Annotated in this window: 85 protein-coding genes, 1 pseudogene and 1 CRISPR repeat array; of the genes and pseudogenes, 41 read left to right on the top strand and 45 right to left on the bottom strand. The window is 29.8% G+C overall.

What is annotated here, in order from left to right; translation table 11 throughout:
* Positions 1-8: 8 nt before the first annotated feature.
* Complete coding sequence (locus BM335_RS14875) at positions 9-890, bottom strand: MerR family transcriptional regulator (protein WP_090230353.1); 882 nt, start codon at positions 888-890, stop codon at positions 9-11.
* Positions 891-1,058: 168 nt separating this feature from the next.
* Here BM335_RS14875 and BM335_RS15980 point away from each other — a divergent pair, with 168 nt between their 5' ends.
* From BM335_RS15980 to BM335_RS14855, 4 genes are all read left to right on the top strand, one after another.
* Positions 1,059-2,423 (top strand): fasciclin domain-containing protein, encoded by a 1,365-nt coding sequence (locus tag BM335_RS15980; RefSeq protein WP_090230349.1) that lies wholly within the window; start codon positions 1,059-1,061, stop codon positions 2,421-2,423.
* Between the two features lie 101 nt (positions 2,424-2,524).
* Entirely contained in the window at positions 2,525-3,943 is a 1,419-nt protein-coding gene (locus tag BM335_RS14865; protein ID WP_090230344.1) for an SDR family oxidoreductase, read from the top strand.
* A complete protein-coding gene (locus BM335_RS14860) occupies positions 3,943-4,404 on the top strand; it encodes an SRPBCC family protein (protein ID WP_090230337.1) in 462 nt (153 codons plus the stop codon). Before BM335_RS14865 ends, BM335_RS14860 begins: the two co-directional genes overlap by 1 nt.
* Before the next feature lie 280 nt (positions 4,405-4,684).
* Positions 4,685-6,892 carry a transglycosylase domain-containing protein gene (locus BM335_RS14855; RefSeq protein WP_090230334.1) on the top strand — a complete coding sequence of 736 codons (2,208 nt, stop codon included), beginning with the start codon at positions 4,685-4,687 and terminating at the stop codon, positions 6,890-6,892.
* Positions 6,893-7,170: 278 nt separating this feature from the next.
* Here BM335_RS14855 and BM335_RS14850 read toward each other — a convergent pair whose 3' ends face one another.
* The 5 genes from BM335_RS14850 to BM335_RS14830 all read right to left on the bottom strand — a co-directional run bounded on the left by BM335_RS14850 (position 7,171) and on the right by BM335_RS14830 (position 16,474).
* Positions 7,171-8,139 carry a tRNA dihydrouridine synthase gene (locus BM335_RS14850; protein WP_090230331.1) on the bottom strand — a complete coding sequence of 323 codons (969 nt, stop codon included), beginning with the start codon at positions 8,137-8,139 and terminating at the stop codon, positions 7,171-7,173.
* Positions 8,140-8,325: 186 nt separating this feature from the next.
* Positions 8,326-10,299 carry an ATP-binding response regulator gene (locus BM335_RS14845; RefSeq protein WP_090230327.1) on the bottom strand — a complete coding sequence of 658 codons (1,974 nt, stop codon included), beginning with the start codon at positions 10,297-10,299 and terminating at the stop codon, positions 8,326-8,328.
* Positions 10,293-11,396: an FIST signal transduction protein gene (locus tag BM335_RS14840; RefSeq protein WP_090230322.1), complete on the bottom strand. Its 1,104-nt coding sequence runs from the start codon at positions 11,394-11,396 to the stop codon at positions 10,293-10,295. The genes BM335_RS14845 and BM335_RS14840 overlap by 7 nt, the downstream gene beginning before the upstream one ends.
* A 256-nt stretch (positions 11,397-11,652) precedes the next feature.
* A complete protein-coding gene (locus tag BM335_RS14835; RefSeq protein ID WP_090230319.1) occupies positions 11,653-15,897 on the bottom strand; it encodes a PAS domain S-box protein in 4,245 nt (1,414 codons plus the stop codon).
* Positions 15,898-15,997: 100 nt separating this feature from the next.
* Entirely contained in the window at positions 15,998-16,474 is a 477-nt protein-coding gene (locus BM335_RS14830) for a hypothetical protein (protein ID WP_090230315.1), read from the bottom strand.
* 131 nt (positions 16,475-16,605) lie between these two features.
* Here BM335_RS14830 and BM335_RS14825 point away from each other — a divergent pair, with 131 nt between their 5' ends.
* Both BM335_RS14825 and BM335_RS14820 read left to right on the top strand, forming a co-directional pair.
* Positions 16,606-18,342: an ABC transporter ATP-binding protein gene (locus tag BM335_RS14825; protein ID WP_090230311.1), complete on the top strand. Its 1,737-nt coding sequence runs from the start codon at positions 16,606-16,608 to the stop codon at positions 18,340-18,342.
* 262 nt (positions 18,343-18,604) lie between these two features.
* Positions 18,605-19,753, top strand: a complete 1,149-nt coding sequence (locus BM335_RS14820) for a thrombospondin type 3 repeat-containing protein (RefSeq protein WP_090230307.1) — start codon at positions 18,605-18,607, stop codon at positions 19,751-19,753.
* Positions 19,754-19,821: 68 nt separating this feature from the next.
* Here the strand turns inward: BM335_RS14820 and BM335_RS14815 are convergent, their stop codons facing one another.
* The 27 genes and pseudogenes from BM335_RS14815 to mnmE all read right to left on the bottom strand — a co-directional run bounded on the left by BM335_RS14815 (position 19,822) and on the right by mnmE (position 52,875).
* Entirely contained in the window at positions 19,822-20,565 is a 744-nt protein-coding gene (locus BM335_RS14815) for a hypothetical protein (protein WP_143102435.1), read from the bottom strand.
* A gap of 293 nt (positions 20,566-20,858) precedes the next feature.
* Positions 20,859-22,007 carry an AGE family epimerase/isomerase gene (locus tag BM335_RS14810; RefSeq protein ID WP_090230300.1) on the bottom strand — a complete coding sequence of 383 codons (1,149 nt, stop codon included), beginning with the start codon at positions 22,005-22,007 and terminating at the stop codon, positions 20,859-20,861.
* Positions 22,008-22,764: 757 nt separating this feature from the next.
* A CRISPR array of direct repeats spans positions 22,765-23,555; the repeat unit is 36 nt; unit sequence GTTTTTGACGTTTCAAATTTGTCGTATAAGGCTAGC.
* A 90-nt stretch (positions 23,556-23,645) separates the two neighbouring features.
* The gene (gene cas2, locus BM335_RS14805; RefSeq protein ID WP_090230295.1) at positions 23,646-23,936 is read right to left on the bottom strand and encodes a CRISPR-associated endonuclease Cas2; all 291 of its coding nucleotides are present in this window, start codon (positions 23,934-23,936) and stop codon (positions 23,646-23,648) included.
* Positions 23,917-24,909 (bottom strand): annotated as a pseudogene (cas1, locus tag BM335_RS15930) (CRISPR-associated endonuclease Cas1). The gene cas2 and the pseudogene cas1 overlap by 20 nt, the downstream one beginning before the upstream one ends.
* 1 nt (position 24,910) lies before the next feature.
* Complete coding sequence (locus BM335_RS14790; RefSeq protein ID WP_177219224.1) at positions 24,911-25,960, bottom strand: reverse transcriptase family protein; 1,050 nt, start codon at positions 25,958-25,960, stop codon at positions 24,911-24,913.
* Positions 25,917-26,732, bottom strand: a complete 816-nt coding sequence (locus BM335_RS14785) for a hypothetical protein (RefSeq protein WP_090230277.1) — start codon at positions 26,730-26,732, stop codon at positions 25,917-25,919. Before BM335_RS14785 ends, BM335_RS14790 begins: the two co-directional genes overlap by 44 nt.
* On the bottom strand, positions 26,729-28,066 hold the full coding sequence (locus tag BM335_RS14780) for a hypothetical protein (RefSeq protein ID WP_090230273.1): 1,338 nt from the start codon (positions 28,064-28,066) through the stop codon (positions 26,729-26,731). The genes BM335_RS14785 and BM335_RS14780 overlap by 4 nt, the downstream gene beginning before the upstream one ends.
* A 4-nt stretch (positions 28,067-28,070) precedes the next feature.
* Positions 28,071-29,006, bottom strand: coding sequence for a type III-B CRISPR module RAMP protein Cmr6 (cmr6, locus tag BM335_RS14775; protein WP_090230268.1), 936 nt, complete (start codon positions 29,004-29,006; stop codon positions 28,071-28,073).
* A 34-nt stretch (positions 29,007-29,040) separates the two neighbouring features.
* On the bottom strand, positions 29,041-29,406 hold the full coding sequence (gene cmr5 / locus BM335_RS14770) for a type III-B CRISPR module-associated protein Cmr5 (RefSeq protein ID WP_090230263.1): 366 nt from the start codon (positions 29,404-29,406) through the stop codon (positions 29,041-29,043).
* A 3-nt stretch (positions 29,407-29,409) separates the two neighbouring features.
* The gene (cmr4, locus tag BM335_RS14765; RefSeq protein ID WP_090230258.1) at positions 29,410-30,330 is read right to left on the bottom strand and encodes a type III-B CRISPR module RAMP protein Cmr4; all 921 of its coding nucleotides are present in this window, start codon (positions 30,328-30,330) and stop codon (positions 29,410-29,412) included.
* Between the two features lie 11 nt (positions 30,331-30,341).
* The gene (cmr3, locus tag BM335_RS14760; RefSeq protein WP_090230254.1) at positions 30,342-31,454 is read right to left on the bottom strand and encodes a type III-B CRISPR module-associated protein Cmr3; all 1,113 of its coding nucleotides are present in this window, start codon (positions 31,452-31,454) and stop codon (positions 30,342-30,344) included.
* Positions 31,438-33,222 carry a type III-B CRISPR-associated protein Cas10/Cmr2 gene (gene cas10 / locus BM335_RS15600; protein WP_143102434.1) on the bottom strand — a complete coding sequence of 595 codons (1,785 nt, stop codon included), beginning with the start codon at positions 33,220-33,222 and terminating at the stop codon, positions 31,438-31,440. The genes cmr3 and cas10 overlap by 17 nt, the downstream gene beginning before the upstream one ends.
* On the bottom strand, positions 33,222-34,199 hold the full coding sequence (gene cmr1 / locus BM335_RS14750) for a type III-B CRISPR module RAMP protein Cmr1 (RefSeq protein WP_090230249.1): 978 nt from the start codon (positions 34,197-34,199) through the stop codon (positions 33,222-33,224). Before cmr1 ends, cas10 begins: the two co-directional genes overlap by 1 nt.
* 96 nt (positions 34,200-34,295) lie before the next feature.
* A complete protein-coding gene (locus BM335_RS14745) occupies positions 34,296-36,971 on the bottom strand; it encodes a DUF2075 domain-containing protein (protein ID WP_090230245.1) in 2,676 nt (891 codons plus the stop codon).
* A 1-nt stretch (position 36,972) separates the two neighbouring features.
* Positions 36,973-39,939, bottom strand: a complete 2,967-nt coding sequence (locus BM335_RS14740) for a type I restriction endonuclease subunit R (RefSeq protein ID WP_090230241.1) — start codon at positions 39,937-39,939, stop codon at positions 36,973-36,975.
* Between the two features lie 139 nt (positions 39,940-40,078).
* Positions 40,079-40,888, bottom strand: a complete 810-nt coding sequence (locus BM335_RS14735; protein WP_090230235.1) for a GIY-YIG nuclease family protein — start codon at positions 40,886-40,888, stop codon at positions 40,079-40,081.
* Between the two features lie 18 nt (positions 40,889-40,906).
* A complete protein-coding gene (locus tag BM335_RS14730) occupies positions 40,907-41,860 on the bottom strand; it encodes a hypothetical protein (protein WP_090230232.1) in 954 nt (317 codons plus the stop codon).
* Between the two features lie 2 nt (positions 41,861-41,862).
* A complete protein-coding gene (locus BM335_RS14725; RefSeq protein ID WP_090230227.1) occupies positions 41,863-43,026 on the bottom strand; it encodes a restriction endonuclease subunit S in 1,164 nt (387 codons plus the stop codon).
* A gap of 2 nt (positions 43,027-43,028) precedes the next feature.
* Positions 43,029-44,489, bottom strand: a complete 1,461-nt coding sequence (locus tag BM335_RS14720; protein ID WP_090230218.1) for a type I restriction-modification system subunit M — start codon at positions 44,487-44,489, stop codon at positions 43,029-43,031.
* A gap of 3 nt (positions 44,490-44,492) precedes the next feature.
* Positions 44,493-46,172 carry an AlbA family DNA-binding domain-containing protein gene (locus BM335_RS14715; RefSeq protein ID WP_090230214.1) on the bottom strand — a complete coding sequence of 560 codons (1,680 nt, stop codon included), beginning with the start codon at positions 46,170-46,172 and terminating at the stop codon, positions 44,493-44,495.
* A gap of 3 nt (positions 46,173-46,175) precedes the next feature.
* Positions 46,176-47,654, bottom strand: a complete 1,479-nt coding sequence (locus BM335_RS14710; protein ID WP_090230209.1) for a type I restriction-modification system subunit M — start codon at positions 47,652-47,654, stop codon at positions 46,176-46,178.
* 56 nt (positions 47,655-47,710) lie between these two features.
* Positions 47,711-48,079 carry a DUF6979 family protein gene (locus tag BM335_RS14705; protein WP_090230205.1) on the bottom strand — a complete coding sequence of 123 codons (369 nt, stop codon included), beginning with the start codon at positions 48,077-48,079 and terminating at the stop codon, positions 47,711-47,713.
* 112 nt (positions 48,080-48,191) lie between these two features.
* Positions 48,192-48,650 (bottom strand): FCS-Like zinc finger protein, encoded by a 459-nt coding sequence (locus BM335_RS14700; RefSeq protein WP_090230202.1) that lies wholly within the window; start codon positions 48,648-48,650, stop codon positions 48,192-48,194.
* A gap of 58 nt (positions 48,651-48,708) precedes the next feature.
* Entirely contained in the window at positions 48,709-49,479 is a 771-nt protein-coding gene (locus tag BM335_RS14695; RefSeq protein ID WP_090230198.1) for a helix-turn-helix domain-containing protein, read from the bottom strand.
* Positions 49,469-50,605: a site-specific integrase gene (locus BM335_RS14690; RefSeq protein ID WP_090230195.1), complete on the bottom strand. Its 1,137-nt coding sequence runs from the start codon at positions 50,603-50,605 to the stop codon at positions 49,469-49,471. The genes BM335_RS14695 and BM335_RS14690 overlap by 11 nt, the downstream gene beginning before the upstream one ends.
* Positions 50,598-51,182 (bottom strand): helix-turn-helix domain-containing protein, encoded by a 585-nt coding sequence (locus BM335_RS14685; protein ID WP_090230190.1) that lies wholly within the window; start codon positions 51,180-51,182, stop codon positions 50,598-50,600. The genes BM335_RS14690 and BM335_RS14685 overlap by 8 nt, the downstream gene beginning before the upstream one ends.
* Before the next feature lie 304 nt (positions 51,183-51,486).
* The gene (gene mnmE, locus BM335_RS14680) at positions 51,487-52,875 is read right to left on the bottom strand and encodes a tRNA uridine-5-carboxymethylaminomethyl(34) synthesis GTPase MnmE (protein ID WP_090230187.1); all 1,389 of its coding nucleotides are present in this window, start codon (positions 52,873-52,875) and stop codon (positions 51,487-51,489) included.
* Positions 52,876-53,144: 269 nt separating this feature from the next.
* Between mnmE and BM335_RS14675 the strand changes: the two genes are divergently transcribed.
* On the top strand, positions 53,145-53,660 hold the full coding sequence (locus BM335_RS14675) for a Dps family protein (RefSeq protein WP_090230184.1): 516 nt from the start codon (positions 53,145-53,147) through the stop codon (positions 53,658-53,660).
* A gap of 59 nt (positions 53,661-53,719) precedes the next feature.
* Here BM335_RS14675 and BM335_RS14670 read toward each other — a convergent pair whose 3' ends face one another.
* The 5 genes from BM335_RS14670 to BM335_RS14650 form a co-directional block, all read right to left on the bottom strand.
* Positions 53,720-54,163 (bottom strand): DUF4268 domain-containing protein, encoded by a 444-nt coding sequence (locus BM335_RS14670; RefSeq protein WP_090230181.1) that lies wholly within the window; start codon positions 54,161-54,163, stop codon positions 53,720-53,722.
* Positions 54,164-54,745: a MiaE family protein gene (gene miaE, locus BM335_RS14665; protein WP_090230178.1), complete on the bottom strand. Its 582-nt coding sequence runs from the start codon at positions 54,743-54,745 to the stop codon at positions 54,164-54,166.
* A 15-nt stretch (positions 54,746-54,760) separates the two neighbouring features.
* Entirely contained in the window at positions 54,761-56,458 is a 1,698-nt protein-coding gene (dnaX, locus tag BM335_RS14660; RefSeq protein WP_090230173.1) for a DNA polymerase III subunit gamma/tau, read from the bottom strand.
* A 61-nt stretch (positions 56,459-56,519) separates the two neighbouring features.
* Complete coding sequence (locus BM335_RS14655; RefSeq protein ID WP_090230169.1) at positions 56,520-58,301, bottom strand: AMP-dependent synthetase/ligase; 1,782 nt, start codon at positions 58,299-58,301, stop codon at positions 56,520-56,522.
* An 80-nt stretch (positions 58,302-58,381) separates the two neighbouring features.
* Positions 58,382-60,160, bottom strand: coding sequence for an AMP-dependent synthetase/ligase (locus BM335_RS14650; protein ID WP_090230165.1), 1,779 nt, complete (start codon positions 60,158-60,160; stop codon positions 58,382-58,384).
* Between the two features lie 169 nt (positions 60,161-60,329).
* On the opposite strand from BM335_RS14650, the gene BM335_RS14645 reads away from it, so the two are divergent.
* From BM335_RS14645 to BM335_RS14630, 4 genes are all read left to right on the top strand, one after another.
* Entirely contained in the window at positions 60,330-63,197 is a 2,868-nt protein-coding gene (locus BM335_RS14645; protein ID WP_090230161.1) for a M16 family metallopeptidase, read from the top strand.
* Between the two features lie 321 nt (positions 63,198-63,518).
* Positions 63,519-65,744 (top strand): formate C-acetyltransferase, encoded by a 2,226-nt coding sequence (pflB, locus tag BM335_RS14640; protein ID WP_090230157.1) that lies wholly within the window; start codon positions 63,519-63,521, stop codon positions 65,742-65,744.
* A 74-nt stretch (positions 65,745-65,818) separates the two neighbouring features.
* Positions 65,819-66,577: a pyruvate formate-lyase-activating protein gene (gene pflA, locus BM335_RS14635; protein ID WP_317041046.1), complete on the top strand. Its 759-nt coding sequence runs from the start codon at positions 65,819-65,821 to the stop codon at positions 66,575-66,577.
* 32 nt (positions 66,578-66,609) lie between these two features.
* Entirely contained in the window at positions 66,610-67,389 is a 780-nt protein-coding gene (locus tag BM335_RS14630; protein WP_090230151.1) for a formate/nitrite transporter family protein, read from the top strand.
* 129 nt (positions 67,390-67,518) lie between these two features.
* On the opposite strand, the gene BM335_RS14625 is transcribed toward BM335_RS14630, so the two are convergent.
* Positions 67,519-68,841 carry a sensor histidine kinase gene (locus BM335_RS14625; protein ID WP_090230147.1) on the bottom strand — a complete coding sequence of 441 codons (1,323 nt, stop codon included), beginning with the start codon at positions 68,839-68,841 and terminating at the stop codon, positions 67,519-67,521.
* The gene (locus BM335_RS14620; RefSeq protein ID WP_090230144.1) at positions 68,842-70,212 is read right to left on the bottom strand and encodes a sigma-54-dependent transcriptional regulator; all 1,371 of its coding nucleotides are present in this window, start codon (positions 70,210-70,212) and stop codon (positions 68,842-68,844) included.
* A 162-nt stretch (positions 70,213-70,374) separates the two neighbouring features.
* On the opposite strand from BM335_RS14620, the gene BM335_RS14615 reads away from it, so the two are divergent.
* The 3 genes from BM335_RS14615 to BM335_RS14605 all read left to right on the top strand — a co-directional run bounded on the left by BM335_RS14615 (position 70,375) and on the right by BM335_RS14605 (position 74,859).
* A complete protein-coding gene (locus tag BM335_RS14615; protein ID WP_177219223.1) occupies positions 70,375-71,622 on the top strand; it encodes an efflux RND transporter periplasmic adaptor subunit in 1,248 nt (415 codons plus the stop codon).
* Between the two features lie 104 nt (positions 71,623-71,726).
* Positions 71,727-72,428 (top strand): ABC transporter ATP-binding protein, encoded by a 702-nt coding sequence (locus BM335_RS14610; RefSeq protein ID WP_090230134.1) that lies wholly within the window; start codon positions 71,727-71,729, stop codon positions 72,426-72,428.
* Between the two features lie 16 nt (positions 72,429-72,444).
* Positions 72,445-74,859: an ABC transporter permease gene (locus BM335_RS14605; protein ID WP_090230130.1), complete on the top strand. Its 2,415-nt coding sequence runs from the start codon at positions 72,445-72,447 to the stop codon at positions 74,857-74,859.
* A gap of 185 nt (positions 74,860-75,044) precedes the next feature.
* Here BM335_RS14605 and purL read toward each other — a convergent pair whose 3' ends face one another.
* Both purL and BM335_RS14595 read right to left on the bottom strand, forming a co-directional pair.
* Positions 75,045-78,707 carry a phosphoribosylformylglycinamidine synthase gene (gene purL / locus BM335_RS14600; protein WP_090230127.1) on the bottom strand — a complete coding sequence of 1,221 codons (3,663 nt, stop codon included), beginning with the start codon at positions 78,705-78,707 and terminating at the stop codon, positions 75,045-75,047.
* Positions 78,708-78,819: 112 nt separating this feature from the next.
* Complete coding sequence (locus tag BM335_RS14595) at positions 78,820-79,338, bottom strand: GNAT family N-acetyltransferase (RefSeq protein ID WP_090230122.1); 519 nt, start codon at positions 79,336-79,338, stop codon at positions 78,820-78,822.
* Positions 79,339-79,640: 302 nt separating this feature from the next.
* On the opposite strand from BM335_RS14595, the gene hisG reads away from it, so the two are divergent.
* The 10 genes from hisG to BM335_RS14545 all read left to right on the top strand — a co-directional run bounded on the left by hisG (position 79,641) and on the right by BM335_RS14545 (position 88,146).
* Positions 79,641-80,498, top strand: coding sequence for an ATP phosphoribosyltransferase (gene hisG, locus BM335_RS14590; protein ID WP_090230118.1), 858 nt, complete (start codon positions 79,641-79,643; stop codon positions 80,496-80,498).
* Positions 80,499-80,515: 17 nt separating this feature from the next.
* Complete coding sequence (hisD, locus tag BM335_RS14585; RefSeq protein ID WP_090230112.1) at positions 80,516-81,799, top strand: histidinol dehydrogenase; 1,284 nt, start codon at positions 80,516-80,518, stop codon at positions 81,797-81,799.
* A 47-nt stretch (positions 81,800-81,846) separates the two neighbouring features.
* Positions 81,847-82,881 carry a histidinol-phosphate transaminase gene (hisC, locus tag BM335_RS14580; protein WP_090230109.1) on the top strand — a complete coding sequence of 345 codons (1,035 nt, stop codon included), beginning with the start codon at positions 81,847-81,849 and terminating at the stop codon, positions 82,879-82,881.
* Position 82,882: 1 nt separating this feature from the next.
* Positions 82,883-84,022 carry a bifunctional histidinol-phosphatase/imidazoleglycerol-phosphate dehydratase HisB gene (gene hisB / locus BM335_RS14575; RefSeq protein WP_090230395.1) on the top strand — a complete coding sequence of 380 codons (1,140 nt, stop codon included), beginning with the start codon at positions 82,883-82,885 and terminating at the stop codon, positions 84,020-84,022.
* Positions 84,023-84,100: 78 nt separating this feature from the next.
* Positions 84,101-84,682, top strand: a complete 582-nt coding sequence (gene hisH, locus BM335_RS14570; RefSeq protein ID WP_090230105.1) for an imidazole glycerol phosphate synthase subunit HisH — start codon at positions 84,101-84,103, stop codon at positions 84,680-84,682.
* A 53-nt stretch (positions 84,683-84,735) separates the two neighbouring features.
* Positions 84,736-85,050: a GIY-YIG nuclease family protein gene (locus BM335_RS14565; protein WP_090230102.1), complete on the top strand. Its 315-nt coding sequence runs from the start codon at positions 84,736-84,738 to the stop codon at positions 85,048-85,050.
* Positions 85,051-85,117: 67 nt separating this feature from the next.
* Positions 85,118-85,867, top strand: a complete 750-nt coding sequence (gene hisA / locus BM335_RS14560; RefSeq protein ID WP_090230097.1) for a 1-(5-phosphoribosyl)-5-[(5-phosphoribosylamino)methylideneamino]imidazole-4-carboxamide isomerase — start codon at positions 85,118-85,120, stop codon at positions 85,865-85,867.
* Between the two features lie 65 nt (positions 85,868-85,932).
* On the top strand, positions 85,933-86,688 hold the full coding sequence (gene hisF / locus BM335_RS14555; protein ID WP_090230092.1) for an imidazole glycerol phosphate synthase subunit HisF: 756 nt from the start codon (positions 85,933-85,935) through the stop codon (positions 86,686-86,688).
* A 61-nt stretch (positions 86,689-86,749) separates the two neighbouring features.
* Positions 86,750-87,349 carry a bifunctional phosphoribosyl-AMP cyclohydrolase/phosphoribosyl-ATP diphosphatase HisIE gene (gene hisIE / locus BM335_RS14550; RefSeq protein ID WP_090230079.1) on the top strand — a complete coding sequence of 200 codons (600 nt, stop codon included), beginning with the start codon at positions 86,750-86,752 and terminating at the stop codon, positions 87,347-87,349.
* 125 nt (positions 87,350-87,474) lie between these two features.
* Complete coding sequence (locus tag BM335_RS14545) at positions 87,475-88,146, top strand: DUF2461 domain-containing protein (protein WP_090230075.1); 672 nt, start codon at positions 87,475-87,477, stop codon at positions 88,144-88,146.
* A gap of 56 nt (positions 88,147-88,202) precedes the next feature.
* Here the strand turns inward: BM335_RS14545 and BM335_RS14540 are convergent, their stop codons facing one another.
* Together BM335_RS14540 and BM335_RS14535 are read right to left on the bottom strand one after the other, a co-directional pair.
* Positions 88,203-90,944 (bottom strand): endonuclease, encoded by a 2,742-nt coding sequence (locus BM335_RS14540; RefSeq protein ID WP_090230069.1) that lies wholly within the window; start codon positions 90,942-90,944, stop codon positions 88,203-88,205.
* Positions 90,945-91,096: 152 nt separating this feature from the next.
* Positions 91,097-92,305: an RsmB/NOP family class I SAM-dependent RNA methyltransferase gene (locus BM335_RS14535; protein WP_090230065.1), complete on the bottom strand. Its 1,209-nt coding sequence runs from the start codon at positions 92,303-92,305 to the stop codon at positions 91,097-91,099.
* 95 nt (positions 92,306-92,400) lie between these two features.
* Between BM335_RS14535 and recG the strand changes: the two genes are divergently transcribed.
* The 8 genes from recG to BM335_RS14495 all read left to right on the top strand — a co-directional run bounded on the left by recG (position 92,401) and on the right by BM335_RS14495 (position 105,319).
* A complete protein-coding gene (gene recG / locus BM335_RS14530; protein WP_090230060.1) occupies positions 92,401-94,506 on the top strand; it encodes an ATP-dependent DNA helicase RecG in 2,106 nt (701 codons plus the stop codon).
* Positions 94,507-94,910: 404 nt separating this feature from the next.
* Positions 94,911-97,337: a phenylalanine--tRNA ligase subunit beta gene (pheT, locus tag BM335_RS14525; protein WP_090230056.1), complete on the top strand. Its 2,427-nt coding sequence runs from the start codon at positions 94,911-94,913 to the stop codon at positions 97,335-97,337.
* Between the two features lie 904 nt (positions 97,338-98,241).
* Complete coding sequence (locus tag BM335_RS14520) at positions 98,242-99,276, top strand: quinone-dependent dihydroorotate dehydrogenase (protein WP_090230053.1); 1,035 nt, start codon at positions 98,242-98,244, stop codon at positions 99,274-99,276.
* Positions 99,277-100,218: 942 nt separating this feature from the next.
* Positions 100,219-101,088 carry an ABC transporter permease gene (locus tag BM335_RS14515; protein WP_090230047.1) on the top strand — a complete coding sequence of 290 codons (870 nt, stop codon included), beginning with the start codon at positions 100,219-100,221 and terminating at the stop codon, positions 101,086-101,088.
* Between the two features lie 251 nt (positions 101,089-101,339).
* On the top strand, positions 101,340-101,684 hold the full coding sequence (locus BM335_RS14510; RefSeq protein WP_090230044.1) for a four helix bundle protein: 345 nt from the start codon (positions 101,340-101,342) through the stop codon (positions 101,682-101,684).
* A gap of 187 nt (positions 101,685-101,871) precedes the next feature.
* Complete coding sequence (locus BM335_RS14505; protein WP_090230035.1) at positions 101,872-103,137, top strand: ABC transporter ATP-binding protein; 1,266 nt, start codon at positions 101,872-101,874, stop codon at positions 103,135-103,137.
* 42 nt (positions 103,138-103,179) lie between these two features.
* Entirely contained in the window at positions 103,180-104,388 is a 1,209-nt protein-coding gene (locus BM335_RS14500; RefSeq protein WP_177219222.1) for a TDP-N-acetylfucosamine:lipid II N-acetylfucosaminyltransferase family protein, read from the top strand.
* Positions 104,389-104,449: 61 nt separating this feature from the next.
* Positions 104,450-105,319 (top strand): cation diffusion facilitator family transporter, encoded by an 870-nt coding sequence (locus BM335_RS14495; protein WP_090230028.1) that lies wholly within the window; start codon positions 104,450-104,452, stop codon positions 105,317-105,319.
* A gap of 794 nt (positions 105,320-106,113) precedes the next feature.
* On the opposite strand, the gene BM335_RS14490 is transcribed toward BM335_RS14495, so the two are convergent.
* Positions 106,114-106,497, bottom strand: a complete 384-nt coding sequence (locus tag BM335_RS14490; RefSeq protein WP_090230025.1) for an HU family DNA-binding protein — start codon at positions 106,495-106,497, stop codon at positions 106,114-106,116.
* 640 nt (positions 106,498-107,137) lie between these two features.
* Between BM335_RS14490 and BM335_RS14485 the strand changes: the two genes are divergently transcribed.
* Genes BM335_RS14485 through BM335_RS14445 form a run of 9 tightly spaced genes read left to right on the top strand, consistent with a single transcriptional unit; the run spans position 107,138 to position 115,224 of the window.
* Complete coding sequence (locus tag BM335_RS14485; protein WP_090230392.1) at positions 107,138-108,100, top strand: glycosyltransferase family 2 protein; 963 nt, start codon at positions 107,138-107,140, stop codon at positions 108,098-108,100.
* 3 nt (positions 108,101-108,103) lie between these two features.
* Positions 108,104-108,937: a glycosyltransferase family 2 protein gene (locus BM335_RS14480; protein ID WP_090230021.1), complete on the top strand. Its 834-nt coding sequence runs from the start codon at positions 108,104-108,106 to the stop codon at positions 108,935-108,937.
* 33 nt (positions 108,938-108,970) lie between these two features.
* Complete coding sequence (locus BM335_RS14475; RefSeq protein WP_090230018.1) at positions 108,971-109,822, top strand: glycosyltransferase; 852 nt, start codon at positions 108,971-108,973, stop codon at positions 109,820-109,822.
* On the top strand, positions 109,822-110,724 hold the full coding sequence (locus BM335_RS14470; protein ID WP_090230013.1) for a glycosyltransferase family A protein: 903 nt from the start codon (positions 109,822-109,824) through the stop codon (positions 110,722-110,724). Before BM335_RS14475 ends, BM335_RS14470 begins: the two co-directional genes overlap by 1 nt.
* Positions 110,721-111,635: a glycosyltransferase gene (locus BM335_RS14465; RefSeq protein WP_090230009.1), complete on the top strand. Its 915-nt coding sequence runs from the start codon at positions 110,721-110,723 to the stop codon at positions 111,633-111,635. The genes BM335_RS14470 and BM335_RS14465 overlap by 4 nt, the downstream gene beginning before the upstream one ends.
* 12 nt (positions 111,636-111,647) lie before the next feature.
* A complete protein-coding gene (locus BM335_RS14460) occupies positions 111,648-112,592 on the top strand; it encodes a glycosyltransferase family 2 protein (protein ID WP_090230006.1) in 945 nt (314 codons plus the stop codon).
* Between the two features lie 2 nt (positions 112,593-112,594).
* The gene (locus tag BM335_RS14455; RefSeq protein ID WP_090230002.1) at positions 112,595-113,611 is read left to right on the top strand and encodes a glycosyltransferase family A protein; all 1,017 of its coding nucleotides are present in this window, start codon (positions 112,595-112,597) and stop codon (positions 113,609-113,611) included.
* 12 nt (positions 113,612-113,623) lie between these two features.
* Positions 113,624-114,535, top strand: a complete 912-nt coding sequence (locus tag BM335_RS14450; RefSeq protein WP_090229999.1) for a glycosyltransferase family 2 protein — start codon at positions 113,624-113,626, stop codon at positions 114,533-114,535.
* 17 nt (positions 114,536-114,552) lie between these two features.
* Positions 114,553-115,224, top strand: coding sequence for an acylneuraminate cytidylyltransferase family protein (locus BM335_RS14445; protein WP_317041045.1), 672 nt, complete (start codon positions 114,553-114,555; stop codon positions 115,222-115,224).
* The last annotated feature ends 119 nt before the right edge of the window (positions 115,225-115,343 follow it).

The following is a 115,343-nucleotide window of genomic DNA, read 5'->3' as shown; positions in this document are numbered from 1 at the left end:
ACGGCTATTTAAGAAGGAAAATTCTTTAAAAAATTGATGAAGGCTTCTGGTGAAGGTAGATACTGAAAGTTTGTTTTATCTTTAATTATATCAGTAAAGTTTGGGTTGCCAGAATACAAAATTGTGGTATTTGTTTTTGTTGAAATAAAGTCTAATTTTTCAATAAAATTGTCAGATCTAGGCGTGGTAAGCATTGTTAATAAAACAGAAGCTTTTGTTTGTAATACAACATCGTTCATATTTTCTGAAGGCATTCGTTGTCCTAAATAAACAACACTCCAACCTAAATCTTTTGCTATATAACTAGAGAGTAGTAGGCCTAACTCGTGATCTTCTCCTTCTAATAAAAACAATACTATTGTAGGAGAGTTTTGTAGTGGAAGCGGAAGTGAATCAATAGCTGCAATAATTTTTTGTCGAATTAAATTCGAGATAAAATGTTCTTGTGGAGGTGATACTTTGTTGGTGCCCCACAATACGCCCACCTGATTTAAAAATGGATAAATAAGTTCGCTTATAGTATTTAAAATACCTTTTCTTAATACGTTTTTATGAAATATTTTTTCAAATGCTTCTTCATTATATTCCAACATACTAGCTGTTAATAAATGAATATCATCATTGTTGTTTCCAGGGTTATTTAATTGTATATCAGCAACAAGTTTGTGAATTTCATCAAAACTCATGTTGTTAATTTTAGAAATCCGATAGCCGTTTCTTGTTAATATGGCAACATTTAATAATGTTTTTAGTTGCTCACCAGAGTAATATCTAATATTTGTATCGGTTCTGTGTGCTTTCATAAAATCATAGCGTCGTTCCCAAATACGTAAGGTGTGTGCGTTTATACCCGTAAGAGTTTCAACTTGTGTCATTGAATAGGTTTCCATGTATAAGTTTTAGCGTGTAATTTGTTAAACAAATGTGATTTATTTTCTGCAAATATCCTAAAATATTCTTAAAATTCAACAAATGTCTAACAAAAAAATAAAAAAACTTGCACAAAATAAAAAATAAATTATATATTTGTCCAACTATTAACTAAAAAATATTAGACAATGAAAAAATTTAAGTACATTTCAGTTTTACTGCTAGCGGTTACATTCGTATTTACATCATGTAATGATGATAATGATAATGAGCCTATTGGCGTAATCACACAAACAAAAAATATTGTAGAAATTGCACAAGCAAACGGATTTACTTCGTTAGCAGCAGCATTAACCAAAGCCAACTTAGTAGATGCTTTGCAAGCTTCGGGAAATTTTACAGTATTTGCTCCAACCAACGCAGCTTTTGATAATTTATTAGCAGCTATCGGTCAAACAAGTATAGATGATGTTCCAGCATCGGTATTAGAAAAAATACTATTGTACCATGTAGTACAAGGCGAAGTAATGTCTGGTGATGTTACCGCAGGAAATGTTTCAACTTTAGCGGGTGAAGATATTATGCTAACTACAGATGGTGGTATAAAAGTAAACTCAGCAACGGTTATAACACCTTTTGATGTGGTAGCAACTAACGGAGTAATACATACTATTAACGAAGTTTTAGTGCCGCCAACAATTGCACCTTTTGTAAATTCTGTATTAGAACCAGCTTATTTTAGCGAAAGTTTTACCACTTTAATTGCAGCAGCAGCAAAAGCTAATGTGGTGGATGCATTATTAACCACACCAAATTTAACCATTTTTGCGCCAACAAATGCTGCTTTTGAAGCATCAGGGTTAGATTTAAATGCGTTAAGTGCTGAAACTATTGCCAGTGTTTTAACATACCACGTTGTTGGTGCTAAAGTATTAAGCAGTGGAATTCCAAGAGATGCAGCTACTTTAAATGGTGCAAAGTTATGGTTTTCATTAGTAGATTCTGGAAACTTTATAAATGGTGATACAGAAATTGTAGCGGTTGATATAGAATCTGGATCAGGAGTTGTGCATGTAATAGATAAAGTTTTATTACCTCCAACAGGTAATTTAGTTGAAACAGCAGTTGCATTAACAGCTTCAGGTGAATTTACCTCGTTAGTTGCAGCCTTAACACGTACTGCTAATGAAGGTACTGCAGCACAAAATTTAATTAATGTATTAAGTGGTGATGGCTCATTTACAGTTTTTGCACCAACAAATGCTGCTTTTCAAGCATTATTAGATAGCAATCCAGCTTGGAATAGTTTAAGTGATATTCCATTAGACACGTTAATTGCAGTGTTAACATATCATGTAGTTCCGGCAAAAGCTTTTGATAAAGATGTGGCTGGTGCTGTAGATGCTAACAATATGTTACCAACAGCCAATGGTGCAAAATTAACCTTCGATTTAACAAATTTTAAAATTAATACAAATACATCAATCATCGGTGTAAATACAAATGCTTCAAATGGCGTAATTCACGTAATTGATAAAGTTCTTTTACCTTAATTTAATAAATGAAGTTTTGTAGTTAATTGTGGAACAGGGAAAAGCACTAGTTGTTTTTCCTTGTTTTTATTAAAATGCGTATCTTACCAATAAAAATAAATATGAAAATTCTATTAACAGGCGCAACTGGCTATATTGGCAAAAGATTAATTCCTTTATTGTTAAATAAAGGACATCATGTGGTGTGCTGTGTACGTGATAAAAATAGATTTTCAACCACTCAATTTAATTCAGAAAATATATCAGTTGTTGAAGTAGATTTTTTAAATGCAAAAACTTTAAAAAATATTCCTGAAGATATCAATGCTGCTTATTATTTAATTCATTCAATGGCAGCTTCAGAAGATGATTTCGAAAAATTAGAAACCATTTCAGCTACTAATTTTAAAAACTATATGCCTTTAACTTCGGTAAAACAAGTAATTTACTTAAGTGGTATTGTAAATGAAGAAGAATTATCTAAACATTTAAGTTCACGTAAAAATGTTGAAACTATTTTAGCTACAGGTAAGTTTCAATTAACAACATTAAAAGCAGGAATTATAGTGGGTTCTGGTAGTGGCTCTTTTGAAATTATTAGAGATTTGGTAGAAAAATTACCATTTATGATTACTCCTAAATGGTTACATACCAAATCACAACCCATAGCAATACGGAATGTGCTCGATTTTTTAATAGGTGTTTTAGGATACGAATATGCATATTCTAAAAGTTTTGATATAGGAAGTGAAGAAATTTTAACCTACAAGCAAATGCTTCTGCAGTTTGCTGAAGTTAGAAAACTAAAAAGAACCATTATTTGTTTACCAATTATGACACCTAAACTCTCGTCGTATTGGTTATATTTTGTAACATCAACCAGTTATAAACTGGCTAGTCATTTGGTAGACAGTATGAAAGTTGAAGTCATTTGTAGTAAAAATGATTTGGCGAAACGTTTAGGAATTAAATTATTAACCTATAAAGAAGCGGTAGAATTAGCTTTTGAAAAAATTGATGAACAAAGTGTGGCATCCAGTTGGACAGATGCACAATCAAGTAAAAAATTATTAAAGGGTGTTTCAAAATTAATAGAAGTGCCGGTTTATGGCTGTTTTAAAGATAGTAGAATAGCAAAAGTGAAAGATGAAGAAAAAACACTTTTTAGAATTTGGTCTATTGGTGGTGAAACAGGTTGGTATTATGGTAATGTATTGTGGGGAATAAGAGGTTTTATTGATAAACTTTTTGGTGGAGCAGGTTTAAAACGTGGCAGAAAAAATGCAACAGATATACATGTAGGTGATTCGTTAGATTTTTGGCGCGTATTAGATGCAAACAAAAAAACAAAACGATTGTTGTTATATGCAGAAATGAAATTGCCAGGTGAAGCTTGGCTAGAATTTAAAATTATAAATAATCAGTTACATCAAACAGCAACTTTTAGACCTTTAGGTGTTTTAGGTAGGCTGTATTGGTATAGCGTGTTGCCATTTCACGCATTTATATTTAATGGTATGATTAAAAGATTAACAAATTAATGAGCTATTTTCAGTTTAAAAGTCAGCAAAAAATAAACGCAACAATGCAAGAAGTTTGGCAGTTTATTTCATCTCCAAATAATTTAAAAGTAATTACTCCGCCATATATGGGTTTTCAAGTGGTAACCAAAGGATTGACTGAAACAATGTATCCAGGAATGATTATTGGCTATAAAGTTAGTCCGTTAGCAGGAATAAAATTAAACTGGCTTACAGAAATTACACATGTGCAAGAAGGTGTTTATTTTGTAGACGAACAACGTGTTGGACCTTATGCAATATGGCATCATCAACATAAAATTGAACCTTTTGAAAACGGCGTATTAATGACAGATATTGTTACCTATAAACCGCCATTTGGTTGGTTTGGGAACTTGTTAAATACATGGGTGATTAAAAATAAATTAGCTGAAATTTTTGCTTTCAGAACAAAAAAGATAAACGAACTATTTAATAGTTAAATTCTTAAGTATAAAAATCATTATTACTAGTATTTTTTAAATACTAGTATTGCCACTTCAAGCACAATCGAGTATTTTCAGGGCAAATGCAGTCGAATATTGTCACTTCTAGCGCAGTTGAGAAGTCAATTTAAGATATAAAAGCAAGGTCTCGAATGCACTTGCCCTAACAATACGCTTGAACTTGCGTTATAAAAACTACACCCAAAAGGTTATTTTATTCTTTTTCCATAGAATTTTAAATAATATATTGCGTTACTGTAATTAGAAAATCTAATTTATGATTGAAAAAGAGGACGTAAAACGTTTTATTGAAAAGGGCGTTAAATATATTGCAATAGCACTTGTTACTGTTTCTTGTTTTATAGCGCTTTTTTTTATATTAGTATATACAGGTGTTTTTGGTAAACTACCAAATAAGCAACAATTACAATCTATAAGTACCAATCAGGCTTCCTTAGTTTTTTCTTCAGATAAGATTTTGATAGGTAAATTTTTTGAAAAGAACCGTACCAATATTTCTTGGCAAGAATTGCCAGAGCACGTTAAAAATGCTTTAATTGCTACAGAAGATAAACGCTTTTTTCAGCATAATGGCGTAGATACACAAAGTTATTTACGCGTTTTTATCAAAAGTATTTTATTGCAAAAATCGAGTGGTGGAGGCAGTACTATAACACAGCAATTGGTTAAAAATTTATATGGACGTGATGCGTACGGAATATTAAGTATGCCAGTAAATAAAACAAAAGAAATTATTATTGCTTCACGTTTAGAAACCATTTATAGTAAAGAAGAATTGCTGTTGCTATATTTAAATTCAGTGCCATTTGGTGAAAATGTTTTTGGAATTGAAGCGGCAGCAAATAGATATTTTAATACAACAACTAATAAATTAACAATTCAGGAGGCTGCGGTTTTAATAGGTTTATTAAAAGCTACAACCAATTTTAGTCCTCGATTGTATCCTGAAAAATCTATAAAAAGAAGAAATTTAGTATTACATTTAATGGGTAATGAAGGCTATTTATCTAAAAAACAAGTTGATAGTATTGTAAAGTTGCCTTTAAAATTAAAATATGAAAATTTTGAAGTCTTTGCACCGGCAGGATATTTTGTATATCAGGTAGAAAAGCAAAGTGCTGAAATTTTAAAGAAAGTTGAAGCTAGTACTGGCAAAACCTATCATTTAGAACAAGACGGACTTAAAATTTACACCACCTTAAATATGGAAATTCAAAAATATGCTTTGGCTGCTGTAAAAAATCATTTAAAAAAAATGCAGCCAAAGTTAGATGATGAATTATCTAGCACTAATTTTAGAAAAAAATGGTATCAAAATCAAGAGAAAAGAGAAAATTTTAACGAAAACGATCTAACAAAACGAAATGTAGAAATTTATGATATTGAAGGTGTTAACATAAAAAATATAAGCAAATTAGATAGTTTGTGGCATTATTATAAAATGTTACACGCAGCGGTTTTAATTACCAATCCTAAAAATGGTGCGGTTTTGGGTTATGTAGGTGGAAATAATTATAGCGTTTTACCCTTTAATTTGGTACAATCGCATCGACAAATAGCATCTACTTTTAAACCCATTTTATATGCAACTGCTTTAGAAAATGGATTTGAACCAACCTTGTATTTAGAAAACGAAGAAAAAGAATACCCGGAATATGAAAACTGGAAACCGCAAAACTTTGATCATCAATCTACACCTGATCAGAAAGTTGCTTTTTGGTATGCATTGGCAAATTCTATGAATATACCTACTGTTGATTTGTATTTTAATTTAGGTGGTGAAAAGTTATTAAACACTACAAAAAAATTAGGATTTACAACTTTCCCTACTAATCAACCATCAGTAGCTTTAGGAACATTAGATGTTTCATTAGAAGAAATTGTAAAAGCATACGGTACGTTTGCTAATAAAGGCGATTTAAATGAGTTGCTACTAATTGAAAAAATAACCGATAAAAATGGGGTTGTTTTATATGAAAATGAAGCCGTAAAACCACAACCTGTTTTTAGTGAAAATACTTCAGCAACAATTACTGCAATTTTACAAAAAGCCATTAATGAAGGAACAGGAACTAAAATTAGAAATCAATTTAAATTAAAAGCGGCTTTAGCTGGTAAAACAGGAACTGCCCAAAATTATTCCAATGCTTGGTTTGTAGCGTATACACCTAATTTAGTGGTAGGAACTTGGGTTGGAGCATCAACTCCAAATGTGCATTTTTATAGCGGAAATGGGGCAGGAGCTTCTTTAGCGTTGCCAATTGCTGGTGAAATTCTTAAAAAAATTGAAGGAAATACTACTTTAAATACATCGTATTTTGTGCCATTTCAAATTTCTGATGATGTTTATAACGCTATTACAACAGAGTCTTATCAGGAAAAAGGAATTGATGGATTTTTTAAACGATTGTTTAATTTTAAAAGAAATAAAGATAAAGCTGAGAGGAGAACTAGAAGAAATTAGTTTGCTTTTTATGAATTGTTATTCTGAATTTATTTAGCTGCGCTGAATCTTCAATTTTCAACATCTCATCAAATCAAGAATCAACTACTGTGCAAACCTGAAACAGGTTTAGGTTGACGTAATTTTTTGTCAGTTCGAGTGATTTTCAATAGGAAATCGTATCGAGAATAGAAAAATTATTGAATTTGGTTTTCAAAACATTTATTATTTCTTTTTACTTCATAAAAAATACTCGAACAGGCGTTCTGAATACCTGAAACACAGTTGTTATTTTAACCCTAACTTTTTCTAAAAATCAAATCTTTTTCAGTAGTAAAAATTTCGTTTACAGCAAGTTGATAGTTTTTAAAACTTTTTGCTTTCTTAATTTTTTTAAAAGTTTTTTGTGGATTGTTAAATAAGCCTGCAAAATATTCCCAAATACTCGACATTTTTAGTAATAAATGTTGATCACCAGATAACGACTCGCGGTATTGATCCAGTAATATTTGATGAAATTCTTGAAGTAACTCCAATTTATTTTCAGGATATGCAGTTGTATTATTTTTAATCATACTTGGTAAAAAAGGATCTGCAATTAAACCTCTACCAATCATCCAATGATCTACGCTCGGAAAACGTTGTTGCATTTTTTTAAAACTAGCAACCGATGTAATATCACCATTATAATAAATAGGATGTTTGGTGTTTTTTAAACACGTTTCAAAAGCATCTAAATTTACACCTCCTTTATACAGTTGTTTTCCAATGCGTGCGTGAATGGCTATATTTTTTAATGGAAACGTATCTAAAATAGGAAAAACCTCTAAAATTTCTTCAGGATGTTCATAACCCATTCGCATTTTCATAGATACCAATATATCTGATTCATTGTGAACTTTGGTTAAAATATCCTTTATTTTAGGAGCATCACAAATTAACCCAGCACCTAAACCTCGTTTGGTTACCATTGGATACGGACAACCTAAATTCCAATTTAATTCTTTATAACCCAATTGCTGAACAAAGTTGGCAACAAATAAAAATTCGTTGGCATCATTGGTCATAATTTGTGGAATCAATGCTATAGCCGTATTATTTTCAGGTAATAAATCGAGCTGGTATGATTTTTTAATAGCTAAAGTGCCATTTAATTTTATGTATGGTGCATAAAATGTATCAATACCACCAAACAATTTATGAAAGGCATTTCTAAACTTATAATCTGTAAATCCTTGTAAAGGAGATGATAACAGTGTGTAACTCATATTTTTATTAAATGTGCAAATATACTATCTTAAAGTTAAGATGGCGTTAAATTTCATGTGCTTTTATTGGAGTGTTTTTTTTGATACAACAATTCATTGTCAATTTGAGCGAAGTTGAGAATCTGCGTAGTTTTTCTTTATTGAGTAATAATATCACAATGGCATAATGTATCACTTGCCGTAGTTTTAACTAAAATAATTGTCAATTAACTCAAACAATTCTTCTTTGTTTATAGGTTTAGAAATATAATTATTACAACCAGCTTTTAAAGCTTTTTCTCTGTCGCCTTCTAAACTATAAGCTGTTTGCGCAATAATAATCACATTTTTATTAAACTTTCTTATGTGTTTAGTGGCGCTAAAACCATTTAAAAATGGCATTTTAATATCCATTAAAATTAAATCAATATCTGTATTTTTTTTGCAAATTTCAACAGCTTCCAGCCCGTTACTGGCGGTTAAAATATTTTTTGTAACTGGGTTTAAAATAGTGGTAACTAAAAGTTTTGACGTTTCGTCATCTTCAACAATTAAAGTTTTTATATGTAGCTTTTTACTGTGGATTTTATTTTTTGTATCAACAATTAAATTTGTGTTATTAGTATTTGAAATATAAGGAAGTGTAACATAAAATGTTGAACCAGTTTTGGTAGAACTTTCTATCCAAATTTTTCCTTTTAACATTGATACATATGCTTTGCAAATTGACAATCCTAAACCTGCGCCTTGTAAAGCATTTGTGTCATCAATATCGGCTTGTATAAAACGTTCAAAAATTGCTTTTTGTCTGTTTTTTGGAACACCAATTCCAGTATCTTTTACATAAAATTCGATGCTTTGTGTGGGTGAATCTTGTATTAACTGATACCCAAATTCAATAGTACCAGAATTTGTGTATTTAATGGCGTTTTTAATAAGGTTTAATAAAATTGCATATAATTTTTCGCGATCAGTTTTTAGAATTGCTAGATTATTATTCAGTCCTTTTTTATAATTTAATTCAATTCCTTTGGCAGTAGCTTCAGGTTTAAAAAAAGTGTACAAATAATCTAACTGCTCATTAATATTTACATCAACCAATAAGGTTTTCATGAGGTTTGCTTCAATTTTTGAAATATCAACAATATTGTTGATTAAATTTAAAAGACGTTCGCCGCTTTTTTCAATAATTTCAACAAACTTTTGTTGTTTTTCAATAGGTAAGTTCGGTGCTTTTAAAAGCTCTGTAAATCCTAAAATACCATTCATTGGAGTTCTAATTTCGTGACTCATGTTTGCTAAAAATGCCGATTTTAAGCGTTCGCTATTTTCCGCATTTTCTTTTGCTTTTATCAATTGTTTTTCAACTTTTTTTCTTTGGGTAATATCAAAAGCCGAAATAATTCCACATTCTAAACCATCCCATTCAATTATACCAGTTTTTACATCTATCCATTTTTCTTTCTTATTTTTTTTAAGAATAGAAATTTCGTAATCAAATTTTTTGTTGTTTTTATGTGGGTTATTAGGATTGTTTTCAATAATAAAATCTACAAATTTTGGCTGGACCAAATCGCGAACTTGCATTTCAAGTAATTCATTATTTGAGTAACCTGTTAATTTTGATGCAGCAGGATTTGCATAGATTATATTTTTTTTATGATATATTAGAATACTTGCTGCAGTTGATTTTGAAAGGGTTTGTAAGTTTTTTTCACTAATGCGTAATGAATTTTCTGCTTTTTTACGTTGTGATATTTCATGCGTTATGTTTAAATTTTTACCTAAATGGTTAATTATGGGTTTTAGTTCATGTAATAAAGTAATATCAAAAGGTTTTTTCCTACCTAAAATAAGATAGCCAAAATTGCTTAATTGATAGCTATAATAATTATTAGCGTTTATTTTTAAAAGTTCACAAGGCGAATCATTCTCTTGAAATTTTTTTATTAATGAACTTTTAAGGTGTTGCCATTCTTCTGATTTTTTTGCAACAAAAGGAATTAAAATAGATTCCTCTAATTCATTTTCGTTAAATTTAAGTACAGCAGCCAAAAAACAATTTAATTTTCTTAGATATAGTGGAATGATTTTTTTTAGCAACGCAGCTTCATTCATTTCTCCTGTTGAATTAATTGCCAATTCAAACAATATTTCTGTTTGTATATTTCTAGCTACCATATAGCAGTTACTATTGTTTTATTATATATTTCTAAAATTGAATCGGAATTGGCAATTTCGCCAATAGAAAATATTCCTGAAGCTTTGGTGTGTTGGCTCACAATATTTAGTTCATCTTGTAAATGATTGTTTAAATACAATACTCTTGAAATACAATCTATACAAAAAACCGTTTCATGATTTTTGTGAGTATGGTTTTTTATGGATTTATTTATAGCGCTTTTAGCTCCGTTAAGTAATGATTTGATGTTGCCATTCAGTATTTCAACATAGGAACCTTCTTCAATTTGGTCAATAAAATGAATATTGTTATCAGTAGTTTTAAAAGGATCGCGAACTACTTTTTCTCCATCTATTTTTGAAATACCAAAAGGGTATGATTTTGCGATTTCAAAAAAGTTATTGTTGGTAAATTGCATTCCAGAATGTGGTTCTACAATTTCTTTATACACTTCAAAAGCAGGTTTCCAATTAATGCTTTTTATTTCATTTTTTGTGCATTCGGTAACCTTTAAAGGTGCTGAAATTGAATTCCATCCGTGTGCTGCGCCTAAATTAATATGTTTTTTTGCCCAACCAATTACAGCAGCATTTTTATGCACTCCATTATTATTTATAATACAAGGAAATTGGTTGAATTTTAATGAACCTGCGCCACCTCCAATATATGTTGGGTTTATGCCAAAAAAATTAAACAACGTTTCTGTTAAAATTTCTTTACCGCTACTAAAAGCATCCATAAATACAAACAAGCAACTATCTGGGTCCGTAGATTGTTGTTGCACGGTTTCTAGTTGTGAAAATAACGCTTCGGAAGTGAAAGATAAATCTATTAATTGTGTTGTTAGCTTAAAGTTTAAAGGCATAAGTAAAACACCTTTGTTTTTTCGTTCTCCATTAAAAATAAGTTCAGGAAAAATACCACCAATAATTGGTTTCGAACTATTTTTTAATAGTGCAGAAATTAGAGTGCTTTCATAAGCATCTTTTTCGGCCATGAAAAATAATAAGGACTGTATTGATGTGTCATTTTCAATAGTTGATAACTCGGCAGCTAATGAAGTACTATTATTAGGGGTTACATATTTTTCGTTCATGATTAAGGAAAGGAAAGCAATTTTATAAAACAAGTTATAAAGTTAAAAAAAATATAGGTATAAATTATTGCAAAACGTGCTATTTTTAAATTGTATTTGTTTTTATATTGCTTCTTTTTAGTTTGTTTAAAAAGACTATTATTTTTTTACGTGAAGGCAACTATGCAATAGTTGTGCAACTTTTAAAAATAGTTGTGCAACTATTGCGTTAAAAGTGCCCAACTTTTTTAAGTGAATGTTTTAGAAATTTCAGAAGCTATAATTGTATGTTTTTTTTAGAGAAGTATTTTTCAATTTTTTCAAGTAATTCAATTTGATTAATTGGTTTTGAAATATAATCGTTACAACCAGCCGCTAAACTTTTTTCTCTATCGCCTGTTTGAACAAATGCAGTTTGCGCAATGATAATCACATCTTTATTAAATGCACGTATTTGACGTGCAACTTCATACCCGTTCATAATTGGCATTTGAATATCTAATAAAATAAGGTTAATTTCAGGATCGGCTTTAAAAATTTCTAATGCCTCAACACCGTTTGAAGCTATTAATAAATTTGCTGCTTTTTTAAATAGTATTTCTTGTAAATATAACTGTACTAAACTTTCATCATCAACAATTAAAATATTTAAATTAATAGGTTTAGTGTTATTTTTAGAGGTTGCTAAACTTTTAGTATTGTTGGCATCACTATCAATATTTTCATTTGTTTTTTTTATAGGAATAATAAAAGTAAATGTAGAGCCTTGACCTAAAATTGATTTTAAATGAATAGTTCCGTCAAGCATTTCTGCATACGATTTTGAAATGGTAAGTCCTAAACCAGAGCCTTCATATACTTCTTTATCTTCAATATCAGCTTGTATAAATCGATCAAAAATATGGGGTTGACGGTCGGTTGGAATGCCAATGCCCGTATCTGAAACAAAAATTTGCAAGTTGTTATTGCTTAAAAAGCAGCCAATTTCAATACTACCTTGTTTGGTGAATTTTATGGCATTTTTTACTAAGTTTTGAATAATGGCATATATTTTATCCGGATCAGATTGTATGGTTAAATCACTTAATTTAGGGTCGATTGAAACAACCAGTTCTAGTCCCTTTTTAGTAGCTTCGGGTTTAAAAAAGGTATAAATTTCTTGTATTTGTTTACTAATATTTACTTCTTTACTGTAAATAGTTACTAATTTTGATTCAATTTTTGAAATATCAATAATATCATTAATAGTGGTTAACATTCTGCTACCGCTTTTTTCAATAATTTCAATATATTTTTTTTGTTTTTCTAAAGAAAGGTTTGGCGTTTTTAACAATTCTGAAAAGCCTAAAATACCATTCATGGGTGTTCTAATTTCGTGACTCATATTGGCTAAAAAAGCTGATTTTAGGCGATCGCTTTCTTCCGCTTTTTCTTTAGCAATAGTAAGTTCACCTAACATTTCTTTTTGTTTGGTAATATCTTCTTTAATGGCAATAAAATGCGTAATGTTACTATGTGCATCTAATACTGGTGAAATGGATGCTTTTTCCCAAAATAATTCGCCATTTTTCTTTTTATTATGAAATTCACCAAACCATTCATTTCCAGAAAGTAATGTGTTCCATAATTCTTTGTATTCTTCGGGAGATTTTTCGCCAGATTTTAAAACGCGAGGGTTGTTACCAACTAGTTCATTAAAACTGTACCCCGTGGTTTCTGATGTTTTTGGATTGGCATATTCAATTTCACCTTTTAAATTGGTAATTACCACAGAAACCGGACTTTGATGGATGGCTTTTGAAAGTTTAGAAAGTTCTAGTTCATGATGTTTAATTTGTGTAATGTCTAATAACATGCCTACTATTTTATTTTCAAATAATTTGGCATTCATTAAACAATATTTAATTTCTTTGTTTTTGGTATAAAACTCAACTTCATAATTATTTACAAAACCATTTTTTTGCAGGGTAGCTAACATTTCATCTCGTTTGTTAGGCTGTACGTATAAATCTAAAATATTGATAGTTTCAATTTCACCATTTAAAACATACCCACTTTGGTCTTTAATGTATTGGTTGGTAAATAAAATGTTTCCTTTTAAATCGGTTTGATACACCCCAATTAAAGCGTTTTCTACAATGTTCTTGTAGTTTTCTTCAGATTCTTTTAATTGTTGTTTTTGTAAAATTTCTTCTGTTTTATTGGTCATAGAGCCAATAAATTTAATAGGGACATTATTTTTATCTTTCAATTTAAATGCGCGGTCATGTACACAGGCATAGGTGCCGTTTTTGGTTAGCATTCTGTAATTGTCTTCCCAGTATTCGTCTTCATTATTTAAAAAGGCATTTAGTTTGTCAGATACTCTTTTTAAATCGTCTGGATGCACAATATCTTTTATGTCGTTTTTAGTAAATTTAAAATCATCTTGATTCCAACCAAAAACCGTTTCAAAGTTTTCACTACGCCAAAAAGTTTCATGTATTAAATCGCGTTCCCAAATAACTTCATTGGTTGCTTTGGATGCTAACCTAAAGCGTTCTTCACTTTGTTTTAGTTGTAACTCAGCATTTTTAAGTTTGGTAATATTTACCAAATATCCTCTAGTTTTAATTAGTTTGTTGTTGGAGTCAAAAACGCCTATTAAATTGATTAAACAGTTTATTTTAGTGCCGTTTTTAGTAATAAAAACTATTTCTTCATTTAATACTTTTTTATTGAGTAGTATAGTTCTTAATAAAGTAGTTCTTTTTTTAGAATCATTAAATAAATCTGTAATAGCTATATTTTTTAGTTCTTCTAAACTTGAAAATCCAAAAAGTTTAAGAAATGTTCTGTTACAATCTATAATTTCACCTTTCACTGATGTTGTAAAATTTGCCGAAATATCGTTTTTAAAAACATCTTCTAATTCATTTTTAGCTTCTGTAATTTCTAATTCTTTTAGTTTATTTTCTGTAATATCTTGTATTAAACCCGATATAGAAATTGATTTGCCTTGTTCGTTGAATAAATGATTTCCAAAAGCTCTAATCCACCTCACGTCACCATTTACTTTAACTATTCTGCATTCAAAATCCCACGATTTACCTTCAGTAATTGCTTTATTAAAAGTGTTTGTTACAAATTCTTTATCTGATATAAATACATGGTTTAAAAATGTTTGAAAGGTCCATTCATCAAGCACTTCAGTATAACCAAAAATTTTATCATGTTGTGGCGACCTGGATGCATAATTGGTAATTAAATCTAAACTCCAAATCCCAATATCATTAATATCTAATACCGAGTTTAATTGCTCTTCACTAATTTTTAATTTAGTTAATGCTATTTTAAAATCTGAGATATTTTCAACTACGCCATCGTATCTAATAATTTCTCCTTCACTATTTTTAATAGCTTTGGCGCTCTCTTCAACGGTTATAATAGTACCATTTTTAGTATACCATTGTACTTCAAAGTTTTTAATTTCACCAAGTTTTTCCATGAATGATATAAACTCATCTCTTTTTTTTTGATTAACGTAGCTTCCTTTTGATAAATCTATTTTCATTAAATCCTCTAAAGAATCAAACTCCAGCATTTTTATTAATGCAGGGTTTGCTGAAATTATTTTTCCTTGAGGGGTGGTTTGGTACAAACCTACAGTGCTATTATCAAACAAACTTTGGTATAATGATTTGGAGTCATTCAATTCTTTTTCTACATTTTTAGAAATTATTTGATAACTAATTATTATGAGTGTTATTGAAATAAATAATAAAATGGAGTTGGTGAAGTTTTCGTTATGTTCAGTAACCAAATGAGATTCAATACCATTGCTTATAAGTATAAAAAAAAGCAATATTGGTAAAAATGCACGAATTAATTTACTTTGTAAAGAATTGCCTTTTAAGTTATAAAAAGGCCAAACATCAAACTTTAATAAATATAATTGTAAAATGCTTAAAACAAATAGCGCAATTGCTGTTGGAAAAGCTAATGAATACACATTGTTTAAATAAAATGTTGAAATATTCTCAATATATACCAATATAAATAAGCTACTTACTATAAATTGTATGTAAAAACATCCTTTTAAAAAAAGAAGTGTTATTTTTTTTAGGGGTTTTATTTGATACAGTAAAAATGACGCACTTGAACACAAAAAAAGTAGTGTAGCAATGGGTGAAATTTGCACACTATTTTCAACATTTTTAAGAGTGCTAACCCAATTAAAAAAGGCGTTTTCAAAATTCCATTGCGGTATGAATAAAAAATCAATTGCATTCAGTAAAGTAATTATAAAAGTTAAACCAGCTAAGCTGTTTGCTATTGTATTTAAAAATTTACTTTTTTTGGTAGAAAAATAAATACCATAAAAACTACCAGATATAATTAATAATACACTAGCTAAAACCGCAATAGGTAAATATTTTGATGAAATATGTGTTAAAAAGGGTATGTTGTAAAACCAGCCAATGAAACTTAAAAATCCGATACCTATAATTAATAAAGCTAGTTTTAAAGATAAGTGCTTCATAAGCAGGTGTTTGTTGTAAATACGGGGCTTGTAATTATACAATGGCTAAAGTATGTTTTTTATAGAAAAGTAATTATGATAAATGTCAATACAGTTTTTTTTACAATGAGAGTATAGATAATTGTTGGGTATAATCATATTGCAAATCTTCATGAACGCTAGTTAGCTTCTTTTTTATAGCTAATTTTTCTCTTAAATATATGTTTTTTAAGGTTACATTATTTTTGATTGAAGGTTTAATTTCCAACATTTTTTTACAAAAATAGAGGAGTAGTTCAATTTCTGTCTCTTTCTTTTTAGAATAGCGGATATTTGTTTTAAGTATTCTTACTATTTTTCGAACACTTTTTTTAATATAAAAATAAGAATTGGTATTGATGCTGTCAAACAATATATCAGCTTCACTTTTAACAGTTTCAATAAAGCCTTCTTCATTGGCAGCTTCAAATAATGTATAAGTTAAAAGCTCTTTATTTTCTTTTTTAAATTTTGCTAATTGTAAGCATACATTTACTAATTCTTCATTAGAAAGGTGTTGCAATTCTGTTTTAATTTCTTTAATGGTTACTGCTTTCATAGTTCTAATTTAATTAAAACATGTTGGCAACCCTAAAAAATGAAAATACTTTTTTTTAATTTAATTGTTTATATATGCTGTCTATTTGTCAAATGTATATATTTGGCTTAATTTTAGACTACTAACTAATTATGAAAAAAAATAACGTATCATTATCGTGGGCTATAAAAGAATTTATTTGGCCAAGACGCATTATAGTTTTAATAGGAATTGTTTTAATAATAATAAAAAGTTTATCAGGTTTAGTTTTACCATACGCTAGTAAAAGTTTAATTGATGACGTAATTCCATCTAAAGATACAAGTACATTAACTACCTTACTGCTATTTGTATGTGGTGCAATATTATTGCAAGCCGTTACCTCATTTTTGCTAACACGATTATTAAGTGTGGAGGCGCAACATTTAATTTCTGTATTACGAGCCAATGTTCAAAAAAAGCTATTAACATTACCAATTAGTTATTTTGATAATACAAAATCTGGCGCATTAGTGTCAAGAGTTATGACAGATGTTGAAGGTGTTCGTAACATTGTTGGAACTGGTTTGGTACAATTAATAGGCGGTTCTTTAACAGCAATTATATCATTAGTCATCTTAATTAAAATTAATGCGACTATGACCTTTTTTGTATTGGTTCCTGTAGGTATTTTTGCTTTTGTAGCCTTAAAAGCTTTCGGATATATTCGGCCAATTTTTAGAGAACGTGGTAAAATAAACGCCGAAGTTACCGGCAGATTAACAGAAACTTTAAATGGTGTGCGTGTAATTAAAGGTTTTAATGCCGAAGCTCAGGAAAATAAAACATTTGAAGAAGGCGTAGAGCGTTTGTTTTTAAATGTTAAAAAGAGTTTAACCGCAACAGCTTTAATTACAAGTTCATCTACCTTTTTATTAGGATTAGCGTCGGCAGGAATTATGGGAATTGGTGGTTATTTTATTATGAAAAACACTATGACTTATGGTGAATTTGTATCTTTTACCTTGTTTTTAGGGTTTATGATTGCACCCATTGTACAAATGAGTAATATTGGCAGTCAGCTTACCGAGGCAATGGCAGGATTAGATAGAACGCAGGAAATTATGAATATGGCTGAAGAGGATAATCCAGAAGAGCGAACTGTAGTGTTAAATGAAATTAAAGGAACTATTGTTTTTAACAATGTTTCTTTTAGCTATCAGGAAAACAAAGAAGTATTGCATAACATTTCTTTTGAAGCACCAGCAGGTAGTGTTACAGCGTTGGTGGGTTCTTCAGGTTCGGGTAAATCTACCATAGCAAGTTTAGCAGCTACTTTTTTAAATCCAATTTCAGGTTCGGTTATGTTAGATGGTATTGATTTAGCAACGGTAAATTTAAGCAGTTTTAGAAGTAGGCTAGGCGTAGTGTTGCAGGACGACTTTTTATACGAAGGAACTATTCGTGAGAATATTTTATTTCCAAGACCAAATGCTACTGAAGAACAGTTACAACAAGCGGTTAAAGGTGCGTATGTAAATGAATTTACCGATCGGTTTGAAGAAGGTTTAGATACGGTAATTGGTGAGCGCGGTGTAAAATTATCGGGCGGACAGCGTCAACGAATTTCTATTGCACGTGCATTATTGGCAGATCCAAAAATTATTATTTTAGATGAAGCCACTTCCAATTTAGATACTGAAAGTGAATCATATATTCAAAAAAGTTTAGGCTTGTTAATGAAAGACAGAACTACCTTTGTAATTGCACACAGGTTAAGTACTATACAACAAGCCGATAGAATTTTAGTTATTGAAGATGGAACTATTGTAGAACGCGGAAAACACGAAGAATTGATTGCTAAAAAAGGAAGATATTTTGATTTATATACCTATCAAAGTAGGATTTAGTAAAAAAATCTATTTTAGAATAAAAGCCCTATTTATTAATTAGCAAGGCTTTTATTGTTAAAAATTGTAAACATTATTTGATTGACTTAAAATATAGTGCTAATTATTGTTAAAAATTAGGGTTTTATACAAAAAACAAGCCAATTTGTTTTTTTTAATTCAATTTTATAAGATTTAAAGTTAAAAAACAATAAATTTGTTTTAATTAATTAGAAAAACACTATAAAATTATTTATAGCTCTAACCAAAAAAATATTTAAACATGAAACATTTAAGAATTATTACATTAGCATTGTTATGTGGTGCTTTTTTTACGAGTTGCGAAAAGGAGACGGTTATTTTACCTGAAAATGCAACTAATTTTAATAAAGAGTTACTTTTAATTTCACCTTCATTGAATAATAAAATTATAGGTTTTAAGGATGATAATAATAAAATTATAGGCTACTATTATGAAAATAATAGCAAAGAAATTTTTACAATTAATAAAGCAGAAATAATTTCTAATAGATCTGTTGATGTAAATGAAATTATAAGTTTGGCAGGTGATGAGGATAATTTTGGATATGGAGGTAGTAATAATCCGCCGTGTGCGTATTTTAATTTGAGTGATCCAATTTTAGATCTTGGAATTTTTGATAGAGAAATGACTGACTCTAGCGATCATACTGAGTCTTGGACTCATAATTTTACCAGTAGTATTTCAGAGGGCTTTACAGCTGATGAGGTTACTATTGAAATAAGAGAAACTTTTTCAGATAATAATGCTTCAGTGATTACCATTGATGGTAATGATTATAATTTCACAATTAATGGTGCAAGTGGATGTGATGTAATTTTGCAAACTTTTACGTTTACAGGAGAAGCAGCAAGTTTTGCAAATGACGGAATTATAAATATTACATTTAATGAAAATGGCGATGATATTGCGTTAGATTATTGTAAAGTTACTATTAGATCTAATCCAGATGCCGATAATGATGGAGTATCTGATGAGTACGATAATTGCCCGTTTACAGCCAATGAAAACCAAGCAGATTTTGATGAAGATGGAATGGGAGATGCTTGTGATGACGATGATGATAATGATGGAGTAGTAGATGCGAAAGATGCACATCCATACTCAAACTTTACACCAGATTTTCATATTTATGATAATTATTTTGGAATTGATAATCAACAAGCGCGTAATGGTTCTACCATGATGGATCAATTAAATAGCTTATTAGATGCAATAAATGCCGAGTACAATGGAGAAAACTACAGTGCATTGCATAGAAAGTTTACTTCAGAATTAGCAAAACTTAGTTATTACTGGTACAAAGATCGTTTAATAACATCAAGAGAACGTTCAGCAATTTCAGCCGCTGCTTATAGAGCAGATGTTCCTATGACGTATGGAAATTATTAATTATTTAAAATAATTTTTAAAAAGCCTGTTTAAATTTAAACAGGCTTTTTTTATAATGGTATTAAAGATTAAAGACCAATTCTCCATACTTGAGAATTGATACTTTCTGTAAATTCTGACCATTCATCCATAGCATCTTGCCAACTTCCCTCTCCATTAATTTCTTCATAGGTTTTTTTAATTCCTCCATTATCAATATCTAACTCCGCCCAACTGTTAAAAGGCCACACAATGGCTATCTCTCTGCCATCATTTCCATTAAATTGATTTTCGTAGATTAAAATACTATCATCTGCTTTTTTCTCATGAGCTTCTTTAATTTTAAGCATCATTGCTTTAAATCTATAATAATCGCCACGTTTTAAATCTAAAATCCAGATATTTTCATATTTAGTACTAGCTTTTAGATTGTTATATGATAGTTTTTCATTGTATTTCCAAAATTCACTTCTTCCGTATTCATCAATTGTTGGTGCAACAAATTTATTCCAATGGTCTGCATGCGCACCCTCTCCAGGGCTTCCATCTAAATCAGAAAATGTATTAGGGCCCATTAGCCAAACATACCATCCAGTTTCAGAACCCGTCAAAATATAGTCAATGCTCGCTTTGTAAGGTCCTTCTTTATGATATAAATTATTGTGTTCCTTTGCGGACTTTTCAAAAGCTTTTTCCATACCAATTTTTGGCATAATGTACTGTAAATTAACCATTTCATAGGATTCCTTTTCCTTTTCTTGTGCGTAGCCAATAAAACTTGCTATAAAAACACCAGCAAGCAATGTATTCAATAAAAATTTGTTGATTTTCATAATTATAAAATTTAAGTTAGTAAATAATGATTCATTTGAATTCATACCAAAAGTGTTGATATCAATCAATTTAAAATGAGGTTTACAAAAGTGCTTAAATGTTAAAATATAAAAACGCTTGATAGAAGAGGTAAGTCAAGGTTTTACAATATGATATTTATCATATTGAATGCAATATACTAAAAATAAGGAGATTATAGTTAAAAATTTTAATTATTTTAAAAAGGGTGTTTTAAAATTAGTTTTAATGTAAATTATTTTGCTAATTTTTCTTTCACTAAATACCAGTAAAATTAAATAGAAAACTTTTCAATCATAAAATAATACCGAACGGTGTGGTACATAGATTTCCAAAAATGCACTAAAGGTATTTTGGTATTTGGTTGCTTAGAGTTATAAATTTCTGTATACCATTCTCCACTTTTATCAATAAAATTATCACTAATAAATTTCATGAAATCAATTGCTAAATTTTTATAAAAAATATCATTTGTAATTTTATAACCGTTTAACAATGCAAGAACCATTTCAGCTTGAGGCCACCAAATTTTTACTGTTTCAATTGGCTTACCATTTTCTAAAACATTAAACATACCACCATTTTTAGTGTCAATAGCTTTATTAATTATTTGCGACATTATTTTTATGGCTGTTATATTGCACTGTAAAATCAATTCTTCATTTTTTGTGGTGTTGGCTGCATAGCATAAAATCCAACTACATTCTGCATTATGACCTGCCCACACTTCATTTTTTAAAGGTTTCCAAAGCGTAGTATGTCTATGGATACAATCGTACGTGTCTTTTGTAATAAAATGAGTTAAAATAAGGGTAATAAGTTCTTCAATAAATGGAAGTATACTTTTGTCATTATTGTATTCATACAAGGCTAAAAAAGCTTCTAAAGTATGTAAATGCGTACCAAGAGATTTAGTAGGGGAGCTTCCTAAATTCCAATTTTGATCAAAACCATCAATAAAACCACTATGTTTTGTGTCCCACAGCGTATTTCTTATAAAATTACTTTGATTTTCAATCAATTCATTTAATTCTGTTGATGGATTTATTTTTGCATAAGCAACCAAGCCATATAAAGTAAAAGCTTGTGCCATATTTACATCATCAGGAGCATTGGTAAACTTATTAGATCTATTTTTTGACCAATAATATCCACCTTTCGGGTTTTTAAAAGATTTTAACTGTTGAAAACTAATTGTTGCCAAATTAAGGTATTCTTTCTTTTTTAAAAGCAGATAACCTGTACTTGCACCGTATAATGCTCTGCTAAGATACATAGAACCTAAAGGTTCATCGCTTATAACATTACAAGTAGTTGAAATGCCTGAATACAGTGTGTTATTAGTGTGATTTATACAGTTTTGTAACCAAAATTGAAGATTATTTGTTAGCTCTTGATCTAATAATTTTTTTGAAGGCATCATAAAAAAATGAAAAAATTATTTAATGAGTGGTATTTTATAAAAATTTAGTAATTATTTCCCGATACAACAATTAGGTTTCCTTTATTTATAGTAGCTAGAAAGATTTGAAGTACAAAAAGGCTCGGAAATTAGCACGGAAATTAGCATTTGTTAATAAATTTTATCTATTGGAGTTATTTCTCCCTTAATTTCACCCAATAAAGATAGCTTTTTAGGGCCAATAAACAAAGGATTTTTGATGAAGAACGTCAGATTTTACATTTTTATAGGTGAAACCTTGTCTAATATTTTTACACTTTCAATACACTAAAAAACGAGGTACAGTGGTTTTTACAAAAATTAGCTTTTGAGTATTTACAAGGGCTCCGGTGATTTTGGCTTTTTTTGACGAGGTACAATTTGGCTAATTTCCAAGGTATTTATATGAAAATTGCTGATTATTTTATATTGTAAACAAATGTTAATCAGTAAATTATGAAATTTGTATAAGTATTGTCTATTTAAATTTAGTGAAATTTGAATGAAAAAGGTTTTTATCATTTTTTAAGAATTATATTCAATTTTAATTTTTCTCAAAAAATTGATCAGTTTTAGATACTTATTTATAATAAACCACCCCCGACTTGCGAGGGTGGAAATTGCTATGAAAAAGATGTAGGAAAAATAACCTACAACTCAAATATAAGTTTTTATTTTTTAATCTATTTATTTAAAATTGAGTTTTAAATATTTATTATTCCTAAATTCATTAATATCTTTTTTTGACGTTTCAAATTTGTCGTATAAGGCTAGCATACAAGGAAAAAAGCAGAAATTTATTTTTCTGTTTTTGACGTTTCAAATTTGTCGTATAAGGCTAGCGTATAAAAAATATCTTAGTAAAAGAGAACGATTGTTTTTGACGTTTCAAATTTGTCGTATAAGGCTAGCTTATAAAACTTATGGTACTTGCAGGATTACTGGGGTTTTTGACGTTTCAAATTTGTCGTATAAGGCTAGCAATGACGCAACAAGATAGAGATGAGTTTATGTTTTTGACGTTTCAAATTTGTCGTATAAGGCTAGCTTAAAAAAAACTTAATACCAATGAAAAAACTATTGTTTTTGACGTTTCAAATTTGTCGTATAAGGCTAGCAAAAACAAATGATTTAAAGGATAAGGGCTTTTGTTTTTGACGTTTCAAATTTGTCGTATAAGGCTAGCTAAATATAGGGGATAGACTAGAGTCTTATTTGTTGTTTTTGACGTTTCAAATTTGTCGTATAAGGCTAGCTTTAACCCTTTTCCCTCAGTATACAATTTTTTGTTTTTGACGTTTCAAATTTGTCGTATAAGGCTAGCAACTTGAAAACAAAACTTTCAAAAGAAAATGAAGTTTTTGACGTTTCAAATTTGTCGTATAAGGCTAGCAGATATTAATTTAATAAAAATAAAAATTATGTTTTTGACGTTTCAAATTTGTCGTATAAGGCTAGCTAAATGTCTAACAATTAAATACAAATATTATGAAAGTTTTTGACGTTTCAAATTTGTCGTATAAGGCTAGCCCCATTTTTTTATTTCCTCAATAATAACTGGTTCTTCATTGTTTAAAATAATATGCAATAAAGTAAAATTATGCATTCACTATTTTAAATTCAAACTATCAAAGAACTTAAATCACCTGCTAAATATTTTAAATCAATTTCTAAATTACCAATTATTTTAATATTATAAAAACTTTCGTTTGTTAATTTAATACAATAAACTTTATTAGTTGGCGTATTAATTAATAGCATTTTAATTTTTTGCCATACTTTATTATTAAGCGGATTGTATGGGGCAACAAAAACTGAAAGTTGCAGACGTTCATAACCTGTTTCAATTAATAATTTAGAGATTTTTGTTCTTAAATTATTTTCTGTAATATCATAAAATAGTAGGTACATTGCGCGGAGTATTTAAAATGGATAATTTTAATTTTTTTGCTTGTAAATACATATGGTTTTGTATACTGGATATTGTATTTTCAATTTTAATTCTTGATTGTAAGTATTCCGCAAATGCTGGTAATACTATTTTTTTACCATTTTTACTTAACCAATACCCATTTGTTACTTCATTAAAATGTAAAGGTTTTAGTTCATTATTTAAGCAAAGTTGTAATAATAATCGGTCAATAATTGGTCTAAAAGGTTCAATGGCATCATAAACCAATGTTTCTTTAAAAGTAGTTTTGTGTAAAGCTCCTACAAAGGTATCTAATCCAGCAGCTTGTAATGCTTTGGTTATATAGCTATAAGTAATGCCATATAAATAGTTTAAAGTGGCATTAAAATAATCTTCTCAAGGTTGTCTGGTTCTTTTATTAAACTTATACAAATCAGGTATTACTATATTTATTCCTTTAAAATAATACCGAGCAATTACACCCTCAATTCCCATAAGTGAATTAGAAAAACCATTTGTATTTAAATCTACTATATCAATACTGATTTTATGGATAGTAATTGATGCTACAATATGCTGGAGTTCTGTTTTAAATTTAGGAAATTCAATAATTAACCTGTTTAAAGTTTGTAATTGAAGATTTGTTTTTAATAACAATTGATCTTTAGCCCAAGTTCTACCTTCAATAGAAGTCATAAATTGAATTTGTTTAATACGTAATTCGCTATGTTTTAGATATGTTGGACCTTGAAGTATTGCAATTAAACCACCTGTATAATTATAATAATAAATTGGAATTTCATTAATTGCAGCAAGTTTAATTGCAGAAGCGTTAAATGTTGCATTAGAAGTTACTCCAATACTTTCAATACGTTTTGGGCTTATTATTTTATTCAGCTTTTTGTTGCTTATATTAAAAGAATTGTTTCTAACTGTAATTGCCGTATTGGGAGTATCTATATATAGTTGCATATTATACGTAATTTGAAAATTTTGTCCAACGTTGTACTAAATCAGTATCAGGTTCTAAAGCATTGTAAAACAGATTTAAATAGTTTAGAAATTGCTTACTATTTCTACCTTCAATAGTGCCAATAAAATTTATTTTTCCAAATAACTCTTGTTTAAAAGTTTTTAAAAAGGTGATGATATGTGTTTTACCAGTTATATAATAAACTTCCATTACATTTTTTAATCTAATTAGATCTTTGCCCAACTCTAAATAATAAGCATTATCAATATCAACAGTAGTGTTTAATACCAGACCAGTCACAGTTTTAATGTCATCAGAATTTAAATATCTAGTTTTTTCTTCATTAAAATTAAGTTTATGCCTTAATGCTATTTCATTTATTTGTTTAAAATGAAGTGGAGAAAATGAGGTAGTAACTGAAGAGAAAGTTAAATCATCAACAAAACGAGTATAGGATGTATTATGCTTTTTAGCCCATTGTAGCAGTTCATTATCTAATTTTAAAGTATATAAATTTGAAAGTACAGGTGATGTGGGAGTACCCATTGGTAACCGGTCTTTGTAACAGCATAACTTTGCCAAAGTAGTAGCTGTATAAATATCAAAATTAAAAAATTCACTTTTAAAAATTTGTGTTACATCATCTATTTTAATTTGATGAAAGAAATCTTTAAAATCTGTATTTAGCATAAAAGGTTTTGCTAAATGTTGAGTTGCATTTGTGTAAATATTTTTTGTTTGTTTTTCACCAAGTATACTAATAACATAACCATAGGAACAAACACTTTGATTTAAATAATAAACAGCTTGAAGATACTGATTTAAATTTCGTTGAAGTCTTTTTAAACTTTCATTTGGAGCCTCAATTATTCTAAAAGTGCCGCTCTTTTTTGGTATAGAAAATTGATAGTATTCAGGATTATAACTATGTAAAAGCAATTCATTTTTACTACAGTTTAATAATACTGAAATTTCTTCCAGTGTTTTACAATTAAAAATTTGATTTTCATACCATTTTAATTGGTTTAATGTTGGCTTTTGTTGTTTCATTATGTTTGGTTTTAGTATTATTTCTAATAAAAACACCATTGCCATAACTTACATTTTGTCCTATTGAAAAATAGGATGGAAGTTCATAATTTGTTAAAATATTAATTTTAAAACTAATTTTGTCCTTAGCTATAATTTTACCATTTTCATTTCTTGTTAAAGCAATTGTTGTGTTATGCTTTGTAGGATATTTTTCAATTTTAAACAATTTATATTTATCTTCTTCTAACTGTATAGCCTCTTTAACGTTTATACTTAAACTTTCTAAAAATTGTGACAGATTACCTAATAATCTCGATTTTAATTGATCTTTAGGCACAACACTAACACCTTTTTTATTTTTATCAATATAAAAATTGTTTTCTGTTTTTACACAAGCATTAAAAGGTATCCAATTATCAGAAGTATATACAAATGTTTTTGTTGGGTGTAATTTAAATTGAAATTTTTCGGTGCTTTCTATACAATTTTCGCATAATTCAGGATGTTTTTCTTTAAATAACACAAACCAATATTTTAAAGCATCAATTCTTGTTTGTGAATAGGCTCTTATGGTAAAAATAGTATTTATAGTTAAACAATGTATTAATGATGGAACAGGTTTTTTGGAAGTATTATGAAAATATTGTACGTTAATACCATTATTTCCAAACTCAGTTTTATGCTTGTTAACAAACTCTATAACGCTATCGTGCATAAATTTTAAAAAAGTTTCTCTGTTTGTAAATGAAATATCTAAAAACTGTATGGTATATATGGGTATATTTGTCATTTATTTTTTTCTTTATTTTTTTTAGCTTCTTCCACTTGTCTTTCCATTTCGTTATCAAATTGCATTTGATTGTTTAAATTGCCATATAACTGTGCTGGCGCATTAGCAAAGTTTATTCTTGTTTGTAATTCTGGCTTTACAAATTGAGTTGGAAATTGACCCTTGCCACTTTGTCCATAATAGATAATTGCAGTGGTATCACAAATTGAGTTGGCTAATTTTACGAGGTTGTAAATGTTTGAAGTTTTTAAAACTTTCATATACGATTCAATAGTTTTAATCAAATCTTTCAGAAATTCAATTTCCGTTTCTAAAGATTTGATTTTAACTTCACTTTCACTTGAACTATCTAAGTTATGTATAAAACCTTCTAATTCCCTTATATATTTTTTCGTCTCACACTTCTCCTTTTCTAACCTGAATTGATTTTTATTTCCTAAAAATAGATAGTCTTCGTATTTGATTTTAGGTATTATTTCAGATTTTTTTATTTTGATTAATAATTTTTGATAAGCGCTATTATGAGTTTCAATTTCTGAATTTAAATTTTCTTTTAATAATTCTTCAGATGTTTTTTCTGTTTCATCGTTCTTAAAATATTTGTTACATTCATTAAGAAGTGGCATACTAATGTTTAAATCCCAAATATGTTCATCCTTTATAGCCTGATTTTCAATTACCAGATAATCGTGCTTTCTTATTTGTTCAATTATATTTTTATCTATAGCATTTAAGCCATTTATATTGGCTAAATACTTGTTGTTATTAGTATCTACGTGAAAAAGTTGCATTACATTTTTAAATTCATCTGTAAATTCACTTCCTTCTTGGTTTAGAATAAAAACGTTTTTATCTTTTCTTAATTTAATGTGATTTATTTTGCTTTTTATTATGTTTTTAACGTCTGATACATCTACACCTATTAGTTTTGCAACTTGCTCAGCTACAAGGTTATTTATTGAAGTTCTTACTCCAAAAAAAGTAATAACTCCAATAAGAGCTGCTATTACAAACACCCAATTTCTAATAAGTTCCATTATCCAACTTTTATGGCTTTTTTCAACCTTTTCTGAAAGTGTTATTAGTTTTGTTTGATGTTCTAAAATCTCTTTTCTTAAATTTAAATACTGATCCGTAGCATTATTAATAGTATCTATCTTTATTTTGTTGTTTAAATCTTTTACAACTACAGAAATAGAGTCCATTTTTTTTGTTTGGTTCATAATACTATCTCTATAAAAAGCATCATTAATTAAAACTGATGTAATAATTGCAAATGATAATACCAACCAGGTAATTATTGCATTTTTTTTACTGAATATGTTATTAATCATTTGTTTATTTTTTTAAAGTTAATCTACCGTAACCTACATTTGTTTTTGCGCCTACACCGTTAATTTCTAGTGCTTCTTTTAAAAAGTATTCAATTAATTCAACTATTGAGAAAGTATTTTTTTTCTCAAAATGAGAATTGTGTATAATTTTACTACTTCTATAATTATTGCATTTGCTTTCGTTTTTAGCATTAAAATAGAAGTTAAATTTAAAAGCGGTGTCTTTTACTGTTAGAAAAATTATTGGCGATGGGTTTAAATCATCTGTAGGTAAAATATTGTTGTTTTTATCAGAATAATAATCTCCATAATGTGGGTTCATAATATCTGGTACCATTGTAAAACTATCAACAGGAAAAACATCCATAAAATCTATAATACTTTTATGTGCTTTTTTATTGTAAGACTTCTCTGTACTTCCAAACAACAAGCAAAAGAGTTGATCTTGCATTGCTTCTTCTTCCATTTTTTTACCAACTTTATCTAACTCTTTACTTTCAATAGATTCTATTGAAAAGAATTTTTGAATTATATAATTTCTTAAAATCCCTTTAACGGCTTGTGCAGGTATATAAGGTATGCCATAAATAGGGTGCAAGGTAAAACCATTGTTATACACGCTGACATTCCCCATACCAACAGCCATTCGCCAGTTTTGTTGTAGTTCTAAAGAGCCTGTTGTTTTATGTTGTTGTTTTAATTGCTCAATTATTCCTGTTTGTTTCTTTTGAATTTTTCCACATAAATTTTGAGCTTCAGAATTTGGAGTATGAAATAAATTTTTCCCACTTCTACCCCTGTTGTCATCACTTTCAAGATACTCTAGTTTGGCATCATTGTTACGACCATATTTTTCTACTGCCAAACCGTAATTATCAAAACTGCTGTTATTTCTTTTAAAAAACTCTGTGAGATGATATTTAGGTAATAGTACTTCCATTTTATTAAATGTATTATTGAAATTCAAAACAATTCTAATTAATTTCCGTTTTTGCCATTTCTTTATAGGTATCAGTTAATGCTAAAACCTCTTTGGTTATTTGAATGTGAAGCCTAACATTATAATCTCTTTCAAGTAAATACTGTAGTAAATCTCTAGTGCCAAATGGAATATAATTTTTCTTTAACCATAATGTTATATTCTTGTATAGTTCATTTTTTGTGTTACTTTTTGTATTATTTAAATATGCTATAGTGCTTATTAACCCATTGGCATAAATCATCATTCCCAATTGCTCAATAATAGATTTTAATTCACTATTACCATTGTTTTTAGAAACAAAATCATATGCAAATTGTTGACGTTCTTGTTTTAGATTTTTTAAGTAAGATGTTTTCATAGCTTATTCAGTTTTAGCAGTATTTATAGGATAAAGAGACCTTCTCAATAAACCTTTACCTATACCTTTATCTCCACCAGCTTTAAATAGGGTTGGTAGATCGTCATCGATAAATTTAATGTTATTTTTTGCTGTTAAACGTTCATCTTCTTTTTCTTTAAACTCATCATCAGCAGTAGCAAAAGCGTATAGTATAGTTTCAGGAGGTAAAAACTCTTCGTTAAATAAACCTGTTTCGTTTGCAATTCCTGTATTTGGATCTATGCTGTTTCTCGTAATTTTAGGAGTAAATAATTCTGTAAAATCTCTAAAAACTTCATCTTCAACAATACCAATATTTGTTTTTAGCATATTTGTAATTTCATTGTCAGTAATGTTTCCTAACATTTCAAGTATCCAAGTTCCTATGCCTTTTCCATCTATCTGAACATCCTTTTCAATTGCAGTAAATAAAAATTCTTCTAACACAACTTTTTTATCAAGTTCAATATTAGAGCATTTTTGAGTTATTATTATACCACCATCTATAGAAGATAAATTTTTGATTTCTAATGTTTGTCCAAACATTTTATTTACATCTCTAGCAAATCTATTTAGCACAAACGGACAAGTAAGCCAAGCTATAATTCCTTTTGCAGAGCGTACCGGAAAAAATAAAATACTCGCATCGGTAAAATCTACAGCTGAATGTTTCTCTCCATTATGTCTATTACCAAATATTCTATTAAAGTCATTATCATCATGACCTATATTATCACCAATCGCTTCCCTAATCGCTCCCCTTAAACCAGAACCTTCAAATTTGGGTAAATTGGTATGGCTTTCTCTTTGAATTGGTAAATCTATAGTACCTGTGCTTGTTCCTTTACCTGCGTGTACAGGTTCTTCGCAATACAAAAACAGTATTCTTTTTTCTTGTGACATATTTAATTTTTTTAAAGTTTTGCAAAAAACACCAAGCCAAAGCCTTGCTTTGCATAGGTATCTATTTGAGTTAATTTTTTTCCGTGATAAGCATTGATAAATTCTTGTAATTTTTTGGCTTCACCTTCAAGGTAATAAACAGAGCCAGCAGGTGTTACATTTACATAAGGTTTCGGTTTGTTGAACGCTAAATCCCAGCCACTTATGGTTTGTTTTTTACCAATAACTGCAGCTGTAATAGTTATTTCTTCAGGTAAACAAGGCATAGAACCATTTTCAAAAACCGCAGGTGTTGCCAAATACATTTTTATGGTTGCTTTGTCTTTTTCTAGAACTACTGGCAGCGTAAATTTAAATTTTGTTTCGGTATTTTTTACTTGCACTAGTTTACCTTCTCCACCTAATCGGTTTATATAATTATTATCAGGTAAATCAAGATTGCTAATACTCAATCTGAAATTGATACTATTGAAGTTTGTGTTTTCTAATCGTTTTTGATTAATTCTATACAAATGTTTATTTTCAAAATTAAAACGATCTCTTAAAATACCAATTTTGGGTTCGTCTAATAAAAAATGAGATAATTTAAAGGTGTTAAACTCTTTCTCTTGCTCTTCATTTTCTTCAACCCGTAATTTTAATTCATCTATTTTTCCATTTAAATAATTGTTAAATTCTTTAAATGTTATATAATATTCACCATTGGTACTTCTTACTTTTTCAGTACCTGAATATATTAATTTATGTGTAAATGTATTTTCTGAAATAGTTTCATCTTCTACAGGTTTATAATCTAATTTTATAAAATTTGTAGCATTGCAAAGCACTAAATCTAGTGGTAATGGGAAAATAAGAGTTTGCGTTTTTTTTTGATTTAACTCTAATCCTAAAAAATCTATTTCAAGATTTACTGTAGGGTCATTTTTAGTATTTAAATCTTTTCTAATAAAATCATTTAAATTATTTTTAAAATACAAGTTTCGCAACATTCCATACAAGGTAGAAGGAAACGGCGGAAATATTTCTGGCGCATAACTTTCTTCACCCATTGAAAATGGTCTTCCAGCACCAAAGTAAATTGTATTAAATGGTGTTATTCGGATGTTCTTAATTGTCTTTTCCATCAGTTTTTCTTGTTAAAAAGTCAAGGATTAATAAAAAATCACCAAAAATTTGATTGTTCTTACTTGCTTTAAGGAGCTTTTTTAAGTTTTTAATCATATGCTTAATATAATTTGCTTTAAGCTCTTTATCTTTTACATTACAAGCCCCTGGTACGTATAACTTAATTTTACTTAATGTTAATTCTTCACTTAAATTAAAACCGTATTCTTCAAAAGCGTGATATATTTTTCTTATAAATGCGGTGCTAAATTTTTTTGTTGTTACGTGTTTATGTATTTCAATAAGTATTGGTAAAACTTCCTCTTTATTATATTGCCAATTAAACGTACAATCTATTACATTACCACTATGTTTTAATACACCAATAGCAAAACTATTTCGGTTATTATCTTTTGCCTTTTTCTCCATTTCACTTGCCTTGTCTAACACCATTGCAAGTGGTTGTTTATAGTGTGCAATGGCAACACCTAAAGAAATGGTAATTAACTTCGCTTCTTCCTTTTTAAAGCGGTTTAGTGTTTCGTTATTTATGGTTTCTAAAAAAGTTGTATTTATAATTTTAAGTGCTTCAAATAAGTGGTGAATATTTATAAATGCCATAAAATCTTCTCCACCAGCGTACACAATTTTCCCAATAGGTTCTTTTATTTTATCTTTTATTTCTTGGGCAAAAACACCTAATTGTTTAGATAATGCTATTTGAGCATCTTTAAAATCAATATCAACTTTAAAATGAACTCCCGAAAACCAATCGCCTAAATTATCACCATCAAACCGCACTAAAGCATAATACTTTGTTAGCGGTAATTCTAAATCTTCAGACCAAGCCTTATGTTTATCTATTAATTCCTTTTCCTTACTACTTAATCTTAGTTTTTTTAATATGGAATGAATATTTTCTTTATAAAATAATTGGTCATCTGAATGTTCTAAAAAAATTTCTTTTGTTCTTTTTTGAACAATGTTTTTATATATATTAAACACACCATTTTCCTTTAATTTCTCAAATAAATCCATTAAACAAACTGCAACAGTACTTGGAAATAAATGAGGTTCGTTTTGGTATAAACGTTTTGCTAATGAAACAGCACTTAATCCTTCGCCTTCTTGTAACTGCCAAATGGGAATGTCAGTTTCATTTTCAAGGATTAAAACATCTCCTTCTTCTTGATACAATTTCTTATTTAATAATTCTTTATCAGTTATTTTTTGTTCATCTTTTGATCTTCTATAAAATTTTACATTTCTAGAGCCATCTACTATACATTTTCTTCCTATTTCCGTAGAAATACCAAAGGCATTGTAATTTTTTAAAGACGCTAATTCTTGATTAATTTTTATAAAATCATTTTTAAAGTTGTCTGTTTCTTTGATAATTACCCATTTTATATCAAGGGCATCTTGGAGTTGTTTTAAAGCCCCCTTCGGAAGCTCTTTTTCTTTCGGTAATTTGGTTTTATTTAAAATAGAAATAAAGTAATCGGAAACTTCCTTTTTTATGAGATCAATTTTTGATTTTAAGACACTTTTTTCATCACAGGTAAAAGATGCTAAAAATCGATTGGGTATTGATGTATTTCCTTTAATTAATACAGGTGTAATTAATATAAAGGAATCTTTTTCAAATTCTTTTTTAGCTTGATCAATAGCAATATAAGTGAGTTTACTCAATAATGCACTTCCTGCAAATAAATCGTGTGTTTTACGTGCATCATTTATAAAACTTTTAACAGGACCAATAGTAAATAATAGTAGGTATTTTTTCATTATCGAGGGTCTATATTATTTAATATTGCGGTTTTAAATTTGTTTTGGAGGTTAATACCTTCTAGGGGAGTTTCTTTGCACCATAAAGTTGAAATAATTGGTCTCAACATTTCATCTTCTTTAATTATGGAAACATAGATTGGGGAAGCTAGTCTATTATCTCTATTTGCAAATCCTAAATATTGACCATTATTTCTATTGTTTAGTAAATGAGCTGTATGCATTATTCTGCGTCTTAATTCTTCAAGTGAATCATATCCTTCACCTAATTCAACTGTTTTTAAGAAAGGAATCTGATTATAGATTTTTTCGGAATTTGTAATTGTAATTTTATTATTATTTTCTTTAGAAATAATACTATCATTTAAAATTTTAATAGGAGTAAAAAGACAATTTTTATTATAATTAAGTATTATTTCTTGATGTCCATTTATAATTTTTTCAATTTTCCAAGCTCCATTTCCTCTTCTTGCTCTAAGTCCTAGCCCCCCTAATATACTGGCTAATTGAAAAATAGCAATTACCCATTCTTTATTTTTAAGAATTTGAATTTGAATTGGAAATTCATTTTTACCAATAATTGAATTTGACATTCTTAAGTATTTTCCAAAAGGTTTGTCATTATTTTCGGGATTGGTTAAATAATTATATTCGTTTTTATAAATAAGTTTTCCATTAACGGTTCTTCCGCGTTCATCAACATATTCTGCTTTTATTCTTGAAGAGTCGTATTTTATAGATAAAAATTTAAACGATGGAGGATAATTTATTTGTTTATTCCCTTTATAAAAAGTTCCTCCAAAAAATTCACATTCTTTTTTTTTAAGCTCTTCAATTGTTAAATTAGGGTGTATTGCCCGCCACCAAAAACGCAAAGATGCTTTTATAGCTGGGGCTCTTAATTCAGCCTCATTTTTTATGGCATTTCCAATAAATAATGGCGAAATTGATGTACAATGAAATGTAATTATACTCATAGTCAATTTTTTTCTTTAAAATTAAGAAAAAAACTAAAAACAAAATGAGTAAATATAAAATTATGGTTTATTTAGAATGGTATTAAATAATTTAAGCTAAGCTTTTAAACTCCTTATAAATTGGTGAATACATTCTAAAATTGAATTGTAGGTTTCTTGATTTGTAGTAAACCCTTTGTTATAGTCGTTAATAAAATCATCAATTTGGTCGTTAACTTCTTTGGGTAAATCTATGCTGTCTTTATACATAGCATAATTTCTAGCAAATTCTATTTGATTTTCCGCAATGGTCAAATCTAAAGGATTTTTTTTATTAACATGTTTAATAATAATTTTATTTAGCCACTTTTCAAAATAAGGTCTATCGTTATTATCAGGTTGTTCATACCATTCAGAACAAATGAAATAACGGTTTCCTCTAATATTTAAGGAACCTTTCCAATATCTTAAAATATTTTCTGGATCGGTAGATAATTTCTTTTTAAGTAGGGGATACCTTAAGTGAAAAGTGTTTATGCAATAATCTAAATTTTGCAATTTGATCAATTCGTTGTTATCAATTAAATCATTTTCAATTAGTTCGTGCATTTTACGTTTTACAAATTTTCCAATTTTTTCTGTGCTTAAATTTTTTGAACTTGGAGTATTGTGAACTTTAGTTGAAAACAAATTAGGTTTTGGCTCCTGAATAGAATAGTGTAATTCTTTATCCAAAGAATTTATATTTTTTTGTTTTGTCGATGTTTTAGTTTTAGTCTTTACAACGTACTTTTCTTTTTTTATTTCTATAAAATTCTCTTTGGTTAATTCTTGAATTCCAATTTCTTTTAAATACTCATAAGTGCCATTATAAAACTCATTTAAACGGGTATGGTCGAGTTCTGATCCTTCAGGAATAAATAAGACCATTCCTTGTCGCGCTCTTGTTAAAAGTACTCTGTAGGTGTTTATTAAATACTGTTTTGTGACTTCCTGATTGATACTTTGCCATTTTGTGCCACTAAATTTTTGATAATTCCATTCATTATAGGAGTTAATGTGAAAATTAGCACCCCAGGCTAAACAAACCCAATCTATTTCTAACCCTTGTATATCAAATTCTGTTGCAACAACTTCCAAAAAGTATGAAGACCTAATATCATTTTCATCATTTAAAAACCAATCAGATGGTGATATTTCATTTTTCACATCAATACTATGTGGCCTTAATCTTCTAGCGCCTGAAGAACCGACAAGCCCAATTCTTTCTGAACCTTTTGCTTGATTTCGTAACCAACCTTTTGCAATATCTAAATCCCTTGTGACAACAATTGGGTACTCATTTTTAATTTTCTCAAATAGACTTTTTGTTGCTACCGTGTCTAATTCTAGTAATTTATGTACAAAATTTGATAATTGTTCAGACCGAAATGAACGAACAGATACTGCCAAATGTAAATCCTTTTCACTTTCACCATTATCATTGAGCCATTTTATTAAAGATTGATCTCTTAAGTAATTTTTATCTTCAATTATAAGATTTGAATAATGAATATCCCATTCTGAATAATGCTCTTTTAAAGCTAAAACCCATTCTTCCAGTCCAGCTTCACCAGTATTTATTTCTTGACCTCCACCAATTAAGCAGATAATAACACACCAATCTTTATGTCGGTTCATTACGTCAATCAAAAATTCAGGTTCAGACATATTAAAATCAGCTTTCCCTTTTTTTATTTTCATAAAAGAAGAAGCTTTTTCTTTTGTCCAAGCTCTTTGTGCTTCATCAAAAACTACCACTTTTTCAACTGGAGCTTTTTCAGAAATTAAATTGTCATCTCTAAAATGATGAATATTTTGAATAAATGAATTCGCTTTAATAGCTGCTTGTTTTTTTGTTAAAGGTTTTCCATTTAATTTAGAAGTAGCTACTTCATCTCTTGTTAATGCTTCTCTCAAAACCTCAACTAGTGGACCATTACCAGATAAGAAAACAGCATGTTCATCTTCATCAGATTTCATGCGCTCATTGGCAATGTTTAATCCTGCTAGCGTTTTTCCAGCACCAGGGACACCAGTAACAAAGCAAATAGCTATTTTATTATTTGTTTTTGAAAATTCAACAACGTTATTTAAACAATCAGCAGTCTTTGTTAAGTTAATAGCTCCAGCATCGGATCTTGATATTTCTTGTACATTATGACCTTTGTACAAGGCTTGTGCAGCTTCAATAATGGTTGGTGTTGGTTTATAAATTGAGGTTTCCCATTCTAACCAATTTATATTCTCACCATTTGACTGTTCTGCAACATGCTTGAGATATTCACCTAAATTTTCTTTGTTTATTCTTGCAGCAGTGAGTAAATCATCAATATATGTTTGTTCATTTTCAAATTTTGATGCATTTGTAGAAATTAAAACAGGAATTAATTTAGAATGATGACTTCCTTCATGGAAATTCTTTAAATCTAAGGTATAATCAATTACTTGTTCAATTGCGTGATTTCCATATTCATTATCACCAACCTTAAATTCTAAAATAAAAATAACATCATTAACAATTACAATGTTATCAACACGTTTTCCCATTCTGGGTATAGCAAATTCAAAATAAACCTGGCCATTTGGAAATTCTTTTAATTGATCCTTTAATATTTCAATTTGTGCTATCCAGGCATTACGTTGCAACTCTTCTAAAGCATGGGTGTGATGTAAACTTAATTCACCTAAAATTTTAGAATTATCATCTTTTATAAAATTTTTAATGGAGTTGGAGTAGTAGGCTCTTTTCATTTTAATAATACTCTTTTATATAAGCATAAGCTCTATCAAACAATACTTGGTCCTTATGTAATTTATATTTTAATAATGCTTTTCTGAGAGATTTTTGAACTTCTCTTTCTCCTGTACTTGTATTTTGCCAACCAGGAAAGCTTACTATTCTTACTATGGCATCTATATCTGCTACAATTCGTTCAACAACAGCTGGAGTTTCATCTGTTCTTAGTTCTAGAAATAAATCCGTTAATGCAGCAATTGGTGTTTTTTCTTGAATTGTAAATTCTAATTCTTTTTCAGCTTTTACAGTTTCACGTGCAATTTCACATAACCTTTTTACAAATTCAATGGAAGTAATTAATCCTTGTTCAGCTTTATCTCTTAAATCTTGTAGTCGCTCACTTAAAGATTTAAATTTAGGAAGGTCTCCATATTTTTTAAATCTTTTTATAAGAATTTTCTCTAACTTTTTAATGTTTTTTGGGTCTGGATTGTTAAATAAATCTTCAATTACATCTGCATCTAAAACAAATTCCTCTAAATGGTGAATTTGACCAACATGCGTATTTTCGTGCATTAATTTAATAGTTTGAGTTCCCAAAGAAAACCAAAGTAGTTTTCCAATGTTATCAGAAGCTGGCCTTACCGATTCAAATACCTGTGATAGCCATTTATAATCTTCATTGTAAATATCTAATATTTTATCTGGAGATAATGACTCCCATAATTTTGAAAGATATTTGTAATCTTGCGCAAATGCATCCTTTTTTTCATTGGTTTTAATAGCGTTTTGAGCAGCCTCCAATCCTTCAAAACCATCAATAGTTTTATCTACACCTTCAAAATGTTGCAATGCATCTTTCATTGCTTTTGGTAATTTTGATCGTAATTCTGAAAAATTAGAAATAACAGTTTTAATACTTTCTTCATCAAATTGCAATGCTTTAGCGGCATCATCAAAAACTCCAAAATAATCTACTATTCTACCAAATGATTTTCCAGGAAATAAACGATTTGTTCTACAAATTGCTTGTAAAAGTGTATGGTCCTTTAAAGATTTATCCAAATACATAGTTTGCAGAATAGGAGCATCAAAACCGGTTAGTAATTTGGCAGTAACAATAATAAATTTTAGGTCGGAATTACCATCATTAAAACTGTCAATAATTTTTTCTTGGGTACTTTTATCAATTCCCCATTTTTGTTTAAACTCAAATTCATCATTGGCAGAAGTTGAAATAACTACTTTACTTGCTTCTTCCGGAAAATAGTTGTCCAGTTCTTCTTTATACTGAATACAAGCATAACGATCTGGTGTTACAATCATCCCTTTAAAACCATGTGGTTCCACTTTTTCTCTAAAGTGTGTTGCAATGTCTTCAACTATTTTGGCAACACGTTCAGGTGATTTTAGGAAAGCAGCCATTTTAGCGGATTTTTTATTTAAAGCATCAGCTTCTTCATCTGTTAAAGCTGTATTTTCTTTAAATTCAGCAAAAGCTTTATCAATACTTTCTTTATCTACGTGAACATCTACCAAACGTGGTTCAAAATGCAAGGGTTTTGTGGCATCATCTCTTAAGGAGTCTTGAAAAGTATAACGGGACATATATCCTCCTTTATCTTCTTCGGCTCCAAAAGCCCAAAAGGTGTTTTTATCGGCTTTATTAACAGGAGTTCCAGTTAACCCAAATAAAAATGCATTTGGTAAAGCAGCTCTCATTTGGCGACCTAAATCACCTTCTTGCGTTCTATGAGCTTCATCCACCAAAACAATAATGTTTTCGCGGGTATTCATATTTGGTTTTGCATCCCGAAATTTAAAAATCATAGAAATAATGATTTTTCGCGTATCTCTTTCTAATAAGGTTTGCAATTCCGTAATGCTATCAGTAGTTTCTACATTGGGAATATCAGCGCCATTAAAAGTTCCTGTAATTTGTGTATCTAAGTCGGTTCTATCAACCAATACAATAACTGTTGGACTTTTTAATTCCGCAGTTTTACGTAATTTTTGTGCTGCAAAAACCATTAATAGTGATTTTCCGGAACCTTGAAAATGCCAAATCAATCCTTTTTTAATAATGCCTTCTATTACACGTGCTACAATTTTGTTAGCACCTTCATATTGTTGATAGCGGCATATAATTTTAGTACGTTGTTTCTTTTTGTTGGTAGCAAACAAAGAGAAGTTTTGCATAATGTCTAATAATCTTTTCGGGCTTAATAAATCGGATAGTTCTTTTCCTATTTCTGATAAGCCTAATTGTTTTGCTAATTTATCTTCATCATTTTCTAAACGCCAAGGTGCCCAAAATTCTAATGGACAACGTATAGCTCCATAAAACAATTCTTTTCCTTCTGTGGCAAACGATAAAATATTAGGAACAAAAAGTTGAGGAACTGCATTTTCATAAATATCATGAATTTCATGCGCACCATCTAACCAGCTAATAGATGGACGAATAGGTGTTTTTGCTTCTCCTACAACTACAGGTATTCCATTGATGAATAATACAATATCTGGGATTTTAGTTTCTCGGTGATGAATACGAAATTGATTAGTTGCAACATAAGAATTATTTGTTTCATCTTCAAAATCAATTAGTTTTACAGGAACATGACGATTGTTTTCGCCAAATGGCATTGTTTTTTCACCAGTAAGCCATTTGAAAAATTCTTCATTGGCGCGCACTAAACCCACTTGATTTACTGAAATTAAAATAGCTCTTAATTTATAAATAACTTCATCAGCTAAATCATTATTTGCTGCAATTTCAGGATTTAATTTTATTAAAGCATTTTTAAGTTCAACCTCATCCAACACTTCATTTACATTGCGTTGCAACGCATTGGCAGTTTTATATATCCATTGAGCACCATAGCCAATATTTGGTTCTGAAACTGTTGTGTTGTTTAAGTTAATACCACTTAATTGATGTAATATATAGTGTTCAACACTATTAAGTTCGTTAAAAGACATAATTTATATAGCAATTATTTGTTCAATTTTTTTTGTTTTTAGAATGACTAAATATACTAAATATACAAATTCGCGATTCGCGAATTGCGAATTACTTTAAAAACACACAGTAAAATAGTCTTTTAACACGACCGTTTTATTAACCTCTAGCAATCCTTTTACAATAATTTCGTAATTCACTTAATTCTGAAAGTGCTAGAGGATTGCCAGCAATATTTAATAGTGGGAGATGTTGTTTTATGAGTTCATTCTCAATACTATTTAAATCTCCATTTAAAGGAACCCAATTCACAATTAAATTATTATTTATCCATGAAATAATATGATGCTCATCCTTAGCACTAAATTTATAATTGTTTTGGTTCTTTTTATCAGCTAAAGAACCTTTTGGTGGTGTATAACCTAAAACCGCTCCAATACTTCTAAAAAATGTACCGTGACCTTTTGCCCTTAATTCTTGCCCTAAAAAACGTTTTTTTAAACTTTGAGAGGCGATACCAATGTACACAATATTATGATTTCGTTCTGTAAGTACTTTATTGAAAGGTGTATTGAAAGCATTTATATTAGCAATACGAATACAATACAAACCTGGCTCATCTGACACTAAAGTATCTATAGTTGAAGCTGGTTTAAAATTCTTTTCGTTCATAAGCACTTTAAGAGCTAAATTACTATTTGAACTAATAGCACTTATACTTGTTTTACTCTTTTGAATAGGATTTATTTTTTGAACCCCAGTTTTACTTTTTAAACCAATTAATGAACCTTCTTTGATAAATAAATGTGGATAATTTGTAACACGAGCACCAATTTGATTACTCTTTATTGAAGAGCCATCTTTTTTAACATACCAATTATTTTTATTTAATGCATCTGCAATCTGGCTAGGAGAGAGAGAGCTGTTATCTTGTGCTAAAACTTGTATAATTGCTTCGTGTAAAGTCATAATCAAAAGTTATTAAATTTATTTCCAAGAATTTTTATAAATATATTTTTGAATTAAATCATCAGTATCAGTTGAATGAATGTTGAAATAAATATTTTTATCTTTATCTTCTAAATTTGAAAAACCAATTTTATGATTTTCGTGTTTAGTAATGTTCAAAGGGTTAACTGTTTCCGTTAAATCTATTTTCAATTTAGTTTCTACGTTAAATGCAAATAGACAGCTGTCAGTAAATTTTATTTCATTTAAAAATAGAATAATAGGAGCTGGAATATTATTAAAATTTAAATTAGAAACATCATTTGTTAATTTTTGAAAACTCATACAATAAATAAACTTTCCTTTTTCTTTAAAAACAGCAACAATCTCAATTTCATGAACTAAAATTCTTTCATTTTTATAATCAAATATAAATAGCTTATCTTGTAATTTTTGACATTTACTTTGAATTTTTAATAATTCAACTTGCTGTTCTTCATACCAATTGCTTTTTAAAAATAATTGATTAATTATATTAACTGTCCTAATTATTGCTCTAATATTTAAAGCTCCCATAAAGGAATAACTATTAGGATGAGCCAACATATTACGCAATTCAGTAGTTCCTTTTAATTGAAATTTCAAATCTTTAGGATAGCCTTCAAGTTTAACAAGTTGATCTATTAAAACTCCTAAATTTTGCTTTTTTACTTTACCATCTTTTGCTTTATACTCAATTTTAATTCCTAATAGTTGGCATTTTAATTTTATCGCCATTTCATATATCCCTAATATTTTTTTTAAGGCTTCATCAAACATTGGCCAGTGGTAATAGCTATGTGCTAATAAATAGCTTACTGTCTCAAAACTCTTTAGTATATCATCTGGTACATCTTTATGAAACTTACCTTCAACTACATATTTTTCAACAAATTCAACTCTATTGTTTATTCCATAAATATCCCAAATATGTTCTGGTTCGTACCACTTCATTATTAAAACACCTGATTAATCAAACTCTTTTGTAAGGCTTTGGAGTTTTCTATTTTGTTCTGAATAAGATTAATTTGATCTTCCAATTTATCCAACTTATTAACAACTCTTTTTTGCTCATCGATATTTAAATTTGGAATTTTAAAATTATTAATACTATCAATACTAATAGATGTTATGCCGGTTGTGCCTTTAGTATTTTGAATAATTTGACTAAGAATACTGGCGGATTGAAATACAAAATATATAAATTTATTTAGAAATTTATCGTCATTAATTCTTAAGACTAAAACAAATGAGTCACAAAAGTATTTGTAATTTTCTTTTATAAAAAAGTGAGATCTTCCCAAAGTTCCAACACCTCCTGTATTAAAAAGGATATCATTTTTAATTAATATTTTTTCAAAATTCCTTTCAGCATTAACACTTACCTTTTTTAGTTTTTCATTCTTTAGAAACCCTGGAAATACTGCTCCAGAAGGAGTTAGTAAGTATTTTCCATTTTCATCTTCTTCTAACGAAAGACCTTTGAAATAGTCAAAATTTATAGTTTTAAGTTTTACAAAACTCTTTCTATTTGTAAAAATATCCTTAATGATACAATTAAATGTTAATTCCAACTTCTCCAAAACCTCCAATTCCTTCTCAACAACCTCATCCATAGCCCAAAGTAGTTTGGCTAATTTTTGTTGTTGGTCTTTTGGTGGGAGGAGGAATTTTTGCTCCTTTAATTGTCCCCAGTTTATTGTCGGCGAAAGTCCACCTACAGAAATATCTACTGCACAATGCATAAATAAATCAGAGTGCAAGAAAAAAGGAAATAAATCAGGATGCATTACTTTTGGAATGGCTCTTAAAACAAAAGCGTGTGCCGAGCAAATTCCTTCAAAATCAACAATTGCAGCTTTTCTTTGGTACGCTCTTCGTTTACCAAAAATAACATCGCCAGGATAGCATTTTAATTTTCCACCTTTAACATCTGCTGGTGTACCATATCTTTTTATATGAATACTTTCAGCATCTATATGTTCCAATCCTATATAAATTTCTAAATCTGTTGTATTTGGGTCTACTGTTTCAGATACTTTCTCTGCAATTTCATCAAACCGAAAAGTTTTCCAATTGGTTTTCTCTAAGTTTTTCAAATCTAAATGTTGCTGTTTCATAATTATTTTAAGATTTGAAATAATTCATTCATACTATCTTTTAATTTTTCAGAAGAACTTTCCCAAGTTTGCAAAGCATCTTCAATAGAAATTTGAACAATATCAGTATCAACATTGCTAACATACTGTGCAATATTTAAACTTCCTTTATTGTCTAAAATTTCTTTCAAACTAAGCACTTTACAAAAGCCTTCTTCGTCTTTAAATTTTTTATATGTTTTGTAAACTTTATCTATATGCTTGTCTTCTAAAAAAGCAATATTTTTGTCTTGTTTTACCTCTTTTACAGCATTAATAACAAGTACTTTTCCTTTTTTATGCGCTTCTTTATTTGTGGTTGTAATAAGTAAACAGGCTTCCATAGGTGAGTTATAAAACAAATTTGGGCCTAAACCAATAACACATTCTACCAAATCTTCTTCAATCATTTTGCTACGCATTTCGGCTTCGGCATCTCTAAATAATACGCCGTGAGGCCATAAAGAAATACAACGTCCGTTTTTAGGATCCAAGCTTTTTTGCATATGTTGTTGAAACGCATAATCTGCACAACCTTGCGAGGGTGTTCCCCAAATATTTCGTCCGTAAGGGTCACTTTCAAAACTCTTTCGGTCCCAGGCTTTTATAGAGTAGGGTGGGTTTGCCAATATTACATTAAACGTTTTTAACTCATCGTTATGCAAAAAGGCTGGGTTTGCTAAGGTGTCGCCACGTACAATGCTAAATTCTTCAATACCGTGCATAAACATATTCATACGAGCTATGGCAGAAGTAATGAGGTTAATTTCTTGTCCGTATAACTTTAACGTGCGGTATTCCTTGCCTTCGTCCTTTAAATGCAAGGCACAATTTAGCAATAAACCACCAGAACCACAGGTTGGGTCGTACACACTTTCACCAGGTTGCGGGTTCATAATCATAGTCATTAACTTTACTACGGTACGGTTGGTGTAAAACTCAGCAGCTGTATGGCCGCTATCATCGGCAAATTCTTTGATTAAGTATTCGTAAGCGTTTCCTAATTTATCATCGGGTATGTTGCTTAAACTTAATTTATGTTGCGAGTAATGTTCAATTAAATTGGTTAATGTTTCGTCACTTAATCGGTTTTTATTGGTCCAACTGGCATCGCCAAAAATACCATACAACGTATCAGGATTTGCTTTTTCAATGTCGCGCATTGCATTTTGCAAAGCTAAACCAACATTTACGGTTGTTTCACGTACATTGTTCCAATGCGCGCCTTCTGGCACTAAAAAATGATGATTTTCAGCAAAAGAGGCATATTCTATATCTCCATCGCTTTCTTTTAAAGCGTTTTCAAATTCTTCATCGTACACATCGCAAATACGTTTAAAAAACAATAACGGGAATATGTATTGTTTATAATCTCCGGCATCTATGGTACCACGTAATTTGGTAGCTGCTCCCCAAAGGTATTTTTCTAGTTGTTGTTGGGTCATAGGTTATAGTCTAGCAGTTAAAAATTGTTTGCCTTTTTCGGTTAAAATATATTTTTGTTTTGGCGAACTAGGTGTATCTGGTATTGTCATGTTTACAAAGCCTACTTCCTGTAATGGTAGTAAGTAGTTTTCTCTAAAGGTTTGTCTTTTAGAATATTCCATTCTTCTCATTAAATCTTCTAAAGTTATAGGTTCTATAGTTAGTAACAATATTCTAATTAGGTAATTTGTTTTTCTATGAAATAGCTTGGCACCATTTTGGGCCCAGCTTGGCACCATTTTAATAGCTTCTTCTGTAAATGCTTGATTTTTGGGCCAATCGAGCTGGTCCAGCCTGGCACCATTTTTGGTCCAACTTGGCACCAAACGCAATAAAACGGTTTCCCAATCGGCTTCATTTAAATCTGTTGGAAGCGGTAATTGTAATAAAATTTCATTTAAATAACCGCTTATCTCATCAGAAAAATCAAACAATTCAACCAATTCATTATGATACTTATGCAATGTAATATTCACTAAAGGTATTTGAGTAATAAAGGTATCGTTCTCTATAAATACTGGTTTTGCCCCAGGCACATAACTATTTAAGTACTTTTTGGTATTTCTTACTCCAGATCCTAGCTCGTCGGTCCAGCCAAAAGCAGTAAAGAATTTTCTAATATTTGGGTTTTTAGGATACGGATTAAATTGGTCCAGGTCCAGAGGTCCATGAAACAATGCTTTATTTGGATTGGTTACTTTCACCTGGTCCTTATAAATAATTAATTCGGATGAATGTGCATTGGTGTACTCTCTATGAACAATTACGTTACCGATAACCTCTCTAAAAATTAGTTCTCTTAAATCTTTACGTTGACCATCTTCTGTGAAGAACTTTTCTGGCAAATGCCTTTTCACAAAATCTAACAATTGTAAATAAGTATCAATTAGATTGGTTCTTAATAATAATCTGTCATCGTAACGATCTAAATTTTCTACTCTAACTAATGCATCAACCTTATATCCAGGAAGTAAATTGGAAATGGTTTTGTTATTACCAAATATTAAAGCAGCAGCAAGCGTAAAACCTTGCTCTCCAGTTTTATAATCTGTTCGGTAAAGCGAAGCAGAAGCAAGTATATCTAAATCATTCATTTGTAACCAGGGATGCGTACTATTTACCGTTTTAATAATTGCTCTTGCTTTTTGAAATAACTCTGGATCTAGATCATCCATTGACAAAAATGGATAAATTGTACTTTCTGAAAAGTACTCTCGTTTTTGATAATATATTTCAGAAATTTTATTTTGATTTCCTGTAATATCTTGGTCATTATCATCAGAACGAAAAAAATATTTACCTGCATGGTCATGTAATTGAGAGGATGCAGGAACTCTTATGATAATTAAATTTCCATCAGGATGCTTAACAGTTATTGGTTGAAGGTATAAAGGAGGATTGACACACTCTTTATTATTTAAATTAGCTGCAATAACTTGATGGAAGTTAGCTAAATCATTTTCTTCAATACCTTTTATATTCCCATCATTATCAGAACCTAAAACAATTATACCACCATCAGTGTTGCTAAAACTCACTACAGTTTCATACAACGACACTGGAATACCTCCTTGAGCAATTTTATACTCTATGGTTGTGCCTTCTCCTTTGTTTAGGATATGTGTTAGTTCTTCAGGTTTCATAGATTATAAAAATTCATTCAATATTTTTTTAAAATCTTCTTCAGCTTTTAAACTTTCATTCCAGGCGTTTTTTAAATCTTCCAATGCTTTTTCTACTGAAGGCAAATTGTCTTCAATAATTTTTTCCACATATAAAGGAATATTTAAATTGTAATCGTTTTCTTTTAAATCTTTTATGGTGGCTACTTTTACGTAATTTTCCACATCTTCATAAGTAGTAAACCAATTAAAAAGTTGGTTTACGTGTTCAGGTTCTAAAAAGTTTTGTGCTCTACCAACACGTACTTGATCGGAGCCATCAATAAATAGTACTTTATTCTTTTTATTACTTTCTTTTTGTTGTTTAAACACCAAAACACAGGCTGCCAATTGCGTTCCATAAAAAATATTTGGCCCTAAACCAATCACAGCTTCTAATAAATCATCTTCTAACAGCTTCTTTCTTATTTTTCCCTCAGCCCCTTTTCTAAATAAGGCTCCGTGAGGCAACACAACGGTCATTCGGCCTTCTTTATTCATAGATTTTATCATATGTTGTACCCAAGCCATATCTCCGTTTCCTTGCGGCGGAACACCAGCTATGTTTCTTCCATAAGGATCGTTTGCCCAATTTTCAGCACCCCAATCTTTTAATGAAAAAGGAGGATTTGCAATAACGCAATCAAAGGTTTTTAATCCATCTGCTTCAAAAAAGGCAGGATTTCGTAAAGTATCATCCCGGTAAATAGAAAAATCTTCAATTCCGTGTAAAAACATATTCATTCGGGCAATAGAACTTGAAGTCAAGTTTTTTTCTTGTCCAAATAATTTAAGCGTTCTATAATCTTCGTTATTATGTTTTAAATGGTCTACACATTCCAATAACATTCCACCAGTTCCACAAGCTGGATCGTAAATTGTTTCACCTTCATGTGGGTCTAAAATTAATCCTAGTAAATGAACAACGGAACGAGGCGTGTAAAATTCACCAGCTTTTTTATTAGTTAAATCGGCAAAATGTTTGATTAAATATTCATAGGCTTGTCCCAACATATCTGGATCCACGTCTTCATTACCCAATGTGTATTGTGAAAAATGTTCAATTAAATCAATTAATAATTTATCGGATAATTTATTTTTATTGCTCCACTGTGCATCCCCAAAAATACCATATAAAAATTCTTGGTTGGCTTGTTCAATGCCTCTTAAAGCCTTTTCAATTGCAAGTCCAACATTTGTTGTTGTTTCTCTAACATTGTTCCAATGACAATCTAACGGAATTTCAAACCGGTGAAATTCTGGTAAAGAAGCATATTCAATATCTCCTTCACTTTCTTCTAAAGCATTTTTAAATTCATCATCATATACATCAGAAATTCGCTTGAAAAACAGAAGTGGAAATATATAAACTTTAAAATCGGAAGCATCAACAGGACCTTTTAAAATCCAGGCTGCTTTTGATAAATATTGCTCTAATTGGGATAGGGTAAGTTTTTTATTCATAGTTTTTCAAAAGTACTATTTATTATGATTTATTGTTATTTAAAACACATTTTAATTTAAACAATTAAATCATTATTCCATAGCGCAAGTACAACGTGCATTTGAGAATTATGCTGAATATTTTTATTTTGAATTTCATTCCATAAAGCCGTTGGTTGTATCTCTAAATTAGATTTTTTAAGTACTTGTACAGCTTTTAAAGCATACGCTTTATTTTTAGCCGATTTTGTGTATTTTCCTTTTGAAATACCTTTTACCAATCCATCTTCACACAATCCTAAAAAAGTAGATTTTGGACAACTTTTAATGGCTGAGGTAGATTCTCCAAAAATTTCCAAAGTAGCTATTTCCCATGCTTCAGCTGGTGTTTTTCCTAAATTTATTAAGTCAACAGATTTAATTGCTGCCTTTCCATATTTATTCATAATAGAAGTTTAAATAATTACAATTTTTTTAATTTTTACTAATTTAATATTTTGTCATTAAAATGATAATGATAAAAGTCAAGTCAATAAGATCTAAATAAAAAGACCAGATTTAAATAATATTGTTAGCTGGATTATAATAATTTGGGTCTGAAACATAAACTATTTGTTCAGTTTCAGTATCAAAATAAGCTACAGATCCATCATAGCTAACTGGAAAATTTTTTATTTTTATAAAGCGTAGTTTTTGAATGTTAGAGATTTGATGATTTTTATTTAAATCATTTGCATTTTCAGTATTAGAAAACATTTTTTTAACTACAAATTTAGCTCCATCATAAACAGCATTTGCAATGAAAGCATCTTTAACTCCACCAAAAGTCATTTCGTTAGGATTGTATGGTTTCCCCAAATTTAATTTTTCATTAGGGGATTTTGATTGCAACCTTAATTTAGTTTTATGATAGCTATATTTTTTTCTACATTTTGAGGAACAAAACCGTTGTTTTCCTCTTTTCGTAGGTTCGTATTCCTTTTTGCACAAATGACAAATGTAGTTTCCGGTTTCCATATTATTTTTTTTAATTTAACGTCTAATTAGACGCTAACTAGACGCATAATTCTATTTTTTAGCTATTTTTCAGAATATAATCGTTGGCTTTTTCATCTAAATCATCTATGGTAATTCCTTTTCCTTTTTCAAGCCAGTTTATTATTTCTGATTTTTTGAATTGCAACTTTGCACCTTTTTTATAAAATGGAAGTTGTCCTTTATGCTTTAAATCATAAATAGTTGCAACAGCATAATTTGTTAATTCAGCAACTTCTTTAACGTTTAAAAATTCATCATTTTCATCGTGGTTCTTATTTATTTTTGTTTTGCTTGGTTTTGCAGGAGGATACATTTTATTTTCTAACTTTTGATAAAGAGGAGTATTTCTAACATCGCTAGTATATGAAATCAATTTAAATTTTGATAGATCATTTAGATTGTACATTAATTCATATAAATTATAATTATTGGTCATTATTCTTGAGGTTTCTAATAAAGCATCATGTGCTGCAATTTCAGAAATGATAGTCTCTAAAGTTTTTTCAAGTTTGATATTTGAATTTTCTAAAAGCGGAAGTATTTTCAAATTAACAATATTATTGATGCTATTTTCCTCATAAATTTCAAACCTTTTATTGAACAAATTGGTTACTTCGGAATAAGGATATTGTTTTAAGTATTCAAATTTTTTGATTTCAATTGTATTTATTTCTTTTAAATACTTATTACTCGTATAATTATAAGATTGTAACGCCTTTTTTGCTTCCAAAAGGGTAGTGTAAATAAAGCGTTCTCTTTCTTCAAAAGCCTTATTATAACTATTTGTATATAATTGATTATAATCCATTTAAATCTAAATTTATTCTGTTTGCTGCTGCTATTTTGTTTTTATCTAAAACCTTTGTGTAAATCTGGGTTGTATTTACATTTTTGTGCCCTAATAATTTTGATACAGTATAAATATCAGTTCCATTAGCTAATTGTAATGTAGCATAACTGTGTCTAAAATTATGAAAACTGATTTTCTTATAAATTTTAGCATCTTCTATCCAGATTTTAACAAATCTTGCAGTTTTTGAATATTCCAAACCTTTAAAAATTGTACTTTCATTTTTTCCTTCTTTTAATAAAATTTCATAAGCTTTATTAGAAATAGGATGGTTGTGAATATTACCTGTTTTTTGTTCCTTTAACTTTATATAGTATCCTTGATGAATATCACCATAAACAGTTTCCCAAGTTAAATTCTTAATATCAACAAATCTCAATCCTGTCATAGCTGAAAAAAGAGCAGCTCTTTTAATTTGAGGAAACTTAATTTCAGTGTTCCATAATTTTACCAGTTCTTCTTCAGTCAAATATTCTCTAAAAGTTTGCTCTTCTTTTATATACTCAGCGTGTTGGGCTAAATTTGAATTGATTATTTGTTCTTTAAACGCTCTTTTTAGAACATAAATAAAATGTTTGTAATAAGATGCAGCACTATTGGTTGAAAGTGTTGATTTTTTAGATTTGTTAGATTTTGTAGTTAATAGAAAGGATCTATAATTTTTCACTATTTCAATTGAGATATTTTTTGAACTAACCTTATTACCTATAAATTTTTTGAAATATGCAAAAGAAGCCTTCCATGTTAAATAATTATTGCGACTTCCTTTATTTAAATATTCTTCAACAATGGTACTATAATAGCTTACAAAATTGATGTTTGCTTCTATATTTTCTTTAAAGCCAAACTCTTTGTTCCGTATTTGTACCAGTCGTTTTGCTCTAATTATTTCGGCAAACTCAATAGTAGTTTTATTATGTTGCTTTTCGGTTTGTTTTGTTGGATTGTTATGAATAGTTAGTTTTAAAAATTCTCTTCGTGTTTCCTTACCAGTTTTGGGACTAATGATAGGAGGGAAGTAGTCTAAATATAAACTTGATTTTTCATTAGCAATTGATTTTTGACGAAGTGTTACATTAGCCATTATTTTGAAGGTTTTTAGGGTTTCCGAAAATTTTGATGATATCTTTTTTAAGAATATAAGAGTGACTTCCAAGTTTTATTTTGGAAATATTATTTTTCTTTAAAATAGTATTCAAAGAATGACCAGTTGTATTATACATATTGAGAACTTCTCCTATAAAATAGTAATCATTTATGTTAAAACTATTTTTAAAATTGATTACTTCATCTGGAATACTTACAATCTGAAATTGTTCTAAAAAAATATCTATATGCTTTCTCTTGATTATTACCTTTTTATTCAATTTATTGATTTCAATTTTTTTTGTTTTTATATAGCGATTTATAGTAGATCTACTTATACCTAATAATTCACAAGCTTCATTTATACTTAAAAATTCTTTATTACTAATTCCAATGGTATAAGAGTTGCTATTATTTTTACTTTTTTCAGCTCTTTTTTTAGTATTCTTAATAACTCTAATTCTACTTAAAAGTTTATAATGAGTTTTATTACAATCAGGACTACAGTATCTCGTACTAACTCTTTGGGCAGTGAACTCATTTTCGCAATATTCACATTTTTTTAAAATTTTCATTCAATTTGTGTAAAGTTAATAATAGAATTTAGTTACGACAATACCTTTCCAATGGTTTTTATTGTGTCTATATTTCCCCAAAAAGAAGTGTCATATTATACTTTATTGTGTCGTATTGTATCATATTGTGTCATAACTTCGCCACCCTAATTTTCCAGAGTTGAAAAACACAAATGAGGTACAATAAAGGTACAAAAGGAGCCAAAAACCTACAATAAATTACAAAATGGAAGGTGCTGAAAACAATGTTAAATTGTTAATAACTAAGTGTTTTAAGTGTGTTTTTTATGTAAAATTTTGGAAATTATTTCCCGATACAAAAATTAGCAAAAATATTACCTAATAAATCTTCTGTAGTTACTTCTCCTGTAATTTCACCTAAATGAAATAAAGCTTGTCTGATATCAATTGCAAACAAATCGGTGCTAACTTGATTTTCAATTCCTTTTTGAACTTCTTTTATTGCGCTAAAGGCATTGTTTAGTGATTCAAAATGTCGTGAATTACTTACAATGGTTTCGTTATTACTTAAAGCTCCTTTGTTGGCTAAATTGGTTAGGGTAGTGGTTAAATCGTGAATTCCTTGTTTTTCTTTCGCTGATAAAATAATTAGATTTGAGAATTGAGATTTCAAAGTTGAGATTTGTTCTACACTTAACAAATCGGCTTTATTTACAATGGTTAATATTTTTTTAGACGGATATTTATCCTTTAATTCTTTAATTGTTTGTTGTATGTTGGTAATTTTTTTACTATCAATTAAATGTAATACTAATTGTGCTTTTTCAATATTTTGAAAAGTTTTTTGAATACCTATATTTTCAACAAAATCTTCTGTAGCTCTTATGCCTGCGGTATCAATAAAACGATAGGTAACTCCATCAATAGAAATTTCATCTTCAATAGCATCACGTGTTGTGCCTTCAATGTGACTAACAATGGCTTTTTCTTCGTTTAAAAGTGTATTTAATAAAGTAGATTTTCCAACATTTGGTTCTCCAACAATGGCTACAGGAATTCCGTTTTTTAATACGTTACCCAATGCAAATGAATCGATAAGTCTTTTTAAAACTGCACTTATTTTATTTACTAAATTTGTGAATGCTGTTCTATCTGCAAATTCAACATCTTCTTCAGAAAAATCCAATTCTAACTCAATTAAACTGGCAAAATTTAATAATTGTGATCGTAAATTTTGAATTTCGTTGCTAAATCCACCACGCATTTGTTGCAAAGCAACCTGATGAGATGCTGCTGAATTAGATGAAATTAAATCGGCAACTGCTTCTGCCTGACTTAAATCCATTTTTCCATTTAAAAAAGCACGTAATGTAAATTCGCCTGGATTGGCATTACGAACACCATTTTTTATAAATAATTGTAAAATTTCTTGTTGAATATATACAGATCCGTGGCAGTTAATTTCTACTACATTTTCACCGGTATAACTATTTGGATTTTTGAAAACAGACACCAATACTTCATCAATAATACGCTGATTGTCAATAATATTTCCTAAATGTATGGTGTGAGATTTTACTTTTGTTAAATCTTTATTAGTGTATTTAGATTGAAAAAAATCATTAACAATTTCAATAGCTTTTTCTCCAGATAATCGAATAACAGCAATTGCCCCAACTCCAGAAGAAGTTGCTAAAGCTATAATAGTATCGTTTGTAATAGCAGTATTCATAGCTGCAAAAATACAGTATTTTAAGATGTTATAAAATATTATTTATAGACCAATTTGTGCACTATTTATTTTAAACCTTATAATTTATAAATTAATTTATACCAAAACCAAAGTATACAAGAAAATGAAAATTGAAGTTTGTATTGTTAAATAATCATAAAAAGTGTTAAAAAATAGATTTAAATTCAATATAATTTTGATTTTAAATAAAAAAATCTATTTTAAGAATAGACTGAATGTTTAACAAATAAAAAACTTTAAAACAGCACATGAATTATTTAAATCTAAATAAAGAGAAAACATCAAAAACAGTATTTGAATTAAACTTACTTTTGGCAGATTATCATATCTATCATCAAAAATTAAGAAATTTTCATTGGAATGTATTGGGTGAAAACTTTTTTGATTTGCATGCGAAGTTTGAAAGTATGTATACTGATGCTTCCAAAAAAATAGATGAATTAGCAGAACGAATTTTAACGTTAAGATACCAGCCATTAAGTAATTATTCTGAGTATTTGAATATTTCAAATTTAAAAGAAGCTTCTGCCGATGGTTCTGATATTCAGATGGTTGAAATGTTATTAAAAGATCATATTTTATTGTTACAGCAAATGCGTACAGTACTTAAATATGCCAATGAAGCTGAAGATGAAGGAACTGTAGATTTAATAGGAGGTTATATTAAAGAACTTGAAAAATCTTCTTGGATGTTGGATGCTTGGCATTCAAAAACCACTGATACTTTAGCCAAACCAATGATTTCAAAAATTGCTTCCAATTAATTTGTTATTTGTGTAAGAGTTAAGGGAAGAGAAAGCATCATTTTAAAATGGTGCTTTTTTTATAGGTAAATGGCTTGTTTTATAAAATCTTCATAGTCTTCATAAAACTCTTCAAATTGGTGCATTGCTTCATTAAAAAATAAATAAGCTCCTTGCCACGTATTTTTGTTGTGGATATTAAATTTACCGTTGTATTTTACATAAATTCTGTGGATGATTTTACCGGTGTCTAATAAGTAAATGTCATCAAAAATAATATCGGGTAAATAATCTTCTATTAAAATGCTTTTTAATTCTAACACTTGCCCATAAAGTAGTTCATTTTTAGTTCTGTCATACGATTCTATATCTAAACAAACCAACGCTTGTTTTTTGTCTGCAACAAACTTAAAATTAAAATCTTTAATTTTTGTATTGTACAATAACCATTTTCTTGGAAATGATTTTCCAAAACTAGTCCAAAATTCTTTACGCAATTGAGCAGATTCTTCTTTACTAAACATTTATCCGTGAATGGTTTCTTTTGTTCCTAAATTTTTCATTAATTCGGCTTCAAATTCAAGCAATTCATTCCATTTTTTATCCACTTCTTTCCGATCGCCAAAATTTCGAGCAAAATTTAAAAATAATGTATAATGATTTGCTTCTGAAGCCATTAAATCTCTATAAAACTTTGCCAATTCTTTATCTTTAATATTTTCAGAAAGTAATCTAAAACGTTCACAACTTCTTGCCTCTATTAAAGCAGCATACAATAATCTATGAACTAATTGTGTAGTTCTGCTTCCACCTTTTGGAAAAAATTTTAACAAACTATTTACATATTCGTCTTTTCTATCTTGGCCTAATTTTATGCCTCTTTTTAAAAGACGTTCATGCACCATTTTAAAATGGCTCATTTCTTCTTTTACTAATGAAACCATTTCTGTAACCAAGTCTGAATATTCAGGAAAACTCATTATTAATGAATTTGCAGTTGATGCTGCTTTTAATTCACAGTGTGCGTGATCAATTAAAATTTCATCAATGTTTTTTTCTGCAATATTTACCCAACGCGGATCGGTTGGTAATTTTAAACCTAGCATAAGTATAATTTTTAGTTAAAGATCTAAATCAAAAGTTTTTTTCAACAATTCTATCGCTTTGTTTTTTTCTTTTAATTTTTCATATTTTTCAACCGGTGTATAGGCAAACTTTTTTTCCGCTTTTTCGTTTAAATGAATAATTAAATCAACTTTATAGTTATTTAATTTTTCTTTAATAAATTTCATTAGTAAAGGTTTTCCAGTTTCTAACTGGTCTCTCATTCCTGGCGCAGGAACTTCAAAGTGTATTTTATTGTTTACTAACTTTGGTTTATCGGAATTTAGTATAGAATTTAAAATCTTTTTACCATTTTCTAGTAATAAGTTACTGTATTCACTCCAAATTTGTTGCATTTTTTCTTCAGAAAAGTCATCGGTTGGTCCAGAAACTTCTTCAACAACAACTTCAATGTTTTTTACTTCTTTATCTTTTTCAATGCTTTTTAAAGAGAGTGCTGAGCGTCTTCTAGGAGTGTTTAAAACAACTTTAGTAGGCTCATTTTCAGTCTTTAAAATTGGTTTTTCTAAAGTTTTTGGAGCTTCTTTTTTTGTAAGTGTAATTGGAGTTTCAGGTTGTAATCTGACTCTTTTTTTGGTGTTTTTAAAAGTAACCGATGCAATTATATATGGTTTGTTATTTTTTTTTTCTCCATCAAAAGTGATAGAGGCTAATTGCATTAAAGTGAGTTCAACCATTAACCGCTGGTTTTTGCTGCCTTTGTATTTTAAATCGCACTCATTTGCTAAATCTATAGCTTGTAATAAAAAGCGTAGTTCGCATTTTTGCGATTGTTCTAAATATTTCTTTTTAGCATTGTCACCAACTTCTAATAATTCTAAAGTAATTTTATCTTTTGCAACCAACAAGTCTCTAAAATGAGAAGCCAAGCCATTTATAAAATGATGTCCTTCAAATCCTTTTGAAAGAATGGTGTTAAAATGTACTAAAACCTCAGGAATTTTATTTTGAAGCAATAAATCTGTTGTAATAAAATATTCATCGTAATCTAATACGTTTAAATTTTCTGTTACAGCTTTACGAGTTAGTTTATTTCCTGAAAAACTTACAACTCTATCAAAAATTGATAAAGCATCACGCATTGCGCCATCTGCTTTTTGGGCAATAATATGTAACGCATCATCTTCGGCGCTAATATTTTCCTCTAAAGCTATTTTTTCAAGATATTTTTTAGCATCAATAACGCCAATTCTTTTAAAGTCAAAAATTTGACAGCGTGATAAAATTGTTGGAATTATTTTATGCTTTTCGGTTGTAGCTAAAATAAAAATAGCATGTTTAGGTGGTTCTTCTAAAGTTTTTAAAAAGGCGTTAAATGCTGCTTGAGACAACATATGAACCTCATCAATAATATATACTTTATATTTTCCTGTTTGTGGTGGAATTCGAACCTGATCGGTTAGACTTCTAATATCATCAACAGAATTGTTTGAAGCAGCATCTAATTCAAAAATATTAAAAGCAAAATCTTCATCCAAATTGGATGAAGTTGTGCTATTTTGATTGATTTTTTTTGCCAAAATACGCGCACAAGTTGTTTTTCCAACGCCACGAGGACCTGTAAACAACAATGCTTGCGCTAAATGGTTATTTTTTATAGCATTTTCAAGCGTGTTAGTAATGGCTTGTTGCCCAACAACTTCCTCAAAAGTTTGAGGTCTGTATTTACGGGCTGATACTATAAAATGTTCCATTTTTTTTAATTAGGTTATTGTGCAAAAATATAAAACGTAAGTTTGATAACGTAATTAAAAGTTATTTTATTTCGTAAATTTTATTGTATAAATGTTGATATTTTGCGATAATCTCAGTTCGTTTTGGTTTCATTGTTGGTGTTAAAAGCCCATTATCAATTCCCCAAACATCAGGTGTTAATTCAAAGCGTTTTATCATTTCCCACTTACCAAAGTTTTCATTTCCTTTATCTATTTCTAGCTGTATACGTGCAATTACACTTGGATTTGCAATTAAATCTTCATTATTTCCAGGAATTGGTTCGTGGTGAATTTTTGCCCAATCACGTAAAAATTGAAAGTTTGGTTGAATTAAAGCTGCTGGCATTTTTTGACCTTCACCAATTACTAAAATTTGTTCAATAAAACGTGATTGTTTCATTTCATTTTCTATAAATGCAGGTACAATATATTTTCCGCCAGAGGTTTTAAAAATTTCTTTTTTTCTGCCCGTAATTTTTAAGAAGCCTTCATCATCAATTTCTCCTTTATCACCTGTATGAAAGAAATCACCCGTCATAACGCCAGCTGTTTTTTCTGCATCTTTATAGTAACCTTGCATAACATTTGGACCTTTCACTAAAATTTCTCCATCTTCAGCAATTTTTACTTCAACATTTTTAATTGGTTTACCAACAGTTCCAATTTTTAATCCGTTATTTTTATATTCATTTACAGAAATTACTGGAGAAGTCTCAGTAAGTCCGTAGCCTTCCCAAACTTGCATTTGTGCAGCAGAAAATACTTTGGCTAATCTTGGTTGAAGTGGAGCACTTCCAGAAACCATAACTTCTAAATTACCACCTAAAGCTTCACGCCATTTGCTAAAAATAAGTTTATTTGCTAATGCTAGTTTAGTATGGTACCACCATCCGTTTTTTTCATAGGGTTCATATTGTAAACCAAGATCAACTGCCCAGAAAAATAAAAATCGTTTAATGCCTTTTAATTCAGTTCCTTTTGCAATAATGCTATCATAAACTTTTTCTAATAGACGAGGAACCACAGTCATTAAATTAGGTTTTACCTCTTTAATATTTTCACCTACTTTTTCAATACTTTCTGCAAAATAAACTGAGCAACCGGCATATTGATATAAGTAAATTAGCATTCTTTCAAAAATGTGACAAACAGGTAAAAAACTAAATGTTACAGATTCTCCTTTTTTAATTGGAATTATAGGTGTGCAATCTGTAACATTGCTTACAATATTTCCGTGAGAAAGCATGACTCCTTTAGGTTTTCCAGTAGTTCCTGAAGTATAAATTATGGTAGCTAAATCATCAGATTTTATGGTGTTTTTTATTGCTTCAACCTCGTTTTGATTGCTAGAATCTTCACCAATTTTTAAAATTTCATCCCAATTTTTACAATGTTCATTACTTTCAAAGATGTAAATTTCTTTTAAAGATGGTACTTTAGATTTTACAGCATTTGCTTTTTCAAACAGTTCATTATCAGATAAAAAGCAATACGATATTTCAGCATGATTGAAAATATATTCGTAATCTTCTTTTGAAATAGTTGGGTAAATTGGAATGTTAATTGCACCAATTTGACTAATTCCAAAATCAACAATATTCCATTCGGTTCTATTGTTTGAAGATATTAGTCCAATTTTATCGCCTGGCTTAACACCTAATCGTAATAAACCTCTACTTATGGCATTTCCTTTGTTTAAAAATTCTTGTGAGGAAGTTGATACCCAATTACCATTGTATTTAGTATTAAATGCTTTCTCTAATTTGTAGGTTTCTTGCTGTGAGTAAGCAAAATCGAATAATCTTTTAATTTCTATTGACATTTGGTTTAGTTTAATTGCAATATTGCAAAGTATAAAATTTAATATGATTGTACAAGTATGTTTGTTACCTAAAAATGATATTATTTTTGGTAAATATTTCGATATAAATTTTCGAATTTTAATTTAATTTCTTTACGTTTCATTTTTAAAGTGGGCGTAAGCAATCCGTTATCAATGCTCCAAATTTCTGGAGTTAATTCAAAGGCTTTAATTTTTTCCCAATCACCAAAGCTAAGATTCGCTTTATCAATTTCTTTTTGAATTCGTTTTATAACTTTTTTATTAGCAATAATTTCTTCAAATGATGCATTTTCAATTTTTAAGTTTTTGTGTTTTATCCATTCTTTAATAAATTCAAAATGTGGTTGAATAATAGCAGCTGGCATTTTTTCGCCTTCGCCAATAACCATAATCTGTTCAATAAAACGTGATTCTTTAAGCTTACTTTCTAAAACAGCCGGAGCAATATATTTTCCACCAGAAGTTTTAAACATTTCTTTTTTTCGGTCTGTAATTTTTAAAAAACCATTTTCGTCCATTTTACCAATATCTCCGGTATGAAGAAATCCATCAATAATCGTTTTTTTTGTTAGCGCCTCTTCTTTATAATATCCTAGCATAACATTGCTTCCTTTTACTAAAATTTCACCATCATCTGCAATTTTAACTTCAATACCATCTAATACTTTTCCAACAGAACCAATTTTAAAACCATTATTTCTGAAATCGTTGATAGAAATTCCTGGCGAAGTTTCTGTCATTCCATAGCCTTCAAAAACTGGAATTCCAGCGGCTGTAAAAATTCTTATAAGAATAGGTTGTAATGGAGCACTTCCTGAAACAATAAACTTAATATTGCCACCAAATGCTTCGCGCCATTTAATAAATACAAGCTTTTGAGCAATTTTTAATTGAAAATGATACCACCATCCATTTTTCTGGTAAGGCTCGTATTGCTTTCCTAAATTTAGTGCCCAAAAAAAGAGCATTTTTTTTACGCCATTTAAAGCACTTCCTTTATCAACAATTTTATCATATATTTTTTCTAAAAGGCGTGGCACAACCGGTATAAAATGCGGTTTTACTTCTTTTAAATTCTCTGCTAATTTATCTATAGATTCTGCAAAATAAATTTCAAAACCCATCATTTGATAATAGTATAAAGCAAACCTTTCAAAAATATGACAAATAGGTAAATAGCTTAAAACTTTATGACTTTCCGAATTAAAATCTAATGCTTTTGCACTTACTAAAGTGTTTTCAACAATGTTTTTATGCGTTAACATTACACCTTTTGGTGTTCCAGTTGTTCCGGAAGTATAAATTATAGTAGCTAAATTTGATGGTAAAACGGCAGCTTTTAAACGATCAACTTCATTTTGATTACTGGTATCTTCACCTAATTTTAATAAACTTTCCCAAGTGGAAATATTTGGAAGAGTATCAAAAGAATAAATATCTAAAAGTTGGGTTTCAGTTTTTATTTTAACAACTTTTTCATACAATGCTTTATCGGAAACAAAACACAAAATTGAGTCGGAATGATTGATGATATATTGATAATCTGATGAAGTTATGGTTGGGTATAGCGGCACATTTACAGCACCAATTTGTAAAATTGCAATATCTAAAACGCTCCATTCCAATCGGTTATTGGTAGTCACAACTGCAATTTTATCGTTTGCCTTCACACCCAATCGTAACAAAGCTCTACTAATAGTATTGGCTAGGTTAATGTATTGCTTTGTTGAAGTTGCAACCCATTCATTTTCAATTTTAGAGTTGAAGCATTTTAATTGAGGTTTAACCTCTAATTGATTGTATGCAAAATCAAACAAGCGCGTTATATTCGTTGTCATAAATATATATTTGGTTAGTTGCAAAGTAGAAATAAAAAAGCAATTTGCAAAAAATACCTTTTTTAAAATGATAATTGAATATTGTTAAAGGTTAATTTAGAGTAATTTATGCAGGCTGAGTTTCAATAAACTATTGTATATTTATCGTAATCTAAAAAATAATTGTACAATGACAAAAATTAAATTTAAATTTTCAATGTTAACTTTATTGATGGTATCTTTTTTGGTGCTTTCATGTAAAGATTCATTAAAACAAAGTATTGCTGATGATTCAAAATTTTCAATTGATTTTGAAAAGTATGAACTAGCAAATGGTTTAGATGTTATATTACATCAAGACAAAAGTGATCCAATTGTATCTGTAGCCATTCAATACGGTGTGGGTTCAAATAGAGAAAAAACAGGTAGAACAGGTTTTGCTCATTTATTTGAGCATATGTTGTTTCAAGAGTCTGAAAATGTTCCACAAGATCAATTTTTTAAAAAAATTCAAGATTTAGGAGGAACATTAAATGGAGGAACTTGGAAAGATGGAACCGTCTATTATGAAGTTGTTCCAAACAATGCATTAGAAACTGTTTTATGGTTAGAAAGCGATAGAATGGGATACTTAATAAATACAGTAACTGAATCGGCTTTTTACAATCAACAAGAAGTAGTTCAAAATGAAAAAAGACAGCGTGTAGATAATAATCCTTATGGACACACAAGTTGGGTTTTAGACAAAAATATTTATCCAGAAGGACATCCATACAACTGGCAAGTAATAGGGGAATTAGAAGATTTGCAAAATGCAACCGTACAAGATGTAAAAGATTTTTATAACCAATATTATGGGCCAAATAATGCTACATTAGTATTAGCTGGAGATTTTGAAATGGATGACGCAAAAGCATTGGTTGAAAAATATTTTGGTGAAATAAAAAGAAGAGAAGAAGTTAAAAAATTAGAGCCACAACCAGTATCTATTGCAGAAACAAAGCGTTTCTTTCATGAAGATAATTTTGCAACAGCACCACAATTAAATATGGTTTGGCCAACTCTACAACAATATACAGATGACGCGTATGCATTAGATTTTTTAGCTGAAATTTTATCAAGTGGGAAAAAAGCTCCTTTGTATAAAGTGTTAGTAAAAGAAAAAGATATTACATCAAGAACCACGGCTTATAATAATTCCCAAGAATTAGCAGGTGAATTTCATATTATAATTACTGCAAATGCTGGTAAAGATTTAAAAGATGTGGAGGCTGGTATTTTTGAAGCTTTTCAATTGTTTGAAAAAGAAGGTGTTACAGATAAAGATGTAGAGCGAATTAAAGCTGGTTTAGAAACAAGTTTCTATAACGGAATTAGCAGTGTTTTAGGAAAATCGTTCCAATTAGCGCAATACAACGTATTTGCTGGTAATCCTGCATTTATTGAAAAAGATATTGAAAATATTAAAAAAGTTACTAAAGAAGACGTGTTGCGTGTGTACAACACTTATATTAAGGATAAACCGTATGTAATGACAAGTTTTGTGCCTAAAGGGCAATTAAATTTAATAACAGAAAATTCTGTAAAGGCAGAAGTTGTTGAAGAAGAAATTAAAGAAAATGTGGTTAAAACAGTTACAGATGTAAAAGAAGAAATTGTTAAAACACCTTCTAAAATTGATAGATCTAAAGCACCAGAAACAGGAATTTCTCCAAAACTAAAAATACCTGAAAGTTGGAATGCAACATTATCAAATGAAATGAAAGTTTATGGAATTGAACAAAATGAAATTCCAACTGTAAACTTTAGTTTGGTAATTGATGGTGGCCATTTATTAGATAACAAAGATAAAAATGGTGTAGCCAATTTAATTACCGATATTATGATGGAAGGAACAGCCGATAAAACGCCAGAACAATTAGAAGAAGAAATTGAAATGTTAGGCGCAAGTATCAATATGTATACAACCAACGAATCTATTGTAATTAGTGGAAATACGTTAGTTCGTAATTTTGATAAAACAATGGATTTAGTAGAAGAAATTTTATTAAAACCACGTTGGGATGCAGAGGAATTTGCAAGAATTAAAACAAAAACAATCAATCAAATTAAGCGTTCTAATGCCGATCCAAATAGTGTAGCTGCAACTGTGTATAATAAAATACTGTACGGAGATGATCATATTTTTGCGTATCCAACAAGTGGTACAGAGGCTACTGTTGAAGCAATCACAATGGATGATTTAAAAACATTTTATACGGCTAATTTTTCACCATCTATAAGTAAATTTAACGTAGTTGGAAAAATATCAAAAGAAAAAGCATTAAGCAGTTTAAAAAAATTAGAAGAAAATTGGAAAGCTAAACAAGTAGAAATACCTGAGTTTCCAATTGTAAATACTAGAGATAAAGCCTCATTATATTTTGTAGACATCCCTAATGCAAAACAATCTGTAATAAATATTGGCTATATTGGTTTACCAAGAACGGATGCTGATTTTTATCCTGCAGAAGTGATGAACTATAAATTAGGAGGTTCTTTTTCTGGAAACGTAAATTTAATTTTACGTGAAGAAAAAGGCTATACTTATGGTGCAAGAACTGGTTTTAGCGGATCTAAAACACCAGGTACATTTACTGCAAGTTCAAGTGTAAGAACAAATACCACGGGTGAATCTGTTCAAATTTTTAAAGATGAAATTGCAAAATACAAAGAAGGTATTAGCCAAGAGGATTTAGATTTTACTAAAAATGCTTTAATAAAATCGAATGCTCGCCGTTTTGAAACGCAATATTCTTTATTAGGAATGCTACAAGATATCAGCAACTATAACTTAGCACCTAATTATATTGAAAACGAAGAGGCAATTATAAATAATATGACTTTAGAACAACACAAAGCATTAGCAAATAAATATTTAGATGAATCTAAAATGGTGTATGTTGTTGTTGGTGATGCAGCTTCACAATATGCTCAATTTAAATCTATGGGATTTGATGAAGTGAAATTAATCACTAAAGATGGTAAAGAAGTAAAATTAGAAAAAGTTAAACAATAGTTTAAATACTTTTAAAATCAAAAAAAAGGACACCATTTTGGTGTCCTTTTTTTGTTTGTTTAATAAAAACATGGATGCTAAAATGCCTCCAAAAGTGTTATTTTTTGTACTTGTTAGGGAATAATATATTTTTTTTTAGAAATTCATTTTTTTAAGAACTATATACTTCAAACGTTTTAGTAAAACATTCAAAAAACCAAAGACAAACAACTCTTTTTTTAGCTGATATTTATCATATTTTTCATTTATAAATGCCCTAATTTTGCTCGGTAATTGAGGATTTCAATAACTAAAAAAAGAATCAAATTTTAAAATAAATACATGAAAACTAAAAAATTTAACGAAGGAATTTGGAATGAAACCATAAATTTAAGAGACTTTGTTACAAGAAATATTACACCTTACCATGGTACTTACAGCTTTTTAGTTGGGCCAAGTGAAAAGACTTTAAAATTATGGGAAATTTGTAAAGAAGGTACAAAAGAAGAAAGACAACGAAATGGAGTTCGTTCTGTAGATACCGAAGTTATTTCAGGAATTAATGCTTTTAAAGCCGGATATATTAGTAAAGAAAATGAAGTAATTGTTGGTTTACAAACGGATGAATTGTTAAAAAGAGCAATGAAACCTTTCGGAGGATTTAAAGTTGTTGAAAAAGCATTATCTGAACATGGTTTAAAACCAAGTGATAATTTATCAGAATTATTTTCAAAATATGTAAAATCTCATAACGATGGTGTTTTTGATGCTTATACTGATGAAATTAAAAAATACCGTTCATTAGGTTATTTAACAGGTTTGCCAGACAATTATGCACGTGGAAGAATCATTGGAGATTACCGTAGAATTGCACTATATGGAATAACACGTTTAATTGAAGCTAAAAAACAAGATTTAGCAGCAATCACAGGTCCAATGACCGATAAAGCTATTCGTTTGCGCGAAGAAGTTTCAGAGCAAATAAAAGCTTTAAAAGAAATGATTGCAATGGGTAAAGCGTACAATTTAGATTTGGCTCGCCCAGCTGAAAATGCACAAGAAGCTGTACAATGGACTTATATGGCGTATTTAGCTGCGGTTAAAGAACAAGATGGTGCAGCAATGTCTTTAGGAAATGTATCATCATTTTTAGATATTTTTATTGAAAGAGATTTAGAAGCTGGTATTATTACTGAAGTTGAAGCTCAAGAATATATCGATCAATTTGTAATGAAATTACGAATGGTGCGTCACCTGCGTATGGAAGCTTATGATGAAATTTTTGCAGGTGATCCAACGTGGGTAACTGAAGCAATTGGAGGAATGTTAGCAGACGGAAGAACAAAGGTTACAAAAACTTCGTTCCGTTTCTTACATACATTATATAATTTAGGCCCATCACCAGAACCAAATATCACTATTTTATGGTCTGAAAGTTTACCACAAAACTTTAAAAACTATTGTGCAAAAGTAGCAATTGACACTTCTTCAATTCAATTTGAAAATGACGATTTAATGCGTAACAGTCGTGGTTCAGATGATTATGGAATTGCATGTTGTGTATCATATCAAGAATTAGGAAAATCCATACAATTCTTTGGTGCACGTACAAACCTAGCAAAAACATTATTATTAGCTTTAAATGGTGGACGTTGTGAATTTACTGGAACTCAAATTGTTGAAGGTATTCCTGAATATACAGATGAATATTTAGATTTTGATAAAGTAATGGCAAACTTTAGAATTGCTATGAAAGAAGTGGCAAGAGTGTATAATGATTCTATGAATATTATTCACTATATGCACGATAAATATTATTATGAAAAGGCACAAATGTCATTAATTGATACCAATCCAGGTATTAACATTGCTTACGGTATTGCAGGTTTATCAATTGTTGCCGATTCTTTATCAGCCATAAAATATGCAAAAGTAAAACCGATTAGAAACGAAAAAGGCTTAACGATTGATTTTGAAATTGAAGGAGAGTTCCCAATGTATGGAAATGATGATGATAGAGTTGACTTTTTAGCAAGTAATGCAGTTGCAGAATTTAATAACGAATTAAAACAATTACCAGTTTATAAAGATGCGGAAGTTACCATGTCGGTATTAACTATTACCTCAAATGTTTCTTACGGTAAAAAAACTGGAGCAACGCCTGATGGTAGAGCGCAAGGAATTCCTTTTGCGCCAGGAGCAAATCCAATGCACGGACGTGATTGTAACGGTGCTATTGCTTCATTAAACTCAGTGTCAAAAATTAATTATGATGATTCTAAAGATGGAATTTCTAATACATTCTCTATTGTACCAAAATCTTTAGGTGCTAATGAAGAAGAACAAATAGAAAACTTAGCAACTACTTTAGATGGTTATTTCTCACGTAATGCACAACATTTAAATGTAAATGTGTTAAATAAAGAAATGCTGTTAGATGCCATGGAAAATCCTGATGAATATCCACAGTTAACAATTCGTGTATCTGGATATGCAGTAAACTTTGTGCGTTTAACCAAAGAACAACAATTAGAAGTAATTACACGTTCGTTCCACGAATCTATGTAATCAACTATAATCTACTAAAAGCATTGAAAAGGTACGCATAACTTTTCAATGCTTTTTTTACTAACTACAAAAAAATAAAGACTATCAAAACAGAAGAAAATACACTGAGAGTACATTCGATTGAATCGTTTGGAACTCACGACGGGCCAGGTATTCGTTTGGTTGTTTTTTTACAAGGCTGCAAACTAAAATGCTTGTATTGTCATAATCCTGATACCATAGAAACATCAGGAGGAACTGAATATAAAATAGAAGAACTTGTTGAAATCGCCTTAAAAATGAAACCTTATTTTGGTAAAAAAGGTGGTGTTACCGTTTCAGGTGGTGAACCATTATTACAAGCCAAAGAATTAATACCTTTTTTTAAGCGATTAAAAGAAGAAGGTATTCATACAAATGTTGATACCAATGGGCGAATTTTAAACAGTTTCGCAAAAACATTAATTGATGAGTATGCCGATTTGGTAATGCTAGATATTAAGCACATGACAGAAGAAGGTTATTTTGCTTTAACAGGTGTTAGTTGTAAAGAAACTACATTTAATTTTGCTGCGCACAGAGAAGCATCAGGTAAAAATATGTGGTTGCGTTATGTGTTAATTCCTGAAATTACAAGTAAGCCAGAATTATTACACGCTATGGGAAATTATTTTAAGGAATTCAAAACCATTGAAAAAATTGAAATACAACCGTATCATAAATTAGGAATACACAAATGGGAAGCCTTAGGTTGGGAGTACCAATTAAAAGATGCTCGAGAAAATACACCTGAAGAATTAGAGGAAGCAGCAGCAATCCTCAAAAAATATTTTAAAGAAGTAAAAATCAATTAATGCGTGTTTAAAAGCAACATAAATTTTTTATAATGAATACACCCAAAGAAGTTATTGAAATAGTAAGTAAAATTGCAGAAACTAAAGGAAAATATAAAGTATCTAAAACTTTAATTTTAGCCTTTTTGGCGGGTGCTTATATTGCCTTTGGTGGTTTGTTAGCCATAATTGTAGGCGGTGGTTCTCCGGGTATTGCAGCTAGTAACCCAGGAATTACAAAGTTTCTTTTTGGAGCAATGTTCCCGCTAGGACTTATTTTGGTAGTAATATTAGGTGCTGAACTTTTTACGGGTAATAACGCCTACTTTATGCCAAATGTTTTAGTAAAAAAACAACAAATAGGCACAGTTTTTAAAAATTGGGGGTTAGTATATGTTGGTAACTTTGTAGGTGCTGTTTTTGTTGCCTATGTAATTACACATTTAACACATTTAGTAAGTAATGCGCCATTTGTAGATGCTGTACGTGAAATTGCAATAGGAAAAACGAGTCATACTTTTTTAGTTACTTTTCTTAAAGGAATAGGAGCTAACTGGTTGGTTTGTTTAGCAGTATGGCAAGGAATGGCAGCAAAAGATACTACTGGAAAAATATTAGCTATTTGGTTTCCTGTAATGGCGTTTGTAGCTATGGGATTTGAGCACAGTATTGCTAATATGTACTTTATTCCATTAGCTATTTTTGAAGGTGCTGATATTACTTGGACAACATTTATAGTGAAGAACTTAATTCCAGCAACCTTAGGCAATATTGTGGGGGGAGCATTTTTTGTTGGAACTCTATATGGTTATTTATATGGGAAAACAAAATAAATCATTATAATATTAAAGAAGTTATTTTATTAGTATTCAAATAAATAGTATTTTATTAACCAACTTTTAGCATTTTCAAAAGCTTTAGCTTTTTAAAATAAATGTTATAAAATTTTAGTATCCATATATTTAAATAGGGAAACTTAAAGTAAATATTGATTTTCCATTTATTGAATTGTAATAGATAATTCCTTTATGTGCTTCAACAATACTTTTTGTAAGTGTTAAACCAATACCAGAACCGTTTTTTCTTGTAGTAAAATAAGGAATAAAAATATTGTCTTTTATTTCGCTTGAAATTCCAATGCCATTATCAATTACTTGTAAATGAATACGATTAATTTCTTCTGAAACTTTAATTTCAATGGTAGGGTTTTCAGTTCTATCTAAAGCATATAAACAATTAGAAATTAAATTTATAAGTATTTGTTCAATTTGCTGTTTGTCGGCATTTAATGTTATTTTATTTTTGGCTTTAAATAGAACTTTTATATTTCGTGATGTAAATTCTTGCTTATAAAGAAGAATTGTGTTGTTAATAATATTAATTAGATCAATGTTCTCTTTATTTGGCAGTGGTAGCTCTGTAAGTTTTCTGTAGGCATCTACAAAAGAAGTTAAATGATGTGAACGTTTTTTTATTATATCTAATCCTTCGGACAATTCAGAAATAGTATCTTCATCTGTGTTTTCTTCTAGTAACAATGAGCCTAAATTTTCTGCTAAACTGCTAATTGGTGTAATAGTATTAATAATTTCGTGAGACATAACATTCATTAATTTATACCAAGCTTCTTTTTCTTTTTGGTCAATTAATTGTTGAATGGTTTCTAAGGAAACAATAAGATATTCAAATTCATTAGTTTGTGTAACCGATGTTTTTAAGAAAAAAGATTCTTGATTTTCATTAATTTTTAATGAAATTGTATATTTAATTTCTTCCCACTTGTTGATAAAGTTTGATAATTTCCCAAGTTTTTGTTGTAGTAAATTCCAGTTGTAAAATTTTGGAATTTTTAAAAATTGAACAAATGCATTGTTAATTTGAAAAACAGTAACATCATTATCTGTATTTTTTCTAAGAATCAAAATACCGATGCTTAAACTTTCTAAAATATTAGTAAAAATAAGCCGTTCAGAAAAATTTTGAAGACTCTGTTTTCTGTGTTTATCTAATAATAAAGCAGTTTTATTATGTAAAGGATTTTTTCTTTTTTTTGCAGAAATTGTATTTGAATAATCTTCATACAATAAACAGTCTATTGATTTTTCTATGTCAGAAAATAATTTTTTAAGATATTCTATAAAAATAAAAAGTTGAAATATAAGAAGCAAAGTAAAACCAACTCCATTTATAAAAAAGCTACTTTTAAAACTATAAGCAATAATAATACCATTTATAATTAATAAAAACAATCTAGTTATAACTTGAATGTATTGTGGTTTTCCCATTTATAGTTGATATTTTTCTAACCGTCTATACAAAGCAGCTCTTGTTAAACCCAAATCTTTTGCTGCTTTAGAAATATTTCCTTGATGTTTTTGAATAGCTTGTTGAATTAATACTTTTTCAGTTTCTTCTAAATTTAAATTGTCAGAGACATTAATGTTCATGCCTTTTGAAGAGAAATACAAATCTGAAGTTTGAATTTGGTTATTATCTGTAATAATAACAGCACGTTCAACAATATGTTCTATTTCTCTAATATTTCCTGGCCAATGATAATTTTCCATTGCATTTATGGCTTCTTTAGTAAAACTACCAATTTTCTTTCTATATTTTAGGGTTAATTTTTGTAAAAAATGATTGGCTAATAATGTAATGTCTTCAATTCTATCTCGTAAAGGAGGTAAATTCAATTCAATGGTATTAATTCTAAAGAGTAAATCTTGCCTAAATGTTTCATCTGCTACCATTTGATATATAGGAGCATTTGTTGCACAAATAATTCTTGCATCAATTGCTCGTTCTTTACCTTCACCTAAACGTGTTATTTTTCTATTTTGAATAACAGTTAGTAGTTTAGATTGTAAATGCAGTGGTAAATTACCAATTTCATCTAAAAAAATAGTTCCACCTTTTGCTAATTCAAACCTACCTATTGTATCTTTGTAAGCATCTGTAAATGCGCCTTTTACATAACCAAATAATTCACTTTCAAATAAGTTTTCATTTAAAGAACCTAAATCAATATGAATAAATGGATAATCTTTTCGATTCGATTGCAAATGTATTTCTTTTGCAAACACGTATTTTCCAGTTCCATTTTCACCTAAAATAAGCACATTTGCATCAGTTGGAGCTACTTTTTTAACTAAATTAATAGCTGTTTGCATAGTGGTAGAGTTACCAATTATATGTTCTGTTTTTTGATGAAATTCTTTGTCTTGCTGTTTTTGAATAGTTTCTAATTGCGTATTTTTTCGTTTAGAACGAGCGAGTTCTACTCCAGAATTTACTGCTGCATATAATTTTTCTGAATTCCACGGTTTTAAAATAAAATCGGTAGCACCTTGTTTTATAGCTTCTACAGCTAAATGAATACTACCAAAGGCGGTCATTAAAATTACTGTAGTTTCATGACTAATTTCTTTAATGTGTTTTAACCAATACAAACCTTCTCTTCCATCTTCAAAACCAATGCAGTAATTCATATCCAATAAAATTACATCAATCAAATTTTTTGTAAGATGTTGATTGATATTCTTTGGGTTATTTTCTGTAATAATATTGGTGAAATAGTTTTTTAAACTAATTCTTGCTGAAAATAAAATATCATCATCATCATCAATCAGCAAAATGGTTGCTTCTTTTTTTCTCATATTACATAAATAATCAATTGTTTGAATATGAACAAAACAATGTTCAATTTTGAACACTAAAAAAAATAACTACAATTGTATAGTTTTGATATTTAGGATTTTACGTTTTATTTTTTATTGGCATATTTATGGTATATAAAATATTTAATTAATATAATAATGATGGATAAACAACTTCAACCAAAAAATAAAGCAGTTAAAAAAGGGTTACTTTGGGGAATTTTAATAATTTTTTTATTAACAATTATTTTGGTAAATGTAACAAATAAAAAGCAAGTAAATTTAAAGAGAGATACTTTACGAATTCAAGAAGTAATTAAAGGTGATTTTGAAGATGTAATTTTATTTAATGCTACTGTAGAACCCAAAACTTCAGTTTTAGTAAATGTAATTCAAGGGGGAGCGGTTTCAGAAATTTTTGTAGAAAGTGGACAAATTGTTAATAATGGCACGCCACTTTTAAAAGTATACAATCCTAATGCAGAATTAAATTATTTAACTCAAGAAACGGCTATGGTAGAGCAGATAAATAATTTAAGAAATTTAAGAGTGAGTATAAAAAATCAACAATTAAATTTAGATCAGCAATTATTGAGTATAGATAATGATTTTAGAAATGCAAGAAGACAGTATAAAATAGATTCTACTTTGTATAAAAAAGAAGTGATTGCTAGAAATGACTTTTATAAATCAGAACAAGAATATACGTTTCAAAAAGAGAGAAATAATGTGATAAAGAAAAGCGTATCCGAAGAAAAAAGAAGTAGGGTTGTACAATTATCTCGGATAGACACTTCTTTGTTAAATATGGAAAAAAGCTTAGAATTACTTCATAAAAACAAAGAGAATTTTATTGTAAAAGCACCTGTCAGTGGTTTGTTATCATCTTTTAACCCAATTTTAGGAGAGAATTACAACCAAGGACAGCCTATTGGAAAAATTGATGTACTAGATGGGTATAAATTAGTTGCAAATGTAGATGAATATTATATTTCTAAATTATATGATGGCATAAGTGGTAGCGTAGCTGTTAATGATAAAAGCTATGAAGTAAAGTTATCTAAAATTTATCCAGAAATTAATAATGGGCAATTTAAAGTAGAGTTGAATTTTAAACAAGATTCACTTTCTGCTGATATTAAAAGAGGAATGTCTTTAAAAACAAAAGTATTTTTATCAGGTAAAAGTAAAGCTTTATTGGTATCGAAAGGGTTGTTTTATCAAAGCACAAATGGTCAATGGATTTTTGTTTTGAATTCTGAGGATAAGGCAGTAAAAAGAAACATTAAAATTGGAAGAGAAAATCCTTTCTATTACGAGGTTTTAGAAGGCTTAAAAGCTGGAGATAAAGTAATTACTTCTAATTATGATGATTTTAAAGATGTTGAAGAAATAAATATAGAACAGTAATTTAAAACAAAAAATAACAATAAAAATATATAATAATGATAATAGCATTAATAATAGTATTGACTATAGAAATTATAACTGCAATTTTTTAATAAATACAAATGATGATAAAAATAAAAGATTTAGTAAAGATTTATAGAACTGAAGAGGTAGAAACAACCGCTTTAAATAAGTTAAGTTTAGAAGTTAAAAAAGGTGAATTTATATCAATTATGGGAGCTTCAGGTTGTGGAAAATCTACTTTGTTAAACATTATTGGAATGTTAGATGCACCAAATGGAGGAAGTTATCTTTTTGATGAAACGGAAGTTGTTAATTTTAATGAAAAACAACGATCAAACTTGCGAAAAGCTAACATTGGTTTTGTATTTCAAAACTTTAATTTGATTGATGAATTAACGGTATATGAGAATATTGAACTGCCATTAATATATAATAATATAAAATTAGTAGAAAGAAAACAACGTGTAACAGAAATTTTAGAACGCGTTGGTATTGCGCATAGAGCTAAACATTTTCCGTTGCAACTTTCTGGAGGTCAGCAACAAAGAGTTGCTGTAGCAAGAGCTTTAGTAACAAATCCAAAACTAATTTTAGCAGATGAACCAACGGGGAATTTAGACAGTAAAAGTGGAAATGATGTAATGGAATTATTAACAGAATTGCATGCAACAGGATCAACTATTATTATGGTTACACATTCACCTTATGATGCTCAATTTTCGTCTAGAATAATTACTGTAAAAGATGGAGAAATTATTTCTCAAAAAGAAAATAATCATAAAGTAGATGTACTTATTCAATAATTATTAAAATAAAGAAATGATACTAACTTGGTTTAAAATATTTTTTAGAAATAGTAAAAAAAATTGGCTAAACATACTTATCAATATTTTAGGATTAACGTTAGGTTTTGCAGGTTTATTAATTGTATTACTATATTTTAATGATGAGCAAAGCTATAATGCAAATAATCCTAATAAAGAAGAAGTATTTAGAGTAATTCATAAAATTTCTAGTGGTGAAATTTGGTCAAACAGTAATAATTTAGAAGGCCCAAAATACAAAGAAGATATTCCTGAAATTTTAGCGTATTATTTGTGTGAAGGCTGGTATGAAAGCACTTTGGTAAGTGTAAATGGGAAAGAGTTGTTTTCTGAAAAAGTTCTACAAGGAAATCCAAACTTTTTTGATTTTTTTCCATTTAAAATTATTGAAGGGAATGAAAAAACATTTCAAGAAGCAAGAAATCATATAGCTATTTCAGAAAAACAAGCGAATACTTTCTTTGGAAAAGAATCTGCAATAGGAAAAACTGTTGAAATTTTTAATAGGGTATTTATTGTAACAACGGTTTATAAAATAGAAGGAAAACATTATTTTATGCCAAATATAATTCTACAATTTGAAAAAGAACCAGAAGGACATTGGGGTAATTTTTCTAACATTCTGTTTGTAAAAACAACAAAACAACCTGATATAGAGATATTAAATAAAAAAGCTCTAGATGTTTGGTATCAAAATGAAGTTTTACCATCTTCAAAAAGAGATGGTATTTCACCACAAGAGTTTATAGAAAAATACGGAACAACTCCTATTTTCGAATCTATTAAGAACATTCGATTAAAAACCATTTCAAGTGATGCAGGACCAGAGGGTAAAGGTAATTATCAGTTGATAATTATTATGTTAACTTTATCTATTTTGTTAATTACAATTTCTTGTGTAAACTTTATCAATCTTTCTATAGCCTCAGCAACACAAAGAGCAAAGGAAGTTGGTGTAAAGAAAACTTTAGGATTGTCTAAAACTACATTAATCAGACAATATTCTTTAGAAATCGTTTTACAAGGTTTTATTGCGTTTGTATTTTCTTTACTGTTGGTAGAACTTATTTTGCCATCTTTTAATCATTTTATAGGTAAAGATATTTCTATATTAGAGATAGACCTATTACTAAAAGTTGTATTGTTGGCCATACTGGTTTCAGTTTCAATTGGGGTTATTCCAGCAATTTACTTGTCAAAATTTAAAGCAGTTGAAGTCTTAAAAGGAAATGTATCAAGAAGTAAGCATGGTGTTTTTGCTAGAAATTTAATGTTAGGAATTCAATTTTTAATTTCTGGTTTTTTCTTATCAGGCTCAATCATTATAAATGAACAAGTAAGCTTTATGATGCAAAAAGATTTAGGGTTTAATGGAGACCAAGTAATAATGATTCCTATGAATAAATTTAAAGATAGGTATAAAAATTACTTGCTAGCTAAAAACGAGTTAATTAAACATCCAAATATTGAAGCAATTACCACTAATTCTTTTTTGATAGGAGGAGGAACTTCTCTTTCAACTAATTTTAATTATAAAGATATTTCGGTACAAACAAATGGAAATGCTATAGACTATAATTATTTAGATGTGATGGGTATTAAAATTTTAAAAGGAAGAGGTTTTAAAGAAGAAATAGCTTCTGATACTATTAAGAATATTTTAATTAATGAAACATTGGCTAAAGCATTAAATATTTACAATGATCCTATTGGTAAAATAGTAAATGCAGGTTTTGGAGGTGATGATAATGATGGAAAAAATTTAAAGATAATAGGTATGGTGAAAGATTATAATACATATGGTTTTGATACAGAAATACCACCAACAGCATTTATGCATTGGAATAGTTTTGATTGGATGAAAAATAATTTATGGATGATTCAGTTTAAAATAAAGCCAAACAATATGCAAGAAACATTAAATTTTATAGAGAAATATTGGAATGAAAACATAGAACAAGGATATCCGTTTAATCCTGATTTTGTAAACAAACGTTTTGCACAAACCTATGAGAAATATCAAAAGCAACAAATTTTATTTTTTATATTAACATGTATAGTCATTATAGTGTCGTTATTAGGCTTATTTGCCTTGGCAACATTAACAATTCAGCAACGTTTAAAAGAAGTAGCCATTCGAAAAACATTAGGGGCATCAGTTGAAGAAATCATGTATCAACTTATAAAAAGTTTTTTAAAAATTACGTTAATAGCTTCCGTTATTTTAATTCCAATTGCCTATTATCTTATGCAAAATTGGTTAGATAATTTTGTGTATAGAATTGAGATGCCTATGCTACCATTTATTATTACACCAATACTCCTTATAATATTGGTTTTTGTAGTAGTAGGATTAAAAGCATACAATGCCACCAAAATTGATTTAATAAAGTATTTAAAATATGAGTAATCTATATTTTTGAAAGTTTTAGAAAATAAGGTTTCTATGATGTTACGTATTATCTTTTCGAAATAATTGATTCGTTTTTTTAGAAATAATTCATTCTGAATAAAATAAAAAAGATTACAGCACTTATATAAAAAAACAGCTTTTAGAATATTCTAAAAGCTGTTTTAAAATAGTATATGTAACTATTATTCTTTTTCTAACCATTTTCTAGCATTTACAAAAGCTTCAGCCCAAGGCGAAACTTCATCTTTTCTGCCTGAAGGATAGTTTGCCCAATTCCACTGAAAAATTGAACGTTCAATATGAGGCATCATTACTAAATGTCTTCCATCTTTACTACTCATCATTGCAACATTATAATCTGAACCATTCGGATTTGCAGGATACGATTCATATCTATATTTGGCAACAATGTTGTATGCATTTTCTTCCATTGGTAAGTTAAATTTACCTTCTCCATGTGAAATCCAAACGCCTAAGGTACTTCCTGCTAATGTTGAAAGCATTACAGAGTTGTTTTTTTGAATAGTTACCGATGTAAAGTTACTTTCGTGTTTATGAGAATCGTTATGCAACATTTTTCCGTGAACTTCGTGTTCTGGATTGATAACTTCTAATTCCATAAATAACTGACAACCATTACAAATTCCAACAGATAAGGTATCTTCTCTTTTAAAGAAATTATCTAAAGCAGTTTTTGCTTTTTCGTTGTATAAAAATGCACCAGCCCAACCTTTTGCAGAACCCAAAACATCGGAATTAGAAAATCCTCCAACAGCTCCAATAAATTGAATATCTTCCAACGTTTCACGACCAGAAATTAAATCGGTCATATGTACGTCTTTTACATCAAAACCAGCTAAATACATAGCATTTGCCATTTCACGTTCAGAATTTGATCCTTTTTCACGTATAATAGCGGCTTTTGGTCTTGGTTTTGTAGCATCAACAGTAGGAATTTTACCTGTAAAGTTTAAAGGGAATGAATATTTTAATGGTTGATTTTTATAGTTATCAAAACGTTCTTTTGCTTTATTGTTGGCAGTTTGTTTTGCATCTAATAAATAAGAAGTTTCGTACCAAATATCACGTAATTCAGCAACGTTAAATTCAATTGTATTTCCATGATTAGTGATTGTTACATTATCACCTTTTACAACTTTCCCAATATTGAAAAATTCGACATTAGCAGCGTTTAAAATACTAGGAATTTCTTCGTCAGAACTTTGGAAGATAATTCCGCTATTTTCTGCGAATAAAACTTTTATAAAATCCTCCTCACCTAAATTTGAAATATCAATAGTTGCACCAATGTTTTCGTTAGAAAAACATAATTCTAATAAAGTAGTAAGCATTCCACCAGCTGAAATATCATGACCAGCTAATATTTTACCTTCTTTAATTAAGTGTTGAATGGTATTAAATGCATTTTTAAATTTAGCTGCATCCGCAATAGTTGGCGTTTCTTTACCAATTTTACTTTGCGTTTGTGCAAATGATGAACCTCCTAATTTATAAGCATCATTAGATAAGTTAATATAATAAATACGATTATTTGGACTTGTTTGTAAAACAGGCTCCACAACTTTAGTAATATCATTACAATGTGCAGCTGCTGAAATTACCACAGTTCCAGGAGATAACACTTCATCATTTGGATATTTTTGTTTCATTGAAAGTGAATCTTTTCCAGTAGGAACATTAATTCCTAATTCAATTGCAAATTCTGAAACAGCTTTTACAGCTTTATATAAACGTGCATCTTCACCTTCATTTTTACAAGGCCACATCCAATTAGCGGATAATGAAACAGAATTTAAATTATCTTGTAAAGGAGCCCAAATAATGTTTGTTAAGGCTTCAGCAATGGCATTTCTACTACCAGCAACCGGATTAATAATAGCACTAACAGGTGCGTGACCAATAGAAGTTGCAATTCCTTCTTTACCATTATAATCAAGCGCCATTACACCTACATTATTTAAAGGTAATTGCAAAGATCCAGCACATTGTTGTTTAGCAACTTTACCACCCACGCAACGGTCTACTTTATTTGTTAACCAATCTTTACAAGCAACAGCTTCTAACTGTAATACTTGTGTTATGTAGGTTTGAATATTTTTTACATCGTATGAAACATCTTCATAATTTCTAACAACAGTTTTATCGGTCATTATTGTTTTTGGCGAACTACCAAACATATCATTCAATTCCAAATCCATTGGTTTTACTCCAGTTGATTTAGATTTGAAAGTAAAGCGGTTATCATTTGTAACATCACCTACTTCATAATAAGGAGAGCGTTCTCGGTCTGCAATTCTATGTAAAAATGCGGCATCTTCTTTTCCAATGACCAATCCCATACGTTCCTGAGATTCATTTCCAATAATTTCTTTGGATGAAAGTGTAGGGTCACCCACAGGTAATTTATCTAAATCAATCAATCCGCCAGTTTCTTCCACTAATTCCGATAAACAATTTAAATGCCCACCAGCACCGTGATCGTGAATAGAAACAATTGAATTGTTATCACTTTCAACCATACCACGAATAGCATTGGCAGCTCTTTTTTGCATTTCCGGATTAGAACGTTGCACAGCATTTAATTCAATACCACTTGCAAACTCACCTGTATCAGAAGATGATACTGCAGCGCCACCCATACCAATACGGTAATTATCTCCACCTAAAATTACTATTTTGTCACCAGTTGAAGGTTTGTCTTTCAATGCTTGATCTGCTTTACCATAACCAATTCCACCAGCTTGCATAATTACTTTATCGAAACCTAATTTACGAGCTTCTTCTTGGTGTTCAAAAGTTAATACAGAACCTGTAATTAAAGGTTGACCAAATTTATTTCCAAAATCAGATGCTCCGTTAGATGCTTTTATTAAAATATCCATAGGTGTTTGGTACAACCATTTACGTTCTTGCATTCCATTTTCCCAAGGTCTATTTTCATTTAAACGAGAATAGGAGGTCATATAAACAGCCGTTCCAGCCAACGGTAATGAACCCTTTCCACCAGCCAAACGATCTCTAATTTCTCCACCACTACCAGTTGCGGCACCGTTAAAAGGTTCTACAGTTGTTGGAAAATTATGGGTTTCAGCTTTTAATGAAATTACTGATTTATAGTCTTTTTTCTCATAAAAATCAGGTTTGTCTGGAGATTTTGGAGCAAATTGCTCAACAATAGGTCCTTCAACAAAAGCCACATTGTCTTTATAAGCTGAAACTATGGTGTTTGGATGTGTTTCGGATGTTTTTCTAATTAACTTAAATAATGAAGTAGGCATTTCTTCACCATCAATTACAAAAGTTCCATTAAATATTTTATGGCGACAGTGTTCAGAATTTACTTGAGAAAATCCAAATACTTCAGAATCGGTTAGTTTTCTACCAATTTTTATACTTAAATTATTTAAGTATTCTACTTCTTCATCACTTAAACTCAATCCTTCTTGCTTGTTGTAGGTAGCAATATCTTCTATAGCTAAAATTGCAGCTGGCTCAATATGAATGTCAAAAATATCTTGATTTAATTCAGTATATTTTTGAAAAATCATAGGGTCAAATTTTTCATCTTTTGTTGAAGCTGAAAATTCTTCTATACGAATAATGCCTTCAATGGCCATATTTTGGGTAATTTCAACAGCATTGGTACTCCAAGGAGTAATCATTGCTGCTCTAGGGCCAATAAAAAAAGCATCGATTGATGCCTGATTTATTTGTGGTTGATTTCCAAAAAGCCAAAATAATTTTTTTGAGTCTTCTTGCGTAAGTTCTTTTGACGTTTGCACAGCATAAATTTTGCTGTTTTGGTTTCCAAAGAAATGAATCATAAAGTGATTTTTTAGTGTATTGTTAGAAAAATGCAAATTTAACCAAATAATTAGAAAGTAAGTAAACACAAACCATAATAATCAATCATTTGTTAAATGAGTTTTTAACAATTTAAAAAGTAATGGTATATAAACATAAGGTTTCACTATCATTAGGAATTTTAATTTTTTTAATAAATTTAAGTCCTAATTTTTCTATGAGTCGTTGTGATTGCAAGTTTTCTTCAGTTGTAAGCGCACTTATTTTAGAGAGCTTTAATTTATTTTTACCCAAATTTAATAAGGCTTGGGCACTTTCAAAGGCATATCCCAAACTTTCATATGTTGGTAAAAATGCAAAACCGATATCAACGCCATCAACGCCTTCTCTGTTATATAAACCACAACTTCCAATTTTTATTCCGTCAGTTTTTCTAATTACTGTATAATTTCCATACCCAAGTTCATTAAATTGAGGTAACATTCTTTCGGTTATATATTTTTCCGCATCCTTAACGGAATGTACATTTCTATCTCCAATATAAAGTAACCATTTAGTTGTGTTTAACAACTCAAGAAAAAAAGCAGCATCTTTAATATTAGATTGTTGAAGTATAAGACGTGAAGTTTCAATGGTTTTAACGTTAGACATTCGATTTAAATTAAGAATATATTTTTGTTACTTTGTTAAATAGTTAACAAAGTATTATTTTTTGTAAATTTTTTACAATTGTACTAGTGCTATTTTAAACAAATGTATATATTTGCGATGTAAAATTAAAGAACAATGCGTTTTATTCAATTACATCATCATCATTTCCATACTTGCACTCGAGCGAGCTAGAAATGTATTGAATAAAATTAAAAAAGATATATTTATAACCCGTTTGAGTTAATCAAACGGGTTTATTATTTTAATACCTTAAAGATTGCTCAAACATAACAACAAAAAAAATGAGTAAAATTAAAATTGCAGTTCAAAAAGCAGGAAGATTAAACGAAGATTCCTTGCAATTATTAAAAGATTGTGGCATTTCTATAGACAATGGAAAAGATCAATTAAAAGCTTCAGCCAGTAACTTTCCATTAGAGGTTTTGTACCTTAGAAATGGTGATATTCCTCAATATTTAAGAGATGGCGTGGTAGATATAGCTATTATTGGCGAAAATGTTTTAATTGAAAAAGGAGGCGATATTATTGTTGCTGAGCGTTTAGGTTTTTCTAAATGTCGCGTTTCTTTAGCAGTGCCTAAAGGAACTAAATATAAAGGAATAGAAGATTTAGATAGAATGCGTATTGCTACATCGTATCCTAACACAGTTCAACAATATTTTAAACAGTTTAATGTAACACCTGACATTCACCTAATTAATGGTTCGGTTGAAATTGCTCCAAATATTGGTTTAGCAGATGCTATTTGCGATATTGTTTCTAGTGGAAGTACCTTATTTAAAAACAACTTAAAAGAGGTAGAGGTTATGCTTAAAAGTGAGGCTGTATTAGCTGTTTCACCTAATATCTCTGATGAAAATAAAGCAATTTTAAATAAACTTCAATTCAGAATTCAATCGGTTTTAAAAGCACGCAATTCCAAATATATTTTAATGAATGTACCCAATAATAAAGTGCAAGCTGTTATTAAATTATTGCCAGGAATGAGAAGTCCAACAGTATTACCTCTTGCTGAAGAAGGCTGGAGTTCTATACACACCGTAATTGAAAAAAATTCTTTTTGGGAAGTAATAGATGAGTTAAAAGCAAATGGTGCTGAAGGGTTATTAGTAGTGCCAATTGAAAAAATGGTTTTATAATAGTAAAAATTAAAATAATGAAAAAAGTTATAAACCCTCCAAAAAATGTATGGTTAGAGCTATTGCAAAGACCAACACAAACTGTAGAAGCTATTGAAGAAACAGTTACAGCTATTTTTGCTGATGTAAAAAGAAATGGAAATGATGGTGTTAAGCGCTATACTTCTATTTTTGATGGTGTTGAGCTAGATGAATTATTTGTATCGCAAGCTGAAATTGATGAAGCCAATCAATTAATTTCTGAAGAGCTAAAACAAGCCATTGCTTTAGCAAAAGCAAATATTACAGCTTTTCATACTGCTCAAAAAACTGCAAAAGTTACTATTGAAACAACAGAAGGTGTTACTTGTTGGCAGGAAAAAAGACCGATTCAAAAAGTAGGTTTGTACATTCCTGGAGGAACAGCACCATTGTTTTCATCGGTTTTAATGTTAGCAATTCCTGCAAAAATTGCAGGATGTGATGAAATTGTTTTATCTACACCTCCAAATAAAAAAGGAAAAATTCACCCAGCAATTATTTATGCTGCACAACAATGTGGTGTTACAAAAATTGTAAAAGTTGGTGGTATTCAAGCAATTGCTGCTTTAACTTTTGGTACAGAAACTATTCCGCAAGTTTATAAAATATTTGGACCTGGAAATCAATTTGTAACAGTTGCAAAACAATTAGCTACTAAATATGGTGTGGCTATTGATATGCCTGCAGGACCAAGTGAATTATTAGTAGTTGCTGATGAAAGCGCCAATGCAGATTTTGTAGCGTCTGATTTATTAAGTCAGGCTGAACATGGTACAGATAGTCAGGTTATTTTGGTTTCAACTTCATTAGAAAAATTAAAAAGTGTAGAAATTGCTTTAGAAAATCAATTGCAACAATTATCAAGAAAAAAAATAGCTGAAAAAGCCATTGAAAATTCTAAATTAATTTTTGTGGAAACGAAAGAAATTGCGTTGGAGTTGATTAATGAATATGGCCCTGAACATTTTATTGTTTGTACCAATGATAACGATTTTTATGTAAACGGAATACAAAATGCAGGATCTGTTTTTATTGGTAATTATACACCTGAAAGTGCCGGTGATTATGCTTCCGGAACCAACCATACCTTACCAACAAATGGGTATACAAAAGCATATTCTGGAGTAAATTTAGATTCATTTTTAAAAGCCATTTCATTTCAAAAAATTTCAGAAATAGGCATTCAAAAGATAGGAAACGCAATAGAGGTTTTAGCTTCAGAAGAAGGGTTAGATGCACATAAAAATGCCGTTACTTTGAGATTAAACAGTTTAAAATGAAAAATTTAAGAAACTTTTTTAAATTTGGAAATTAATAATTGTTACAAATGAAAATTGAAAAACTACTACGAGAAAACATTAAAAAAATGCTACCATACTCATCTGCTAGAGATGAGTTTAAAGACGATGTTACCAACATGGTTTTTTTAGATGCCAATGAGAATCCATTTGAAAGTGGTGTAAACAGGTATCCAGATCCGCAACAAAAAGCATTAAAAATTGAACTTTCAAAACTTAAAAATGTTCCAGCAAATCAAATTTTATTAGGAAATGGAAGTGATGAAGTGTTGGATTTAATTTATAGAGCTTTTTGTGAACCAAAAGTTGACAATGTAATTACATTGCCTCCAACCTATGGAATGTATAAAGTTTTGGCAAACTTGAATAATGTTGAAGAAAGAGAAGTGTTTTTAACGAGTTGTTTTCAACCTAAAGTAAAGGAAATATTAGAAGCAGCCGATAAGAATACTAAAATCTTGTTTTTATGCTCACCAAACAATCCAACAGGTAATTCTTTTTCACAAGAAGCTGTTGAGGTGTTATTAACCACTTTTAAAGGATTGGTTGTGATAGATGAGGCCTATATTGATTTTTCTTCTAAAAAAAGCTGGTTAGAACGTTTAGATGAATTTCCAAATCTAATAATCACTCAAACCTTGTCTAAAGCTTATGGTTTAGCAGGAATTCGATTAGGAATTTGCTATGCATCGCCTGAAATAATTGCTATTTTAAATAAAATTAAACCTCCTTACAATGTAAATGAATTATCACAACAAAGAGCATTAAAAAGGTTGTTGGTAATTAAAAAAGTACAGGAAGAAATTGAAGCGCTTATAGAAATGCGAGGGAAAATAATTGAAAAATTAAAAACACTTCATTTTGTAGAAGAAGTGTATCCTTCAGATGCAAATTTTGTACTAATAAAAGTAGATGATGCAGTAAAAAGATACCATCAATTATTGAAAAAAGGAATTGTAATAAGAAATAGAACCACACAACCTTTATGTGAAAATACTTTAAGAATCACTATTGGAACTAAAAAAGAAAACAAAGCAATGTGCAGCGTTTTAAATGAATTATAACATGAAGAAAAAAAAGGTATTATTTATTGACCGAGACGGAACAATTATAAAAGAACCTGCAGATGAACAAGTTGATGCATTTGAAAAAATTATATTTTACCCAAAAGCATTTACCTATTTAGGAAAAATAGCAAATGAATTAGATTTTGAACTGGTAATGGTTACCAATCAAGATGGTTTAGGCACGACAAGTATGCCCGAAGAAAACTTTTGGCCTGTTCAAAATTTTGTAATTCAATGTTTTGAAAATGAAGGTGTCAAATTTAATAAAGTGTTTATTGATAAAACCTTTGCGAAAGATAATGCACCAACAAGAAAACCAAACACTGGGTTGTTAACAGAATTTTTTTCTGATGCTTATGATTTAGAAAATTCATTTGTGATTGGCGATCGATTAACGGATATAGAATTAGCAAAAAATTTAGGTGCAAAAGGAATATTTATAAATGACAATACCAATTTAGGTACCGATGAAATTACAGTTAAAAGAGCTGAATTAGATCCATTTATTGCTTTAGAAAGTAACGATTGGCAGAAAATTTATGAGTTTTTAAAACTAAATAATAGAACAGCTGAATTAACCAGAAATACCAACGAAACAAAAATTTATATCCAATTAAATTTGGATGGAACAGGTAAAAGTAACATTGCAACAGGTTTGCCATTTTTTGATCACATGCTCGATCAAATTGCACGCCACGGAAGTATGGATTTAACCATTCAAGTACAAGGAGATTTAGAAGTTGATGAGCATCATACTATTGAAGATACTATGATAGCTTTAGGTGAAGTTTTTACAAAAGCTTTAGGTAACAAATTGGGTATTGAGCGTTATGGATTTTGTTTGCCAATGGATGATTGTTTAGCGCAAGTAGCCATAGATTTTGGTGGAAGAAATTGGTTGGTTTGGGATGCAGATTTTAAACGTGAAAAAATTGGTGAAATGCCAACAGAAATGTTTTATCATTTATTTAAATCCTTTACAGATGGTGCACGTTGTAATTTAAATATAAAAGCAGAAGGTACTAATGAACATCATAAAATTGAAGGTATTTTTAAAGCCTTTGCAAAAGCTATAAAAGCTGCTGTTAAAAGAGATGCTGAAAAAATGATTTTGCCAAGCACCAAAGGACTTTTGTAAAGTAAGATATTAAATATTAGAAGTATGAGGGTAATCTTACAATTGAACTTCTAATATCTAACTTTTAAAAATAATAAATTGAAAATAGTCATTATAAATTACGGAGCAGGAAACATACAATCTATAAAATTCGCCATTCAACGCTTAGGTTATGAAGCAGTTTTGAGTCACGATGAAGCGGAAATAAGAAATGCTGATAAAGTGATTTTTCCGGGTGTTGGTGAAGCAAGTAGTGCTATGCAAATGTTAAAAGCAACAGGGTTAGATAAAGTAATTCCAACTTTAAGACAACCCGTTTTAGGAATTTGTTTAGGAATGCAATTAATGTGTAACTATTGTGAAGAAGGTGATACGCAAGGATTAGGTATTTTTGATTGCGACGTTATTAAATTTTCTGATTCAGAAAAAGTACCGCAAATTGGTTGGAATCAAATTGAAAATTTAAAATCCAATTTATTTAAAGGAATCAAAGAGCAAGAATATATGTATTTAGTGCATAGTTTTTATGTTCCAATGAACGATAAAGCTATTGCAACCACTAATTACGGATTAAAATATGCATCTGCATTACAAGAAAAAAACTTTTATGGCGTACAATTTCACCCAGAAAAAAGCAGCAAAGCAGGATCACAAATATTACAAAATTTTTTGAATTTATAAATATATTAACGTTGTCATTCCTGTGAAAACAGGAATCTATAAAACGATTGTAAATGAAAACTATACATCAATATTATGTGTATATTTTAGCAAGTAAAATAAGAGGAACATTATATATTGGAATTACAAACGATTTACAGCGAAGAGTTTATGAACACAAAAAGGAACTTGTGAAAGGATTTACGCAAAAGTATGGAGTACATAAATTAATGTATTTTGAAACTTTTAAAAGTATTGATGAAGCAATAAAAAGAGAGAAGAATTTGAAAAAATGGAAACGAGATTGGAAAATTAAATTAATTGAAGAAGAAAATAAAAAATGGTTAGACCTTTCTTCTGATTGGTTTAATGATACTTTAAAAGATTAGTATAGATTCCTGCCTTCGCAGGAATGACAAAAGTAAACACCTATAAACTTTCAATATAGAAAAAACAATGAGAATCATCCCAGCAATAGATATCATCAACGGTAAATGTGTACGTCTTTCAAAAGGCGATTATGCAACTGAAAAAATATATAACGAAAATCCGTTAGAAGTCGCTAAAATGTTTGAAGCACACGGTGTAAAATATTTGCATTTGGTAGATTTAGATGGCGCAAAAGCAAGTCATATCATAAATCATAAAGTATTAGAAACTATTGCCACAAATACCAGTTTAAGTGTTGATTTTGGTGGCGGATTAAAAACTGATGACGATTTACGTGTTGCTTTTGAAAGCGGCGCAAATCAAATTACTGGCGGAAGTATTGCAGTTAAAAATCCTGACATATTTAAAAGCTGGTTGCAAAAATTTGGAGCTGATAAAATTATTTTAGGTGCCGATGCGCTGGATGAAAAAGTTGCCGTAAGTGGTTGGCAAGAAGAAAGTAATGAAGAGTTAATTCCTTTTATTCAAAATTACATGAAAGAAGGCGTGCGTTATGTAATTTGCACCGATATTTCTAAAGATGGTATGTTACAAGGGCCTTCTTTTGATTTGTATCAAAAAATATTGAATCAAACCAGCATTGTCACTTCAAGCGCAGTTGAGAAGATTAAATTAATTGCCTCAGGTGGAATTTCAACGTATGATGAATTACCTCGCTTAGCTGAAATGGGTTGCGAAGGAACTATTGTTGGTAAAGCCATTTACGAGCATAAAATTAGTATGAAACAAATAGAGAAATTTATAATGCAAAGTTAGATTTACGATATTAGAAGTGCAATTGATACTTCTAACTTCTAACTTCTAACTTCTAACTTTTGAAGATGTTAACAAAAAGAATAATTCCCTGTTTAGATATAAAAAACGGTAGAACTGTAAAAGGTGTAAATTTTGTGGATTTAAGAGACGCTGGTGATCCAGTAGAATTAGCTGAAATTTATGCAAATGAAGGTGCTGACGAATTGGTGTTTTTAGATATTACTGCCACAGAACAAAAAAGAAAAACCTTGGCTGAATTGGTCATGCACGTAGCAGAAAAGGTAAACATTCCGTTTACAGTGGGTGGCGGAATTTCGTCAGTGGAAGATGTTGAAATATTGCTAAATTCTGGCGCAGATAAGGTTTCAATCAATTCTTCTGCAGTAAAAAATCCGCAATTAATAAACAATTTAGCTGCAAAATTTGGAAGTCAGTGTGTAGTGGTAGCTATTGACGCCAAACAAATAAATGGTGAATGGATGGTACATTTGGTAGGAGGAAAAGTACCAACAGCTATAAAATTATTTGAATGGGCAAAAGAAGTAGAACAACGTGGCGCAGGTGAAATTTTATTTACATCCATGGATCACGATGGTACAAAAAATGGTTTTGCAAACGAAGCATTGGCCAATTTAAGTGAATTGGTAAATATTCCAATTATAGCTTCAGGAGGTGCAGGAACTATGCAACATTTTACCGATACTTTTATTGAAGGAAAAGCAGATGCAGCATTAGCCGCAAGCGTTTTTCACTTTAAAGAAATTGAAATTGTTGATTTAAAAAACGAATTAAAAAGAAATAATATCCCAGTAAGGTTATAAGAGTACGTTAGTCTAAAATAAGTTTAGGATGGCGATTTGAAAAGAAATAAAAAATAAAAAAATGAACATAGATTTTAATAAAAATAACGATGGATTGGTTCCTGCAATTATTCAAGATGCTAAAACAAATAAAGTGTTAATGTTGGGTTATATGAACGCTGAAGCGTTTGAAAAAACTACAGCAACAAATAAAGTAACTTTTTTTAGCAGAACTAAAAATAGGTTATGGACAAAAGGTGAAGAAAGCGGTAATTTTTTAAATGTTATTTCTATAAAAAATGATTGTGATAATGATACCTTGCTAATTCAAGTAAACCCAGTTGGTCCAACATGTCACACAGGATCTGATACTTGTTGGAATGATGTCAATGAACAATCATTTGGGTTTTTATCAGAACTTGAAAATGTAATTACAAGCCGACGAGAAAATGCAGATTCTCAAAAAAGTTATGTAGCTTCATTGTTTGAAAAAGGCATCAATAAAATTGCACAAAAAGTAGGAGAAGAAGCGGTGGAAATTGTGATTGAGGCTAAAGACAATAATGATGATTTGTTTTTAAATGAAGGCGCAGATTTATTATTTCATTACCTAATTTTATTGCAAGCTAAAGGATATACGCTAAAAGATATTGTGAGCGTTTTAGAAGGCAGACATAAGTAATAAAAAGTCACCCTGAACTTGATTCAGGGTCTCATAATTATTAACTTGTTGTATGAGATGCTGAATCAAGTTCAGCATGACGACTGTTAAATATTAATAACTTTAAAAACTGAAATTTAACTCATATGATTTCAATATCAAAAACGACCATCCATTTTTTAAAAGCTTTGAAAGAAAATAACAATAGAGATTGGTTTGCAGCGCATAAAAATGAATTTCAACAAGAACAAAAGAAAGCAAAAAGTTTTTACAATGCTGTAATGGAGCAATTAAAAAATCATGATGCTATTGAAAGTTTTAAAATGTTTCGTATTTATCGCGATGTGCGTTTTTCACCAGATAAAACACCTTATAAACCACATTTTGCTGGAAATTTTGTAAGAGCTACCAATAAATTAAGAGGCGGTTATTATTTAAGAATTCGACCAGGTGAAAGTTTTTTAGCTGGAGGTTTTTGGGAACCTAATAAAGAAGATTTGTTGCGTATTCGTAAAGAATTTGAAATGGATGCTACTGAAATTCGTGAAATTATGAATCATTCAACCTTTGTAAAGTATTTTGGAAAATTAGAAGGAGAATCTTTAAAAACTGCACCACGCGGTTTTGATAAAGAACACCCTGATATGGATTTAATTAGAATGAAGCAATTTATTGTTATGCGTAAATTTACAGATGATGAAGTGCTTTCTCCTAATTTCTTACATGATGTAAATGAAAGTTTTAAAGCAATGCGCCCATTTTTTAATTATATGAGTGATGTGCTCACTACCGATTTAAATGGAGTTTCAATACTTTAATAAACTTTAAAAAATAATCATATAAAAAGCGACTCAAAATGTGAGTCGCTTTTTTATTAGTTAACAATTATTTTTTTTGTTGAAAAGTACTGGTCGTTAAATACTTTTAGGATATACAATCCGGTAGGAATATTTTTAACTTCTATTTTATTTTTAAAAGTGGTACGAGTATCCATAGCATATAGTAATTGCCCCATAAAATTAAATAGTTGAACTTCATGGTTGCCAAATTCTTTTTTAAACGAAATGGTTACAGAATGCGTATTGGTAGGATTTGGATACACCGAAAACAAGTTTTCAATAAATTCTGGTACAGATAATGAACTTACAGTATGTGTTCCTAAACCATCTGCGGTATCAGAAGCAAAAGTATCCCATTCCGAAACCGTGTAGGAAGTATTAGGTGCAGTAATAGTGCTTTTTCTTCTTAAAGTTGTATTTATTGCAAAGTTGGCAGTATTATTTAAAACTCCAACAATATCAATTAAAACACCATTTTTAAACAATCCAATCGGATCATTTCCATTAAAATCCATTGGAGTACCAGCGACTGTTCTGTTGGCTGCAGCTAATATAGTTGTATTAGAACCGCTATTAGCTATTACATATACATTGTTATTGGCTAAACTACCACTTAAAACTATTTCATTTACCCAAGCACCTGCTCCATTTGCTTGTTTCTTTATTGAGTACACAGATAAATCTATAGGACTCCCTGTAAAATTAGCTATTTCAATGGCTTTATTATTGCCAGATCCTTCTATGTATTCAGAAATAAAAAGTTCAGAAGCTGTTATGGAAGTATTGGTTGTTGTAATGGATAATGTATTACTTACTTCTGAAGTATTTCCTGCAGCATCTTTAGCATATACTGTAAAATGATAAGAGGTATTTGCAGTTAATGCAGTAACATTGTATGAATTTGTAGCAACAGAAGTTAAGTATACACCGTTTTTATAAATATCATATTGAGATACACCAATATTATCTGTTGAAGCAGACCACGATAATAAGGCCGTTGTGTTTGTAACAGAAGCGGCATTTAAATCAGTTATGGCAGTAGGAGCTTCTGTATCAGCAACACCAGAGTAGCACGACCAAGAAATATCATCAAAAATAACACGATTACTTGTAGTGCTATTGCCATCAATTGTGATAATAACATTCCCACTGGTGTTGATACCTGAAATGGTTGTGGTTTGTTCTGTAGCATCATATGGAATGGTCCCTATTAAATTGCCATTTACTTTTACATCAAACGTTCCAGAAGTTCCTGTAAATACCAATTGTGTAGTCACTGTTAAATTGGCAATTCCATTTACTGTAGTCGGTGAAGTGATTGCGCCATTTCTAATAGTTATGGCTTTTCCATTTAAAACCTGATCGGTTCGCGCATCCGTAGCACTCCAAGAACCTCCGTTATCTCCTGTCCAAGTCACTGTTGTATAGCTAGAGTTACTTGCTCCAATAGTATCAAAAGTTTCAGAGGCACAAATTGAAGGAGTTGCTATGGTAGTGCCATTTACGGCGTCACTTGCAGCAGACGAATTTCCTGCAGCATCTTTTGCAATAATGGTAAAGCTATAAATGGTTAATGCTGTTAATCCAGTAACAGTATAGGAGGTGGCAGTAGAAGTCGCATGGTAAATGCCATCAACATAAATATCATAATTGGCAACTCCAATAGCATCTGTAGAAGGTGTCCATGTTAATTTTATAGATGCATTCGTTTCATTGCTAACAATAACATTAGTAGGTTTTGTTGGAGCAGTAACATCAATAAAATTGGTGGTAGTTGCAGTTTCAGTATTACTTACTAACGAGGTATTTCCATAGGCATCTTTAGCATACACAGTAAAGTTATATGTAGTATTCTGCGTTAATCCGGTAATTATGTGTGAATTTGTTGCTGCTGAACTATACAGCACACCATCTTTAAAAATTTCATAAGATGTCACCCCTATATTATCTGTGGAAGCCGTCCAATTTAAATCGATTGTGGTATTTGTTTCATTTGAAGCGATTAAATTAGTAGGAGCAGAGGGTGCTTCTGAATCAGGTGTTGCACTCCAAATTTGCGCCACATACTCAGGATGATCTATAAAAGGGTTTCTATTATTTTGTCGAGCATAAATAGCATTATTTCTCGCTATTTCATATGAACTTACAGGATCTTGTTGATGCCAAGTCATTAAAATGGTTAAAAAAGGCTCGGTAAAAACTTTATTTGTAGAACCATCAAACATAGCGTAAGAAACGCCCCAAGTAGTTAATTCGTTTTCATATCTGGTGGCAAAATAGAAGTACATCCGAGCAATATCTCCTTTAAATTCATCAATAGGTTCAAATACCGTTCCTGTATAACCAGCGGCATATCCTGAATTTGATGCTGCGCCCAGTTTAGACCCATTTTGAGAAGTATAGGTAGCCGTTCCAACCATTCCGTGCGGATAATTAGAACGCATTCCATTTACCTTTCCGTCAGTGGCTGTTATAAAATGTGCATCGTTTCGTTCAGGAGACACTTGATTGAATACTGATTGCGGTATGATGTGCTCTCTGTTGTAACAGTTTCCCTCAACACTGTAAGTTCCACATTGATCTGTTGTAATGGTATAATTGTATGGATCTGAAGCTGATGGATTTTCAGAATACATATCTAAAATAGTACCATCATTTTCATAGAAATAATCTCTATCCGAGGTTTCATAAGTTACCCATAAACCTGAATACCCATTATCTGTATGACCTTTTATGATATTATATAATTGGGTTTTTAAGGTGTATCCAGTGCCCAAAGCACTATCATAATATCCAGCGGGAATTTGACTAAAAGTAGCTGTTGTAACAAAGAAAAAAAAGAGTAAAAATTTATGCTTAGTTTAAATTTGGAGAATAATTCGCAAATTTAAAAACCATATGTTAAATAATTGTTTTTTTATTAAAAAATCTAACTTATTCTTTCTAACAAAGCCATATAAAATCCATCATAACCAGATTTGTATGCTGAAACTTTGTTTTGTTTCTCTAATTGAAATTCTGGATGACTATTTAAAAACAGTTGTACTTGTTTTTCGTTTTCCGAAGGTAAAATAGAGCATGTAGCATACACCATTTTTCCTCCAACTTTTACTAGTTGTGAATATTCTTCAAGTATTTCAGCTTGTGTTTTAATGATATTGTCCACAAATTCTGGTTGTAATTTCCATTTGCTATCAGGATTTCTCTTTAAAACACCAATGCCGCTGCAAGGCGCATCAATTAACACTCTATCTGCCGTACTTTTCATTTTCTTCATTACTTTTAATGAATCAATTACTTTGGTAGTAATGTTGTGTACCCCGTTTCTTCTAGCTCTAATTTTTAATTTCTTTAATTTACTTTCATAAATATCAGTTGAAATTAATTGTCCTTTATTTTCCATTAAAGCAGCTAAATGCAACGATTTTCCGCCAGCACCAGCACACGTATCAATAACTTTCATTCCTGGTTTTACATCTAAATACTCAGCTACTAATTGCGATGAGGCATCTTGCACTTCAAAAAAACCTAATTTAAAAGCTTCCGTAGTAAAAACGTTGGCACGTTCTTTTAATTTTAACGCATATTCATAGCCTCTAATAGGTTCGGTTTCAATACCTTCATCTTCTAACTTTTTTTGCAATGCTAGCTTTGTGGTTTTTAAAGTATTTACACGTAAAATTACTTCGGCTTGTTCATTTAATGCACTAATTTCTTTCGTCCATTTTTCGACACCTAATTCTTTTACACCTAATTCATCCATCCAATCTGGAATAGATTCTTTAAAAACACGTTCTTTTTGAAGTTCATCAAATTTCCCTTTAATTCTACGTTCTGGAACTCCTTGTAATTGATTCCAATCAGGTAATTTATAACCTTTTAATACCGCTAATACGGCAAAATTTTTCCAAACGTTTTCAGTTGTATAGTGCGATTTTGTTCCTGCAATTTCATTGTATAAACGTTTCCAACGCACCATATCATAAATAGTTTCTGCAACAAATTTACGATCTCTTGCGCCCCAACGTTTGTCTCTTTTTAATGCTTTTTCTACAACTTTATCGGCATATTCTCCTTCATTAAAAATTAATTTCATAGAATCGATAACCGTAAACACTAAATTTCTGTGTAATCTCATATTAAAATTTTGGACTGCAAAGATACATAATTAGATTATAAGATTTTGCAATTGTTTATTGCCACTTGAATTGTTACCTTCGTATTTTTATAAAAATGGCAATTTACACACTAAACACTTCTATAGCTTATTTAAAAGGTGTAGGACCTAATAGGGCAGATTTACTAAAATCTGAGTTAGGTATTTATACGTTTGGTGATTTGGTGAACTTTTATCCGAACAGGTATTTAGATCGTACACAGTTTTATAAAATGAATCAGTTACAACAAAATGCGGCTGAAATTCAGGTAATTGGTACAATAACAGCCATTAAAACAGTACAGCAAAAGAAAGGAAGCAGATTAGTAGCTACGTTTGTTGATGAAACTGGCGCAATGGAATTGGTGTGGTTTAGAGGTGTAAAATGGATTAAAACGGCATTAAAAGTAAATACGCCGTATGTTATTTTTGGAAAAACAAACTATTTTAATGGCACATTTTCAATGCCACATCCTGAAATGGAGTTGTTAACAGATTATAAAAAAAGTTTACGAACTGCGTTGCAACCTATATATCCTTCTACCGAAAAATTATCAAATAAAGGCGTTACCAACAGAGTGATTTCAAAAATGGTTGAAAGTTTGTTTGAAGAAGTAAACGCAACATTTACGGAAACATTATCCGCAGCAATAATGCAAAATTTTGGATTTATTTCTAAAACTGATGCATTATTAAATATTCATTTTCCAAAAAATCAAGAATTACTTACAAAAGCCCAACAGCGTTTAAAATTTGAAGAATTATTTTTTATTCAAATGCAATTGATTCGAAAAAAAATGATTCGAAAAGCAAAGATTAAAGGCTATAATTTTGATAAAGTAGGGGATTACTTCAATCATTTTTATGCCAATAAGTTACCGTTTGCTTTAACCAATGCGCAAAAAAGAGTGTTAAAAGAAATCCGAAAAGATATGGGTTCTAACGCTCAAATGAACCGATTGTTGCAAGGTGATGTTGGTTCTGGAAAAACAATTGTGGCATTGTTAAGTATTTTAATTGCTATAGATAATGGTTTTCAAACAGCGTTTATGGCTCCTACAGAAATTTTAGCAACACAGCATTATAATTCGCTGGTTGAATTATTAAACGGAATGGATGTTACTGTAAAATTGCTAACAGGTTCAACCAAAACAAAAGAACGAAAACTAATTCATGAACAATTACAAACAGGCGAATTGCATATTTTAATTGGTACGCATGCACTTATTGAAGATAAAGTGCAGTTTTATAATTTAGGATTGGCAATTATTGATGAACAACATCGGTTTGGTGTTGAGCAACGTTCTAAAATGTGGAAAAAAAATGAATTACCACCGCACGTATTGGTAATGACTGCCACTCCAATACCTAGAACATTGGCAATGAGTGTGTATGGCGATTTAGATATTTCTGTAATTGATGAATTGCCACCAGGTAGAAAAGAAATAGTGACAGCACACCGGTACGATAAAAATAGATTATCGGTATTTAAATTTTTAAAAGAAGAAATTGCAAAAGGCCGTCAAATTTATATTGTATATCCGTTAATTAATGAATCCGAAGCCATGGATTATAAAGATTTAATGGATGGCTATGAAAGTATTTCACGCGAGTTTCCAAAACCGCAATACCAAATAAGTATTGTGCACGGAAAAATGAAAGCCGAAGACAAGGAATATGAAATGCAACGCTTTTTAAAAGGTGAAACACAAATTATGGTAGCAACTACGGTAATTGAAGTGGGTGTAAATATTCCCAACGCAAGTGTCATGGTGATTGAAAGTGCCGAGCGCTTTGGATTATCGCAATTGCATCAGTTACGAGGTAGAGTTGGGCGTGGAGCAGAACAAAGTTATTGTATTTTAATGACCAGTTTTAAACTATCTGATGATGCAAAAATTAGATTACAAACTATGGTTGATACCAGTGATGGATTTAAAATATCGGAAGTTGATTTAAAATTACGAGGTCCTGGAAATTTAATGGGAACACAACAAAGTGGTATATTAAACTTAAAAATAGCTGATATTCTTAAAGATGGAAACTTATTAAAATTAGCCAGAAAACAAGCTATTGAGCTACTCACAAATGATCAGTCGCTTGCAAAACCAGAAAATATAATGATAAAAACTGCCTATATAGAAATTAGCAAAAAAAGTACTATTTGGGCTAATATAAGTTAGTGTAACACAATAATAACTAACTATTTGTCTATTTGTTTCTTTTAAAATTATCGCAAAAAAAAGAAGGTTAATATGAAGTAAAAGAGTAGTGTTTTTTTAACTACTTTCTTACTTCACAAAAACCTTCAATAACAATCAATCAAAAAGTTATATGTTAAAATTTAAATTAGAATGCTATTATCATTCTTAGTTTTAAATTATAGTTAGTATTTCTTAGAACTTTATTTGTTACAATTATACAATTTCGAAATCGATATAGATGTTAAAAAAATTATAAAATATGAATAATAAATTGTGAAACAAAAGTTAATTTATTTTAAAATTAAAGGTGAAAAAGTAACTTTTCACGTTATCAATCTAAATTGTATTAATTATCTTTGCAGTTCGTAAAAAAATAAATAGAAATGAAAATATCGTACAATTGGTTAAAACAGTTTTTAAAGATTGATTGGGAAGCGGAAAAAACAGGAGAATTATTAACCGATTTAGGACTTGAAGTTGAAGGTATAGAAACCGTTGAGTCTATTAAAGGAAGTTTAGCAGGTGTAGTGGTTGGTAAAGTTTTAACGTGTATTCAACACCCTAATGCTGACCGCTTAAAAATTACAACGGTTGATATTGGTTTAGAAGTACCTGTACAAATTGTGTGCGGTGCACCAAATGTAGCAGCAGGGCAAACTGTTCCAGTTGCCACCATTGGCACAACTTTATATGATGATAAAGGTGAACCCTTTGTTATTAAAAAAGGAAAAATAAGAGGAGAAGAAAGTCACGGAATGATTTGCGCTGAAGATGAACTAGGTTTAGGTGCTAGTCATGAGGGAATTTTAGTTTTAGCAGATACTTTTAAAGCAGGAACACCAGCTTCAACAGTATTTAATGTAGCCTCAGACCAAGTTTTTGAAATTGGGCTAACTCCAAACAGAGCCGATGCAATGAGTCATTTAGGTACGGCAAGAGATTTGCGTGCAGGCTTAATTCAAAATAAAATTTCTTTAGAGTTAATTTCGCCATCTGTAAGTGATTTTAGAGTAGAAGATAGAACACTAAAGTTTGATGTAGTTGTAGAAGATACTGAAAAAGCACCGCGTTATGCCGGTGTAACTATTTCGGGTATTACCGTAAAAGAATCACCAGATTGGATTAAAAATAGATTAAAAGCTATTGGGTTAACTCCAATTAATAATATTGTAGATGTTACCAATTATGTATTGCATGAATTAGGACAACCGCTACACGCATTTGACGCATCAAAAGTAAAAGGAAATAAAGTAATTGTAAAAACCTTGCCATCAGGCACTAAATTTACAACGTTAGACGGAGTTGAAAGAGAACTACACGAAGAAGATTTAATGATTTGTAATGGTAATGAAGAGCCTATGTGTATGGCAGGTGTTTTTGGAGGTTTAGAATCTGGAGTTTCTGAAAATACCAATGCAATATTTTTAGAAAGTGCGTACTTTAATCCAGTTGCCATTCGTAAAACAGCTAAAAGACACGCTTTAAATACTGATGCTTCTTTTAGGTTTGAAAGAGGAATTGATCCTAATATTACAGAATATGCTTTAAAACGTGCAGCCAATTTAATTCTAGAAGTAGCTGGCGGTAAAGTAGCATCTGAAATTGTTGATTTATACCCTAAAAAGATAGAAGATTTTCAAGTATTTCTTTCTTTTGAAAAAATGAATAGAATAATTGGAGCTAAAATCCCAAAAGAAACCGTAAAAAATATTTTAGCATCACTTGAAATTAAATTTAACAGCGTAACTGAAGCAGGAATGGGTTTAACCATACCAGCATACAGAGTTGATGTTACCAGAGAAGCCGATGTTATTGAAGAAATTTTACGTGTATATGGTTACAATAATGTAGCGTTTTCACATAAATTAAATACTTCAATTTCTTTTTCTGAATTTGATCCAACTAAAATTGAAAACATTGCGGCTAACCAACTAATGGTACAAGGATTTAATGAAACCATGGCAAATTCTTTAACAAAACCAGCATATGTTTCTTTTTCAGAAGTTTTAAATCCTGAACATAATGTAGCAATTTTAAACCCTTTAAGTAACGATTTAGGTGTATTGCGTCAGTCATTGTTATTCAGCGGCTTAGAGTCGGTTGCGTACAATATTAACAGAAAAAATAATGCGTTAAAATTCTTTGAATTTGGTAAAACATATCATCGTTTTGAAAGTGGTTATAGCGAACAAAAACACTTAACCTTATTTGTTTCTGGAAACCGTTATAAATCTAACTGGAATACTGCTGATAAACCTTCTGATTTCTTTTATTTAAAAGGAATTGCAATTGCATTATTAGAGCGTTTAGGAATTAAAAATTTAAAAACAACTCCTACCAAAAACGATGTATTTTCTGAAGGAATTACGTTAAGTTTAGGGAAAATTAAATTGGTAGATGTTGGACTTGTAAAAAAATCAATATTAAAAGACTTTGGTATTAAACAACCAGTGTTATTTGCTGATTTTGATTGGGAAAATGTATTAAAAGTTGGTGGAAAAGGGCAAATAAAAGTAACTGAATTACCAAAATTTCCTTCAGTAAAAAGAGATTTTGCTTTACTTTTAGATACGCAAGTTACTTTTAGTGAAATTTATAATTTAGCGTTTCAGGCAGAGAAAAATTTATTGAAAGAAGTAGATTTATTTGATGTGTACGAAGGTGATAAATTAGCCGATGGTAAAAAATCGTACGCGGTTAGTTTCTTATTACAAGACACTTCTAAAACATTGAATGATACACAGATAGATAAAATAATGCAAAAGTTACAACAAACTTTTGAAAAGAATGTTGGCGCTACATTGCGTTAATAAATTATAAATATATATTTTAAAATGACGGCTTTTAGCCGTCATTTTTTTTGCTACAAAGTCACCCTCATAGAAAGCACGTCACCCTCAGCAAAAAGAAACGTCACCCTCAGAGAAAGCACGTCACCCTCAGCTTGACTGAGGGTCTGTCGTTTTCAAAAGCAACAGATTCCCTTTTGCAATGGAATGACGGTGCGTGTTCGTCACCCTCAGAGAAAGCACGTCACCCTCAGCTTGACTGGGGGTCTGTTACTCCAAAGTGAAAGATTCCCTCTTGCAAGGGAATGACGGTGCGTGTTCGTCACCCTCAGCAAAAAGAAACGTCACCCTCAGCTTGACTGGGGGTCTATCGTTTTCAAAAGCAACAGATTCCCGCTTTCGCGAGAATGACGGTGCGTGTTCGTCACCCTCAGAGAAAGCACGTCACCCTCAGCTTGACTGGGGGTCTGTCGTTTTCAAAAGCAACAGATTCCCGCTTTCGCGAGAATGACGGTGCGTGTTCGTCACCCTCATAGAAAGCACGTCACCCTCAGCTTGACTGGGGGTCTGTCGTTTTCAAAAGCAACAGATTCCCGCTTTCGCGAGAATGACGGTGCGTGTTCGTCACCCTCAGAGAAAGCACGTCACCCTCAGCTTGACTGGGGGTCTGTCGTTTTCAAAAGCAACAGATTCCCGCTTTCGCGAGAATGACGGTGCGTGTTCGTCACCCTCAACTTGATTGGGGGTCTGTTACTCCAAAGTGAAAGATTCCCTTTTGCAAGGGAATGACAGTAAGAAGAGAATGACGGTGAGAAGAGAATGATGATGAGAAGAGAATGATGATGAGAAGGAAATGAGGCATTGAAATTGTAATTTTTTGCGTTCAATCCAATCCCTTTTATTAATTTTGCACAAACAACAGTATATGTATAAAAGTGTTATCCGTCCTTTCTTTTTTCTTTTCGATCCAGAAAAAATACATCATTTTACTTTTTCACTTATAAAAATACTCTCTAAAATTCCTGGTATTCCTTTCATTTTTAGAAGTTTATTTACAATTTCCGATAAAAAGTTAGAGCGACAATTGTTTGGATTAACCTTTAAAAATCCGGTTGGTTTAGCTGCTGGATTTGATAAAAACGCTGTATTGTACAATGAGTTGGCTAATTTCGGTTTTGGTTTTATTGAAATAGGAACAGTAACTCCAAAAGCACAAGCAGGAAACCCTAAAAAAAGGATTTTTAGATTAAAAGCAGATAATGGTTTAATAAACCGCATGGGTTTTAATAACAATGGTATTGAAGCCGCTATAGAAAAACTAAAACAAAACAAAGGACACGTATTAATTGGTGGAAATATTGGTAAAAATACAACAACCATGCCTGCAGATTATACCAAAGATTATGTAGCTTGTTTTGAGGCATTACATCCGTATGTAGATTATTTTGTGCTAAATGTAAGTTGCCCAAATGTTGGTAGCCATGCAAAATTAACTGATAAAGATTATTTAATAGCGTTAATTACCACTATTCAAAAAGCAAATGCAACACATACCAACCAAAAACCTGTTTTACTAAAAATTGCACCAGACTTAAATCCTGTTCAGTTAGATGAAATCATTGAAATTGTTGCCGAAACAAAAATTGATGGTATTATAGCCTCAAATACTTCTACTATAAGAGAGGGATTAAAAGCGTCATCACAACAATTAGAAGCCATTGGCAATGGTGGTTTAAGTGGAAAACCTATAAAAGATAGAAGTACGGCAGTTATTAAATACTTAGCCGATAAATCAAACAAAGCTTTTCCAATTATTGGTGTTGGGGGTATTCATACTGCTGAAGATGCTTTAGAAAAATTAGAAGCTGGTGCTGATTTAGTACAGATTTATACTGGTTTTATTTATGAAGGACCATCATTAGCAAAAAAAATAAACAAGGCAATTTTAGGGCGTAATTAATAGTATAATTAGCTTCTCGATACAATTTTGTTACATTTCATTCCACAAAACCACTCGAAGTGACGTTTAAATCGTCATTCTCGCGAAAGCGGGAATCTTTTTACTCTTTGGTCTAATTTACCTTTTCAGAGTGGGTAAGAGGGTGTGTTTTTAAAATACCGTCAGTTCGAGTGCCGAAATGCAACGGAGGTGTATCGAGAACAGTGACGTAATGCTTCTCGATACAATTTTGTTACATTTCATTCCGCAAAACCACTCGAAGTGACGTTTAAATCGTCATTCTCGCGTATACGGGAATCTTTTTACTCTTTGGTCTAATTTACCTTTTCAGAGTGGGTAAGAGGGTGTGTTTTTAACATACCGTCAGTTCGAGTGCCGAAGTGCAACGGAGGTGTATCGAGAACAGTTACGTAATGCTTCTCGATACAATTTTGTTACATTTCATTCCACAAAACCACTCGAAGTGACGTAAAGAACGTTATCCTTAGCAATAAGCACGTCACCCTCAGCTTGATTGGGAGTCTGTTACTCCAAAGCAACAGATTCCCGCTTTCGCGAGAATGACGGTGCGTGTTCGTCACCCTCAGCTTGACTGGGGGTCTGCAACTACAAAGCAACAGATTCCCGCTTTCGCGAGAATGACACTGCGTCACCCTCAGCTTGACTGGGGGTATGCTGGTTTCAAAAGAGAAAGATTCCCGCTTTCGCGAGAATGACGGTGCGTGTTCGTCACCCTCAGCTTGACTGGGGGTCTGTTACTCCAAAGCAATAGATTCCCGCTTCCGCGAGAATGACGGATGGAAACGTATGACAAAGAGGAGCTAAAAAAACAATTAATTAAAGTACATTTTTTACATTACTGATAAATAAAGTATCTTTACACTAAATTTTTACACAAAAAAAACATCAAACCTCAATAAAATAGGTAGCTTACGAGTTTTTATGAATAAAAAGGCCACAGATTCCAATGAATGGTTATTTGAAATAACCCCTAAAAATAAATTGTTTTCGCTTAACTTAAAAGAAGTTTGGCAGTATCGTGATTTACTATTTTTATTTGTAAAAAGAGATGTAGTTACCGTATACAAACAAACGATATTAGGTCCGCTTTGGTATTTAATTCAACCGTTATTTACATCCGTAATTTTTACTATAATATTTAACAATGTTGCTGGTATTGATACAGGAACAGTACCTCCGTTTTTATTTAATTTAGCAGGAGTCACTTCTTGGAATTATTTTAAAGAATGTTTAACTGCTACGTCAGACACTTTTAAAGCCAATGCAGGTTTGTTTGGAAAAGTTTATTTTCCACGCATGATTATGCCATTATCCATTGTGGTATCTAATTTAATTAAATTTGGTATTCAACTAAGTGTATTTATTGGATTTTATATATTTTATGTAATGAAAGGGATGCCAATTGTACCAAACACATTATTAATTGCCTATCCTTTACTAATACTAATTATGGCCATGTTAGGATTAGGGTTGGGAATGATTATTTCATCCATGGTTACAAAATATAGAGATTTAACTTTTTTAGTAAGTTTTGGTGTGCAATTATTAATGTATGTTTCGGCTGTAATGTACCCAATGGCCTTGGTAAAAGAAAAATTAGCAGATTATGCTTGGGTAGTAGAATTTAACCCAATGGCACATATTATTGAAACTTCGCGTTATATGTTGTTAAATGATGGAAGTTTGTCATGGAATGGTATTGGTTATTCGGTAGCTTGCACCGTTATTATTTTTTTAATAGGTGTGGTTATCTTTAATAGAACAGAAAAAAGTTTTATTGATACGGTGTAATTTTGTGAGAAGTTAGAAGTTAGACGTTAGACGTTTTTAGTTAGAAGTTAAACGTTTTTAGTTAGAAGTTAAACGTGTACTCGTTGGAAGTTAGAAGTTAGACGTGAGACGTTTTTAGTTAGAAGTTAAACGTGTACTCGTTAGAAGTTAGATGTGAGAAATGGCTTCGAGGGCTCAATAGTGAATAGTGAAAAGTGAAAAGTGAAAAGACGTCTCACGTTTCACGAAAAACCGTATAACGAAATAAAAAAATGGATCATAAAGAATTAGATGTTTGGAAAAAAAGTATGGATTTGGTTGAAATTATATATAAACTTTCAAACTCATTTCCTGATGCTGAGAAATTTGGTTTAATAAGTCAAATAAGGCGAGCAGCAGTTTCAGTACCTTCTAACATAGCAGAGGGAGCAGGAAGAAAAAGTAATAAAGAGTTTATTCAATTCATTCATATTGCTTTTGGTTCTCTTTCGGAATTAGAAACTCAATATTTAATTGCGGTTAGGTTAAATTATACAGAGAAAGATAAAAACATAGAAGTATTAATAAACGATGTTAAAAGATTATTATTGGGATTTAGAAATTATTTAAAAAGTTAGACGTTTGACGTGAATTGTTAGAAGTTAGAAGTTATACGTGAATTGTTAGACGAAAAACGACTCACGAACAAACGTATCACTAAAAGACGTTTTACTAAATAATATTATAATTATAAGAATTAACAAAAGTTAAAAAGAGATCGTCTCACGTTTCACGTAAGACTTCTCACTTTAGCCAGCGATTGAAATGAGCGAGATAATTTTAAAAATAGAAAACCTAAGTAAACAATACCGTTTGGGTACGGTGGGCACAGGTACGTTAAGTCACGACCTTAACCGATGGTGGCATAAAGTACGTGGGTTAGAAGATCCTTTTTTAAAAATAGGCGATGTAAATGACCGAGCAACAAAAGGTAGTTCAGATTATGTATGGGCTTTAAAAGACATTAATTTTGAAGTACAAAAAGGCGAAGTATTGGGTATTATTGGCAAAAATGGTGCAGGAAAATCAACCTTATTAAAAATACTATCCAAAGTAACAGGTCCGTCAACCGGAAGCATTAAAAGCAACGGACGTATTGCTAGTTTGTTAGAAGTAGGTACAGGATTTCACCCAGAATTAACAGGTAGAGAAAACATTTATTTAAATGGCGCAATTTTAGGAATGACCAAAGCCGAAATTAACGCTAAAATTGATGAAATTGTTTCTTTTTCAGGTTGCGAACGTTATATTGATACTCCTGTTAAACGCTATAGCAGTGGTATGACAGTGCGTTTGGCTTTTTCTGTAGCCGCACATTTAGAGCCTGATATTTTGGTAATAGATGAAGTATTGGCTGTGGGTGATGCTGAGTTTCAAAAGAAAGCCATTGGTAAAATGCAGGATATTAGCAAAGGCGAGGGGCGTACCGTGTTATTTGTAAGTCATAATATGGCAGCTGTAAAGAGTTTGTGTACCAGAGGGATTGTGTTAGAACAAGGGTGTATTGCAATGGATGGAAATGTTGAAAGTGCTGTAAGTTATTATTTGGGTGGTAAGGGTATTGATATGCTTAATAAGGTTGTTTTTGATAAAGAATTCAATAAAGAAATATTTCATTTACATGGGATAAAATTAAAAAATGTAGGAAGTAGTGAAAATGAACCAATTGTGGAAGATAAAGAAATTGAATTAATTACTGACATATCTTTTAAAACCAAAGATTTTCATAGGTTTAGTTTAACATATCATATGGTTAATGAACTTGGAGAGGTAATGTTTTCTTTTTTTGACAAGCATAATAAATTAAAATTAGCTCAAGGTAAGAACGAAATAAAATGCATTATCCCAAAATCTTTTTTACAATCAGGAAATTTTTCATTAACTCTTTTTATTGTTGAAGATAAAAGAAGGTCTATTTTTTCAGAAAGAGATATTGTTCAATTTACAGTTGTAAATGGGCACAGAGATTTGGGGGTATATATGGGTAGAGAACCTGGCTACATTACACCAACATTTATTTGGAAAAGTTAATTAGGTTTATAGATTTTATAAATAATATTTAAGTAGATTAAATTGGAAATTTTACATGTTTTTAACGATGATAAATTTATTGATCCTGCAATAAAATTAATTGAATCAGTTTATCCTAATAGCTCTTTATACTTCATAATTCAATCAAATGAGAGTCCATTTAAATATGTTAAATCTCCTTTAGGAAAACCTTTAATTTTGAAAGGAAGTGAAGATGAAATAAATTTTGTTAAATTTATTCATGATAACAAAATAAAGGTTGTTTTTTTTCATGCTTTAGATTTTAAAAAGCAACACCTTGTTAATTTGTTAAAAGATGAAATTTTAAAAGTTTGGTTTATTTGGGGGTACGATTTGTATTATAATTGGCCTTTATTTAAAAAGAATATATTTGAAAAAGAAACCAAGAAATATTTAAATATTAATTTCAACACAAAGGAAAAAATAATTTATAATACATTTTCTTTATTTCTTTTTAAAAATTTATACAAACTAGAGAATGTATTACCAAATAAAATAATAAGGATTTTAAAAAATAAATATGATACAGCTTTTTATAAAGCAGTTAAAAAAATAGATATTGTTGTTCCTGTAGTACCAACTGAGTATAAATTAGTGAGAAAAATTGATGATAATAATGTTTATGGGCCTTTTACCTATGGATGTATAGAAGATATTTTAAATGATAAAATTAATGATAATGTTTTAGATGCTAGGAATATTTTAATTGGAAATTCAGGTGACCCTTCAAATAATCATTTAGATATATTTAAAAAATTAAATGAACTTGGTATTCATGATAGAAAAATAATTGTACCATTAAGTTATGCCGGTTCTAAAGATTATATAGCACATGTAATAGAAATTGGGAAACGTTATTTTGGTGAAAATTTTATTCCATTAGTAAATTTTATGCCATTAAAAGAGTATAATCAATTAGTTTCAAGTTGTGGTTTTGTAGTTTTTAATCATGTACGTCAACAAGCAGTTGCTAATATAATTGCCATGAGTTATATGGGAGCTAAAATATTTTTGAATGAAAAAAGCCCTGTGTATGAATATTATAAAAGTATTGGAATTAATTTAAAAGGTATAAAACAAATTAATAAAAATACATTAATTACAAATTTAACTTTAGATGAATTTAAAAGGAATCAACGAATATTGTTTGATATTTATTCAAGGGATGCAGTACAAAATAAGATTAAAATACTTTTAAATGTTGTTAATCAACAAATAACGTCAAAGTAAATAAAGTTAGTATAACCTTTTACCTCATCAAAAACAACTTGAACACAACCCAATAAATCAAATGACCAACGAACAAACCGCTATAAAAACTACCTACTTTAGTATTATTGGCAATACTTCTTTAGCTTTAATAAAAGGCTTCGCCGGAGTTTTTGGAAATTCGTATGCGCTTATTGCCGATGCTATTGAATCTACCACCGATATTTTTTCATCGCTATTGGTGCTGTTTGGTTTAAAATATGCCAAACGCCCCGCAGACGATAATCATCCTTACGGACACGGAAAAATTGAACCGCTCATCACTTTTTTAGTAGTGGCCTTTTTAGTGCTATCGGCTAGTATTATTGCTCATGAAAGCATCCAAAATATTAAAACACCGCATAAAGTTCCTGAACCTTGGACTTTAATTGTGCTTGGGTGTATTATTTTATGGAAAGAAATCTCTTATAGAATAGTTATTAAAAAAAGTAAAGAAACACACAGTTCTTCCCTAAAAGCCGATGCTTGGCATCATAGAAGTGATGCCATAACATCAGTAATGGCATTTATCGGAATTTCTATCGCCTTAATTTTTGGTAAAGGCTTTGAAACCGCTGATGATTGGGCGGCTTTGTTTGCAGCAGTTTTTATTTTGTACAATAGTTACCTTATTTTTAGACCAGCTTTAGGGGAGATTATGGATGAGCATTTGTATGATGACCTTTTAGAGGAAATCCGATTGCAAGCTGTAAAAGTGCAAGGTGTTTTAGGAACCGAAAAATGTTTTATCCGTAAGGCAGGAATGAAATACCACGTTGATTTGCATGCAATAGTTGACGGAGCAATTTCCGTTAAGGAAGGGCACGATATTGCACATAATTTAAAAGACTTTTTACGAAGTGAAATACCAAATTTAGGACACGTATTAGTTCATATAGAGCCAAATGAATAAAAGGAATTTGACTCTTTAAAACCAACAGCCCCAGTCAAGCTGAGGGTGACGTTGTTTCGTCATTTCCTTGCATCCGTCATTCTCGCGTAAGCGGGAATCTTTCACTTTATAGTTGCAGACCCCCAGTCAAGCTGAGGGTGACGTTCTTTCGTCATTCCCTTGCGTCCGTCATTCTCGCGTAAGCGGGAATCTTTCACTCTGTAGTTGCAGACCCCCAGTCAAGCTGAGGGTGACGCACCGTCATTCCCTTGCGTCCGTCATTCTCGCGTAAGCGGGAATCTTATAGTTAAAATGAAAAGCCTCTTGTCATTTCGAACGATAGCGAGAAATCCCATTATTTTGAGCCTTTTTATGCGATTCCTCCGTTGTCGGAATGACATGAATGAACGTCACTTCGAGTGGTTTTTTGACATGAAATGGAAAAAAATTGTATCGAGAAGTTTTCCTTACTGGTTCTCGATACATTTCAATTCCGCCGAGCTACATTGAAACACTCGAACTGACGGTGTTTTATTGTCGTCACTTCGAGTGGTTTTTTGAAATGAAATGGAAAAAAATTGTATCGAGAAGTATCGGTTAAAAAAATCATACTAATAAAAAAAATATTTATTAGTATAGTTATTCAAAAAGATACTAATAAACTTAGAGCTTTATTAGTATAAATTGGTTGTATTATACTAATAAATTAAAATTTTATACTATTAAATTTTTGGTATAAAAAGCATAAAAAAAATCCCGAACTGAATTAACAGTTCGGGATTGTATCCAAATTAGTATTAAACTAAATAATTAGCTTACCCACCAATGGTTTTAAACTTCACAATTTCTAGCATATCTCTTAATTTAGCCCCAGGTCTAAAATTTAAATGTGCTTTTTTAACCGTGTTAGCACTTACTTCTTCAGGTGTAATTTCACCTTTTGAGGTAACACCTACTTGTAAATTTCCAAGTCCACCTAATTGCACAATTTTACCCTGTTTTAATTCATCCATAATATTATGCTCTAATGCACGAAGCACCGCATAGCAGTCCGATTCACGCACTGTACATTGGTTAGACACTAGATATGCCAAGCGTTCAAAATCTATAACACCTTGCGATATTGCTTTCGCATAATATTTGTTTTCCGCGTTAACGTCTTGCGGATTTCTTCTTTCTAAGGCCTTAATACAAACCATTAAAATATATAATTTATTTTGTACAACTTTGAAAAAGGTAGTTGTACCGACACCTTCTTTTAAATTTTACGCATTAAAATACACTGTTACGTTTGGTAACTAAATCCACTACGTTTTTAGTGGTATTCGCTTAAAAATACTTTAAGAGTGTTTAAAAATTAAATTATGTCATAAAACTAGCTTTACTAAAATTTTTGTTAAAACTTTAGGTAGGCTAAAAGAAGAATTGTAGATTTGTAGAACAAATTTAAAAAATCTAATGCTTCTTTTAGCATTACCATCTCAATCAGGTCTTAAAGCTCCAACTTTAAGACTTTTTGTTTTATAGCACCTAATTTGGTACTAGTAAGAAAATAGCACTTTGCTATTTTCTGGTTCTTAAACAGTAATTGTTGTTACTATTTAGTTTGTAAAAATACCAAATATTTAAACCCTTAGCATTTTTTTTGGCTATTAGTTAATAACATTTTATTGTTGAAAAGTTGAAAAAAAGTAAATTTTAGTAGTTTATAGCGCATTTGTGTTGTTATAGTTTTAACACTCAAGTTTAATTCCTATTTTTACCTTTTAATTAAATGAGCAACAACCAACTGTCACATCGAGCGCAGTCGAGATGCAACAACCAACAACCAACAACCAAATGAACACCCCATTAGTATCTATTATAATCCCTACCTACAACCGCGCCCATTTAATTGGCGAAACGTTGGATAGTGTGTTGGCACAAACCTATACCCATTGGGAGTGTATTGTGGTAGATGATGGTAGTACCGATGGTACGGAGGAAGTATTAAAAATGTTTGTTGACAAGGATGACCGGATACAATACCATCTTAGACCCAAGGACAGACCAAAAGGCGCCAATGCATGTAGAAATTATGGTTTTGAATTAAGTAAAGGGGAGTATATCAATTGGTTTGATGATGATGATGTGATGTTACCTGATTTTATAAAATTGAAGAAGGATGCTTTTACTTCATCTATTGATTTAGTTATTTGTTCAGGATTTTTGGTGGATAGTGATTTGGAACATAAAAATGCCATTATTTTAAATGAAAAGCCTGATTTATATAAAGAGTATGTGTTGTGGCGTTTAAGAATAATTACAGGCTGTGTCTTATTTAAAAGATCATTTTTAAAAAATAAAGAATTATATTGTCATATAATTAAAAGAGGGCAAGAATCAGAATTATTTTCAAGGTTGTTTTTTAAGTTACCTGAAAATTCTTTTAAAATAATTAATGAGCCATTATTTTTATACCGGCAACATGTAAATACAAAATCTACAAAAAACTTAGCTTATGTTAAAGAGTATAAAGAGTCTGAAACTATAATTGCTTTTGAAAATTTAAAGAAGAGTATAGTAATTAATGATTGTGAATTAACAAATTACTTATATAAATTTTTAATAAATATTTTTTTCAGAGGCATAGAGAATAATCATTTAAGCAATTCAAAAAAAATTTTATCGAATCTTTTATCTGTTGTTCATAAAAAAAACTTTCAATTAGCATTAAAACTTTTTATTTTTTGTAATTTTTTTTTATTTATAAATAGAGGGAGTTACCGAATTGAAAAAAATATTAAGAAATATAAATTTTAATAAGTGAAAGTATTTATTTCAATAATTGTTCCATGCTACAATCAAGCTCAATTTTTAGATGAGGCATTGCAGTCTGTTTTAGCACAAACCTATACCAATTGGGAATGTATTATAGTGAATGATGGAAGCCCTGATAATACTGAAGAAATAGCATTGGCTTGGTGTTATAAATATAAACGCTTCAAATATATTAAAACTAAAAACAAAGGGGTTTCACACGCTAGAAATACAGGAATTGAAAGTGCTATTGGAGAATATATTTTACCTTTAGATGCAGATGATAAAATAGGGGCACAATATTTAGAATTGGCAATAGAAGCATTTAAGACAGATGACTCTCTAAAAGTGGTATATTGTGAAGCTGAAAAATTTGGTGATGAGATTGGATATTGGAATTTAGAACCATATTCATTTAAGAAGTTGTGCCATAGAAATGTTATTTTTTGCACAGCATTATTTAAAAAAAGAGATTGGATATTTGTTGGGGGGTATGATGAAAGTATGTATTTAGGTTGGGAGGATTGGGATTTTTGGATATCTATTTTAAAAAATGGAGGTACCGTAAAACGGTTAAGTTATATTGGTTTTTATTATAGAATAAAAAAAGAATCTAGGAGTAAAAATTTAAATAAAAATACTGAAGAAAAAATTTATAAGTATCTATCCTTAAAGCATGTGGAAGTGTTATTAAATCAATTTGGTTCATTTCACAAATTGAAAAATGAAATTGAAATAATAAATTATAGATATTCAAAAAGTTTAAAAAGTAGGAAATTTGCAATTAATATTTTTTGTAAAAATTTTTTTGGTATATATATGTTTAAAAATTTTAGATAATTTAACAATTTTAAAATCTACTCGTACTACCTAATGTTATCAATTATTATATGCTCAAGGACTAAAGAAATTAAAAATGAACTTTTTGAAAATATAAAAAGCACAATTGGATGTGATTATGAATTAATAATTATTGATAACTCAAATAATTTATATTCAATTTTTGAAGCATATAATTATGGAATAAAAAAGAGTAAACGTGATATTTGTTGTTTTATGCATGATGATATTTTAATACATACTGCAAATTGGGGAATATTAGTAGAATCTATTTTTAAAAATAATTCAGAATTAGGATTGTTAGGGGTTGCAGGAGCAAAAGTTAAGAGTAAAATGCCTTCTGCTTGGTGGGATTGCGATTCAGTAGATAAAATGGGAAATATAATTCAACATTTTCCAGATGGTAGAGTTAAAAGGCTGAATTATGGTTTTATTGATAATGTTTTGCAAGAGGCAGTTGTAATAGATGGTATTTTTATGGTGATGCGTAAAATTGATGGTTTACAATTTTCTGAAAGTTTAAAAGGTTACCATAATTATGATTTAAATATATCTATTGAGGTAATAAAAAGAAATTATAAAATTAAAATTACAAATGAGATACTTATTGAGCATTTTTCACTCGGAAATTTAAACTCAGAATGGGTAATTTCTTCTTATAATTTATATAAAACCTATGAAAACTTCCTTCCTTTAAAACTTTATAATACCACTTATAACAAATCTTTAGAAGTAAAAAATGCGAAAAAGTTTATTAATTTATGTTTTCAATATAACCAGGTTAAGTTGATAAAGGAGTTTTGGTATAAATTATTTTTGTTGAATCCTTTTATTAAAACTCATTTCAAATATTTACTTAAATATATTAATTTAAAATTCTTCTAATGCTTGCAATAGTAATACCATTTTTTAAATTAATATACTTTAATGATACATTAAAATCATTAGCGAATCAAACAGATAAACGTTTTAAAGTATATATTGGCGATGATGCAAGTCCTGAAAATCCGTTAGATTTATTAGAACACTATAAAGGTACATTTGATTTTGAGTATAAAAGGTTTGAAACAAATTTAGGCGGTCTTTCATTAACAAAGCAATGGGAGCGTTGTATTGAAATGATTGATAATGAAGAATGGATTATGCTATTAGGAGATGATGATTATTTAGATGAAAATGTTGTAGCATCTTGGTACTATAATTTTAAAAATTTTGAAAGCAAAACTAGTGTAGTACGCTTTGCAACTATTGTTGTTAATGAAAAAACTAATAGAATAAGTAAAATTCATAAACATCCAATTTGGGAAAGTAGCATTGATTCATTTTGGAGAAGATATGAAGGAAAGACTAGAAGTACTTTATCGGAATATATATTTTCCAAAAATAAGTATTTAGAATTTGGTTTTAGAAACTATCCATTAGCTTGGCATAGTGATGATATGGCTTGGTTAGTCTTTACAAATGCAGGTAATATATTTACGATTAATGAAAGTGTTGTATTCTATAGGTTTTCTGAGATAAGCTTATCTGGAAAAAAAATGAACCAAAATTTAAAAGACAAGGCTTCTTATTTATTTTATAAAGATATAATTGAGCAATTTTTAACTGAATTTGATTTAAATAAAAAATTAGATTTAATCTTAGAATATGAAATTACGATTAAAAAAATTAATATTTTAAGTAATAATGATTGGTATTATATTTTAAAATTATATATGAAATATTTTAAATTAATACCATTTTTAAAATTTGTTAGAAGATTTTTAATTGATTTTAATAAAAAATGAACAAATTAATATTAATAGCAATAGTAATTCCATATTATAAGTTTTCTTATTTTAATGAAACCCTAAAATCACTTGCTGTACAAACAGATAAACGTTTTAAAGTTTATATTGGTGATGATGCAAGTACAGAAAGTTGTACCAACTTATTACATAATTACAAAGGAAAAATAGATTTTGAATATAAAAAGTTTAATACTAATTTAGGGAAAATATCATTAGTAAAGCATTGGGAACGTTGTTTAGATTTAGTTAATGATGAGGATTATATCATGATATTAGGAGATGATGATGTTTTAAGTGATAATGTAATAGAAATGTTTTACAATAATTTAGAAAATATAAAAAAATATTCTAATGTAGTTAGATTTTCTAGTTGTAATATTAATGATAAAGGTCAAATTATTTCTAAGATTTTTAAAAATCCAATTATTGAAAATTCTGTTAATTTCTTTTTTAGAGAACGAAGGTCATCATTAAGTGAATATATATTTAATAAAAATAAGATTAAGGAAATAGGTTTAAGAGATTTTCCACTAGCTTGGTGTACTGATATTTTAGCTGTTTTAGAAGTTTCCAATTTTGGAAATGTATATTCAATAAATGAATCTATTGTTTTTATAAGAATTTCTAAAAATAGTATTTCAGGAGGTCTTGAAAACAATAAACAAAAGAAAGTCGCTGCTTTTAAATTTTTAAATTATCTAATTACCAAAAAACATAGCTTTTTTAATTTAACTCAAAAAAATAATATTCTAGACGAAATTGAGAGATTATATTTAAATGATAAAAAAAATATTAAATTGTTCTTTGAAATTTCGAATCTTTTATTAACTAAATTTTTGTTTAAAAGGTATTATTTTTTTTTAAAATCTATTATATTAAAGTATCAAAATAAAATTGCACAAACTTAATATTGTTGGAGTATGGTAATAAGTAAAGATTTTTTAGTAACAGTCATTATTCCTACATTTAATAGAGTAAACTTAATTAAAGAAACACTTGATTCTGTATTAAATCAAACCTATAAAAATTGGGAATGTATTATTATAGATGATAGATCAACAGATGGTACCTTAGATGTTTTAAGATATTACCAAAAAAAAGATGATAGGTTTAAAATAATAATTAAACCTATACAATTTATGCAGAGTGCTAGTATTTCAAGAAATATTGGTTTAAACAATGCACAAGGTGATTACATTCAATTTTTAGATTCTGATGATTTATTGGCTGCTAATAAAATAGAAAGCCAAATTAATTTACTAAAAAATGAAGATTCATTATCTATTGCAACGTGTAAATGGGGTAAATTTAATTCTTCGCCAGCTTCAAGTCAACTTTATGAGAGTAAAGAAGATTATAAAGATTTTAATTCACTAAAAGAATATTTTGATTTAATTGGAATTATTGGTGGTTTTTTTCCACCTCATAATTTTCTGTTAAGCAAAGCATTAATTAACAAGTCAGGATATTGGAATGAAAATTTAATTATGAATGATGATGGAGAATTCTTTTTCAGAATATTTATGAATGCAGAAAAAATCATTTTTGATAAGAATACTCATGTTTGGTACAGAACCCATTCTAATGATAATATAAGTTTATTAAATTCCATTGAAAAAGCAAATTCACTTTTAAATAGTTGGAAATTGATAGAACTCATGTTTTTAATAAAATATAATGAGATTAGTTCAAATTACGTTAGCAAAAAAAAGGAAGCTGTTTATAATGAATTAAAAAAAACATACCCAATTTTAATAAGTAAAAATAAGCTTTTCTTTAAAGAGCAAATTAAAAATGATAATTTTATGCTGCGCCTAAAAAAAATAAAAAAGCGATTTGAACATAAATTGAGTAAGTATAAATAATTATGCGCATAGGCAACCATCCATATAAAGATAAGGAGTTAGATACAACAAAGTATACACACCAAATAATTGTGCCAGTATACATACCTAATGAAGATGGCTATTTTAAAGATGCTTTTAAAATATTTAATTATTGTTTGCAGTCTTTAATTACTACAGTGCATTCGCAAACATTTATTACCATAGTTAATAATGGCAGTAATTTAAAAGTTATAAATTATTTAAATGAATTACTTTATCAACAAAAAATACATGAACTAATACATACAGAAAATATAGGAAAGTTAAATGCTATTTTAAAAGGACTGGCAGGAAATAATATTGATTTAGTAACTATAACAGATGCCGATGTACTTTTTAAACCCAATTGGCAACAAGAAACATATAAGGTATTTAATACGTTTACTAAAGCAGGCGTTGTAGGGTTAATACCACAATTTAAAATGTTTGAACTATATTGTGGGAATGTGTTGTTTGACACTTTTTTTTCTAAAAAAGTTCAATTCACAAAAGTGAAAAGCAAAGATGAATTGGCTCAATTCTATAAAAGTATAGGTTGGGAACCCAATTATAATCCAAATTATTTACAACAGAATTTAAGTATTACGCATACACAATGTACGGCTATTATTGGCGCTGGTCATGTGGTTGCAACCTATAAAAAGGAATTGTTTGAAACTATTAAAACATATATTGGCGCTAAAATGGGGGCAAATTCTGAGGGCTATTTAGATAAAGCACCTTTGTATAAAGGATTATGGCGCTTAACAACTGAAAAAAATATGGCTTACCATATGGGTAATGTTGTAGAACCTTGGATGGAAGAGGTAAGCACTGCGCCAACTGAAAAAGCTATTGAAATACCACTGTTAAATACGTATAAAAGCAAAAAAAATATATCATCATTTCTCTTTTTTATAAAAAACAGATTGTTTGGGAAACTTTTTTCAAACAGTCATTTTAAAAAGTTGTATTATAGGTACAAAAAGTTACCAAAAGAAATGATTCAAAACTATTGAGGTTCTTATAAAATGAAAACTTTTTCAATACTTATTACTACAAAAAACAGGATAGAAGCGTTAAAAATAACGCTTCAAAAAATACATCATTTAATTGATAGACCTGATGTTGAATGTATTATTTGTAATGATGGGTCTACAGATGAAACATCAAAATACATTAAAGAATTCTATCCCAACATTCAATTAATTGAACATACAATAAGTAAAGGCTTAATTGCAAGCAGAAATAAGTTGTTAAATTTAACAAAAGCTAATTATGCTATTTCTTTAGATGATGATGCACATATTGTAAGTGATGAACCACTTAAAATAATAGAATCTTTTTTTCAAAATAATCCAAAATGTGGCGTACTTGCTTGTAGAATATTTTGGGGTTTAATATTGCCAAATGATTGGTGCATTAACGAAAATGAAACTAAAGTAAGAAGTTTTGTTGGTTGTGGTCATGTGTGGAATATGAAAGCATGGCATGAAATTCCTAATTATCCTGCTTGGTTTGTGTTTTATGGCGAAGAAGATTTTGCTGCTTTTCAGTTATTTAAAAATGGGTGGGAGGTACATTATGTACCTGAAATATTAGTACATCATAGGGTTAATGTTAAAGCACGAAAAAAGGACAAAGATTATCAACTAAGGCTAAGGCGTTCATTACGTTCTGGTTGGTATTTATATTTATTGTTTTATCCATTACAATTAATACCAAAAAAATTGGTATATTCTTTATTGATGCAAATCAAATTAAAAGTCTTTAAAGGCGATTTTAAAGCATTGTTGGCAATTATCCAGGCGTTGTTTGATGTAATTTGGAATATACCAAAACTTTATAAAAATGCCAATAGATTAACGATGATAGAATTTGAACAATTTATGAAATTGAATGAAACTAAATTGTATTGGGAACCCAATGAAAATGAAAATTAAAGTATATTTACATCACCGTGAATAATATAAAAAATATAGTAATAATACCAGCAAGAGGTGGTTCTAAAAGATTACCAAATAAGAATGTTAAACTATTAGGTGGTATTCCATTAATAGTGCACAGCATTCAGTATGCGAAAGAAAATTGTATCCATGCAAAAATTGTTGTAACAACTGATAACAAACAGCTTAAAGACATTGCGTTGCAACACGGTGTTGAAGTAATTGATAGACCCGCAGCATTATCAGGAGATGATTGTACAACGGTCTCAGCTTTACAGCACGTTTTAGAAACTAGCACTGAAACTTTTGATACTGTAACTTTATTACAACCTACAAATCCGTTACGCCCAAAAAACCTATTTAAAGAAGCTTTTTTAAAAATGGCTGAAGGGAATTATGAAAGCTTAATGACTGTAAGTAGAAACGAACAAAAATTTGGAAAAATTATTGATGGTAGGTTTGTTCCATACAATTATACAATAGGACAACGCAGTCAGGATTTAGAGCCTTTGTATTTTGAAAATGGCTTGCTATATATTACAAAAGCATCATTAATATTAGAAGGTAAAATAGTTGGAGAAAACAATTTTCCGTTTATAGTGAATCATCCTTTTGCAAATGTTGATATTGATACCATAGAAGATTTAGAGCATGCAGAGTATATAATAAATCGTCACTTCGAGTGATTATACGAGCGACGCGGAGTATAATCGTATCGAGAAGTGGTTTGGAGTAGTAAAGGTTCTCGATACAATTTTAACACGAATTTCATTCGTATTAAAACCACTCGAACTGACGTTGTGTA

Source organism: Lutibacter maritimus, assembly GCF_900116115.1.
Lineage (GTDB): Bacteria > Bacteroidota > Bacteroidia > Flavobacteriales > Flavobacteriaceae > Lutibacter > Lutibacter maritimus.
This window is presented reverse-complemented; position numbering and strand designations above follow the sequence as displayed.

Bases quoted from the DNA above. Each gene is read 5' to 3' on its own strand.
- BM335_RS14510 (WP_090230044.1), top strand. From the start codon at position 101,340: ATGGATCATAAAGAATTAGATGTTTGGAAAAAAAGTATGGATTTGGTT.
- hisA (WP_090230097.1), top strand. From the start codon at position 85,118: ATGAGAATCATCCCAGCAATAGATATCATCAACGGTAAATGTGTACGT.
- BM335_RS14650 (WP_090230165.1), bottom strand. From the start codon at position 60,160: ATGACAACGAATATAACGCGCTTGTTTGATTTTGCATACAATCAATTA.
- BM335_RS14645 (WP_090230161.1), top strand. From the start codon at position 60,330: ATGACAAAAATTAAATTTAAATTTTCAATGTTAACTTTATTGATGGTA.
- recG (WP_090230060.1), top strand. From the start codon at position 92,401: ATGGCAATTTACACACTAAACACTTCTATAGCTTATTTAAAAGGTGTA.
- BM335_RS14605 (WP_090230130.1), top strand. From the start codon at position 72,445: ATGATACTAACTTGGTTTAAAATATTTTTTAGAAATAGTAAAAAAAAT.
- dnaX (WP_090230173.1), bottom strand. From the start codon at position 56,458: ATGGAACATTTTATAGTATCAGCCCGTAAATACAGACCTCAAACTTTT.
- BM335_RS14685 (WP_090230190.1), bottom strand. From the start codon at position 51,182: ATGAAAATTTTAAAAAAATGTGAATATTGCGAAAATGAGTTCACTGCC.
- miaE (WP_090230178.1), bottom strand. From the start codon at position 54,745: ATGCTAGGTTTAAAATTACCAACCGATCCGCGTTGGGTAAATATTGCA.
- BM335_RS14450 (WP_090229999.1), top strand. From the start codon at position 113,624: ATGAAAACTTTTTCAATACTTATTACTACAAAAAACAGGATAGAAGCG.
- hisG (WP_090230118.1), top strand. From the start codon at position 79,641: ATGAGTAAAATTAAAATTGCAGTTCAAAAAGCAGGAAGATTAAACGAA.
- BM335_RS14810 (WP_090230300.1), bottom strand. From the start codon at position 22,007: ATGATGCCTTCAAAAAAATTATTAGATCAAGAGCTAACAAATAATCTT.
- hisF (WP_090230092.1), top strand. From the start codon at position 85,933: ATGTTAACAAAAAGAATAATTCCCTGTTTAGATATAAAAAACGGTAGA.
- BM335_RS14495 (WP_090230028.1), top strand. From the start codon at position 104,450: ATGACCAACGAACAAACCGCTATAAAAACTACCTACTTTAGTATTATT.
- BM335_RS14835 (WP_090230319.1), bottom strand. From the start codon at position 15,897: ATGAAGCACTTATCTTTAAAACTAGCTTTATTAATTATAGGTATCGGA.
- BM335_RS14745 (WP_090230245.1), bottom strand. From the start codon at position 36,971: ATGAAAAGAGCCTACTACTCCAACTCCATTAAAAATTTTATAAAAGAT.
- BM335_RS14690 (WP_090230195.1), bottom strand. From the start codon at position 50,605: ATGGCTAATGTAACACTTCGTCAAAAATCAATTGCTAATGAAAAATCA.
- BM335_RS14780 (WP_090230273.1), bottom strand. From the start codon at position 28,066: ATGATTAATAACATATTCAGTAAAAAAAATGCAATAATTACCTGGTTG.
- BM335_RS14695 (WP_090230198.1), bottom strand. From the start codon at position 49,479: ATGGATTATAATCAATTATATACAAATAGTTATAATAAGGCTTTTGAA.
- BM335_RS14820 (WP_090230307.1), top strand. From the start codon at position 18,605: ATGAAACATTTAAGAATTATTACATTAGCATTGTTATGTGGTGCTTTT.
- cmr4 (WP_090230258.1), bottom strand. From the start codon at position 30,330: ATGTCACAAGAAAAAAGAATACTGTTTTTGTATTGCGAAGAACCTGTA.
- BM335_RS14730 (WP_090230232.1), bottom strand. From the start codon at position 41,860: ATGAAGTGGTACGAACCAGAACATATTTGGGATATTTATGGAATAAAC.
- BM335_RS14785 (WP_090230277.1), bottom strand. From the start codon at position 26,732: ATGACAAATATACCCATATATACCATACAGTTTTTAGATATTTCATTT.
- BM335_RS14615 (WP_177219223.1), top strand. From the start codon at position 70,375: ATGGATAAACAACTTCAACCAAAAAATAAAGCAGTTAAAAAAGGGTTA.
- BM335_RS14845 (WP_090230327.1), bottom strand. From the start codon at position 10,299: ATGGTAGCTAGAAATATACAAACAGAAATATTGTTTGAATTGGCAATT.
- BM335_RS14475 (WP_090230018.1), top strand. From the start codon at position 108,971: ATGTTATCAATTATTATATGCTCAAGGACTAAAGAAATTAAAAATGAA.
- BM335_RS14860 (WP_090230337.1), top strand. From the start codon at position 3,943: ATGAGCTATTTTCAGTTTAAAAGTCAGCAAAAAATAAACGCAACAATG.
- BM335_RS14630 (WP_090230151.1), top strand. From the start codon at position 66,610: ATGAATACACCCAAAGAAGTTATTGAAATAGTAAGTAAAATTGCAGAA.
- pheT (WP_090230056.1), top strand. From the start codon at position 94,911: ATGAAAATATCGTACAATTGGTTAAAACAGTTTTTAAAGATTGATTGG.
- BM335_RS14565 (WP_090230102.1), top strand. From the start codon at position 84,736: ATGAAAACTATACATCAATATTATGTGTATATTTTAGCAAGTAAAATA.
- BM335_RS14595 (WP_090230122.1), bottom strand. From the start codon at position 79,338: ATGTCTAACGTTAAAACCATTGAAACTTCACGTCTTATACTTCAACAA.
- BM335_RS14545 (WP_090230075.1), top strand. From the start codon at position 87,475: ATGATTTCAATATCAAAAACGACCATCCATTTTTTAAAAGCTTTGAAA.
- cmr5 (WP_090230263.1), bottom strand. From the start codon at position 29,406: ATGAAAACATCTTACTTAAAAAATCTAAAACAAGAACGTCAACAATTT.
- BM335_RS14625 (WP_090230147.1), bottom strand. From the start codon at position 68,841: ATGGGAAAACCACAATACATTCAAGTTATAACTAGATTGTTTTTATTA.
- cmr6 (WP_090230268.1), bottom strand. From the start codon at position 29,006: ATGGAAGTACTATTACCTAAATATCATCTCACAGAGTTTTTTAAAAGA.
- BM335_RS14840 (WP_090230322.1), bottom strand. From the start codon at position 11,396: ATGAACGAAAAATATGTAACCCCTAATAATAGTACTTCATTAGCTGCC.
- BM335_RS14830 (WP_090230315.1), bottom strand. From the start codon at position 16,474: ATGAAAGCAGTAACCATTAAAGAAATTAAAACAGAATTGCAACACCTT.
- BM335_RS14865 (WP_090230344.1), top strand. From the start codon at position 2,525: ATGAAAATTCTATTAACAGGCGCAACTGGCTATATTGGCAAAAGATTA.
- BM335_RS14875 (WP_090230353.1), bottom strand. From the start codon at position 890: ATGGAAACCTATTCAATGACACAAGTTGAAACTCTTACGGGTATAAAC.
- BM335_RS14740 (WP_090230241.1), bottom strand. From the start codon at position 39,939: ATGTCTTTTAACGAACTTAATAGTGTTGAACACTATATATTACATCAA.
- BM335_RS14710 (WP_090230209.1), bottom strand. From the start codon at position 47,654: ATGAATAAAAAACTTACCCTATCCCAATTAGAGCAATATTTATCAAAA.
- cas2 (WP_090230295.1), bottom strand. From the start codon at position 23,936: ATGTACCTACTATTTTATGATATTACAGAAAATAATTTAAGAACAAAA.
- cmr3 (WP_090230254.1), bottom strand. From the start codon at position 31,454: ATGGAAAAGACAATTAAGAACATCCGAATAACACCATTTAATACAATT.
- BM335_RS14470 (WP_090230013.1), top strand. From the start codon at position 109,822: ATGCTTGCAATAGTAATACCATTTTTTAAATTAATATACTTTAATGAT.
- BM335_RS14735 (WP_090230235.1), bottom strand. From the start codon at position 40,888: ATGACTTTACACGAAGCAATTATACAAGTTTTAGCACAAGATAACAGC.
- BM335_RS14465 (WP_090230009.1), top strand. From the start codon at position 110,721: ATGAACAAATTAATATTAATAGCAATAGTAATTCCATATTATAAGTTT.
- BM335_RS14675 (WP_090230184.1), top strand. From the start codon at position 53,145: ATGAATTATTTAAATCTAAATAAAGAGAAAACATCAAAAACAGTATTT.
- pflB (WP_090230157.1), top strand. From the start codon at position 63,519: ATGAAAACTAAAAAATTTAACGAAGGAATTTGGAATGAAACCATAAAT.
- BM335_RS14705 (WP_090230205.1), bottom strand. From the start codon at position 48,079: ATGAATAAATATGGAAAGGCAGCAATTAAATCTGTTGACTTAATAAAT.
- BM335_RS14620 (WP_090230144.1), bottom strand. From the start codon at position 70,212: ATGAGAAAAAAAGAAGCAACCATTTTGCTGATTGATGATGATGATGAT.
- BM335_RS14725 (WP_090230227.1), bottom strand. From the start codon at position 43,026: ATGAAACAGCAACATTTAGATTTGAAAAACTTAGAGAAAACCAATTGG.
- BM335_RS14455 (WP_090230002.1), top strand. From the start codon at position 112,595: ATGCGCATAGGCAACCATCCATATAAAGATAAGGAGTTAGATACAACA.
- purL (WP_090230127.1), bottom strand. From the start codon at position 78,707: ATGATTCATTTCTTTGGAAACCAAAACAGCAAAATTTATGCTGTGCAA.
- hisIE (WP_090230079.1), top strand. From the start codon at position 86,750: ATGAACATAGATTTTAATAAAAATAACGATGGATTGGTTCCTGCAATT.
- BM335_RS14825 (WP_090230311.1), top strand. From the start codon at position 16,606: ATGAAAAAAAATAACGTATCATTATCGTGGGCTATAAAAGAATTTATT.
- hisD (WP_090230112.1), top strand. From the start codon at position 80,516: ATGAAAAAAGTTATAAACCCTCCAAAAAATGTATGGTTAGAGCTATTG.
- BM335_RS14715 (WP_090230214.1), bottom strand. From the start codon at position 46,172: ATGAAACCTGAAGAACTAACACATATCCTAAACAAAGGAGAAGGCACA.
- BM335_RS14700 (WP_090230202.1), bottom strand. From the start codon at position 48,650: ATGGAAACCGGAAACTACATTTGTCATTTGTGCAAAAAGGAATACGAA.
- BM335_RS14520 (WP_090230053.1), top strand. From the start codon at position 98,242: ATGTATAAAAGTGTTATCCGTCCTTTCTTTTTTCTTTTCGATCCAGAA.
- BM335_RS14610 (WP_090230134.1), top strand. From the start codon at position 71,727: ATGATAAAAATAAAAGATTTAGTAAAGATTTATAGAACTGAAGAGGTA.
- hisB (WP_090230395.1), top strand. From the start codon at position 82,883: ATGAAGAAAAAAAAGGTATTATTTATTGACCGAGACGGAACAATTATA.
- BM335_RS14460 (WP_090230006.1), top strand. From the start codon at position 111,648: ATGGTAATAAGTAAAGATTTTTTAGTAACAGTCATTATTCCTACATTT.
- BM335_RS14535 (WP_090230065.1), bottom strand. From the start codon at position 92,305: ATGAGATTACACAGAAATTTAGTGTTTACGGTTATCGATTCTATGAAA.
- BM335_RS14655 (WP_090230169.1), bottom strand. From the start codon at position 58,301: ATGTCAATAGAAATTAAAAGATTATTCGATTTTGCTTACTCACAGCAA.
- BM335_RS14790 (WP_177219224.1), bottom strand. From the start codon at position 25,960: ATGAAACAACAAAAGCCAACATTAAACCAATTAAAATGGTATGAAAAT.
- BM335_RS14485 (WP_090230392.1), top strand. From the start codon at position 107,138: ATGAACACCCCATTAGTATCTATTATAATCCCTACCTACAACCGCGCC.
- hisC (WP_090230109.1), top strand. From the start codon at position 81,847: ATGAAAATTGAAAAACTACTACGAGAAAACATTAAAAAAATGCTACCA.
- cas10 (WP_143102434.1), bottom strand. From the start codon at position 33,222: ATGAAAAAATACCTACTATTATTTACTATTGGTCCTGTTAAAAGTTTT.
- BM335_RS15980 (WP_090230349.1), top strand. From the start codon at position 1,059: ATGAAAAAATTTAAGTACATTTCAGTTTTACTGCTAGCGGTTACATTC.
- BM335_RS14850 (WP_090230331.1), bottom strand. From the start codon at position 8,139: ATGAGTTACACACTGTTATCATCTCCTTTACAAGGATTTACAGATTAT.
- BM335_RS14855 (WP_090230334.1), top strand. From the start codon at position 4,685: ATGATTGAAAAAGAGGACGTAAAACGTTTTATTGAAAAGGGCGTTAAA.
- BM335_RS14670 (WP_090230181.1), bottom strand. From the start codon at position 54,163: ATGTTTAGTAAAGAAGAATCTGCTCAATTGCGTAAAGAATTTTGGACT.
- BM335_RS14490 (WP_090230025.1), bottom strand. From the start codon at position 106,497: ATGGTTTGTATTAAGGCCTTAGAAAGAAGAAATCCGCAAGACGTTAAC.
- BM335_RS14505 (WP_090230035.1), top strand. From the start codon at position 101,872: ATGAGCGAGATAATTTTAAAAATAGAAAACCTAAGTAAACAATACCGT.
- BM335_RS14515 (WP_090230047.1), top strand. From the start codon at position 100,219: ATGAATAAAAAGGCCACAGATTCCAATGAATGGTTATTTGAAATAACC.
- BM335_RS14815 (WP_143102435.1), bottom strand. From the start codon at position 20,565: ATGAAAATCAACAAATTTTTATTGAATACATTGCTTGCTGGTGTTTTT.
- mnmE (WP_090230187.1), bottom strand. From the start codon at position 52,875: ATGAATACTGCTATTACAAACGATACTATTATAGCTTTAGCAACTTCT.
- cmr1 (WP_090230249.1), bottom strand. From the start codon at position 34,199: ATGAGTATAATTACATTTCATTGTACATCAATTTCGCCATTATTTATT.
- BM335_RS14720 (WP_090230218.1), bottom strand. From the start codon at position 44,489: ATGACCCAACAACAACTAGAAAAATACCTTTGGGGAGCAGCTACCAAA.